This window comes from Streptomyces sp. NPDC054872 (assembly GCF_053610705.1).
In genome coordinates, this window is record NZ_JBSGYY010000002.1 from 115344 (window position 1) to 227088 (window position 111745).

Consider the following 111745-nt stretch of genomic DNA (forward strand, 5'->3'; position numbering starts at 1 on the left):
GAGCGGCGTCGAGATCCTCGGTGGCGCTGCTCCCGGCGTCTTCTGGGGGGCGCAGACCCTGCGCCAGCTCACCGGTCCTGAGGCGTTCCGGCGGGCCCCGCTGCGGGCGGCCGGGCGGTACGCCGTACCGGGGTGCCTGATCGAGGACAGCCCTCGCTTCGGCTGGCGCGGCATGATGCTCGACGTGGCCCGGCACTTCATGCCCAAGGACGGCGTCCTGCGCTACCTGGACCTCCTCGCCGCCCACAAGCTGAACGTCTTCCACTTCCACCTCACCGACGACCAGGGCTGGCGCATCGAGATCAAGCGCTACCCCAAGCTGACGGAGGCCGGTTCGTGGCGGCCGCGCTCGAAGTGGGGCCACCGCGCCTCCGAGCTGTGGAACGACACCCCGCACGGCGGCTTCTACACGCAGGACGACATCCGCGAGATCGTCGCGTACGCCCACGAGCGGCACATCGCCGTCGTACCCGAGATCGACATCCCCGGGCACTCGCAGGCCGCCATCCACGCCTATCCGGAGCTCGGCAACACCGACATCGTCGACACCGCGTCGCTCGGCGTCTGGGACACCTGGGGCGTCAACCCCAACGTCCTCGCCCCGACCGAGAACACCCTCCGTTTCTACGAAGGGGTGTTCGAGGAGCTGCTCGAGCTCTTCCCCTCCACCTTCATTCATGTGGGCGGTGATGAATGTCCCAAGGATCAGTGGAGGGCCTCGCCCACCGCGCAGGCCCGCATCAAGGAACTGGGCGTCGGTGACGAGAACGGTCTGCAGAGCTGGTTCATCCGGCACTTCGACAGCTGGCTGACCGCGCGCGGACGCAGGCTCATCGGCTGGGACGAGATCCTGGAGGGCGGCCTCGCCGAGGGCGCCACCGTGTCCTCCTGGCGCGGTTACGGGGGCGGGATCGCGGCGGCCAAGGCCGGTCACGACGTCGTCATGTGTCCGGAGCAGCAGGTGTACTTGGATCACCGGCAGGACGGCGGACCCGACGAGCCCGCGCCCATCGGCTTCGTCCGCACCCTGGAGGACGTCTACCGTTTCGAGCCGGTGCCGCCGCAGCTCACCGCCGAGGAAGCCGCGCACGTGCTCGGCACCCAGGCGAACGTGTGGACCGAGGTGATGGAGTACCACGCACGCGTGGACTACCAGGTGTTCCCGCGTCTCGCCGCCTTCGCCGAGGTCGCCTGGAGCAGGCTCCCCGCATCCGCCGAGCGCGACTTCGCCGACTTCGAGCGGCGAATGACCCCGCACTACGCGCGACTTGACGCCCTCGGCGTCGACTACCGCCCGCCGGGCGGCCCGTTGCCGTGGCAGAAGCGCCCGGGAGTGCTCGGACGCCCGATCGACGGGGCGCCCCCGAACGTGTGAGGCACACCCCGTGCTCCGCGTGTCGGGCCGCCCGTGCCGAGAGCATGGGCGGCCCGGCGAAAGCCGTACAAGAGTCACCGAAGAGTGGCAATTCCCGCTGACCGGTGAGGGCGTGTGAAAACGGCACATCCCCCAGGTCTGCGGACGAATGGCTCCTAGCGGACCCCCGCGCCGGGGGCCGGGGAAGATGTGCCAGAGTTGCCACGTCCGGGCTGTGAGCACGTACCGTACGGCGGAACAGGCGTAACGGTGGGCACGGCGAGAAAGCCGCCGGACATCGGGAAGGGGCAGCCGGTTTTGAGCACGCACGCACCGCAGGCGGCGCACACAGCGCAGACGGCGACGCTGCCTGCGACGTTGGACGAGGCCGTGGAGGCGCTCGCCGCGATGCCCGCCGCCGTGCCCGTGGCCGGCGGCACCGACCTCATGGCCTCCGTCAACGCGGGCCTCCTGCGCCCCGCCGCGCTCGTCGGCCTCGGCCGCATCAGCGAGATCCGCGGCTGGCAGTACCAGGACGGTCACGCGCTGCTCGGCGCCGGTCTCACCCACGCACGCGTCGGGCGGCCCGACTTCGCCGCCCTGATCCCCGCGCTCGCCGCGGCCGCACGCGCCGCGGGGCCCCCGCAGATCCGCAACGCGGGCACCCTGGGCGGCAACATCGCCACGGCGGGGCCGACCGGGGACACCCTGCCCGTCCTGGCCGCCCTGGAAGCCGTCCTCGTCATCGCGGGGCCCGGCGGCGCGCGCCGCGAGGTCCCCGTCTCGCATCTGCTCGCGGGGATGGACATGCTCCGCCCCGGCGAACTCATCGGCTTCGTACGGCTGCCGCTCCTGCACGCCCCGCAGGTCTTCCTGAAGGCGACCGGACGCACGGGCCCCGGACGCGCCATCGCCTCCGTCGCGCTCGTCCTGGACCCGGCGCGGCGCGGTGTGCGCTGCGCGGTGGGCGCCGTCGCCCCGATGCCGCTGCGGCCCCTGGAGGCCGAGCAGTGGGTCGCCTCGCTGATCGACTGGGACGGCGAGCGGACGATCGTGCCGGAGGCGCTCACCGCCTTCGGTGAGTACGTCGCCGCCGCGTGCATCCCCGACCAGCCTCCGGCGGAGGACGGCTCGCCGCAGCCGCTGCCGCCCGCCGTACTGCACCTGCGGCGCACCGTCGCCGCGCTGGCCCGACGAGCACTGGGGAGGGCGCTGTCGTGAGTGACGACCGGACCGATGGAAACACCGCGAACGCCGCCGGCGGCTGGCAGCCGCATCCACAGGGCGAGTACGACTCGGACGCCACGGCCTTCGTGCAGCTTCCGGAAGGCGCCCTGGACTTCGACCACTCGCCGCTCGCGGCGCCCGGTCACGGCTACGTGCCGCCGCAGATAACGGTCAGCCCCACGACGGCCGACGCGACGGACCCGGCCGCCACGGGTGTCTGGGTCATGCCGCCCGAGGTGACGGGCGCGGGCACCGGTGTCCAGGACGTGCGGTGGCCCGACGCGGGCGGTGTGCCCGAGCCCGAGCCGCCGGTCCACGAGCAGGAGCACGCGTACGACCCCCGGGCCACCGGGCAGTGGAGCTTCCACGAGGCGGAGGGCCACGCGCCCGCCGCCCCGGCCCCCGCCGACGTCACGGGACAGTGGTCGATCCCCGTCGCCAACGGCGATCTTCCGGACGAATCGGGCGAGTTCACCGCGTCCTCGCTCGCTGCTCAGTGGGGCGGTACGCCGCCCGCGACGCTGCCGGGCGGCGCTGCGGCCCCGTGGGCGACCGGTGGGGCGGGCGCGGGTGCGCCGTGGTCGGAGCCCGCGCAGCAGCCGCACGCCGAACCGTACCCCCACGCCGAGCCGCATCCGCAGCAGCACGTCGCACCGCACCAGCATGTCGCGCCACACCATCACGAGCCGGTCGTGCCCCCGGAGGCGTTCGTCCCCGAGCCGCCGGTCGCTCCCGAGATGCATGTGGTGCCCGAGGAACGCGTGGCGCCCGAGGCGCCCGAGGTCCCCGCAGAGCCGGAGCCGCGACCCGAACCGGATCCGGAGCCCGAAGCCGAGACCGAGGCCGCCCCCGTCACCGCGGGCCCCGAAGCCGAAGTCGAGGCCGAAGCCGAAGCCCAGACCGAAGCGGACGCAGAAGCGGATGCCGAGGCCGAGGCCGAAGCCGAGGACCCCGAAGCGTCCGTCACCGACACCGCCCTCTCCGACGAACACCCCCTCTGCTCGTACGTCCTGCGCGTCAACGGCGCCGACCGCCCCGTCACCGACGCCTGGATCGGCGAGTCGCTCCTCTACGTCCTGCGCGAGCGCCTCGGCCTCGCGGGCGCCAAGGACGGCTGCTCGCAGGGCGAGTGCGGTGCCTGCAACGTCCAGGTGGACGGCCGTCTCGTCGCCTCCTGCCTGGTGCCCGCGGCCACCGCCGCCGGGAGCGAGGTCCGCACCGTCGAGGGCCTCGCCGCCGACGGCAGGCCCTCCGACGTGCAGCGGGCGCTCGCGGCCTGCGGTGCCGTCCAGTGCGGCTTCTGCGTACCGGGCATGGCGATGACCCTGCACGACCTCCTGGAGGGCAACCCCGCCCCGACCGACCTGGAGACGCGCCGCGCGCTGTGCGGCAACCTGTGCCGCTGCTCCGGCTACCGGGGCGTGCTCGACGCCGTGCAGGAGGTGGTCGCCGAGCGCGAGGCGTCGGCGGCGGCCGCCGAGCCGTCCGACCGGAGCGACGGTGAGGCACGCATCCCGCACCAGGCGGGACCCGGCGCCGGAGGGGTCAACCCGACGGCGCACGACGGAACGTACGAAGGACCTTACGGCCAGGGCGGAGGCCAGGCGTGAGCAACGAAGCCGCGGGGAACGGGAACACCGCGACCGCAGTGGAGCCGCAGCCCGGCCCGGAGCCGCTGCCGCACGGCATCGGCGCGTCCCTGCCGTCGGCGGAGTCCCGCGCCAAGACGGAGGGCACGTTCCCCTACGCGTCCGACCTGTGGGCGGAGGGACTGCTCTGGGCGGCCGTCCTGCGCTCGCCGCACGCGCACGCGCGCATCGTCTCGATCGACACGTCCCAGGCGCGCGAGATGCCGGGCGTGCGGTCCGTCGTCACGCACGAGGACGTGCCCGGCGAGGCACTGCACGGCCGCAAGACCGCGGACCGCCCGGTCTTCGCCTCCGACGTCGTACGCCACCACGGCGAGCCCATCGCGGCCGTGGCCGCCGACCACCCCGACACGGCCCGGATGGCCGCCGCGGCCATCTTCGTCGAGTACGAGGTCCTCGAACCGGTCACCGACCCGGAGAAGGCCTTCGCGGCCGAACCCCTGCACCCCGACGGCAACTTGATCCGGCACATCCCGCTGCGGCACGGCGACCCGGAGGCGGCGGGTGAACTCGTCGTCGAGGGCCTCTACCGCATCGGCCGCCAGGACCCGGCGCCGATCGGCGCGGAGGCGGGGCTCGCGGTGCCGCGTCCGGACGGGGGCGTGGAGCTCTACATCGCCTCCACCGACCCGCACACCGACCGCGACATGGCCGCGTCCTGCTACGGCATCGACCCCGGCATCGTGAAGGTCGTCGTGACCGGCGTGCCCGGCGCGACCGCCGACCGCGAGGACGCCAGCTTCCACCTGCCCCTCGGCCTGCTCGCCCTGACCACCGGCTGCCCGGTGAAGCTCACCGCGACCCGCGAGGAGTCCTTCCTCGGCCACGCCCACCGTCACCCGACGCTCCTTCGCTACCGCCATCACGCGGACGCCGAGGGCAAGTTGGTGAAGGTGGAGGCGCAGGTCCTGCTCGACGCGGGCGCGTACGCGGACACGTCGTCGGACGCGCTCGCCGCGGCCGTCTCCTTCGCCTGCGGTCCGTACGTGGTTCCGAACGCCTTCATCGAGGGCTGGGCGGTCCGCACGAACAACCCGCCGTCCGGACACGTCCGGGGCGAGGGCGCCATGCAGGTGTGCGCGGCGTACGAAGCCCAGATGGACAAGATCGCCAAGAAGCTGGGAATCGACCCGGCCGAGGTGCGGCTGCGCAACGCCATGGCGACGGGCGACATCCTGCCCACCGGCCAGACGGTGACCTGCCCGGCCCCGGTCGCCGAACTCCTCGCCGCCGTACGGGACTTCCCGCTGCCCGAGCTGCCCAAGGACACCCCCGAGGACGAGTGGCTGCTGCCCGGCGGCCCCGAGGGCGCGGGCGAACCCGCCGCGGTGCGCCGGGGCGTCGGCTACGGCCTCGGCATGGTCCAACTCCTGGGCGCGGAGGGCACGGACGAGGTCTCCACGGCCACCGTGAAGGTCCATGACGGCATCGCGACGGTGATCTGCGCGGCGGTCGAGACGGGGCAGGGCTTCACCACGCTCGCCCGCCAGATCGTCCAGGAGACGCTCGGCATCGACGAGGTCCGCGTGGCCCCCGTCGACACCGACCAGCCCCCCGCGGGCCCCAGCTGTCACGGCCGCCACACGTGGGTGTCGGGCGGCGCGGTGGAGCGCGCGGCGAAGATGGTCCGTACGCAGCTGCTGCAGCCCCTGGCCCACAAGTTCGGGATGTCCACGGAGCTGCTCCAGATCACCGACGGCAAGATCACCTCGTACGACGGGGTGCTGAGCACGACCGTCACCGAGGCGATGGACGGCAAGGAGCTCTGGGCGACGGCCCAGTGCCGCCCCCACCCCACCGAGCCCCTCGACGAGGCGGGCCAGGGCGACGCCTTCGTGGGCATGGCGTTCTGCGCGATCCGTGCGGTGGTGGACGTCGACATCGAGATCGGTTCGGTACGGGTCGTGGAGCTCGCTGTCGCCCAGGACGTGGGCCGCATCCTGAACCCGTCCCAGCTGAAGGTGCGCATCGAGGCGGGCGTCACGCAGGGCGTCGGCGCGGCGCTCACGGAGAACCTCCGCACACCGCGCGGCCTGGTCCGCCACCCGGATCTCACGGGTTACGCGCTACCCACCGCCCTGGACACCCCCGACATCCGCATCGTCAAGCTGGTCGAGGAGCGCGACGTGGTCGCCCCCTTCGGCGCGAAGGCGGCGAGCGCGGTGCCGGTGGTGACGACCCCGGCGGCGGTGGCTTCAGCGGTCCGGGCGGCCACCGGCCGTCCGGTCAACCGCCTCCCGATCCGCCCGCAGGCGGCGGTCTCTACGTGACGGCGCCGCTGACCGGTGTCGTCGTCATCACCGGGATCATGGCCGCGGGCAAGTCCACGGTGGCGCAGGCGCTCGCCGAACGGCTGCCGCGCGCGGCGCACGTGCGGGGTGACGTCTTCCGCCGGATGATCGTGTCGGGCGGCCAGGAGTACGAGCCCGGCGCGTCGGACGAGGCCCGGGCCCAACTCCGCCTGCGATACGGCCTGTCGGCGGCGACAGCGGACGCGTACGCGTCGGCGGGCTTCGTCGCGGTGGTCCAGGACGTCATCCTGGGCGAGGAGTTGAAGACGTACGTGGATCTGCTGCGTACACGTCCCGTGCACGTCGTCGTGCTCGCCCCGCGCCCGGACGCGGTCGCGTCCCGGGAGGCCGGTCGCGGCAAGACCGGATACGGCGCGTGGACCGTGCGGGACCTGGACTCGGGGATGCGGTCCACCACCCCGAGGATCGGGCTCTGGCTGGACAGCTCCGACCTGACGGTCGACGAGACGGTGGACGCGATCCTCGCGGGGCTCGACGAGGCGCGGGTCGACGAGGCGCGGGTCTAGAACCCGGGCCCCGGCCCGGCTCAGTCCCTGGAGGCTCCTACGCCTCGCGCGCCGTCCGTACGGCCTGCTGGATGCCACCCGCCGACCACGTCGACGTCGGTGCCAGGCTTCCGACCACCCGGTCCAGCCAGTCCGTGTCGGCGAGCCGCCGGCCCTCCTTGGCGGCGACGGTCTGCCCGAGCAGTTCTGCCAGGATGGCGACCTCCACGAGCCGGTACCAGCGGGCGTGGCGGTGGAAGTCCAGCCGCCGCTCCTCGTACGGGTGCCGCAGCGTCATGTCCAGGTGGCCGGTTCCGCGTCCTCGGAGGCCCGGCACGCCGGCGAGGAAACCCGTCAGCGTGAAGTCGCCGCCATGGGTCGGGTATCCGCGCCCGATGGTCACGCGGACGCCGAGCATGATCCTCGGCCAGGGGGTCAACTCCCCCTCCCCGGCGCCCGCGTGCCGGTAGAGGCCGTCCTCGCGGAACTCCACCCAGGTGCGCCCGGGCCGCACCGCGTCGCCCACACCCCACCGGCCGTCGACCCGCTCCAAGGGCCCCAGGGACGCGTGTATGCCAGTCACCGGCTCATTGGATCACGGGGGTGCTCCCCGTGGGGGCCGCACGACGAAGAGGCGGCCCCGGATGGGCCCGCCCCTTGATCGGTTGCCTGCTGGAGGCCGTGGCGGGAATCGAACCCGCGTTACTGGATTTGCAGTCCAGCCCCTGAGCCACTCGGGCACACGGCCGAGGTTGTTTCGTTCTCGACTCCTCGAACCTAAGGGCCCGCAGCCGGCCGCTCAAGGGAAACACCGGCCCCGCAACGGGACTGCCACACCGCGTTCATGAACCGTGGCAGGCATACGGCGTGAGGGCGTACGGCGTGAGGGCGTACGACCAAGGGACCAGAATCCTCCCGTCCCCGGACAGGTGTCACCACGTGTCACGCCCCTTACGCTGGCCGACATGAGCGCCCTGGAACCACGCGACGCCGAAGTCGCCGCAGCCCCTATAGTCCCGCCGTCCGAGCTCAAGGGCGGAGTGCTTCGCGCGCCCTACCGCGCGCTCAGCCTCGGCATCGTCTCCGTGGTTCTGCTCATCGCCTTCGAGGCGACCGCCGTCGGGACGGCGATGCCGGTGGCCGCCCGTGAGCTCGACGGTGTCTCGCTCTACGCCTTCGGCTTCTCCGCGTACTTCACCACCAGCCTCTTCGGCATGGTGCTCTCCGGGCAGTGGGCCGACCGGCGCGGACCGCTGGGACCGCTGGCCGGCGGGATCGCCGCGTTCGCCGCGGGACTGCTGCTCTCCGGGACCGCCCAGGCCATGTGGATGTTCATCCTCGGCCGTGCCGTGCAGGGGCTCGGCGGCGGGCTCGTCATCGTCGCGCTGTACGTGGTGGTCAGCCGCGCCTACCCGGAGCACCTGCGGCCCTCCATCCTCGCGGCGTTCGCCGCCAGCTGGGTCGTGCCGTCCGTGGTGGGGCCGCTGGTCTCCGGGACCGTCACCGAGCACCTGGGGTGGCGCTGGGTCTTCGTCGGCATCCCCGTGCTCGTCGTGGCGCCGCTGGCCCTCGCGCTGCCCGCCATCCGGCGCACCGCCTCCGGGCCCGTCGACCCCACCGCGCCCGTCGAGCCCTTCGACCGCCGTCGTGTGCGGCTCGCGCTCGGGATCTCGCTGGGGGCGGGGCTCCTCCAGTACGCCGGGCAGGACCTGCGGTGGCTTTCGCTGCTGCCCGCAGCGCTCGGAGCGGTAGTCCTCGTGCCCGCCGTCCTCGGCCTGCTGCCGCGCGGCACGTACCGCGCGGCTCGCGGCCTGCCCTCCGTCGTGCTGCTGCGGGGGATCGCGGCCGGGTCCTTCATCGCCGCGGAATCCTTTGTGCCGCTGATGCTGGTGACCCAGCGGGGGCTCTCGCCGACCATGGCCGGTCTTTCGCTCGCCGTGGGCGGCGCGACATGGGCGCTCGGGTCGTTCGTGCAGTCACGGCCGGGCATGGAACCGCACCGCACCCGGCTCATGGTCGTCGGAATGCTCCTGGTGGCCGCCGCCATCGTCACCGCGCCCACCGTCCTGATCGACGCCGTCCCGGTCTGGATCGTGGCGGTGGCCTGGGCCTTCGGCTGCCTCGGCATGGGCACGGTCATCGGGTCCACCAGCGTCCTGCTCCTTCGGCTCTCGCCGCCCGCGGACGCGGGCGCCAACTCCGCCGCTCTCCAGATCTCCGACGGCCTCTCCAACGCCCTGCTCCTGGCCGCGGGAGGCGCGTCCTTCGCCGCGCTCGGCGGCGGCATGGTGGGCGCGGGACACGGCGTGGGCGGGGCGAGCGGGTCGCACCCGGGGGCCTTCGTCGCCGTCTTCCTGCCGATGGCGGTGGTCGCCCTGGTGGGGGCGTGGGTGGGGACGCGGCTGAAGGAACGCGCCTGAACGCGCCTGAAGGAACGTGCCTCCTGAGGGGTGCGTGTGAGACGGGTCGCATCCGCCCCGGGCCCCGTGCCGCTCTCCGCGGGGCGTCAACCTTCACCGGTAGGGTGGCCCGGTTGTCGTACCTACCCCAGACGTCAAAACCCGGAGACCGTGACTACCACCGCCGCCAACTCCGCCTCCTCCCACCACCTCTCTCCCGCCTTTCCCGGCCGCGCCCCCTGGGGCACCGCCAACAAGCTGCGAGCCTGGCAGCAGGGCGCGATGGAGCGGTACCTCCAGGAGCAGCCGCGTGACTTCCTCGCCGTCGCGACACCCGGCGCAGGCAAGACGACGTTCGCGCTGACGCTCGCGTCCTGGTTGCTGCACCACCATGTCGTGCAGCAGGTGACGGTGGTCGCGCCGACCGAGCACCTGAAGAAGCAGTGGGCGGAGGCCGCGGCCCGGATAGGGATCAAGCTGGACCCTGAGTACAGCGCGGGTCCGCTCAGCAAGGAGTACCAGGGCGTCGCCATCACGTACGCGGGTGTCGGCGTGCGGCCCATGCTGCACCGCAACCGCGTGGAGCAGCGCAAGACCCTGGTGATCCTCGACGAGATCCACCACGCGGGAGACTCGAAGTCGTGGGGTGAGGCCTGCCTGGAGGCGTTCGAGCCCGCCACCCGGCGCCTCGCGCTCACCGGTACGCCCTTCCGGTCCGACACCAACCCGATCCCCTTCGTCACGTACGAGGAGGGGAACGACGGCATCCGGCGGTCGGCCGCCGACTACACGTACGGATACGGGAGCGCGCTGGGCGACGGCGTCGTCCGGCCCGTCATCTTCCTGTCCTACTCGGGCAACATGCGCTGGCGCACCAAGGCCGGTGACGAGATCGCCGCGCGGCTCGGCGAGCCGATGACCAAGGACGCGATCTCGCAGGCCTGGCGGACCGCGCTCGACGCGCGCGGCGAGTGGATGCCGAACGTGCTGAAGGCCGCCGACCAGCGGCTCACCGAGGTACGGAAGGCCATCCCGGACGCCGGTGGTCTCGTCATCGCGTCCGACCAGGACTCCGCCCGCTCCTACGCCAAGCTGATCCGCGAGCTCACCGGGGAGAAGGCCACCGTCGTCCTCTCCGACGACACGGGAGCCTCGAAGCGGATCGACGACTTCACCGCGAGCACCGACCGGTGGATGGTCGCCGTCCGCATGGTGTCCGAGGGCGTCGACGTGCCGCGGCTCGCGGTGGGCGTGTACGCCACCACGATCTCGACGCCGCTCTTCTTCGCCCAGGCAGTGGGCCGTTTCGTGCGTTCCCGGCGGCGCGGCGAGACCGCGTCGGTCTTCCTGCCCACTGTCCCCGACCTCCTCGGCCATGCCAACGAGATGGAGGTCGAGCGCGACCACGTGCTCGACAAGCCGAAGAAGGAGGGGGAGGAGGACCCCTACGCCGAGTCCGAGAAGGAGATGGACGAGGCGAACAAGCAGGAGGACGAGGACACCGGCGAGCAGGAGCAGTTCTCCTTCGAGGCGCTCGAATCCGACGCCGTCTTCGACCGCGTCCTCTTCGACGGGGCCGAGTTCGGCATGCAGGCCCACCCGGGGAGCGAGGAGGAGCAGGACTATCTGGGCATCCCCGGCCTCCTCGAACCCGACCAGGTGCAGATGCTGCTCCAGAAGCGGCAGGCCCGGCAGATCGCGCACAGCAAGAAGCGGCCCGATGAGGAAGCCGACCTGCTCGAACTGCCCGCCGAGCGGCGGCCGGTGGTCTCCCACAAGGAGATGCTGGAGCTGCGCAAGCAGCTCAACACGATGGTCGGCGCGTACGTCCATCAGAGCGGGAAGCCGCACGGCGTGATCCACACCGAGCTGCGGCGCACGTGCGGCGGCCCGCCGAGCGCGGAGGCCACCGCCGGGCAGCTGCGGCAGCGGATCGCGAAGGTCGGCGAGTGGGCCACCCGCATGAAGTGAGCGCGTCCATGGTGTGAGCGCGTCCGTGAAGTGAGCGCGTCCATGATGTGAGCGCGCCTTCTCCGGTGTGAGAGGGGGAGGGGTGTGTTCCGCGTGTGGGGGAGTCGTGCGCACCCCCGCTGACGTGCCCCGCGTAAGGGGCATTGCGCCCCTATCAGTCGGTCTCGTGCCCGGATTCTGGACGGAGTCTTCCGCTGAGCGGGACGGCCTCGCTAATGTCCCCGCAACGTACACGCCCCGTGGCAGCGCCGCCGCGGAGCGCAGCCGGAGTTCCGACCGGCGGCCTCTGACGCGCGTCGCCCACGGGACCGGCGACGCAACCGCTGCGTAAAGAGGCCGTCGACCCTCACCTAAGGAGTGGGCGTCGTGACCGCGGAGACTTCCCAGACGCTCGACCGAGGACTGCGTGTCCTCAAGCTGTTGGCCGACACCGACCATGGGCTCACCGTCACCGAGCTGTCGAACAAGCTCGGCGTGAACCGCACCGTGGTGTACCGCCTCCTCGCCACCCTTGAGCAGCACGCCCTGGTCCGTCGTGACCTGGGCGGCCGGGCCAGGGTCGGCCTGGGGGTGCTGCGCCTGGGCCGCCAGGTGCACCCGCTGGTGCGTGAGGCCGCGCTGCCCGCTCTTCGCTCGCTGGCCGAGGACATAGGCGCGACGGCGCACCTGACGCTGGTCGACGGCACCGAGGCCCTCGCCGTCGCCGTGGTCGAGCCGACCTGGACGGACTACCACGTGGCCTACCGGACCGGCTTTCGGCACCCCCTGGACCGGGGCGCCGCCGGCCGCGCGATCCTCGCCGCCCGGCAGGGCCTCGCCACCGACCCCGGCTACGCGCTGACGCACGGCGAGCTGGAGGCCGGCGCGAGCGGGGCCGCGGCTCCGCTGGTGGGGGTCACCGGCATAGAGGGGAGCGTGGGGGTCGTCATGCTGTCGGACTCCGTGCCGGAGCGGGTGGGGCCGCGGGTGGTGGACGCGGCGCGGGAGGTGGCCGACGCGTTGCGCTGAGGCCGCGTTGCGCTGAGGCCGCGCGGGCGGGCCGCTTGTCTTGGGCGCCGTCGATCACCGGCTTCGCCGAGTTCGTCCTCAAACGCCGGACGGGCTGGATACTGCCGCGCGGGCGGAAATCGCTTGTCCGTTAGATTGATCCCGTGTTCTCCCTCTCCAGCCTCACGCGCCCCAAGGCCCTCGCCGTCTGTGCCGTCCCCGTGGTCGCCCTGCTGGCCGTCGCGGGCCTCGCGCCGCTGCCGTTCGCAGTGGCCCAGCCGGGATCGACGGCGAACGTGCTCGGCAAGAGCGAGGGCAAGCCGGTCATCACGATCACCGGTACGCCCACCAGGGAGCCGAAGGGGCAGCTGCGGATGACGACGATCGTGGCCACGGGTCCCGACATGGACGCGAGCCTGAGCGACGTGGTGGACGGCTGGTTCCGCACCGACCGTGCCGTGATGCCCAAGGATTCGGTCTACCCCACCGGCGACAACGTCGAGGAAGTCGAGAAGCACAACCTCGGCGACATGAAGAAGTCGCAGGACACGGCCACGCAGGCAGCCCTCGCCTACCTCGAGGAGAACGGTGTGGACGGCACGGACAAGGTGAAGGTGAAGGTCGACCTCGGCAAGGTCGGGGGCCCCAGCGCGGGCCTCTTCCTCTCGCTCGGCATCATCGACCTGATCGACGGCAACGGCAGCGGTGGGGACCTCACGGGCGGCCGGAAGATCGCGGGCACCGGCACGATCTCCGAGGACGGGAAGGTCGGCCCGGTCGGCGGTGTGGCGCTGAAGACGCAGGCCGCCAAGCGTGACGGCGCGACGGTCTTCCTGGTCCCGAAGGACGAGTGCTCGGACGCTCAGGCGGAGCTGCCGAAGGGGTTGCGCCTTGTCCCGATCACGACACTGAAGGGCACGGTTGACGCGCTGCGTTCCCTGGACCGGGGCGGTAAGGTCCCGAGCTGCTGACCATGCGCAGGCCCAACTCGACGAGGGTCCAGCCGAGTTGGGTACGGAGCGGGGCTCGGCTTTCGCGTAAGGGCGCGGCTCGGTGAAGCTCGGCGGCGCGGGTGTGGTGCAGCAGGAGATGTACGTCGGGGTGCATGGCTGGCGGATCCCTTTCAGTCGGGTCGGCGCGTCGGGAACACATGGGTGTGGATGCGTACGTGTTCGGCCTGCGGATCGTCGTCCTTGGGCGGCGACTCGCGGTAGCTCGCGATCAGTTGATTGACCTTCTCGCCCAGCTCGGCGGCGAGCGCAGGGGTGAGTCGCAGGGTCCGGTCGCTGATGTCCGCGCTGGACTGCCACTCCTCGGGCCATTCGTGGATGGTCCCGACCCAGGTGGACAGTGCCTCGGCGTGCAGGGCCGCGACCTCGTGCAGGTACAGCGCGGCCGCCCCGCGCACCGCAGGATCGGCGTCGCGGGTGAGCGTGTTGCTGAACTCCGTGGATTGCTGAGCCGCCCGCCACCACCGCTCCCGGCCCTTGCCGTGCTCCGGGGCGTCCTCGACGAAGCCGTGAGCCGCGAGTTGGCGCAGGTGATAGCTGGTCGCGCCGCTCGACTCACCGAATCGCGCGGCGAGTTGGGAGGCGGTGGCCGGTCCGTCGATGCGCAACGAGCCGAGCAGCCGCATCCGCAGGGGGTGCGCGATGCCCCGCAGGGAGCGGGCGTCGAGCGTACGGACCTTCAAGGGCTCCGGCTGTTCCGTCATGGCCGTAAGCGTAGAGTTGCAAAGACTCCGTTGCAAGGGTTTCTCTGCAACGGAGTCTTTGCAACTGTCGGGGGCCGTCCGGCGAGAGCTACCCCTCCTTCACGAACCCCTCCTGCACCAGCCAGTCCAGCGCCACCTCATGCGGATCCTGACCCTGCACGTCCACCTTGGAGTTCAGCTCCTGGGCCACCGTGTTGTTCAGCTTCTTCGTGATGGGGTCCAGGACCTCCGCCATCTTCGGGTGCTTCTTGAGCGCCTTGCTGTTGATCTCCGGGGCGACGTTGTAGTTGGGGAAGAAGTGCTTGTCGTCCTCCGTCACCGACAGGTCCATCGCCTTGATGCGGCCGTCGGTGGTGAAGACCTCGCCGAACACGCACGACCCCTTGGAGACCTGGGTGTAGATGATCCCGGTGTCCATCTTGGTGATGTTGGAGGGGGGGATCTTCATCCCGTACTCCTTCTGCATGCCCGGCAGGCCGTCCTCGCGCGAGGAGAACTCGCTCTCCACGCAGAGCGTGACCGCGTCCGGGTCCTTCTTCGACAGAGTGGCCACGTCGGAGAGGGTCTTCGTCTTGTACTTGGCCGCGTTCTTCTGGTTGAAGGCCAGGGCGTACGTGTTGTTGAGCTCAGCGGGCGGCAGCCACGTCACGCCGTTCTTCTTGTCCGCGTCACGCACCGCCTCCCACTGCTTGTGCGGGTCGTCGATGGGCTCGGAGTTGCCGAGGTAGGTGATCCAGGCGGTGCCCGTGTACTCGTACATGGCGTCCGCGTCGCCGCTCTTGACGGCCTCGCGGGCGCCGATCGAGCCCTGGATGCCCGTCCGGTCGAGGACGTCCGCGCCGGCCGCCTCGAAGGCGATGCCCATGATCGCGCCCAGGACCAGCTGCTCGGTGAACTCCTTCGACGTGACGGTGAGATCGACGCCCTTCAGGGGGAGCCCCTTGCCGATCGTGCCCGGCTTCACGTCGTCCACCATCGGGCTGCCGCTGGTGAGACCGCAGCTCACGAGCAGCGCCCCGCCCATCACGCCGACCGCCGCCGTACGCAACGTGACCCTCATGACCCGGCCTCCAACCCTCGCGGACGCAGGACCAGTTCGGCCAGCGAGGCCAGCCAGTCCACCAGGAGCGCGAGCGCGATCGTCAGGATCGAGCCGAGCATGAGCACCGGCATCCGCTGGTTGGTGATGCCGGTGGTGATGAGGTCACCGAGCCCGCCGCCACCGCCGAAGGTGGCGAGCGTCGCCGTGCCGACGTTCAGGACGAGCGCGGTGCGCACACCCGCCAGGATCAGCGGAACGGCCAGCGGGAGTTCGACCCTGCCGAGGACTCCCCACGCCGACATGCCGATGCCGCGCGCGGCCTCCAGGAGGGTCGGGTCGTTGGCGTTCAGGCCCGCGATCGTGTTGGAGAGGACCGGCAGGACGGCGTAGATGATGATGCCGATCAGGGCCGCCTTCTCGCCGATGCCGATCCAGATCACCAGGAGGGCGAGCAGGCCGATCGCCGGTGTCGCCTGGCCGATGTTGGCCAGGGCCATCGCGCCGGGCGCCGCCTTGCGGAGTTTCTTGCGGGTCAGCAGGATGCCGGCCGGGATCGCGATGATCAGCACGAAGAAGGTGGAGATCACCGTCAGCTGGATGTGCTGGCGAAGCCGGAGCCAGACGTTGCCGTCCGCCAGGGCGTTCCGCGAGATCGAGTCCAGCTCTGCCTGCTCGAACCACCACCAGGTGAGCGCAAGGACGACGACGAGGAACGCGGGCAGGACGGTCAGCTTCTGCCAGCCGATCCGCCGCCGGTGGCCCGTGGCCGCGCCCGAAGGTGGCGGCTCCTGCTCGGCCTCGCCCGTGTCGCGGTAGAGATGGCCCTTGACCTCGTGCTCGCCGTCGGGCCGCGGGCCGGGGCCGCCGCCGGGGGTCGGTGTGCGGTCGGGGATCCGGGGGTTGCTCCCGGGGGTGCCTGTCACGCCTTCGCCTCCCCTCCGGGGCCTTCCTGCTCGTGGTGGGTCAACTCGGCCCGCTGCTCCTGCAGTTCGTGCTGGTGCTCCACCGCGTCGAGCCGGTCGGCCTCCAGCATTTCGTGGACGGAGTTCATCAGCGTCTCCATGTCCACCACGCCGGTGTACTCACCGCGCCGCCCGGTGACCGCGACCCGCCCCGCGTTGTCCGTGAGGACCGCTTCGAGCGCGTCGCGCAGGGTGGCGTCACGGGTGACCGTGTCGTGGACGAGCGTGCCCGCGCGGGCCAGCGAGCCCTTGGCGCGCATCAGGTCACCGCGTCGCAGCCACTTGTAGGGGCGGCGCCGTCTGTCGAGGAGCAGCAGCTCGTTCGTGCCGCTGGCCCGCAGCTTGTCGAAGATGTCCTGCAGCGGGTCGTCGACGGTCACCGTCGCGAAGTCGGCGATCTCCACGTCGCGTACGCGGGTGAGGTTGAGCCGCTTCAGGGCCGCGCCCGCCCCCACGAATCCGGAGACGAAGTCGTCGGCGGGGTTGGTGAGGATGGCTTCCGGGGTGTCGAACTGCGCGATGTGCGAGCGCTCCCGGAGGACCGCGATGCGGTCGCCGAGCTTGATGGCCTCGTCGAAGTCGTGCGTGACGAAGACGATCGTCTTGTGCAGCTCGTGCTGGAGCCTGATCAGTTCGTCCTGGAGATGGTCGCGGGTGATCGGGTCGACGGCGCCGAACGGCTCGTCCATCAGGAGTACGGGCGGGTCCGCCGCCAACGCCCTTGCCACGCCGACGCGTTGCTGCTGACCGCCGGAGAGCTGGCGCGGGTAGCGGCCGTGGAACTCGGCCGGGTCGAGCCCGACGAGATCCAGCATCTCCTCGACCCGGTTCTTGATCTTCGCCTTCCCCCAGCCGATCATCTTCGGCACGATGGCGATGTTCTGCGCGACCGTCATGTGCGGGAAGAGCCCGGAGGACTGGATCGCGTAGCCGATCTTCCGGCGCAGCTTCACCGGGTCCATGTCGGTGACGTCCTCGCCGCCGATGCGGATACGGCCGCTGGTCGGCTCGATGAGCCGGTTGATCATCTTGAGGGTGGTCGACTTCCCGCAGCCCGAGGGGCCGACGAGGATGACGATCTCGCCCGCCTTGATCTCCATGCTGACGCTGTCCACCGCCGGGTCGCCGCTGCCCGCGTACCGCTTGGTGAGGTGTTCGAGCTCGATCGTCGCGCCCGTGGTGGCGTTCGGGGCTGCCGCGCCCTCGGCCGTCGTCGCCCCGTCGGTGGTAGTGGCGGTGGTCCCGGACATGGACTCGGACACGGGCTCAGACACGGATCCCCCTCGAAATGGTCAGGCGGCCGATCAGGACGTACACGGCGTCGAAGAGCAGGGCCAGGACGATGATCCCGAGCGTGCCCGCGAGCACCTGGTTGAGCGCGTTCTTGCTGCCGAGCGAGCCGATGCCGCGGAAGATCTCGTTGCCGAGGCCGGGGCCTGACGCGTACGCGGCGATGGCCGCGATGCCCATCAGCATCTGCGTGGAGACGCGGATACCGGTCAGGATCGGCGGCCAGGCGAGCGGCAGCTCCACCCTGACGAGGCGTGCGGCACGCGACATCCCGATGCCCTTCGCCGCGTCGACGAGTGAGGGGTCGACGCCGCGCAGGCCGACGATGGCGTTGCGCACGATGGGGAGCAGGCCGTAGAGGGTCAGGGCGATGACCGTCGGGGCGACGCCGAGGCCGACGACGGGGATCAGCAGACCGATCATGGCGAGCGAGGGGACGGTCAGGATCGTGGAGGTCGCGGTGGTGGCCAGATTGCCCGCCCATTCGCTGCGGTACGTGATGACGCCGATCAGTACGCCGATGACGGTCGCCACGACCATGCACTGGAAGACCGCGCTGGCGTGCTGGTAGGCGTCCGTCAGCAACTGCTGGTGGCGGTTGCCGAGGTAGTCCCAGAAGTTCACTGAACTGCTCACCTGCCCGTCTCGCCGGCCGCCCGCGTCAGGTGTCCTCCGACGCCTGTTCGACCAGCGGGATGATCCGCAGCGGAACAGGATTCTCCATGACGATCGCCGTGGAGGCCCGGACGATGCCATCAAAACCCACCACGCGGTCGATCACACGTTGGAGATCCGCGTTCGACCGGGCCACCAGACGGCAGAGCATGTCGCCGTGACCGGTGATGGTGTGCAGTTCGAGCACCTCGGCGACGGTCGCCAAATGCGCCCGTACGTCGGCGCCCTGGCCCTGTTTGATCTCCAGCGTCGCGAACGCGGTGACGGGGTAGCCGAGGGCCGCGGGGTCGACCTCAGGACCGAATCCGCGGATGACTCCGTTCGACTGAAGGCGGTCCATCCGGGCCTGCACGGTCCCGCGCGCGACGCCGAGCCTGCGGGACGCCTCCAGGACGCCGATACGGGGCTCGCGGGCGAGCAGCACGATGAGCCTGCCGTCCAGATGATCGATCGTCATGGTGTGCTCAGCTCCGCTTCAGGGGTGGTCATCATGTACAGATAGCCCGCTCATCCTGGCCTGCTGCCATACAAATTGCCCACTGAATACGCAAACTATTGCGCACCTTGCGATACGGCGGGAGCCTGCCGACATGGCAGCTACCGCGAACACCCAGCCCACGTCGGCCATCTCTGGCACCCCCCACACCGCGCGCGAGGCCGATCCCTTCCCGGTCAAGGGAATGGACGCGGTCGTCTTCGCCGTGGGCAACGCCAAGCAGGCCGCCCACTACTACTCCACGGCGTTCGGCATGAAACTCGTGGCGTACGCGGGGCCGGAGACCGGCAGCCGCGAGACCGCCTCCTACGTCCTCACCAACGGCGGCGCCCGCTTCGTGCTCACCTCCGTCATCAAGGCCTCCACGGACTGGGGCAACTTCATCGAGGGCCATGTCGCCGAGCACGGTGACGGCGTCGTCGACCTCGCCATCGAGGTGCCGGACGCGCGCGCCGCGTACGCGTACGCCGTCGAGCACGGGGCCCGCGGCCTCACCGAGCCGTACGAGGTCAAGGACGAGAACGGCACGGTCGTCCTCGCCGCCATCGCGACGTACGGCAAGACCCGCCACACCCTCGTCGACCGCAGCGGTTACGACGGCCCCTACCTGCCCGGCTTCAAGGCCGCGTCGCCGATCGTCGAGCCGCCCGCCAAGCGCACCTTCCAGGCGATCGACCACTGCGTCGGCAACGTCGAGCTCGGCAAGATGAACGAGTGGGTCGCCTTCTACAACAAGGTCATGGGCTTCACGAACATGAAGGAGTTCGTGGGCGACGACATCGCCACCGAGTACAGCGCGCTGATGTCGAAGGTGGTCGCGGACGGCACCCTCAAGGTGAAGTTCCCCATCAACGAGCCCGCCATCGCCAAGAAGAAGTCCCAGATCGACGAGTACCTCGAGTTCTACGGCGGCGCGGGCGTCCAGCACATCGCGCTCGCCACGAACGACATCGTCGCCACCGTCCGCTCCATGCGCGCGAACGGTGTCCAGTTCCTCGACACCCCGGACTCGTACTACGACACCCTCGGCGAGTGGGCGGGCGAGACCCGCGTCCCCGTCGAGACCCTGCGCGAGCTGAAGATCCTGGTCGACCGTGACGAGGACGGCTACCTGCTCCAGATCTTCACCAAGCCGGTCCAGGACCGGCCGACGGTCTTCTTCGAGATGATCGAGCGGCACGGCTCGATGGGCTTCGGCAAGGGCAACTTCAAGGCGCTGTTCGAGGCGATCGAGCGGGAGCAGGAGAAGCGCGGCAATCTGTAGAGGTTGGTGATCCCCAGGGGCTGCCGGGAGGGTTCCGCATTAGGGTGCGGGCATGGCCAGGATCAATGACGTCGGCGGGATGACGGGCTTCGGGCCCGTCGACACCACCGACGACACGGAGCCCTTCCACGCGGACTGGGAGGCGCGGGTGTTCGCGCTCAACAGCGCGCTGGTGCGTGAAGGCGTCTACAACCTGGACGAGTTCAGGGACGCCGTGGAGACGATGCCGCCGGGCGAGTACCTGGCGGCGTCGTACTACGAGCGGTGGTTCCACGCGATCCGGGTGCTGTTGGTGCGCAAGGGCGTGCTGACGGCCGATGACGTGAGTCGGCTGGGTGAGCGTGATGGGTGACCGTTTCGTCGCGGGCGCCCGCGTCCGCACCGTCCACCACGACCCGCCCCACCACACCCGCCTGCCGCGTTACGCCCGCGGCAAGTCGGGCGTGGTGATCGAGCCCGAGGGGCGCCACCCGCTGGCGGACGTCAGCTCGCAGGGGCGGGGGGACGCCCCGGTGGAGCAGGTGTACGCGGTGCGGTTCGCCGCGCGGGAGCTGTGGGGCGAGGGCGAGCACGGGGTGGTGCTCGACCTGTGGGAGAGCTACCTGGAACCGGAACCCTCGGAGGGCGGCTGATGTCCGGCACACACGATGACGCACTGATCTCCCGTCAGGTCCGGGGCCTCGAAGCCCTGTTGGAGGAGCGGGGGATCGTGGCGGGGGCGGTCCTCGACGAAGCCCTGGACGCGTTCCTCGCGGGGTCGTCCCCGCTGAACGGGGCGCGGGTGGTGGCGCGGGCGTGGACGGACCCCGTGTTCAAGGAGCGGCTGCTCGCGGACGGTACGACGGCGGTGGCCGAGCTCGGTTACGCGGCTGGCGGGGTCCAGCCGCAGCGGCTGCGGGTGGTGGAGAACACCGCGCACCTGCACAACGTCGTCGTCTGCACGCTGTGCTCCTGCTATCCGGTGCGGCTGCTCGGCCCGTCCCCCAGCTGGTACAAGAGCGAGGCGTACCGGTCCCGGGTGGTGCGCGAGCCACGGGCGGTCCTCGCGGAGTTCGGCCTCACCCTGCCTCCCGACACGGAGGTCACGGTCTGGGACTCCAGCGCGGAGACCCGCTACATGGTCCTGCCCCGCCGGCCCCTTTCCGCGGCCTCCCTCCCCGAGGCGGACCTCGTCGGGCTCGTCACCCGCAACGCCCTGATCGGCACGGCCCAGCTCTGACCCCCGGTTCAGCCCTGGGCCGACGGCTTCGTGGAGCGTGGCTTCGGCGACGGGGAAGGCAGGGGCGCCGGGCGTTCGCCCCGAGGGGCGTACATCTGGGCCGGGCCACCCGAGGGGGGATCGCCCAGGGAGTTCAGGGCGGCCCGCGCCGCAGGGGCGAGCAGCGGCGAGAAATGGGGGTTCAGACGCATCGCCTCGCCGATGTGACGGCGAGCCGCACCGTACTTGCCCAGGTCCCGCTCGATCTGCCCCCGGTGGTAGGCGTACACCGCGACCGGCGGACCCTTCTCCGTCGCCCGCGTCGCGTACTTCAGCGCCTCCTTGTCCTCACCGGCCCGATGCAGCGCCCAGCCAAGCGCGTCCGCCACCTGCGGACTCCCGTGCCGCTTGAACTCCGCACGGAGGCGGCCCACCGCCGCGTCCGCGTCCCCGTGGTCCGCCTCGAAGAGACCGAGGATCCGTTCGTCGTTGACGCCGTTGACCCCCTCCTGCTTCACCCGGGCCCGCAGCACGTCGTACTGCGCCCGGGCGGCCGGGGCGAGCCGCAGCGACTCGTACAGCTCGCCCAGCTCCAGGGCGTACTCCGGAGCGGGCTGCTTGACCAGCGCGCTCTGGTAGGAGCGCAGGGCCTCCGCCGTACGGCCCAGGGCGGCGAGCGCGCGGCCCTTGCCGGCGAGGGAAGGGTGATGGTCCGGATCCGCGACCAGCGCCGCCTCGTAGTAGCGCAGGGCCTCCGCCGGATCGCCCCGCTCCCACGCGAGCTCGCCCACCCGGTACAGGCACACCGCCTTCTCCGCGGGCCCCTCCGCGAGCGCCGCCGCGTCCGTCAGCTTCGCCGCCGCGTCCTCACGCCAGCCGCGGTCCCGGTAGACCTGCCCGGACCGCGCCATCACGGACGGGATGTCGGCGTTCAGCTCCTGGAGCGTCTCCAGGGCCTTGCCCACCCCCTTCGCGTCACCCAGTCCGCTGTACGCGTCGATCAGGGCCGGGTACGCCGACCACCGCTTCGGTACGAGCCTGACCGCGCCCTCGGCCCACTTCTTCGCCCCACGGAAGTCGTGCCGCGCGTTCGCGAGCGCCGCCATGCCGGTCAGCGCCTCGGCATTCCCCTCCGGGCGCGTCTTGAGGGACGTACGCAGCGCCTGCTCCGCCTTGGGGTAGTACGCGGAGTCCGCGGTCCGAAGGCCCCGCTCGACGTAGGCGGCCCCGAGCACCGCCCACGACTCGTCGTCCCCCGGATGCTTGCGCAGATGCGCCTCCCGCTCCCCGATCAGCACGGTCAGGTCGGGCAGCGCCGCCGGAGCCCCGGCCCCCGCGGCGGCCATCGCCCGCCCGGCCGGCCCCGGAGCGGGCGGCGCCGCCTTCCCGCCCGAGTCGGGCAGCAGCACCACCACACCGCCGAGCACCACACACCCGGCGACGGAGGCGACGAGGACCCGCCGCATGGCGGGGGAGCGGCGCCCGCCCCGTGGCGTCTCGCTCCAGAGGCGGGGCGCGGCCGTCGGCCGCGCCTGCCCGGCCTTCTCCGTCACGGACTCGGACCCGGTCTCGATCTCCATGGCGCTCACTGTGCGTCAATACGAAGAGCACATCACGGCACGCGGACCGGCGTCGCACACGGGTTCACACCGATGGCCCCGGGTGCGAGGCTGTGATCATGAGCCGCACACTCATCGAACGTCTCTGTGTCGGGCGCGAGGCCCTCCCCGCCGACGCCGTCCTCACGGACCCCGACATCACGTCCTCCTACGCGAACGACATGGCGAGCTTCTGCGACGCGGGCACCCCGGCCGTCGTCGTCCTGCCACGCACCGTCGAGCAGGTCCAGCACGTCATGCGCACCGCGACCGAGCTACGGATCCCGGTGGTCCCGCAGGGCGCCCGCACGGGCCTCTCCGGCGGCGCGAACGCCAGCGAGGGCTGCATCGTGCTGTCGCTGGTCAAGATGGACCGCATCCTGGAGATCAACCCCGTCGACCGGATCGCCGTGGTCGAACCCGGCGTCGTCAACGCCGCCCTCTCCCGCGCCGTCAACGAGCACGGCCTCTACTACCCGCCGGACCCGTCCAGTTGGGAGACCTGCACCATCGGCGGGAACATCGGCACGGCCTCGGGCGGCCTGTGCTGCGTGAAGTACGGCGTGACGGCGGAGTACGTGCTGGGCCTCGACGTCGTCCTCGCCGACGGACGGTTCATGAGCACCGGCAAACGCACCGCCAAGGGCGTCGCGGGCTACGACCTCACCCGTCTCTTCGTCGGCTCCGAGGGCAGCCTCGGCATCGTCGTCCGCGCCACCCTCGCCCTCAAGCCGCAGCCGCCCCAACAGCTCGTCCTGGCAGCCGAGTTCGGTTCGGCCAAGGCGGCCTGCGACGCCGTGTGCAAGATCATGGAGGGCGGGCACGGTCCCTCCCTCCTGGAGCTGATGGACCGCACGACCATCAGGGCCGTCAACGCGCTCGCCCACATGGGCCTTCCGGAGACCACGGAGGCGCTGCTCCTCGCCGCCTTCGACACCGCGGACCCCGCGGCGGACCTCGCGGCCGTCGGCGCCCTCTGCGAGGCCGCGGGCGCCACCCAGGTGGTACCGGCCGAGGACGCGACGGAGTCCGAACTGCTGCTCCAAGCAAGGCGGTTGTCGCTCACCGCACTCGAAGCCGTCAAGGGCACGACGATGATCGACGACGTGTGCGTGCCGCGCTCGAAGCTCGCCGACATGCTCGAAGGCGTGGACCGTATCGCCGACAAGTACGGCCTCACGATCGGGGTGTGCGCCCACGCGGGCGACGGCAACACCCACCCCACCGTCTGCTTCGACGCGGCCGACGCCGACGAGGGCCGCCGCGCCCGCGAGTCCTTCGACGAGATCATGGCCCTCGGTCTGGAACTCGGCGGCACGATCACCGGCGAGCACGGCGTGGGCGTCCTGAAGAAGGAGTGGCTCGCGCGCGAGATCGGCCCGGTGGGCGTGGAGATGCAGCGCGCCATCAAGGCCGCCTTCGACCCGCTCTCCCTCCTCAACCCCGGCAAGCTGTTCTGACACCGGCCCCCGTGAGTCGGCTCATTCACCGTCCGTGGACTCGTCCGAGGGCCAGGGGTCGCGCAGCCACAGGTCGTCGGAGCGGCCCGTGGTCGGCGTGAGCAGCTCGGCGAGGCCGTCGTCGATGCCGAGCCGCTCAGCCTCAGAGCCCGGGGGGACCACCCGCAGGGTGCGCTCCAGCCAGGCGGACACGGCGGGCGCCGGTGCCTCGAGGAGGGCGTCTCCGTCGGGTGAACTCAGCGCCATCAGGACGACGCTGCGCCCCTCGACCTTGGTCGGCCAGACCCGTACGTCGCCGTGCCCACAGGGCCTGAACACCCCCTCGACCAGGAGTTCGCGGGCGAACGTCCAGTTCACGGGGTGCTCGGAGCCGATGTGAAAGGCGATGTGGACGGCGTAGGGATCATCGGTGCGGTAACTGAGGCGGGCCGGTACGGCGATCGCGCGTTCCGGGGACAGGACGAGTTTGAGCTCGAGCTCGCGTTCCACCACGGTGTGCATGTCGGTGCTGTTCCTTCCTTGTCCTGGGCCCTGGAGCGGGCCCGTGCAAGGAGAGAGCGCGGTGGGCGCGAAGCATTACGCGGGTTCCGGAAACTTTTTCCGTACGCAGTCGATACGTGGTTGAACTGTGCCCGGAAAGTGGTCTGTAGGGCAGGAGTAGCCCAGGCGGACGCGAGGGTCTGATAGATGTGGAGCCTCAAAAAGACCCCCGAGCAGATACGGGACGACGGACATGAGCGCCCCAACTCCGGCCGCAGGCGACGACAGGCCCCGCGAAGGCTACTACCCCGATCCGTCCATTCCCGGATATGTCCGGTACTGGAACGGCGCGGCCTGGGTACCCGGGACCAGTCGTCCCGCCCCGACCGACGGCGAATCGCTCCCGGCACCTCCGGGGGCGGGGACCGGGAGCGCGGCGCCCGCGCCCGCGGAGGAGACCGGGCCGCACTTCTTCGACGAGGAGCCCATGCCGGCGTCCGAGGCGACGGGCGGAGCGGTGGACGCGGACGTCTCGCAGCACGGGGCCAGGCCCGAACCCGCTTCCGCGTGGCAGGCGGACGCGGCCCGGCAGACGGGGCTCGGCGGTGAGCAGGACCGGCGGGTCTCCTGGGGCGAGCCCGAGCAGCGGGACGCTTCGGGGGCCGGGAGTCCGCGGGACCCGCGGGATCCGCGGGTGCCGAGCGCTTCGGCCCCGGCGGAGACACCGCCCGCCTCCGCCCCTTCCCCCACGCCTGCCTCCGCTCCTGCCCCTGCTTCTTCCGCTCCCTCCGCCGCCCCCGAGGCGAACGGACCCGGCACCGTGCAGATCCGCGCGATCAAGCCGGGGGCGAGCACACCGCCCAAGCAGGAGCAGCCCTCGACGGAGGGCACCGTGACGTTCCGCAGGCCCTCGGGTCCCGTGCGGCCCACCGCGGCCTCGCCCGGCACCGAAGGCACCATGGCGATCCGGGCCCTGCGCCCGAAGTCCTCCGGCGCGGCGGCGCAGACTCCGGCGCCCGCGCAGACGGCCGTACCCCCGCAGGCCGCCGTACCCCCGCAGGCAGCCGCGCCCGCCCCGGCGCCCGCACCTGCTCCGGCGCCCGCGCCCGTCCAGCCCACCGTCCCGCAGCAGGGCGGTGCGCCCGGTGGCGCGGCCTCGCCCGTGACCTCGGGGCCCGGCGGCGGCTCGCCCTCGTGGGCGCAGCAGGTGCATCAGCTCGCCGAGGGCGACGGACAGCAGCAGCCCGTCGTGCCGTGGAAGCCGGTGGCCAACGACCCGTTCCTCGCGATGGCGCAGAACCAGGCGGCGGGACGGCCCGCCGGGCTCGGCAAGCGGTTCGCCGCGCGGCTCATCGACACCCTCGTCCTGGTGGCCGTGACCGGCGCCGCGGCGCTGCCGCTCGGCGCGAAGGCCGCCGACCACGTCGACAGCAAGATCGACGCGGCCAAGATGTCCGGCGAGAAGGTCACCGTGTGGCTGCTCGACGGCACCACGGCGGGATATCTCGGGATGGTCCTGGCCGTGCTGCTCCTCTTCGGCGTGCTCTACGAGGTGCTGCCCACGGCCAAGTGGGGGCGGACGCTCGGCAAGAAGGTCCTCGGGCTCCAGGTGCGGGACATGGAGGAGCACGAGACACCGTCGTTCGGTTCGGCGCTGAAGCGCTGGCTCGTCTACGCGGTGCCGGGAGTCCTGGTCATCGGGGTCGTCGGCGTCCTGTGGGGCCTGTTCGACCGGCCGTGGCGGCAGTGCTGGCACGACAAGGCTGCGGGAACGTTTGTGGCGGGCTAGCACCGCGCGATGCGGGGGGCGGCAGTGAGCCACCGAGCCACGGTCGCCGCTTAACCCAGACAGCCGCTCGCCGGATGCGCCCCCGGCGCACTCGCGGTCGACTCGGCCCATGAGCACCGAACCGCCGCAGTACCCGCCCCCCGACGACAACGACCCCTTCAGGAAGCAGCCCCCGCAGGGCGGGGGCTCCCCAGGCGGCTCCCCCTACGGCGCGCCCCCACCCGGCAGCGGCTCCGGATCGCCCTATGGCACACCGCCGCCGCCCCCGCCGTACGGCGGCGGTGGAGATCCCTACGGGGGGAGCGGCGGCGGAGGCGCGTACGGCGGAGGCAACGACCCTCTCGCCGGGATGCCGCCCCTGGCGGAGAGCGGCAAGCGTGTGCTGGCCCGGATCCTCGACATGATCCTCGTCGGCGTGGTGGTCTGGCTGCTCTCGTGGGGCTTCGGCACGAGCGAGTTCGACGTGGACCCGGACAAGGTCGAGTACGGGAAGAGCTTCGGGCAGTCGCTGCTCGCCGCCGTGCTCTACATCGCGTACGACAGCTTCATGATCTCCAGGACGGGTCAGACCCTGGGCAAGAAGTGGCTGGGGCTCCGGGTCGCGAACCTCAACGACGGGGCGACCCCCACCCTGCAGACCGCGCTCGTCCGCGCGGCCGTCCTCTGGCTGCCGTTCGCGTTCTGCTGCGCCTGCATCTGGACGGCGATCTGCGGCGGCTGGAGCTTCTTCGACAAGCCCTACAAGCAGGGCCTGCACGACAAGGCGGCCAAGACGGTGGTGGTCAGCACCGGCTGACCACGGCAGACCGCCTCGGCGGCAAGAACATCGGCAGTTCGGGCGGGCTCGTGATCCTCACGGGCCCGCCGGCTCGCGTACGGACTCGGCGAGCACGGAGGCGGAGGCGCGCTGGGCCGGGACGCGCTCCACGGTGGTGGCGGGAGCGACGCGTGCGGCCGGTGCGGCCGCGGGTTTCGGCTGGGGGACCGTCATCGCCACCAATAAGCCGAGGCCGAGGGCGGCGACGGCTATCACCGCGATCGCGAGGCCCGAACTCGTCTGGGACAGCAGCAGCATGGCGAGCGTCGAGAAGATGACCGTCAGCGTGCCGTAGGTGACCTGAGCAGGGGTCGGACGAGGCAGCGGCATGGGACGAGGCATGGCGTAATCCGTCCTCGGGGCAGCGGATGCGGAGGTGGTCGAGCCCAATGTGAAGCTGTATACGAATCAAAGGGTGCTCGGCTGCGACGACTTGCGATGTGCCGCCTCGCGCAGGAGCGCACCGTCGATTGACTCTATTCCGCTGCATGCCCGACGGGAACGGGCGGTAAGCGTGACCTAACCCACGGTGCGGCAGCACAGGGGGCGCACGGGTTCATGACGTCCATCAAGTGGACGGTGGGACGCGCCTGTTGACCATGCCGAAGGCCGGGCGTGCACGTCCGGATAGCGGATCTCCCGGCCTGCATAGTGTACTTGGCCTGTTCAAGTCAAGGTCTGTCTTTTCTCCCGTATCTCCGGTCCAATGTCGTCACTTGTGACGCGTATCGCGCGCGGACCTCCTCCGACCGGGACCTCGGCCCGCCTCCGCGCGGACGCGGGGGAGGACAGCATCAAGTGAGAGTCAGCAGACGGACGTTCAGAGCCACCGCGGCTGCCGTGGCGATGGCCGCGGCAGCCGCCACGTTCTCGGCAGCCACCGCATCGGCCGACGAGAGCGAGCCGAGCGGGGCACCCGCCATCGACCGGCAGGACCCGAGCAGGGCCAAGGCGCAGGTCGACCACGACCTCGAAGGACCCTTCAGCAAGCAGCAGGCCCAGCAGCGCAAGGCGGCCCTCGAGCAGGTCATCGAGGGCGACGCCAAGGTGCAGAAGCGCGGCGGCTCGCAGGTCGTGAAGCTCGACGACAAGAAGTACGTCGAGCTCGGCCGGGAGAAGACCGACAAGATCTTCACGATCCTCGTCGAGTTCGGGGACAAGGTGGACGACACCACCATGTTCGACCCGGACGGCCCGGAAGGCCCCGAGGCGCCCGTCAAGAAGTACGGCGGCAAGCCCGGCCCGGCGCACAACAAGATAGCCGAGCCGGACCGTGCGAAGGACAACAGCACGGCCTGGCAGAAGGACTACAACCAGAAGCACTTCCAGGACCTCTACTTCGGTGAGGGCAAGGACTCCAAGGGCAAGACCAAGGAGTCCCTGAAGACCTACTACGAGAAGACCTCGTCCGGCCGTTACTCGGTCGACGGAGAGGTCTCCGACTGGGTCAAGGTCGACTACAACGAGGCCCGTTACGGCTCCAACTACTGCGGTGACACCAACTGCGCCAACGTCTGGGACGCGGTGAAGGACGGCGTCACCGCCTGGACCAAGGACCAGAAGGCCCAGGGCCGCACGGACGCCCAGATCAAGGCGGACCTCGCCAAGTACGACCTCTGGGACCGTTACGACTTCGACGGCGACGGCGAGTTCAACGAGCCCGACGGGTACATCGACCACTTCCAGATCGTCCACGCGGGCGAGGACGAGTCGGCCGGCGGCGGCGCCGAGGGCACCAACGCCCTGTGGGCGCACCGCTGGTACGCGTACGGCAACGACGCGGGCAACACCGGCCCCTCGAACAACAAGGCCGGCGGCACCCAGATCGGCGACTCGGGCATCTGGGTCGGCGACTACACGATGCAGCCGGAGAACGGCGGCCTCGGCGTCTTCGCCCACGAGTACGGCCACGACCTGGGCCTGCCCGACCTGTACGACACCTCGGGCAAGGGCGAGAACTCGGTCGGCTTCTGGTCGCTGATGTCGGCCGGTTCCTGGCTCGGCACCGGCAAGAACGCCATCGGTGACCTGCCCGGCGACATGACCGCCTGGGACAAGTTCCAGCTGGGCTGGCTCGACTACGCCAAGGCCAAGGCCGCGACGACGTCCGAGCACAAGCTCGGCGTCGCGGAGTACAACACCCGCCACCGCCAGGCGCTCGTCGTCGACCTCCCCAAGAAGGCCGTCACCACCACGGTCACCAAGCCCACCGAGGGCTCCAAGCAGTGGTGGAGCGACCAGGGCGACGACCTCAAGAACACCCTGACGCGCTCGGTCGACCTGACCGGCAAGTCCAAGGCCGAGCTCACGCTCGACGGCTGGTGGGACATCGAGGCCAACTACGACTACCTCTACACCGAGGTGTCGACGGACGGCGGCGCCAACTGGACGCCGGTGGACGGCACCGCGGACGGCAAGCCCATCCCGCGCGACGCCGGTGACAAGCCCGCGTTGACCGGTGCGTCGGGCGCGTACAAGAAGCTCGCGTTCTCGCTCGACGCGTACGCCGGCAAGAAGGTCGACGTCCGTTTCCGTTACTCGACGGACGGCGGCGCGGGCGGCAAGGGCTTCGCGGCCGACGCCCTCGCGATCACCGCGGACGGCGCCAAGGTCTTCGAGGACGGCGCCGAGGGCGACGACAACGGCTGGACGGCGAAGGGCTTCTCGCGCATCGGCGAGTCCTTCACCAAGAAGTACGACCAGTACTACCTCGCCGAGAACCGGCAGTACGTGTCGTACGACAAGACCCTGAAGGTCGGCCCGTACAACTTCGGCTTCTCGAAGTCGCGTCCGGACTGGGTGGAGCACTACCCGTACCAGACCGGTCTCATGGTCTGGCAGTGGGACACCTCGCAGAAGGACAACAACACCAGCGCGCACCCCGGCGAGGGTCTGATCCTGCCGGTGGACGCGCACGCCAAGCCGCTCAAGTGGGCGGACGGCACCCTGCTGCGGAACAAGATCCAGCCGTTCGACGCGCCCTTCAGCAAGTACGCGACCGACAAGTTCACGCTCCACAACGCGGACGTCGCGCTGAAGATCAAGTCCCAGAAGGGCGTCCCGGTCTTCGACGACCGCAAGGGCACCTACTGGTTCAAGGAGAACGGCACGGGAAGTGTCAAGGTCACTGACACCAACACCCAGATCAAGATCGTGAAGCAGCCGAAGGACGGCTCGTCGATCACGGTCCAGGTGGGCCCCTCCACGAAGTAATCGGCATTTATGCAGGTCAAGCCATGATCGGCCGTCGCCCTCTAGCGGGCGGCGGCCGATCGTGTTTAGGTGCGTCCTGTGGATCTCTTATTGACACAGGGCCCGGCTGTACCGATGGCGGACCCTGTGCGACGTCTCACGGGGGTGTGACCAGCCATGTCCGCAGGAGGTTTCAGCAAGCTGCCGAACGGCAGCGTGGTGGTGGCCCTGACCCTGCCGAACCCGGCTCTGGGTGGCGGCAGCGTCCGCATGGTCGTCCACGCGGTGAACCGTGCGAGGGCGCTGACCCGCCTGCGGAACCTCGGCATGCGGGCCGTCTATCTGCGGGGCAACGCGGAGCCGCCGACGCCGGACGAGATCACCGCGGTCCTTCATCACCCGGACGGGCTGATATGGCGTACGTCGCCGGACGCTGCCGCCGAGCTGTGGCATCCCATCCGCGCCCTGAAGCGGCAGGCGCTCCAGGGTCAGAGACCCGGGCGGCCGGAGGCGAGCACCTCGGGCGTGTGATCTGCCTCTGCGGGCTGTACGCGCCCTTGGAGGGGCTAGACCACCGGCTTGCCCGTCAGCTCCACTCCGGCAGCCCGCAGCTCCTCCACCGTCCGCTCGGTCGTCTCCTTGGAGACGCCGGCCGTCAGGTCGAGCAGGACCGTCGTGCCGAAGCCCTCACGGACCGCGTCGAGGGCCGTGGCGCGCACGCAGTGGTCCGTGGCGATCCCCACCACGTCCACCTCGGTGATCTTCCGGGCCCGCAGCCAGTCGGCCAGCGAGACGCCGTTCTCGTCGGCCCCCTCGAAGCCGCTGTAGGCGGCCGAGTAGGCCCCCTTGTCGAAGACCGATTCGATGGCACCGGAGGCCACGGCCGGCGCGAAGTTCGGGTGGAAGCCGGTCCCCTCCGTGCCCGCCACGCAGTGCGGCGGCCAGGAGTCGACGTAGTCCGGCTGGTCGGAGAAGTGGTCGCCCGGCTCGATGTGGTGGTCACGGGTGGCCACCACGTGCCGGTAGCCCGCGGGCGCCTGGCCGATCAGCTCGGTGATCGCGGCGGCCACATCGGCTCCCCCGGCGACCGCGAGGCTGCCGCCCTCGCAGAAGTCGTTCTGCACATCGACGACGATCAGGGCGCGGCGCATCGGGTGTCCTTCGGCTCGGCAAGGCTCGGGGGAGTAGGGGACTCGGCCGGATGAACCGAGCGTAGAGACTTCACACGCGAAGCGGGAGAGGGCGTTCGAACGCCCCTTCTCCGCTCCGGCGCACAATCAGATGTATTCCGTCGGGATGACGGCCTCGCCCTTCGACAGCTGCGTGGCCGACAGGGGCAGCCGGGCCCGCGCCGCCGCGTGCCGCTCGCGCACGGTGTCCAGCGGCTCACGTGCCACCACCTCACCGCCCTTGACCAGCTCGACCAGGAGCTGGTGCTCGGCGAGCTCCACCGGCACCGCTCCCGTGCCGATCACCTCGGCCTCGGCGGTCCCGTGCTCGTCGGGCCGCCGCGCGGCCCACTTGCGACCGCCCACCGACGACTTGGCGCCAAGGGACTTCTTGGCCACCGGCTCCAGCGGGGCCTTCGGGTCCGCCGAGTGCGCCCGGGCCACCAGCTTGTAGACCATCGAGCACGTCGGGTGTCCGGAGCCGGTGACGAGCTGCGTGCCCACGCCGTACGCGTCCACGGGCGCCGCCGCGAGCGAGGCGATGGCGTACTCGTCGAGGTCGGAGGTGACGACGATCTTCGTCTTGGTCGCCCCGAGCTCGTCCAGCTGGTCGCGCACCCGGTGGGCGACCAGGAGCAGGTCCCCGGAGTCGATGCGCACGGCGCCGAGCTCGGGTCCGGCGACCTCGACGGCCGTGCGGACGGCCTCGGTCACGTCGTACGTGTCGACGAGCAGCGTCGTGCCGGGGCCGAGCGAGTCGACCTGGGCCTGGAACGCGTCGCGCTCGTTGTCGTGCAGCAGGGTGAAGGCGTGGGCCGACGTGCCGACCGTGGGGATGTCGTAGCGGAACCCGGCCGCGAGGTCGGACGTGGTGGTGAAACCGCCGACGTACGCGGCGCGCGAGGCGGCCACCGCGGCCAGCTCGTGCGTACGCCGTGCGCCCATCTCGATCAGCGGGCGCTCCCCGGCGGCCGAGGCCATCCGGGAGGCGGCGGCCGCGATCGCCGAGTCGTGGTTGAGGATGGAGAGGATCACCGTCTCCAGGAGCACGCACTCCGCGAAGGAACCCTCCACGCGCAGGATCGGGGAGCCGGGGAAGTAGACCTCGCCCTCCGGATAGCCCCAGATGTCGCCGCCGAAGCGGTACGAGGAGAGCCACTGGAGGGTCGCCTCGTCGACGACGCGGCGCTCGCGCAGGAAGCCGATGACGTCGGCGTCGAAGCGGAAGTTCTCCACGGCGTCCAGGACCCGGCCCGTCCCGGCCACCACTCCGTAGCGGCGCCCCTCGGGCAGTCTGCGCGTGAAGACCTCGAAGACGGAGCGCCGGTCGGCGGTGCCGGCCTTCAGCGCGGCCTGCAGCATCGTGAGCTCGTAGTGATCCGTGAAGAGCGCTGTCGACGGAACATCCACCGGCAGCCCAAGGTCCGCTGTGTTCATACGAAGGATGCTACCCCGCATCTCGTCACTCTGACGATTTCCCGGGTCCATTTGTGCGAGGGCCCCCTGCGGGTGGCAGCATGGGACAAGTGAGTACGGCTCCCGCAGAGATCACCCGCCCGGAATCCGACGAAGAGACCTTCGCCGTCCCGGAGCCCGACGTTCCCTGGATCACGCTCGTCCACAACGACCCGGTCAATCTGATGAGTTACGTGACCTACGTGTTCCAGTCCTACTTCGGGTACTCGAAGGAGAAGGCCACGAAGCTGATGATGGACGTGCACCACAAGGGCCGCGCGGTCGTCTCCACCGGCTCCCGCGAGGAGATGGAGCGCGACGTACAGGCCATGCACGGATACGGTCTTTGGGCCACCCTCCAGCAGGACCGGAAGTAGCGACACATCTGATGCCAGGACAATTCGAAGCCATCCCCGGGGGCGGCGCGGCCGTCGCGCTCGACGAGGTCGAGATCTCGATCATCCGCTCCCTCGCCGTGCAGCTCCTGGAGCTGATCGGCCCGGGTCCGGCCGAGGACGCCTCCGACGACCCCCTCGCGGAGCTGTTCGCGGAGGGCCCGAGCGAGCCGCCCACCGACCCCGTTCTCCAGAGGCTGCTGCCCGACGCGTACGGCGGCCCCGGCAGCGAGAAGGCCGACGAGGACGAACTGCGCGCGTACTCATCGGAGTTCAGGCGCTTCACCGAGAATGACCTGCGGGCCAAGAAGCGCGACGACGCCCTGGTGGTGATCCGTTCCCTGGACGCCATGGCGTCCAGGGGCGAGGGTGGCGCCGTCCTGAAGCTGTCCGCCGACGAGTCGCGGCACTGGCTCGGCGCGCTCAACGACCTGCGCCTGGCGATCGGCGCCCGCCTCGAGGTGACCGACGAGGAGGACACGGACCTGCTCTACCAGCTGCCGGACTCCGACGCCCGCAAACCGATGGTGATGGCCTACCTCTGGCTCGGTGGCCTCCAGGAGACGCTCGTCTCCACGCTGATCGGCTAGAAGTCCCGCGGGGGACGCGCGGCGAGTCGCGCGCGTCACACGTGAGCCGATCGGTGCACCCGCAAAGTCGATGTATGGGGCAGCGTTACCCCCCGTTCGCTCATCGGACGCTCAAATCCGGATAACGATCGCGTCACTTCAATGCCCACGTTTGACGCGTCAGGGGAATTTTGTCCGGTTCTTCTCGTGGCATGGGCCACACGCGCCCCGGCCGATCACTGTTGCGGCCGTGATAAATCTTCACGACCACTCGGTGACGCCACCCATGTCACCGGTGGCGCTCGGGCCGGCAGACCGCCGGTAGCACTCCATCCATATCCGGGGGGATCAGGACCTGATCCGTGGCCATACGCAGACTGCGGGCACGGATCAGCGTGGAGAAAGGCGTCACCATGACCTCAGTGCAGGTCGAAGAGCACCACGACGGCAATGAGGCCGACGGAACGGGCGGTTCGTCCGGTACGTCAGGCGAGGGATATCAGCGCGGGCTCGGTGCCCGGCAGATCCAGATGATCGCGATCGGCGGTGCCATCGGCACCGGCCTGTTCCTCGGCGCGGGCAAGGCCATTCACAAGGCCGGTCCGAGCCTCATCCTGGCGTACGCCATCGCCGGCCTTGTCATCTTCTTCATCATGCGCGCCTTGGGCGAGCTGCTCATGTACCGCGCGGTGTCGGGCTCCTTCTCGGAGTACGCGCGTGAATTCATCGGCCCGTTCTTCGGGTACGTGACCGGCTGGACGTACTGGCTCTTCTGGGTCGTCACCGGCATCACGGAAGTCACGGCCGCGGCCCAGTACATGCAGTACTGGACACACGACGCCATTCCACAATGGGCGTACGCGCTGATCTTCACGGTCATCCTGTACGGCGCCAACCTGATCTCGGTGAAGCTCTTCGGTGAGCTCGAGTTCTGGTTCTCGATGGTCAAGGTCACCGCGATCATCGGCATGATCCTCATCTGCGCCGGCATCCTCACCATCGGCTTCTCCGACGCCGGTGACACCGCGTCCGTCTCCCACCTGTGGGACCAGGGCGGCTTCTTCCCGAACGGCATCGGCTCCACGCTGATGACGCTGCAGATCGTGATGTTCGCTTTCCTCGCCGTCGAGCTCGTCGGCGTCACCGCGGGCGAGTCCAAGGATCCGAAGACCGTCCTGCCCAAGGCCATCAACACCGTGCCGTGGCGCATCGCCGTCTTCTACGTCGGCGCACTCATCATGATCCTTTCGGTCGTGCCGTGGACCACGTTCCAGCCGGGCGTCTCGCCGTTCGTGGCGGCCTTCCAGGAGATGGGCCTCGGCATCGGCGCCGCGATCGTCAACTTCGTCGTCCTGACGGCCGCGCTCTCCTCCTGCAACTCGGGCATGTACTCCACCGGCCGCATGCTGCGCGACCTCGCGCTCAACGGCCAGGGCCCGAAGTTCTTCACCAAGCTGACGAAGAACGGTCTGCCGCTGGTCGGCACCACCTTCTCCGCGACCCTGATGCTGGTCGGCGTGTGGATCAACTACCAGTGGCCGGGCGAGGCGTTCAACTACGTCGTCTCCTTCGCGACGATCTCCGGCATGTGGGCCTGGATCATGATCCTGGTCTGCCAGATCAAGTACCGCCGCAAGGCCGACCGCGGCGAGCTGCCGCAGTCCACCTTCCGGGCGCCGGGTGCCCCGTACACGAGCTGGTTCGCGCTCGCCTTCATCGCGATGGTCATCGTGATGATGGGCATCGACGAGGACGCGCGGATCTCGCTCTACGCGGCTCCGGTCTGGGCCCTGATCCTGGGCATCGGCTACCTGGCCATGCAGAAGCGCGAGAAGCAGGCGACGGGCGGCGGCGAGGCCGGCCCGAAGGACGTGCTCAAGTCCTGACCCCGGCCGATCAACCTGCCTGATCCCAGCATGTGGGCCGGTCCGTACCACTCTTCGGTACGGGCCGGCCCTTCTGCTTATCCTGGCTGCCATGCTGACCCTGACCCAGGCCCTCCACGACCAGATCGTCGCGCACGCGCGCCAGGACCACCCCGACGAGGCCTGCGGTGTGGTCGCGGGCCCGGAGGGAACCGGCCGCCCCGAGCGCTTCATCCCCATGCTGAACGCGGCGCGCTCACCCACGTTCTACGAATTCGACTCGGGCGACCTCCTCAAGCTCTACCGCGAGATGGACGACCGCGACGAGGAGCCGGTGATCGTCTACCACTCGCACACGGCGACCGAGGCCTACCCCTCGCGCACCGACATCACGTACGCCAACGAGCCGGGCGCCCACTACGTCCTGGTCTCCACGGCCGACACCGACGACGCGGGCGAGTTCCAGTTCCGCTCCTACCGGATCGTGGACGGCGAGGTCACCGAAGAAGAGGTGAAGGTCGTCCAGGCATACTGAGCTTCACCTATGAGGCGGCAGGACCCAGGAAGCCGGTGCGAATCCGGCACGGTCCCGCCACTGTGACCCCACCCTTCGCGGGTGGGGCAGTCAGGAACTGACCTGCCGCCTTCTTCTCCCACGACGCAGGGGACGCGGAAATCCCCTGGAGGAGGCAGCTCAGCCATGTCCCGCCCCATACGCGCGCTTGTCGCCGCGGCCCTGCTGGTCCCGCTCGCCGCGTGCTCGTCCTCCGGCGGCACCGACCCGAAGCCGGAGTCCAAGGCACCCGGCTTCCCGTACACGGTGACGAACTGCGGTGTGAAGACGACGTACGAAGCACCCCCGAAGCGCGCCGTCACGATGAACCAGCACGTGACGGAAGTGATGCTGGAGCTGGGCCTGAAGGACCGCATCGCGGGCACGGCGTACCTGGACGACACGGTCCTGCCGAAGTACGCCAAGGCCTACGCGGACACCCCGGTCCTCGCCAAGGAGTACCCCTCCTACGAGAAGCTCCTGGCCGCGAACCCCGACTTCGTCTACGGCGGCTACGCGAGCGCCTTCCTTGCGGGCGAGGGCCGCAGCCGCGGGGCCCTCGCCAAATCCGGCGTCGAGAGCCGGCTCAACGTCGAGGGCTGCGCGAAGCGGGCCGTGTCGATGGACGACGTCTACCAGGAGGTCCGCGAGGTCGGCAGCACCTTCGGGGTCCGGGCGCGGGCCGACAGGTGGGTGGCCGCGGCGAAGCGCGAACTGGCCGCCACGGCGAAGGAGTCGAAGTCCGGGAAGCCCGTCCCCGTCTTCGTCTACGACAGCGGCGACAAGACCGCCTTCACGGCCGGCGGCCGGGGCATCGGCAACGACATCATCGAGCGTGCGGGCGGCCGCAACGTCTTCGCCGACCTGGACAAGCCCTTCGGCGACGCGTCCTGGGAATCGGTGGTCGACCGCAAGCCCGAGACGATCGTGATCCTCGACTACGGCGGCACGACGGTCGCCCAGAAGAAGAAGCGCCTCCTGGACGACCCGGTCCTCGCGGACGTCCCCGCCGTCAAGCACGAGCGCTTCGCGGTACTGCCGCTGTCGGATGTGGTGGTGGGGGTGCGGGCCCCGGGGGCGGTGGGCAAGCTGGCGGACCAGCTGTGAACATCCAGCCGGTCCGGCGTTCGAGGACGAACTCGGCGAAGCCGGTGATGACGGCGACCAGGGCCCCCGCGCCGAGCGGGTTTTCGGGAAGGGGCGGGGTTGGGGACGGCCCCGCCAGGGTCACACCACCCCGCAGACGACTGGCCTACGCGACAGTCGTCGCGGCGCTCTGCGCAGCCCTCGCCGCGGCGATCGTCGCAGGCCTCGCGCTGGGCTCCGTCCGGATCCCGACGGCGGACGTCCTGGAGATCCTGACGGGCGGCGCGGACCCCTCCCCGTTCCGCACCATCGTCCTGGACGTAAGACTCCCCAGGGTCCTGCTCGGCGCAGCCGTGGGCGCGGGTCTCGCCGTCATCGGCACCGTCCTCCAGGCCCTGGTGCGCAACCCGCTGGCCGACCCGTTCCTCCTCGGCGTCTCCTCCGGCGCCTCCGCGGGAGCCGTCGCCGTCATCGTCCTGGGCAGCGTCTTCGGCCTGGGGGCGGGTCTGGCCACCACCGTCACCATCCCGGCCGCGGCCTTCGCGGGAGCGCTGCTCTCCCTGCTCGTCGTCTACACCCTGGCCAGGTCCGGCGGGGGAGGATTCGCCACCGGCCGCCTGATCCTCGCCGGAGTGGCCGTCTCATACATCCTCTCCGCCCTGACCAGCCTGATCCTGATCACCGCCGACAGCGCCGACCACCTCAAGGAAGTCCTGTACTGGACCCTCGGCGGCCTCGGCAGCGCCCGCTGGGACATGCTCGCCCTGCCCGGCATCGCACTCATCGCGGGCACGGCGCTGCTCGTCGCCCTCGCCAGGCCCCTGGACCTCCTCCTGGTCGGCGAGGAAGGCGCCACCGTCCTCGGCCTCGACACGGCCCGCTTCCGCGCCGGCGTCTTCGTCCTCGCCTCGCTCCTGACGGGCGTACTCGTCGCGTACAGCGGGGCCATCGGCTTCGTCGGCCTGATGGTGCCGCACGCGGCCCGGATGCTGGTCGGCGCCGCGCACCGGGCGCTGCTGCCGGTGGTGGCCCTGATGGGTGCGGTGTTCCTGGTGGCCGCCGACCTCGCCGCGCGCACGGTCGCGGCGCCGCAGGACATCCCGGTCGGCGTCCTCACCGCGCTGACGGGCGGTCCGTTCTTCCTGTGGATGCTGCGCAAGAACCGTACGGAGGTGACCGCATGAGCGAACCGGCAGTCCTGCGCACCGAGTCCCTCACCTACCGCGTGGGTGAGAAAACCCTCGTCGACGACGTCACCCTGCACGCCGGCCGAGGCGAGACCGTCGGCCTCGTCGGTCCCAACGGCAGCGGCAAGACCACCCTCCTGCGCTGCGTCTACGGCACCCTCGCGCCCACCGGCGGCCGCGTCCTCCTGGACGGCGCCGACCTGGCCGACCGCTCGGCCAAGGACCGCGCCCGCCGCATCGCCACCGTCCCGCAGGACGGGCACACCGGCTTCGAGCTCACCGTCCGGCAGATCGTCGCCATGGGCCGCTCCCCGCACAAACGCTTCTGGGAGGCGGACACGGCCGAGGACGAGAAGCTGGTCCTTGCGGCCCTGGAGCGGGTCGGCGCGGACGGCCTCGCCCATCGCGTCTTCGCCGGGCTCTCGGGCGGCGAGCGCCAGCGTGCGCTCGTGGCGAGGGCGTTGGTGCAGCAGCCGGGCGTCCTCGTCCTCGACGAGCCGACCAACCACCTGGACATCCGCTACCAGCTGGAGATCCTCGGCCTGGTCCGCGATCTCGGCACGACGAATCTGCTCGCCCTGCACGACCTCAATCTGGCGGCCTTCTACTGCGACCGCCTGTACGTCCTCGCCGCCGGTCGTCTCGTCGCGTCGGGAGCGCCGAAGGAGGTCCTGACCAGCGAGCTCCTCGCCGAGGTGTACGGAGTGACGGCGGAGGTGGCGGTGCATCCGGCCACCGGCGCCCCGACGGTCACCTACCTGCCCTCAGCTGCGCCGCAGCTCCCGTCATCCACGTGATGGACGCAGAACATCCACCATGTGAGATCACATTCCAGAACCCGGACCGGGAATCGATACGATGACCGCATGGTTCCCCACGACGTGAGCGACAAGATGCCGGGCATGCTGCTCGTTGCGCGTCTGCACGTCGATTTGTGCAGGCTCTCCAGCGCGATCTGTTCGCGCTGACAGCCGCCGCCGTACGGCCGTGAGCCGCGGCGCCACCCCCGCGTAACGCCTACGCACCCGCACTTGCGCACCCGCACGACCGGGCCGCCGCGCGCCCACCCACGTGACTTCTCCCGACAGGAGCCCAAGCCATGGCCATCGAGGTCCGCATCCCGACCATCCTCCGCACCTACACCGACGGCGCCAAGGCCGTCGAGGGCAGCGGCGACAACCTCGCCGAGCTCTTCAGCGACCTCGACTCGCGGCACGCGGGCATCGCCGAGCGCATCGTGGACGGCGACAAGCTCCGCCGCTTCGTGAACGTGTACCTGAACGACGAGGACGTCCGCTTCCTGGACGGCATCTCCACCAAGCTCACGGACGGCGACAACGTGACGATCCTCCCGGCCGTGGCCGGCGGCATGGTCTGATCGCGGATGCCTCGCTACGACTCCCCGCTGGCGGCCGTGGGCAACACGCCCCTCGTCCGCCTGCCGCGCCTCTCCCCCTCCGATGACGTCCGCATCTGGGCGAAGCTGGAGGACCGCAACCCCACCGGTTCCATCAAGGACCGCCCGGCGCTGCACATGGTCGAACAGGCGGAGAAGGACGGGCGGTTGACGCCCGGCTGCACGATCCTGGAGCCGACGTCCGGCAACACGGGCATCTCGCTCGCGATGGCGGCCAAGCTCAAGGGCTACCGCATCGTGTGCGTCATGCCGGAGAACACCTCGCAGGAACGGCGCGACCTCCTCGCCATGTGGGGCGCGGAGATCATCTCGTCCCCGGCGGCCGGAGGCTCCAACACGGCGGTACGCGTCGCCAAGGAACTCTCGGCCGAGCACCCGGACTGGGTCATGCTCTACCAGTACGGCAACCCGGACAACGCGGGCGCGCACTACGCGACGACCGGCCCCGAGATCCTCGCGGACCTGCCCTCCATCACGCACTTCGTGGCGGGCCTCGGCACGACGGGCACGCTCATGGGCGTGGGCCGCTTCCTGCGCGAGCAGAAGCCGGACATCAAGATCGTCGCCGCCGAGCCCCGCTACGACGACCTCGTGTACGGCCTGCGCAACCTCGACGAGGGCTTCGTGCCCGAGCTCTACGACGCGTCGGTCCTGACCAGCCGCTTCTCGGTCGGCTCGGCGGACGCGGTGACACGCACCCGTGAGCTCCTCCAGCAGGAGGGCATCTTCGCGGGCGTCTCCACCGGTGCCGCACTGCACGCGGCGATCGGCGTCGGCAAGAAGGCGGTGGCAGCGGGGGAGTCCGCCGACATCGCGTTCGTCGTCGCCGACGGTGGCTGGAAATACCTCTCGACCGGCGTCTACACCGCGGCGACGACCGAGGAGGCCATCGAAACGGTGCAGGGACAACTGTGGGCTTGAGAACAGCCGCGAACACAACGCCGGCCGGACTGGAAACCTCCAGCCCGACCGGCGTTTTCGCTGCTCAACCCGCCAAATACCGCACCTGATCCCACAACGCCGGATCCACGGCCCCCGCCCGCCTGCGGAACTCCCGCACCGGCACGTCCCGCAGCTCGTCCGTCTCCAGGAAGCTGGGCCTGCCCCGCGCGTCCCCCACCGACCCGGGCGGCAGCGGAATCACCCCGGCCCGCTCGTCGTGGTACTTGCTGGTGATCTTCGCGACGACCGCGCTCCCGCCCCGCACCGAAAGCACCAGGCAGGGCCGGTCCTTCGCCCCCGGGCCGTCCTCGTACGGCACCCGCGCCCACCAGATCTCCGCCGGTCTCGGCGCGGCCGGCCGGCGCCGCGGGCCGCGCGGACGGCCCGGCGGCCGGGTGGTCCGCCCGCGGGGTCCGCGGTCGCTGCGGCCCCGGCCGTCCACCACCGCCGCTACCACCGCCAGCACCACCACGGCGGCCAGGGCGAGCCACCACGACGTATTCATACCGCAGACGGTACCGGGGCGCTCTGCGCCCCGCGCGCCCCCCGAACCGGTGACAGCACAGGTGAGTTCTCCCACAACGGCCCACGACGGAGGAGCGACCGGCCCTTTTGCGCCTTACGCTCGACGGACCGCAGAACTCCTCGCAGAGCCTGTCGCAGGCCCTTCGAGAGCCCCCGCAAGGCCCCCGCACAACCCCCGTTTCGCCCCCGGAGGTCTCCGCTCCATGAAGCTCACCGTCGTCGGCTGCTCGGGGTCGTTTCCGTCCGCGGACTCGGCCTGTTCGAGCTACCTCGTAGAGGCCGACGGCTTCCGGCTGCTGCTCGACATGGGTAATGGCGCCCTGGGCGAGCTGCAGCGCCACGTCGGTCTGTACGACCTGGACGCGATCTTCCTCAGCCACCTGCACGCCGACCACTGCATCGACATGTGCGCCTACTTCGTGGCGCGCTACTACCGGCACGAAGGCGGCCGCTGCGCCCCCATCCCGGTCTACGGACCCGAGGGCACGGAACAGCGCCTGACCACCGCGTACGCCGACACCCCATCGGCCTCCTCGATGAGCGAGGTCTTCGACTTCCACACCGTCAAGCCGGCCTCGTTCGACATCGGCCCGTTCTCGGTCCGCACGGAGAAGGTGCACCACCCCGTCGAGGCGTACGGCATCCGCGTCGAGCACGGCGGCAGGTCCCTCACGTACTCGGGAGACACCGGTGCGTGCGGCGCGCTCGACGAACTGGCCGCCGACACCGACCTGTTCCTCTGCGAAGCCGCCTTCACGCACGGCAAGGAGAACATCCCGGACCTGCACCTCAACGGCCGCGAGGCGGGCGAGTCCGCCCGGCGCGCGGGCGCCGGGCGCCTGGTCCTCACCCATATCCCGCCGTGGACGGACCCGCAGGTGAACCTGGCGGACGCGCGCTCGGTGTACGACGGGCCCGCCGAACTCGCCGCGCCCGGCAGGACGTACGAAATCTAGAGGGGTCCGGCGAGATCTAGCGGGACCTAGGGCGACTCGGCCGGGCGCCTGGTCCCGCGGCCGCCGAGGGCCATCCTGTTCCAGGTGTGGCGGCGGCCGCGGATCGCGACCGAGTACGCGTACATGACCTCCGGATCGCACATGCCCGGCAGGTAGGAGTCACCGAAGTGGTGGGCGTCGACGCCCACTTCCTTCGCGTTCAGGGCGAGCTGCGGCACCACGTTCGCGTGGGAGCCCTCCTGGCTGGTGCCGATCGCCCCCATCACCACCGCCCCCGCGTCCTGCACCGCGGCCACCGCCTCGGCGGCCAGCTCCTTGGTGACGCCGGGCAGCGTCCCGGGCAGCGGCATGACGACACCGTCCGCGCCCGCGTCCACCAGTGAGGTGAGCCGGGCGGCCGTGACCCGCTCCGGGTGCCCCGCGTGATGCATCTTGCCGCTCCACAGCGCGACGTCGTCACCAAGGCCCTGCCGCAGCTCCTCCGTGACCCGCGCAAGCCCCTCGTACGAACCGCCCGTCCCCGGATTCGCCGTCAGACACAGCATCGCCGCACCCATGTCGATCAGCCGCCTGGCGTACTCGGGCTTGGCGCGACGGATCTCGGGGACGTCACCGGGCTCCAGATTGATGCCGACGGGCCGGCCGATGAAGGCGGCGAGCTCGGAGATCGACGCGAACGTGCCGAGGCCCGGCAGGTCGAGCCGCTCACCGTCCCAGGCCCGCTCGATCAGGTTCAGTACGACGATGTCGGCGCCGAAGGCCGCGACGAGCTCCGCGTTGTGCACACCGGGCATGCCCGGCATGGGGACGAGGGCGGCCCGGTCGGCGAAGACCTCGCCGACCATGGTGCGGCCCTCGGCGGCGGCGACCGACTCGGTCAGGGCGCGGCCACGGAGCGCGGAGAGCCGGTCGCGGTCGAGGTCGAGGATGCGGGGGGTCCTGGGGGCCCGGGGAGCCTGGGGGGTGGTCATGCTCCGACCGTAAGCCGCAGGACATGACGAAGCCCCGCACCGTTGGTCGCAACGGTGCGGGGCTTACGTCCCGAAAGGCGGCGGGAGGCTACTTCGCCTCGGCCTTGAGGATCTCGGCGAGCTCCTCGTCGGACTCGCGGCCCGGCGTCGGGAGGTTCCACTTGGTGATCGCGAAGCGGAAGACCACGTAGTAGACCGCCGCGAAGCACAGGCCCACCAGGGCCAGGCCCCATGGATTGCTTGCGATGCCGAGGTTGAGGAAGAAGTCGACCGCGCCGGCGGAGAAGCCGAAGCCGTCCTTCATGCCGAGCGACCAGGTCAGCGCCATGGAGACACCGGTCAGCACCGCGTGGATCGCGTACAGGACCGGGGCGATGAACATGAACGTGAACTCGATCGGCTCGGTCACACCGGTCACGAAGGCGGTGAGCGCGAGCGAGAACATCATGCCGCCGACGACCTTGCGGCGCTCGGGGCGGGCGCAGTGGACGATCGCGAGGCAGGCGGCCGGGAGCGCGAACATCATGATCGGGAAGAAGCCGGTCATGAACTGTCCGGCGGTCGGGTCACCGGCGAGGAAGCGGTTGATGTCGCCGCTCTTGCCCTCGTACGAACCGGCCTGGAACCACGGGAAGGAGTTCAGGAGGTGGTGCATGCCGACCGGGATCAGCGCGCGGTTGGCGACACCGAAGATGCCCGCGCCCACGGCGCCGGAACCGACGAGCCACTCACCGAAGTTGTGCAGGCCCGTGCCGAGGATCGGCCAGATGTAGCCGAAGACGATGCCGAGGACCAGGCCCGCGAAGGCCGAGAGGATCGGGACCAGGCGGCGGCCGCCGAAGAAGCCGGCCCAGTCGGGCAGCTTGGTCCGGTAGAACTTCTGGTAGAGCAGGGCGACGACGATGCCCATCACGACACCGCCGAGGACCTTGGCGTCCACCGGGGCCTCGGTCATGACTATCTTGCCGTCGACGACCTTGGCGATCTTGTCGAGGTTCGGGTCGGTGAACGTGGCGAGCACGTTCTTGAAGACCAGGTAGCCGGTGACGGCGGCCAGGGCCGTCGAGCCGTCCGACTTCTTGGCGAAGCCGATCGCGATGCCGACGGCGAACAGCAGCGCCATGTTGTCGAGAATGGCGTTGCCGCCCGCGGCCATGAAGCCGGCGATCTTCGTGATGAAGGTCGGGAACGACGGGCGTCCGAGCATGTCGGGGTTGCCGAGTCGGACGAGCAGGGCGCCTGCGGGCAGCACGGCGACCGGCAGCATGAGGCTGCGGCCGATGCGCTGCATGACAGCCATCGCGCCGGAGCCCTTCTTCTTGTCGGCCGCGGGGGCGGCACTGGCCGTGGACACAACTTCCTCCAGTGGGCAAGGCGCCGCCTGGGGACAGGGAAGTGGGTGACGGCGGCGTCTCCGGGGGTCGCGGCGGACGGCCGCGTGGTCTACACCATTAAGTGGTGTAGACCTGTTGTAGCACGGTGAAGGTGACGTAAGGAACCCACGAGTTTTGTGGGGTCCGCCATAACGTGAAATCAACGTCGAAAGACCCCAGGACCAAAGGGTCCTGGGGCCTTCCGGACGGACGCGCGAACGGGCCGGGGCGACGGCCCTGCCAGCGGCTAAGCCTTCGTCTGCTCCGCGTCCTGTGCTTCCGCTTCCTCCTCGGGCTCCCGGCCCGGCGTATGCAGGTCGAACTTGCGGATCACGAAGCTGAACAGGGCGTAGTACACCACCGCGAACACCAGCCCGATGGGGATGATCAGCCAGGGTTTGGTCGCCAGACTCCAGTTGATGACGTAGTCGATCAGGCCCGCCGAGAAGCTGAAGCCGTCCTTGACCCCCAGCGCCCATGTCACCGCCATCGAGACACCGGTGAGCACCGCGTGGATCGCGTACAGCGCGGGCGCGATGAACAGGAACGAGTACTCGATCGGCTCGGTGATGCCGGTGACGAACGACGTCAGACCGACCGAGAGCATCAGGCCGCCGACCACCTTGCGGCGCTCGGGCCGGGCCGCGTGGGTGATCGCCAAGGCCGCCGCGGGCAGCGCGAACATCATGATCGGGAAGAAGCCGGACGTGAACTGACCCGCCGTCGGGTCGCCCGCCAGGAACCGGTTGATGTCACCGTGGACCATCGTGCCGTCGGGCTTCTCGTAGTCGCCGAACTGGAACCAGACGAACGTGTTCAGGAACTGGTGCAGACCGACGGTGAGGAGCGCCCGGTTGGCCACGCCGAAGATGCCCGAGCCCAGCCACCCGAGATCCACGAGCCACTTGGAGAAGCTGGTCAGCCCGTCACCGATCGGCGGCCAGACCCACACGCACAGCCCGGCGAAGACCAGGCCGACGAAGGCCATGATGATCGGCACGAGACGGCGGCCGTTGAAGAAGCCCAGCCAGTCGACCAGCTTCACGCGGTGATAGCGCTGCCAGAACCACGCGGCGAGCAGACCCATCACGATGCCGCCGAAGACCCCTGGATTCTGGTACGCGGCCTGCGCGGGCGTCCCGTCCTCCGCGATGCAGACCCCGCTCCACATGCCCGCGGCACCGAACGTGGTGTCCGCCGGGCAGTCGTCCGGGAAGGCGCGGAGCACCGCGTAGTACACGAGGAAGCCCGCCACCGCGGCGAGCGCCGTGGAACCGTCCGACTTCTTGGCCATGCCGATCGCAACACCGATGCAGAAGAGCAGGGGCAGACCGAGCGTGGAGTCCAGGAGGGAACCGCCCGCCGCCGCGAAGACCTTGGCGACGTTGTCCCAGCCGAGACCGTCCGCACCGAACACGTCCGGCTGTCCGAGACGGTTGAGGATGCCGGCGGCGGGGAGGACGGCGATGGGGAGCTGGAGGCTGCGGCCCATCTTCTGGAGACCCTGGAACAGGCCGTTCCACCACTTCTTCTGCGGCACCGCGGCTGCGTCCGTACTCATCGGCGTCCCCTCCAGAACAAGCCAGGTTTGGCGGGCGTTGAAAACTGGTGTAGACCAGTTGCGGAACGAGTGCGGTGCCGTCCCGGCAGGAATGGCATGAGGATCGCCGTGGGGGATGGCACCTTGATCGCCATCATTGGGTACGAGTGCCGTAGCCGCCCGCGAAGATGCTCCAACCGTGCGTTACCGTGACAAAGCGGGCCTACGGTGTGGTGAGGCCGCGTCCTTTAAGAACAGGGAGAACACCATGGCCAGCAAGGCTGAGAAGATCGTCGCCGGGCTCGGCGGCATCGAGAACATCGAAGAGGTCGAGGGCTGCATCACCCGCCTCCGCACCGAGGTCCACGACCCGAGCCTCGTCGACGACGCCGCGCTGAAGGCCGCCGGCGCCCACGGAGTCGTCAAGATGGGCACCGCGATCCAGGTCGTCATCGGCACCGACGCCGACCCCATCGCCGCAGACATCGAAGACATGATGTAGCAGCACCGCAGCACCGCAGCACCCCGGGGGTGACCCCGGACCCAGCCGTACACACATGCAGGCCCCGCTCCGACGACCGGAACGGGGCCTGCATGCGTACCGGATAGGGTCGGACCCATGTCTCGAATCGACGGCCGCACCCCCGAACAGCTCCGCCCGATCACCATCGAGCGCGGCTGGAGCAAGCACGCCGAGGGCTCCGTCCTCATCTCCTTCGGCGACACCAAGGTCTTCTGCACCGCCTCCGTCACCGAAGGCGTCCCCCGCTGGCGCAAGGGCAGCGGCGAAGGCTGGGTCACCGCCGAATACTCGATGCTCCCGCGCTCCACCAACACCCGCGGCGACCGCGAATCCGTACGCGGCAAGATCGGCGGCCGCACCCACGAGATCTCCCGCCTCATCGGCCGCAGCCTCCGCGCCGTCATCGACTACAAGGCACTCGGCGAGAACACCATCGTCCTCGACTGCGACGTCCTCCAGGCCGACGGAGGCACCCGCACCGCCGCCATCACCGGCGCCTACGTCGCACTCGCCGACGCCGTCGCCTGGGCCCAGGGCAAGAAGCTCATCAAGGCCGGCCGCAAGCCCCTCACCGACACCGTCTCCGCCGTCTCCGTCGGCATCGTCGGCGGCGTCCCCCTCCTCGACCTCCGCTACGAGGAAGACGTCAAGGCCGACACCGACATGAACGTCGTCTGCACCGGCGACGGCCGCTTCGTCGAGGTCCAGGGCACCGCCGAGGCCGAGCCCTTCGACCGCAAGGAACTCAACGCCCTGCTCGACCTCGCCGTCGGCGGCTGCGAGGACCTGGCCGCGTTCCAGCGCGAGGCACTCGAAGCAACCAAGTAGGACCGGCGGGCCGGCGACGCGGCCGCCGACCCGACAGCCGCCAACCCGACGGCCCGGCAAGCAACCATCCAGCCCTCCCCGAGCGTTCTAACGAATACGGGCGCACGGGCAAAGCCGTGTGCCCGTACAGCACCCGGGGAGGGACCCAAGCATGGCCGCGCGTCACCGCCGTATAGCCACCGCCATCACCGCAGTTCTGATCGCCGTACCGGCGGGCATCGGCCTTGTCGGTTGCGACGCCGTCAACAAGGCCCTCGACTGCGTCCAGACCGCCGACGCCATCGCCGACAGCGTCACCGACCTGCAGCAGGCCGTCGAGAAGGCGGGCGACGACCCCACGCAGGCCGACAAGGCCCTCGACGACATCGACAAGAACATCGACGAGATCGGCGAGAAGACCGACAACACCGACGTGAACAAGGCGGTCGACGACCTCGACAAGGCCGTCGGCAACGTCCGCCAATCCATCGACGGTGGTGACGCGACGCCCGACCTCAGCCCCATCACGGACGCGGCGGGTGAACTGACCAAGGTCTGCACGCCGTAGCACCCCCGGCAGGCCGGATACTGGTGGGCATGACCCGCCTCATCCTCGCCACCCGCAACAACGGCAAGATCACGGAGCTCAGGGCGATCCTCGCCGACGCCGGTCTCACCCACGACCTCGTCGGCGCGGACGCCTACCCCGAGATCCCCGACGTCAGGGAAACCGGCGTCACCTTCGCCGAGAACGCCCTCCTCAAGGCCCACGCCCTCGCCAAGGCCACCGGCCTCCCCGCGGTCGCCGACGACTCCGGCCTCTGCGTCGACGTACTCGGCGGCGCCCCCGGCATCTTCTCCGCCCGCTGGGCAGGCAAGCACGGCGACGACGCCGCGAACCTCGCCCTCCTCCTGGCCCAACTCGGCGACATCGACGCGGACACCCACCGGGGCGCCCACTTCGCCTGCGCGGCGGCCCTCGCCCTGCCGGACGGCACGGAGCGCGTGGTCGAGGGCCAGCTGCGCGGCATCCTGCGCCACACCCCGTCAGGCACGGGCGGCTTCGGCTACGACCCGATCCTCCAGCCGGACGGCGAGACGAGGACGTGCGCGGAACTCTCCGCGGAGGAAAAAAACGCGATCAGCCACCGGGGGAAGGCGTTCCGGGGGCTGGTGCCGGTGGTTCGGGAGTTGCTGGGCTGAGGTGCACGCAAAAGGTCCGGCCTGCGATAGTCGCAAGCCGGACCTTGCATATGAAGGTGAGTGCGGCCTGAGGGATTCGAACCCTCACGGGATTGCTCCCATCGCGCCCTAAACGCGAGGCGTCTGCCGTTCCGCCAAGGCCGCAAGCCGCCCATCGTCGAGTGAGACGGGCGGCTGTAAGTGTACGGCGGCCGACGGCTGTCCGGCGAGTGGCCCTCTCCCCGCGGGCCGTTCGGAGAGGGAGGGGAGGGAGGGAAGGGAGAGGTCAGAAGCGGGGAGTCGGAGCCGCCGCTTCCACCATTTCCGCTGCCTCCTCCTTCGTTCCCACCGAGGGCGGCGAGCCCGACAGCGGCTTCTGGGCCGTTTCCTTCATGCAGGACACCGCGATGATGCCGACGAGCGCCGCCGCCATCGAGTAGTACGCCGGGATCATGTCCGTGCCCGTGACGCTGATCAGGGACGTGATGACCAGCGGGGCCGTTCCGCCGAAGAGGGAGGCGGAGATGTTGTAGCCCACCGACAGGGAGCCGTAGCGGACCGAGGTGGGGAACAGCGCCGGGAGCGTCGCCGACATCGTGCCGAGGAGGCAGAGCAGGGAGAGGCCCAGGAGGAGCATGCCGCCGGAGACCGCGATCAGGCTGCCCTGCTTGATCAGGAGGAACGCCGGGATGGAGAGGACGAAGAAGCTGACCATGCCGGTCATCAGGAGCGGCTTGCGGCCGAAGCGGTCGGACAGCTTGCCGACCTGGGTGATGAGCAGCATCAGGATGATCATGGTGCCGATGAGGATCAGCAGGCCGTGCGAGTCGTCGTAGCCGAGTTCGTCGGAGAGGTACGTCGGCATGTACGACAGGAGCATGTAGTCGGTGACGTTGTACGCGCCGACGAGGGCGATGCAGAGGATCAGCGTCGGCCAGTATTCGCGGAAGATCTTGGCGAGGTCGCCCTTGGCCGTCGTCTCGACGGTCGACGCCCCTTCGGACGCCGAGTGGAAGGTGGCGTCCTCCATCTTCTGGAACGCGGGCGTCTCGTCGAGCTTCAGCCGCAGGTAGAGGCCGACGAGGCCGAGCGGTCCGGCGACGAGGAACGGGACGCGCCAGCCCCACTGCTCCATGGTGTCCGCGCCGAGTGCGCTGTTGAGGATGAGGACGAGGCCTGCCGCGCCGGTGTAGCCGGCCAGGGTGCCCATCTCCAGGAAGCTGCCGAAGAATCCGCGGCGCTTGTCGGGGGCGTACTCGGCGATGAAGGTGGACGCGCCGCCGTACTCACCGCCGGTCGAGAAGCCCTGGACGAGGCGGAAGAAGATCAGCAGGACGGGGGCCCAGAAGCCGATGGTGGCGTAGGACGGGATCAGGCCGATGGCGAGGGTGCCGATGGCCATGAGGATCATCGTCAGTGCGAGGACCTTCTTGCGGCCGATCTTGTCGCCCATGGGGCCGAAGACCATGCCGCCGATGGGGCGCACGAGGAAGGACACCGCGAACGTCGCGAACGACGAGATCAGCTGGACCGTGTCGTTCCCGGACGGGAAGAAGACGTGGCCGATGGTGACGGCGAGGTAGCTGTAGATGCCGAAGTCGAACCATTCCATGGCGTTGCCGAGCGATGCGGCTTTGACCGCCCGCTTGACCGCCGCCTCGTCCGTGACCGTGATGTCGGTGCGGCGCAGCGGGGGGTCTTTGCGCCGCTTGACGGCCCGGAAAAGGTTGCGGTGCCGCTTGACCGCATCGGCGTCGGCCGCTGCCTCGTCGTGGGCCGCCATGGGTAGTCCTTCCGTTCTGCGAACAATCCTCCTGGCATCACTTGCTCGAACTTGGCCGACGCAAACGAACGCCCCCTGGAAGGGGGCGTTCGTCACAGTGGTCGGGAAGGGCGGGAACGCAGGTCAGATGCCCAGGTCAGATGCCCAGGTCCTTGATGATCTTGGCTACGTGGCCGGTGGCCTTGACGTTGTAGAAGGCGTGCTCGACCTTGCCGGTCTCGTCGACGACGACCGTGGAGCGGATGACGCCGGTCACGGTCTTGCCGTACAGCTTCTTCTCGCCGAAGGCGCCGTACGCCTCCAGGGTCTCCTTGGAGGGGTCGCCGACCAGCGTGACCTTGAGGTTTTCCTGCTCGCGGAACTTGGCCAGCTTCTCCGGCTTGTCCGGGGACACGCCGATGACGTCGTAGCCGGCGGTGGCGAGGGCGTCGAGGTTGTCCGTGAAGTCGCAGGCCTGCTTGGTGCAGCCGGGGGTGAGGGCGGCCGGGTAGAAGTAGACGATGACTTTGCGGCCCTTGTGGTCGGCGAGGGAGACCTCTTTGCCGTCCGCGTCCGGCAGGGTGAAGGCCGGGGCCGTGTCGCCGGGGTTGAGTCGCTCGCTCATCTTCGGTCTCCTCGCGCAGGGTGCTCGTAACAGGCTGTTCGGAAAACGTGTGGTGACGGAGTCGAGCGTAATAGGGGTGCCGTGGGGTGGGTTGCGCGTGGAGCTGACAGACTGTCGGCGAGACGTACTGAAGAATCAGACAGCCGGACACGACCACGGAGGCAGCGCGGTGTCGGACACGTCGGATATCAGGACCCCGGCGCAGATCGAGGCGGACATCAAGCGCCGTCGCGTGACGCTCGCCGAGACGCTCGACGAGATCGGGGTGCGGGTTCACCCGAAGACGATCGTGGGTGACGCGAAGGCCAAGGTCGTCGCGAGTGTGGACAACTCCCTCGGGCGGGCGTACGTCGGCGCGAACCGGGTGGTGTCCGATGTGCGGGCCCAGCTGGTGCACGAGGACGGTGGGCCGCGTCTGGAGCGCATCGTGCCGGTGGCGCTGGTGGTCGTGGGTCTGGTGGGGATGCTCGCGGTGAGCACGCGGCGCCGCAAGGGCTGACCCGGCATCGTCCGTGGCGTCCTTCGGCAGGTAGGTTCGGGGCGTGAGCGCCAAGAGCCGGGGACACAGCCCCCACGACGACAAGCTGCCCATCCGGATGCTGCACGACCGTGTGCTCGTGCGGCAGGACACCGCCGAGGGTGAGCGCAAGTCCGGCGGCGGCATCCTGATTCCCGCGACCGCCGCCGTCGGCAGGCGTCTCGCCTGGGCGGAGGTCGTCGCGGTGGGGCAGAACGTGCGGGCGGTGGAGCCGGGTGACCGGGTTCTGTACGACCCGGAGGACAGGGCCGAGGTGGAGGTGCGGGGTGTGGCGTACGTGCTGATGCGCGAGCGCGATCTGCATGCCGTGGCCGCCGACCGGTTCGAGGGCTCGGAGGATTCGACGGGGCTCTATCTGTAGGGCCGCCGCATCTGTAGGGCTGCCGAGGAACGTGCGTGAGGGGCTGGTGACCATCGTCACCAGCCCCTTTCGCGTGTCCTTTGCTACCTTTTAAGGACCCCGACGAGACGCGCCGTACCGGGTTTCCGCAAAGACGACGCACCCCCATTCAAGTGACGCGATCTCGCGTCTCACGTGTCGGAGGTGCCTCGTGGCCTGGGTTCTGTTGATCGTCGCCGGTCTGCTCGAAGTGGGCTGGTCGATCGGGATGAAGTTCACCGAGGGGTTCACGCGGCTGTGGCCGAGCGTGTTCACCGGCCTCGGGATCGTCGCGAGCATGATGCTGCTCTCGCATGCCGCCAAGACGCTGCCGATCGGTACGGCGTACGGCGTGTGGGTCGGCATCGGTGCGGCCGGTGCGGCGGTGGTCGGGATGATGGTCCTCGGTGAGCCCGCCACCGCCGCCCGGATCTTCTTCGTGGTGTTGCTGCTGGTCGCCGTCGTGGGTCTGAAGGCGACCTCGGGGCACTAGTACGCAGGGGCGCTAGTCGTAGTAGTAGTACGCCGGGCTGCCCTCGCCCTTCCTTCTGGACGCCGTGCCTTCCGTGAGGCCGCCGTTCAGGGCTCCTTCGTCGACGCCTGTGCCGCCGTCCGCGGTGGAGCCGTCGGTCTGGCCGCCCTGGGCGGCGCCTCCGTCGGTGGTGGCGCCGCCGTCGACGGTCGAGCCGTCGGTGGTGCCGCCGTCCGTCGGTCCGCCCTGCGTCTGCCCTTGGTCCTGGCCCTGCGTCTGGCCCTGGTCCTGGCCCTCGGTCTGGCCCTGGTCCTGGCCTTGCGTCTGCCCTTGGTCCTGGCCCTGGGTCTGGCCCTGGTCCTGGCCCTGCGTCTCGTCGTCACCGCCTGTGGCGGCCCCGCCGGTGGCCGGGTCCTCCTCGACGTCCGTGGGGTCCGGGACGGGCGGCACGTCGGCGCCGTCCTCGAGCTCCAGGTCGAAGTCCTGCACGGGTTCGCCCTCCAGGGCGTCCCTGGTGAACTGGGCCCAGATCTGCGCGGGGTAGGCGCCGCCGTTGATGCGGGCCTCGCCGAGCGCCCCGTACAGCGGGGTGTGCGCGCCGGTGTCGGGGTTCTGGCCCATCACGGAGACCACGGTGGCGAGTTCGGGGGTGTAGCCCGCGAACCAGGCCGCCTTGTCCTCCTCCGCGGTGCCGGTCTTGCCGGCCGCGGGGCGGCCCGCGGCCTGGGCCGCCGTGCCGGTGCCGCCGTCGACGACGCTCTGCAGGATCGAGGTGGTGGTGTCGGCGGACTCGCGGCTGACGGCCTGCGCGGTCGTCTGCTCGGGCAGTTCGATCTCCTGGCCGCCCTTGGTGACCTTCTCGACCATCGTGTACGTGGGGTGCTTGCCGTGGTTGGCGAGCGTCGCGTACGCCTCCGTCATGTCCAGGACGGAGGCCGTGGACGGGCCGAGCGCGATGGAGGGGGACGCGGTCAGGTCGGGGGTGCTCTCGGGGACGCCGAGGGCGACGGCGGTGTCCTTGACCTTGTCCGAGCCGACGTCGACGGCCATCTGCGCGTACACGGAGTTGACGGACTTGTCGGTGGCGGTCCTGACGGTGATGTCGCCGTAGTCGACGTCGTCCTCGTTCTCGGGGGCGTACGACCCGCCGTCCCAGCCCTGTACGGGCCGCTTGTTGGTGCCGTCGTAGATCGTGTTGGGGGTGATGGGGAGGCCGTCCTGGGTGACCGAGCCGTTCTCCACGGCCGAGGTGAAGACGAACGGCTTGAAGGTGGAGCCCACTTGGTAGTCGCGGCGGGTGGCGTTGTTGACGTACTGCTTGGTGTAGTCGATGCCGCCGTACATGGCGACGACCTTGCCGGTCTTCGGGTCGATCGAGGCGCCGCCCGCGCGTACGTTGCGGTCGACCTTGCGGGCATCCTTGTCGATCTTGGACATCACCTGGTCGTCGACGGCCTCCTTGAAGGCGTCCTGGCGGTCCTTCTGGAGGGTGGTGGTGATGCGGTAGCCGCCCTTGGCCAGGGTGTCCTCGTCGACGATGTCGTGGGACGTCAGGTAGTCCTCGACGGCCTGCACGAGGTAGCCGCGCTGGCCGGAGAGACCGGACGCGCCCTTGGCTTCCTTCGGCTCGGGGAACTTGGTCTTCGCCCGTTCGGCGGCGCTGAGCCAGCCCTCCTTGACCATGCCGTCCAGGACGTAGTTCCAGCGGCCCTCGGCGCGCTGCTTGTTCTCCGGGTGGGTCGCCACGTCGTACGCGTTGGGGGAGTTGAGGAGCGTCGCGAGGTAGGCGCCCTGGGCGGTGTCGAGGTCCTTGACGTCCTCGCCGAAGTACGCCTGGGCCGCGGCCTGTACGCCGTACGCGTTGCGCCCGAAGTAGCTGGTGTTCAGATACCCGGCGAGGATGTCGTCCTTGCTCACCTCGCGGTCCAGCTTGATGGAGATGAAGAACTCCTTGGCCTTGCGGGTGACCGTCTGTTCCTGGCCGAGGTAGTAGTTCTTCACGAACTGCTGGGTGATCGTCGAACCGGACTGCTTTCCCTTGCCGGTGACGGTGTTGTAGGCGGCGCGGATCATCGCCTTGGGGTCGACCGCCGACTCGCTGTAGAAGTCCCGGTCCTCGGCGGCGAGCGCGGCGTGCTGGACTTCCTTGGGGATCTGGCTCAGCGGGACGTTCTCGCGGTTGACCTCGCCGTCGCGGGCCAGTTGGGTGCCGTCGGCGTAGAGGTAGACGTTGCTCTGCGCGGTGGCCGCCGCGTTGGCGGGCGGGATCTCGACGATCATGTAGCCCGCGACGAAGCCGCCGACGCAGAGCAGGATCAGCAGGATGAAACCGCCGAGCACCATGCGCCAGGTGGGGAAGATCCGCCGCCAGCCCTTGCGCTTGGGGCGCTTCTTCTTGCCCTTCTTGCCGGTGTCTTCGGCGTCCTGCGCGTCCGGTGTGCCGGTCGGGGCGCCGTCCGGTGTGCCGGTCGGTGTGCCGTCCGGGGTGTCCACGGGTTCGCGGGGCGCCCATCCCTCGGGTTTCTTGGCGCCCTGCTGCTGCGGCTCGTCGCTGCTCATGTCTCGTGGAACTCCCGGTTCGCGTCGTACGTCACGTACGCCTCGTACGACCCATTGCACACTGTCGCTTCATGCGTTCCCCGCCAGGCACGCGCCGCGTGCGGAAAATGCCTGGCAAGAGCGATGACGTCCGCACTAGGCTCCGTCTCTTTGGCCCAGGCCGGGCAGGGCTTCGGTCAAGGCTCTCGTCAACTCGTCAAGGCTCTCGCTAAAGGGGATGCGTGTGCGTACAGGACGGTTCCGCTTGTACGCGGCCGTCGCCCGGGGAGGCTTCAGACGGTACGCGACCTACCGCACGGCGACCCTGGCGGGAGTGTTCACCAACACGGTCTTCGGGCTGATCCTCGCGTACACCTACATCGCCCTGTGGGACGAGCGGCCGGGGCTCGGCGGTTACGACCAGTCGCAGGCGTTGACGTTCGTGTGGCTGGGCCAGGCGCTGCTCACGGTGATGGCGCTGATGGGCGGCGGCTTCGAGGGCGAGCTGATCGAGCGGATCCGCACCGGGGACATCGCCGTCGACCTGTACCGCCCCGCCGACCTGCAGCTCTGGTGGCTGGCGACCGACCTGGGCCGCGCCCTGTTCCAGCTGCTCGGGCGCGGTGTCGTGCCGATGGTGATCGGCGCGCTCATCTTCGACCTGGCGCTGCCCACCGAACCGCTGCGCTGGCTGGCCTTCCTGCTCGCCGTGATCCTCGGCGCCCTTGTCAGCTTCGCGATCCGCTTCCTGGTGGCGCTCTCCGCGTTCTGGCTGATGGACGGCGCGGGCACCACCCAGGTGGCCATGCTCGCGGGCACCTTCTTCTCCGGGATGCTGCTCCCGCTGAACGTCTTCCCGGGCGCGCTCGGCGAGTTCGCCCGCGCGCTGCCCTGGTCGGCGCTGCTCCAGGTGCCCGCCGACGTGTTCCTCGGCAAGCACACGGGCCTGGACCTGGTGCGGACGTACGCCTTCCAGATCGGCTGGGCCGCGGTGCTGCTGACGGCCGGGCGGCTGCTGCAGGCCGTGGCCACGCGTCGGGTGGTGGTCCAGGGTGGCTGACCTGGCGCGTGTGCGGGGCGGCCTTACGCAGGTGCGCGACGGGCTTCGGGCCTACCGGCTGATCTCCGCCATGTGGATCCGCTCCCTGATGGCCTACCGGCTGTCCTTCGTGATGACCGCGTTCGGCAACTTCGCCGTCACCGCCTTCGACTTCGCGGCGATCCTGCTGATGTTCTCCCAGGTGGACCGGCTCGGCGGCTACTCGCTCTCCGAGATCGCCTTCCTGTACGGCGCCACGTGCACCTCGTTCGGGCTCGCCGACCTCTCCCTGGGGTCCATGGACCGGCTCGGGAGACGCGTGCGCGACGGCACGCTCGACACCCTCCTGGTGCGGCCGGCCCCGGTGATCGCGCAGGTCGCCGCCGACCGCTTCGGGCTGCACAGGATCGGGAGGCTGCTGCAGGGCACGCTCGTCCTCGGGTACGCGCTGGTGGTCCTGGACATCGACTGGACCCCCTTGAAGGCGCTGATGGTCCCGCTGATGCTGCTCTGCGGCGCGGGCATCTTCGCGGCCGTGTTCGTGGCGGGCGCGGCCTTCCAGTTCGTGGCGCAGGACGCGGCCGAGGTGCAGAACGCCTTCACGTACGGCGGCACCACGCTGCTCCAGTTCCCGCCGACCGTCTTCGCCAAGGACCTGGTGCGGGGCGTCACCTTCATCCTGCCGCTGGCCTTCGTGAACTGGATCCCCGCGCTCTATGTCCTGGGGCGCCCCTATCCGCTGGACCTGCCGACGTGGGTGGCGTTCACGCCGCCGCTCGTGGCCGCCCTCCTCCTCGCGCCGGCCGGCCTCGCCTGGCGCACGGGCCTTCGTTCGTACCGCAGCACAGGGAGCTGAACCGCCGTGGAAAAGGACCTCATCGAGCTGGACCGCGTCGAGAAGGTCTTCGACGTACGCAAGAAGACCGGCTTCATGCGGCGCGAGAAGCACGAGGTGCGTGCCGTCGACGGCATCAGCTTCACCGTGCCGCGCGGCGAGATGGTCGGCTACATCGGCCCGAACGGAGCGGGCAAGTCGACGACGATCAAGATGCTGACCGGCATCCTGACGCCGAGCGGCGGGCGGCTGAGGGTCGCGGGGATCGACCCCTCCCGCGAGCGCACCCGCCTCGCGCGGCGCATCGGTGTGGTCTTCGGGCAGCGCACCACGCTGTGGTGGGACCTGCCGCTGATCGACTCGTACCGCCTGATGCACCGCATGTACCGCATCCCGGACGCCCGTTTCAAGGAGAACCTGGAGCGCTGCGTGGAACTCCTGGAGCTGGCCGCCCTGTTGGACGTCCCCGTGCGCCAGCTCTCTCTCGGCCAGCGGATGCGCGGTGACATCGCGGCGGCGCTCCTCCACGATCCGGAGGTGCTCTACCTGGACGAGCCGACCATCGGTCTCGACGTGATCAGCAAGGCCAAGGTCCGAGGATTCCTGCGGGACTTGAACGCGGAGGCGGGGACGACGGTCCTGCTCACCACGCACGACCTGACCGACATCGAGCAGCTCTGCAAGCGGGTGATGGTTATCGACCACGGGCGTCTGATGTACGACGGGCCGCTGGCGGGGCTGCACGAGGTGGGCGAGAGCGAGCGGACCCTGGTCGTCGACCTGGAGCGCGAACTGCCGGCCATAGAGGTGGAGTCGGCCCGCGTGGTGAAGGTGGAGGGGCCGCGGCAGTGGCTCGCCTTCCCCGCCGCGGAGTCGGCAGCTCCGCTTGTCGCCCGGGTCGCGGCCCGGTATCCGATGGTCGACCTCTCGGTCAGGGAACCCGACATCGAGGCGGTCATCGCCAAGATGTACGCGGAGAAGTCGACCTCGTAGGCTGCTTCGTATGACCGACGAGCAGCCTCATCTCCCGGATCTCCGGGCCGCCGACGCCGACCGTGAACGTGTCGCCGAACGACTCCGTGACGCCGTGGCCGAGGGCCGCCTGGACATGGAGGAGTTCGAGGAGCGCCTGGACGCGACGTACAAGGCGCGTACGTACGGCGAGCTGGAGCCGATCACGCGGGATCTTCCGGCGGTGGGCATCAAGGTGTCGATGGTGAAGGGGCCGGTGAGCGACGACCCCGCCGCCATCGACTGGTCCGAGCGGATGGTGGCCGGCGAACCGTCGTCGAAGCTCGGCTTCGCCTTCTGGGGCGGGTTCAGCCGCAAGGGCGGCTGGGTGGTCGGCCGGCAGTTCGACGGGTTCGCGATGTGGGGCGGCGGCGAGATCGACTTGCGCGAGGCGCGGTTCACGGAACGCGACGTGGAGATCCGCTGCTGGACCGTCATGGGCGGCATGCAGGTCATCGTGCCGCCCGAGATGACCGTCCTGGTCAAGGGCTTCGGTTTCATGGGCGGCTTCGACGACAAGGCGACCGGGGAGGGCACCCCCGGCTCGCCCCGCGTGGTCGTCAAGGGCTTCGCCCTGATGGGCGGCGTCGGCGTGGACCGCAAGATCCGCCGGGTCGAGAAGCTGCGCCTGAAGGAGGAGCGCCGCCGTGAGCGTCTCGAACGGCGCGAGGAGCGGCGCGCGGCCCAACTGGAGCGGCGCGCCGGACATCTGGAGCGCGCCGACCAGCACCGCCGACGGCACCAGCACCGCCACAAGTCCGACACGTCTCATCCGTCGCCCGGCGACGGGGTCGGCGGTTCCGGCGACTGACCTGACCGGTGGGGCCCTGCGGCGCTCGGCGGCGGTCGGCGGGGATTACAGCTCGGCGGCCGCGGAGCCCCGCAGGTGCGTCAGGTTGAACGTCTCGGCCATCTTGCGGTAGCCCAGGTCGCTCGGGTGCAGGTGGTCGCCCGAGTCGTACGCGCCGCGCAGCTTGCGGGGGTCGTACGGATCCCGCAGGGCCCGGTCGAAGTCGACGAACTCGTCGAACACCTTGCCGTCGCGGATCTGCTCGTTCACCGCCTGGCGCACGTTCTCAAGGGCCGGCTCGTACCCCCGGTGGCCGCCGAACGGCATCAGGGTCGCCCCGACGACCCGCAGGCCGCGCGTGTGCGCCTGGCGCGTCAGTTCGCGCAGGCCCTCCACGATGCGGTCGGGGTTGTTCTGGTGCGGGTTGCGCAGGATGTCGTTCACGCCGAGCGCGACGACGACGGCCTTGACGCCCGTCCGGTCGAGAACGTCGCGGTCGAAGCGCGAGAGGCCGCTCGGGTTGTCCGCGGGCGTGCCGTTGCCGTCCGAGAGGACGCGGTTGCCGCTGATCCCCTCGTTCACGACGCCGTAGCGCGGGGCGCCGGACTCGTCGCGCAGGCGGTCGGCCAGGTTGTCGGTCCAGCGGGCGTTGGCACCCATCGTGGAGGAGATGCCGTCGGTGAGCGAGTCACCGAAGACGACGACGGTGCCGTCCGACTGGTTGCTCAGGACGTCCACCGCCGAGAGGTAGCGCCAGGAGGTGCTCTGCTGGGTGTACGCGGCGCCGTTCTGGTCCTCGGTGCGGTCGCCCTCGGCGACGTAGCTGACCTGGCGGGCGTGCGGGTGGAAGGTGACGGGGCCCGAAGGGGTCGGCGAGTACGTCGAGACCAGGAGGTCGCCGTCGTGCGGCACGCGCAGCCGGACCGCGTCGCTCATGACCTGCTGGCCCGCGGGGATCACCACGGAGGTGTTGCCGTTGAAGGCCAGGCGGCGCAGGGTGCCCGGCGCGGCCGCCGGGTTGTTCGACCCCACCGCGACGGCGATGGAGGCGTGGGTGATGCTCAGCGGCTGCTGCCCGTACAGGTTCGACAGGGTGATGCGGGCGCTGTCGCCGCCGACGCTGGTGTGCACGACATTGCGGATGGAGCTGCCCGCGAAACCGTTGCGGTGCGTGTTTGGTTCGGCCGCCGCGGGGGATGCGGCCCAGGTGCCGACCCAGGTGCCGGCCGAGGCGGGCGCCGCGGAATTGCGCGGGCCGCGGGGCCCCGCGCTGATGGTGTCCTGAGATCCGTCGTCGGTGGATACACCGAGGTATATGGCGGCGGAAATCACCACTATTACCGCGAGGACCGCGGCAAGCAGGGCATAACCGTGACGCTTGGTCATGCGGGCTGTGTCTCCTCGAGCAGGGGGAGCCTGATCGAGGCTCCGATGTGATCACCCCATGATGCGTCATGGGCCGTGAGGCGGCCGACACTGCCCCCCTCCGACCATTGAGACGCCGGGAACTTGTGGTCCGTTCCAGGAGTCGGTCAGGAAGGGACGCAGAGCGGCAGGGACAATACGGATGAGGACGCCGCGAACCACGCGAACGGGTCAGGTGGAGTGAGTGGAACGTACGAATCGTTCAATTCCGGAGGATGCGTCCGAAGGGGTGGCTTCCGGGCAGCATGCCCGTGAGCTCCGCCCTTCAAGCGGCGTCCTGCGAGGCTCCGGCGCGAGTTCCGGTGCGGGTTCCGGCACGGGCTCCGGCGCTGAAACCGGCGGCTCCGTCCCGAGCGGCGGTGGAGGCGGTTTCACGTACAGCCCCGCCGACGAGGAGAAGCGGCGCGGCGTCCGCCGGATGAAGATCACCGCGACGGGCCTCCTCGTCTTCGTCGCACTCGTCTACGTACTCGCCAAGTGGGCCCAGAATTCCGGCGCCGGCGCCTGGGCGGGCTACGTCGCCGCGGCGGCCGAGGCCGGCATGGTCGGCGCGCTCGCCGACTGGTTCGCCGTGACGGCGCTCTTCCGCCACCCGCTCGGCCTGCCCATCCCGCACACGGCGATCATCCCGAACAAGAAGGACCAACTGGGCGCCTCCCTCGGTGACTTCGTGGGCGAGAACTTCCTCTCGTCCGACGTCGTACGCGGCCGGCTGCGCGCGGTGGGCATCGGCAGTCGCCTCGGCACCTGGCTCGCGGACCCCGACCACGCCGACCGGGTGACCGCCGAACTGGCCACGGCCCTGCGCGGCGCCCTGACCGTCCTGCGCGACTCCGACGTCCAGGCGGTCGTGGGCGAGGCCATCACGCGCCGCGCCGACGCCCAGGAGATCGCCCCCGGCATCGGCAAGATGCTGGAGAAGGTCGTCGCGGACGGCGGCCACAAGCGGGTCGTCGACCTGGTCTGCGCCCGCGCCCACGACTGGCTGGTGCTGCACGACGAGTCGGTCATGGACGCGGTGCAGGGCGGCGCCCCCGGCTGGACCCCGCGGTTCGTCGACAAGAAGGTCGGCGAGCGGGTCTACAAGGAACTGCTGCGCTTCCTCGCCGAGATGCGGGACATGCCCGAGCACCCCGCGCGCGGAGCCGTCGACCGCTTCCTGGCCGACTTCGCCGCCGACCTGCAGTCCGACTCCGACACCCGCGAGCGCGTGGAGCGCCTCAAGCGTGAGGTGCTCGGCCGCGGGGAGGTGCAGGACCTCATCGCGTCCGCCTGGTCGGCCGTACGCGGCATGATCGTGGCCGCCGCCGAGGACGAGCGCAGCGAACTGCGCCTGCGGGTGCGGGCCGCGCTGCTCTCGCTCGGCTCGCGGATGGCGACGGACGGCCGGCTGCAGCAGAAGGTCGACGGCTGGGTCGAGGGCGCCGCGGTGTACGTGGTGACGACGTACCGCGACGAGATCACCTCCCTCATCACCGACACGGTCGCGGGCTGGGACGCCGAGCACACGTCGAAGAAGATCGAGGCCCACATCGGCCGCGACCTCCAGTTCATCCGGATCAACGGCACGGTCGTGGGGGCGCTGGCGGGGCTCGCGATCTATTCGGTGTCGCGGCTGCTGGGGGCGTAGGGGGCTGCGGGCCGAGGCGGGGGCCTTCCGGCGGCTCAGCGCGCGTGAGGGCGCCATTGCCGGGCACTCTGGAGGAGCTCTCCCGATGCCGAGAGGGCCGTCGCCCGAGCCGCGGGAGCCGTGCCGGCCCGCGGGGCCCGCGGGAACAGCAGGCCGGCGACGTGGGAACAGCGGAAGGAGCCGCCCGCCATGACCGCGTCGTCCACGCCCGCATCGCCGCCGCCCCCCGACCGGAAACGCACCGATGGCGAGACCGGAGCCGGAGCCGGTGGCGGGACCGGCGCCGATGACGGGACCGCCACCGGTGGTGAGACCGGCACCGTCACCACGGCCGTCCCCGCCCGCCTGGACCGGCTGCCCTGGTCCCGCTGGCACTGGATGATCGTGATCGGCCTCGGCACGGTCTGGATCCTGGACGGCCTGGAAGTCACCACCGTCGGCAACATCGCCAGCCGCCTCTCCGAGGAGGGCAGCGGCCTCGCCATCAGCTCCGCCCAGGTGACCGGCACCGCGGCGGCCCTCTACGTGGCGGGCGCCTGCGCCGGGGCGCTCTTCTTCGGCCGCCTCACCGACAAGTACGGCCGGAAAAAGCTCTTCATGGTCACCCTCGCGGTGTACCTCGGTGCCACCGCCCTCACCGCGCTCTCCTTCGACGCCTGGTGGTTCTTCCTCTTCCGCTTCCTCACCGGCTTCGGCATCGGCGGTGAGTACGCGGCCATCAACTCGGCCATCGACGAGCTGATCCCGTCCAAGTACCGCGGCCGGGTCGACCTGATCATCAACGGCAGCTACTGGCTCGGCGCGATCGGCGGCTCGCTGCTCTCCGTCGTCATGCTGAACACCAGCATCTTCCCCAAGGACCTCGGCTGGCGGCTCACCTTCGCCCTCGGCGTCGTCCTGGGCCTGGTGATCCTGCTCGTACGCAGCCATGTCCCGGAGAGCCCGCGCTGGCAGTTCATCCACGGCCGCGGCGAGGAGGCGGACACCCTCGTCACGGCGGTGGAGCGGGAGATCGAGGAGGAGAAGGGCGAACGCCTGCCGCCGCCCGAGCGCGAGATCACCATCCACCAGCGCAAGAGCATCGGCTTCGGCCTCATCGCCAGGACCGTCTTCCGGGACTACCCCAAGCGCGCGGTGCTCGGCCTGTCCCTCTTCATCGGCCAGGCGTTCCTCTACAACGCGATCACCTTCGGCTTCGGCGCGATCCTCACCAAGTTCTTCGACGTCCCCTCGGGCAACACGGGTTACTACTTCGCCGTCATCGCCGCGGGCAACTTCCTGGGCCCGCTCTTCCTCGGCAAGCTCTTCGACACGGTCGGCCGCCGGATCATGATCTCGTCGACGTACATCGTGTCGGGTGTCCTGCTCTTCGGCACGGCCTGGCTCTTCGACCGCGGTTCGCTCAGCGCGGCGACGCTCACGGCCTGCTGGTGCGTGGTCCTGTTCTTCGCGTCGGCGGGCGCGAGCAGCGCCTACCTGACGGTCTCCGAGATCTTCCCCATGGAGACCCGGGCCATGGCCATCGCCTTCTTCTACGCCATCGGTACGGCGGCCGGCGGCATCAGCGGACCGCTGATCTTCGCCAAGCTGACGGAGTCGGGCGTCGTCGGCGACACGGTGCTCGCCTTCCAGATCGGCGCGGGCCTGATGTGCGCGGCGGGGCTTGTCGCGGCGGTGTTCGCGGTGAAGGCGGAGCGGCGTTCGCTGGAGGACATCGCGAGCCCGCTGTCGGAGGCGAAGGCGGAGGCGTAGGCGAGTTGGATGAAAGGATCCGGGCATGGGCGGAGAGGGAGTTGTGGACTACCCGGAGGTCCCGCACCGGGTGGCGGTGCTCGTCAGGGACGGCGTACTGCCGATGGAACTGGGCCTGGTGCACCAGCTGTTCGGCAACGCACGCTCGCAGCGGGGAACCCGCCTCTACGACCTGACGACCTGTGCCCTGACCCCCGGCATCATCCGCACGGACGCCGACTTCCCCGTCCACGCCGAGCACGGCCCCGAGGCGGTGGCCGCCGCGGACACGGTGATCGTCCCGGCTTCGCACGAAGAGGACGAGTCCCTGCGGCCGGGCGAGCTGCCGTCGGCCCTGGCGGAGGCGCTGGAGTCCGCCACCGGCGCCCGTGTCGCCTCCATCTGCACCGGCGCCTTCGTCCTGGCGGCAGCGGGCCTCCTGGACGGCCGCAGGGCAACGACCCACTGGCTGTCGGCGGACCTCTTCGCCCGCACGTTCCCGGGCGTGACGGTCGACCCGGACGTCCTGTACGTGGACGAGGGCGCGGTCCTCACCTCCGCGGGCGAGGCCGCGGGCATCGACCTCTGCCTGCACATGATCCGCCGCGACCACGGCGCGGCGGTGGCGGCGGACGTGGCCCGCCGCACCGTCGTACCCCCGCACCGCGAGGGCGGCCAGGCCCAGTACATCCGCCGCCCGGTGGCGGAGCCGCGGCTGACGTCGACGGGCCGGGCCAGGGAATGGGCACAGAAGCGTCTGGAGGAGCCCCTGACACTGGCCGAGATGGCCGAGCAGGAGTCGATGAGTGTCCGCACCTTCAGCCGCCGCTTCCGCGAGGAGACGGGCCTGACGCCGATGCAGTGGCTGACGCAGCGCCGCGTGGACCGGGCACGCGAGCTCCTGGAGGAGACGGACCGCACGGTCGACCGCATCGCGACGGAGGCGGGCTTCGGCACGGGCGCGTCGCTGAGGCAGCACTTTCAGGCGGGGTTGGGGGTGTCGCCGGGGGCTTACCGGATGACGTTCAGGGGACGGGCCTAGAGGATGGGCCGGTCTGAGTCCGCGTACTCGGTCTTGGTACGCGTGCTCGGTCTGAGTACGCGTACTCTGTCGCGCCCCCTGGAGAGGTCGGCAGGCTCGTACGCATGACGGCAAAGTCGATGCACATGAGCCCGCGGATCAGCCCGCGCCACGAACTGAGCCCCATGAATCCGCGGAACCTGCTGACGTCCCTGCCCGGCAGCCCGCCGCTGCGGCGCTGGGTGACGCGCTTGCTCGGAGCGGGCCTGGCGGTGGCGGCGTACCTCGTCTGCCTGCCCTGGGACCTGCGCAACCGCCCCGAGACGCCCGGCGCGATCAACGAGACGTCACCGGTGACGGCGCTCGGAATAGCCGCCCTGACCATCTCGATGCTGGCCCTGGCCGCCTACTTCGGCTACCGGGACCGCCTGGCATGGGCACTGCTCCTCGTGGCGGGCCCGCCGGCAACGCTGATGTACGTCTCCTTCGACAGCCACCCGGAACCGGACGCGGCGGTGTGGCCGCTGGCGTGGGGGTTCTTCGTGCTGGTGATGGGGGCGGGGGTGCTTGCGGTGGCGGGGTTCGCGCGGTTGTTCAGGGACAGTGAGGCCTGAGCCACGCGGCCCGCGGAGTGGGGGCACCCCGCGTACTTGAGTGCCCCGCGCCGGGGGTCACCCACGCCGATCGGCAAGCACCCACGACGCGAGGCCGACCGCACCGGCGACCCCGAAGACGGCGGGCCAGGCCCCGACCTTCTTGGCGAGCGGATGCGATCCGGCGAAGGCGGCGACGTACGTGGCACTGAGCGCGGCAGCGGTCCTGCCCCCGGCCGTGGCACGCCACTGCTGAGCGGCGGTGGCCCCCGCGGCGGCGAGGACGAGGCCACCGAGGGGCCGCTTCTTGGTCCACCGGGCGACGGCGTACCCGCCGACGAGCCCGCTCGCGGCCACCGCTGCCGCCGGTACCTTCGCCGAACCTGCCTCGCCCGCCATGCCTGCCTCGCTTCCACGGCCCGCAGCGAATGCTTCCGGCCGATACGTCCTCTATGGGCTCTCGGCCCGAGGCTAACGCGCCGGGAAAGCCTTGCGGCGAGGGGGTCGGAGCCGCGTAGGTTGGGGCGGGTGTGCGCTGCGCCTCCGCGGCGTGCTCGAAGGCACTGCCGACGAGGGACCGATAGTAGAGATGACCGCGCGAACCACGCCCCCCACCACTGCCCACCGCATCCGAACAGCCCTGGTCATCGGGGGTGGTGTCGCAGGGACGGTGGCGGCGATGGCGCTGCGCAAGGCGGGCATCGAGGCGACGGTGTACGAGGCGACGGCGGGCACGGCGCCGGCGGGCGAGGCGGTCGCGGGCGAGACGACCGAGCGTGCGGCGACCGGGCGTGCGGCGCCGGCGGGCGAGGCGCGCGAGACGCACGACGACACCAAGCCAGGAGGCCGTGGCGCCGGCATGACGATCGCCCCGAACGGCATGCAGGCGCTGGAGGCGATCGACGCGGCGGAGACGGTGAGCGCGATCGGCACCCCGGTGACGTCGCTGGTCCTGCGCAGCTGGACGGGCAGACACCTGGGCCAGCTGACCCCGCCCGCCGACCTCCCGACGACGCGCTTCGTCTGGCGCACGGAACTGGGCGAGGCGCTGGCGGCGGAGGCGGCGCGCCGGGGGATCCCTCTCCACCGGGGCAAGCGCCTGCTGGACGCGACCGACACGGGCGCGGGAGTGACGGCCCGTTTCTCGGACGGCTCACTGGCGAAGGCGGACATCCTGATCGGGGCGGACGGCTTGCGCTCGACCGTGCGCGCGCTCATCGACCCGACGACGCCGAAACCGCACTACGCGGGCGTGCTGACGTTCACGGCCCGCGTACGCGCGACGCAACTCCCTTCCACGGAAGGGGTGTTGTACATGTGCTACGGCAAGAGGGCGTACTTCGGCTACCAGATCTTCGACGATGGTTCGGCGGCCTGGTTCGTGAACCTGCCGCACCGCGAGCCGATGACGTCGGCGGAGGCGCAGGCGGTGGGCGCGGCGGAGTGGCTGAAGCGCCTGGGCGAGGCGTTCGCGGACGACCGCACTCCGGCACCGGACCTGGTCCGGGAGACCGCCCCCGAGGACCTGCTGATCACGGGCCCCACAGAAACGATGCCTCCGGTGACCTCCTGGAGCAGGGGACGGATGATCCTGATCGGCGACGCGGCTCACGCGACGCCGGCGACATCGGGCCAGGGAGTATCGCTGGCCACGGAGAGCGCGGTCGAACTGGCCCGCTGTCTGCGGGACTTGCCCCCACGGGCAGCCTTCAAGGCCTACGAGTCCCTGCGCCGCCCAAGGGTGGACCGCATCCTCAAACACACGTCGGCCACGTCGACGGCCACCTCGGCCGCGGCCCGCACGGCCACCCCGAAGCCGGCGGGGCCCTTGAGCCGCGTGCTACGGGACGCGGTCCTGCCGGTGGCGACGAAGGTGGGCGGGGGCGGGGGAGCGGTGTGGGGGGCGTGGCAGTTCGAGCACCGGATCGACTGGGACGAGCGGGTCGGGTAGGGCAGGCGGGTGAGCGGGGCGGCCCAGCGGCCTGCCGGTGCCTTCGAGGGGCGCCGCTGTGCGGGTGCCGGTGCCGCCGAGGGCACGGCTGTGCGGGTGCCGGTGCCGTCGAGCGGCGCCGCTGTGCGAGTGAATTGCGGCGGGGCACGTCTGTGCGGTCGGTAGATAGGGCAAACCTGAACACACCCCAAGATCGCGTACCGAAAGGGACCCCATGCGTATCCGTACCGCCCTGGCTGTCACCGCCCTCACCGCCGCTGCCGTGTTGGGCGCCAGCGGCACCGCCCTCGCCGACGACGACCACGAGGGCGGGCGGGCCGGCTTCGCCTACGAGAACCTCGGCGGCCCCGCCGGGATCACCGAGGCAGCCGGTCACTTCGACAGTGATGACCACGACGGCGGCATGCGGGGCGGCTTCGCCTACGAGAACCTGGGCGGCCTCGCCGGAATCACCGACGCCGTGGGCCACTTCGAGGGCAACCACCACGACGACGACTGATCCACCGTCAACTCACACCACACCCGAAGGGGGCCCGCTGAGATCGGGCCCCCTTCGGCGTGGCGCTTGCATGCGGCATGGGGGCTTGGTCGTTAAGCATGGGATTGATCGGGGTGAGCGGGTGAGGAAGTTGGCGCTGGTGGAGCCGTCCAGAAGGCGGGTTGCAGAAAAATCCCGGGGGCCGGTCTCTCAGGCGGCGCGGCACTGGGATTTCCTTGCCACCATCGAAAGGCTAGATCGAACGCGTAGGGCAGTTGAAGCATAGAGAGGTGCTAGGGGTGCCGGCCGCCGGAGGGTGAACTCCGTCACCTTGTAGTTCCGTGAAGTCGCCGTTCTCGTTACGGTAGACGATTCCAACGCTGTACTGTGCCAATAATTGACGCGTATCCTCGCTGGGTAATCCCGGCGCAATGACCATGCAGCGCAGCGGCATGCCGTCCTCTATCGCGTTCAAATGCATGCGGATGTCCATGAGCGTCATCAGGGCATCCCGAAGTGCTTTCCGCGAGCTGCTGTCTGCTGGCTCGTAGGCGGTACGATCGCTCTGGTCGAAGAGAGCTGCTTCCATGGCCTCTTCTACGCCTCTGACATGGACTTCCAGCCGTCCGACACGGTGTTGGCGGGTGCTGAGTATGTCGCCGAAATCGGATGCTATCTGCTCACGTCGGTACGTCGAACTTGCCGCCGAACGATCCCGTTCCCATGCCCGCTGAAGGCGTTCTGGCACCTCGGGTCGGCGTCTGGATCTGGAAGGAACGAACCTGACCCTAGTTTCTGCCGCCGGCGGGATCACGTCATCGCTAGAAAGATCGTAGATGCCGATCGGTCGCAGTCTAAAGACTATGACATCGCGATCATTTTGAAGCTTGTCGCGGGCTTGCCTTCGGAAATATGGACGCTCGCTATCCACAGCGAATGCGCCGATGTAGCGGTGGGTCCTTGTGTCACTTCCGGGAACTTTGCCGTGCCCAATGAAGAGATGGAGAGTGCGGGAGTCAACGGCATGCTGGAGGATCGCTGCATTTCCACTACCGGTGGTACCAACAAATTTTTGATCCCCCTGCGTTCCAGCTCCCGTGTACTCGAAAATGGGACCTAATCGATCCTCTTCTCGAAGCCACCCATCGCGGTAGCCATACTGCTCCCCCGACTTGATGTCGGAATAGAGAACCACTGTCCTCTTTTCCACGGAGGGGCAGATACCACCCTGGGGGCTTCCTCCTAGTTCCCTCCGAATGTCCGTCCGCGTGAGGATGTCGCCAGGTTGGAAGGAGGGCACAACAGTTGACATGCTCACAGGCTAGTGGGCACAGCTGACACGAGGCAGGCCAACTCGCCAGCATGCACTGTTCTTTGGCGGTCCTACGCGGGGAGGAGGGCCCTCGGGAGATGATGGCTGCATGGATGGTGGGATAGCGACGATGGTTGCTGCAATCGTCGGGGTGGCTGGCGCAGTGGGCGGTGCCGCTGTCGGTGCGTTCGCAAGTGTGCGCGGTGCGCGCATTGGCGGAGAGAAGGGGGTCGAAGCGGCGCTTGCGCAAGTAGATCGGCAGGCCGCGACGGGGCATCTCCAGTGGGTCAAGGAACAAAGGCAGCAAGCCTGCGCCGCATTGCTCGATGCTCACTCGACAGCTGAGGACACTCTAAAGAGGGCGGCAGTAGCCATACGTCGCGGCGAGGTCTTCCCCGCCACTGAACGCGATGAGTTCAGGGGGCAGGTCGCTGCCATGCAGTCGCGTACGAGTCAACTCGCCCTCTGGGGGCCGGAAGATGTAGTCATCGTGGCTCAAGTGCTCAGGGCGGCCACGGCCGATGCAGCGCAGGCCCTGAAGCTCGCGGAGCAGGGGGCGGTTCAGGGGGTCGCTGAGACAGAGGCGAGATGGCGAGATTGGTTAGAGAAGAGCCAGCACGTTACTGAGATGCGTACGCAGTTCCTTGACAGGGCTGGCGAGGTACTTCGCGATCCCGACCAGTCCGTTTCCTGAGAGCCGCGCCGGGCCGGCTACTTGGCGCAGTGCGTGGTGAATCCGGCTATGAACGCTTGCCAGGCGTCCGAGGGTATGGCGACCACAGGGCCCTGCCTCCGCGTGGAATCACGGACCAGCATGGTGCCGAGAAGAGGTGCGCACTCCACGCATTCGCCCCCTGCGCCGTTGCTGTAGGAGGAGGTGAACCAGGGCAAGGGGTTGCTGTTAGCAATCGTCATCGCGCGTATTCCTTTAGAACGGACTTGATAAGTCTGGCGGACCGCTGAGGGCTTAGCGCCGCTGCCCTCAGTCCATCGAAGGCTCGTGTGTACTCCCGAACATGATGCTCCCCCTCCAGGTAGGTCGCATCAGTGATGCCGTCCCGATAGATGACGTCCGGATCTTCCTGGTCCGGGAACCCGAGCACAGTGAAGGGGCCAGTGATCGGGTACGTGCCGGAGTCGAAGGGGAGCACCTGGAGCGTCACTGACGGCAACGTCATGGAATCTAGGAGGTGTTCGAGCTGGTCGCGCATGATCTCCCGGTCTCCGATGGTGTTTCGGAGCGTAGCCTCGCTAACGATAAACCAGGCCTCAGGGCCGCCTGCCCGCGTGAGCATGGTCTGGCGCTCCATGCGCACGCGTACGGCCCGGTCGATGTCCTCCGGCTTCATGCTTCCGGTGGAGAGGCAGAAGCTCAAGGGGGCCGACAACGCCTGTTCAGGCACGGGAAGTTGTGCCGGTTTCGGGTGGCCATCGGACGACGAGAGGGGCTGGATGTGATCCAGAAGAAGTGCATGGCGCGCGAACCCTTGTACCTGGACTTCCTGGCTGAGCCATCAGAAGTGGCAGCGCTGCGACGGATCGTGCGTGACCATCTAGGGCTGTGGGGGCTCCACAAGGTCGTTGATGTGGCCCAACTCTGTGTGTCTGAGTTGGTTGCCAACGTCATCACGCATGTCGGATCGGGGACCCCGACAAATCTCGTCGTGTCCATGAACGAAACCCGGGTGCGTATGGAGGTTCACGACCCGGATCCTCGAGCTCTCCCGACACTTCTCGATGCGGAAATGGAGATGGAGACGGGTCGGGGTATGGCGCTGGTAGACGCCGTTGCCGACCGATGGGGTGTCCTACTCGATGCCGATCGCAAGACCACCTGGTGCGAGCTGGCAACCGACTCAGCTGCCCCCGATGGACACGATGGCGGGTCAACAGGTGCAAGGGCTGAGGCGGTGCGCAGCTTCTATGGCGACCGAGGCCTAGGACGCGGTCACTGAGGGGGGGACATGGCACGAGAGCGGGTAGCCAAGGTCTTTGGCCTGGGGGACCAAAGCCCTCGGTCACTAAGCCGTGTTAATCGCTGAGTACGTCCATACCTCTGCCGGGATCTCGTGCTTGAGTTTCCACGTGACCGCCATGGGCTTGCTGCCTTTGTGCTCCACGTAGTGTGCCGGGCCGAGCAGCATCCAAGGCTGGGCACCGCCAATATCGGTGTTCTTGTAGCGTCGGATGAAGAGCAAGACGTGAGAGCCCTCAGCCGCATGATGTTGGTAGCGCTGCCCGGTGGGGGAGGTGTCTGACGTCTGGTTTTGGGACTCCCAGTGGAAGTTCCTCGTCGTCAATGCGTAATCGTGGTACCGCGTCTGGGGTGAGAAATCCTTCTCATCCTTCTCCCGCGTAACCAGCAGCGCGTCCGTCTTGATGGACTCGCACCACTTGACGCCCTCCCTGAAGTCCCCTGGCATAAAGCCACCGATGTACGACTGCCCGAGCGCGGGGAGAATTTCTTCACGGCTGTACGAGGCGTGCACGGTGAGCGGGATACCTGCATGGCTGCCGAGTAGCGGGACCGGCACGTGCTCGGTGTGCGCCAGGTTGTACGCGAGGACCTGACGCAGCTCGCTGCGGAATGCGAAGTGCTCACGCAAGACAGCGAAACCAGCGTCGTAAGAGGCGAAGCCTTTGCGTGTCACACCGCCGAGCGGCCAGATCTGAAAGAAGAGCATCCGGGCATAGGCCTGTCCTTGCTCGTCAAGGTCGTCGTAGGCAGGGGCGTCATCTTCAACGAGACGCGTGTACGCGGCGACGCGCAGGGGATCGTCGACGTGGAGGAAGGAGGGCATGCGTTTGAGGAGCGCTGCCTCGCCTGCCGGCGGCTCGCCCTTGAGCAGGCCTGCGCGGCGCAGCAAACCGGTCCAGGAGTTGCCGCTGCCGCGGTAAATGTCCTTCAACTCCCGCCCGCTCTCTTCAAGATAGCGGTGCAGTTCCATCTCTGCATAGTCGGCGACCTCGCGGGTGAGCGCGGTAACGTTGATGCCGATCTGGGCCTTGATGTTGTCGATGATGGTGTGCTTCGCCTTCTCCTCAAGGAGGATCTGGCAGCCTGAGGGGAGGCGTGGAAAATCCCATTCGATATTGTCGAGAAGGCGCTTGCGCGTGAGGTTGGTCAGAGCTCGGAACTGGTTTTCGAAGCGGAACTCCTTTCGGTGTTGGCCAATGAAGTCGAGGACGGTGAGAACGGCTTTGTTTTCACTGCGGCGGAGCCCGCGGCCGAGCTGCTGAAGGAACACCGTCGCGCTCTCCGTAGGGCGCAGCAGGAGCAGTGTGTCCACATCAGGGATATCGAGCCCCTCGTTGAAGAGGTCGACGGAGAAGATGACTTGCAGGTCTCCGGTCTTGAGGTCGTCCAGAGCCCGCTTACGTACTTCAGCTGATGTATCGCCGGAGAGCGCAATGGCGTTGAGGCCAGCAGCTCGGAAGAAATCGGCCATGAACCGAGCGTGCGCGACGGATACGCAAAATCCCAACGCACGCATGGAGCCAGGATCTGCAATCTTTTCTTCGACTTTCTTCACGATGAGGCGTGCGCGCGGAACATTACCCGTCAAGACGTTACTCAAGGCCGCGTCGTCATAGCCGCCTCGTTTCCACAGCACGGATTTCAGGTCAGTGTTGTCACTGATTCCGAAGTAGTGGAAGGGGCTCAGGAGATCGTTCTCCAGAGCTTCCCATAGCCTCATCTCGGCTGCAATGCGCCCATCGAAGAATTCATTCTGGATATTATATCCGTCCGCGCGCTCTGGCGTGGCGGTCAATCCAAGGAGTTCCATCGGTGAGAAATGATCGATAATTTTTCGGTATGTGGGTGCCGTGCCGTGATGGAATTCGTCGATGACGATTACGTCAAAGTGGTCAGGGTTCAAACGCTCTAGGGTGCGGGCGTTAAGCGATTGAACGCTGGCAAATACATGTGTCCAGCGTTCGGGAATCTCACCGCTGTGAAGTGACTCTCCGAAGTTGGCATCGACCAGTACATCCTGGTACGTCCGGATCGATTGCTCGAGGATCTCTTTGCGGTGCGCGACGAACAGCAGCCGCAAGTCCCGCCCGTGCTTCTTGCGGAGTTGTTTGTAGTCGAGTGCGGCCATAACCGTCTTACCTGTCCCGGTGGCGGCTACCAGCAGATTGTTGTGCCGATCATGTACGCCTCGCTCGACCTCAAGGCGTTCCAGCATGTCGCGCTGGTGGGCGTATGGCCGCACTTCGAGCCCAGAGAGTGTGATTCTGCGATCGGAGTCCGACCTCGACGATCTGCCACTCGCGATGGTGAGCGCGTCACGCAACCGCTCACCGTCGACCTTGGGGTCGTACAACTCAAAGGATGGGTCGCTCCAGTAGGCGTCAAAGGTCGCGTCGAACTTTCGCATCACGTCAGGTGTGGCGACGGTCGAGAGTCGTACGTTCCATTCCAACCCGTCAAGTAGAGCGGCCTTGGAGAGGTTGGAGCTGCCGACGTACGCGGTGTTGTAACCGCTCTCCCGGTGAAACAGCCAGGCCTTTGCATGCAGACGTGTCGATCTAGTCTCGTAGTTGACCTTCACCTCGGCATTGAACTCGTTCACCAAGCGATCGAGCGCTGAGCGGTCGGTGGCACCGATGTAGGTGGTCGTGAGCACACGAATGGGTACCTGGCGATCGCGGGCTGCTTCCAAGGATTTCTCAATGACTCGCAGGCCGTGCCATTTCACGAAGGCGCAGAGCAGGTCTACGCGGTCGGCGGTGGCGAGTTCGGCGCGCAGCTCGAAACCGAGGCTCGGGTCGTCAGGTGAGTTGGTGATGAGTCCAGCGTCGGAGAGCGGTGTGGCGGGTCGAATGGCGAAGACTCCAGGAGCCTCCTGCCGAGCTAGCGCTAGAAGTTGACGAGGTCCCTCGGCTACCAGCTCCACCCACTCCCGCGCACCATCCAGGGTGCTAATGGAGTTGAGTATGTGGTTTGCGGCGTGAACTCGCTCTTCCGGCGGGATGCCATGGAGTACGCGTTGCACGGTGGAGGCAACATGCCTCGACAACACGTGGGGAACGGATTCATCGCCCACTGGGCCGCTGACTGGCTGCCATCCGAGGTCAGTGAGGTCCTTCAGCTGCTGCTCAAAGCGCAGGGTGATGAGTTCCTCGTACAGTCCGGCAGCTGGAGCCGGTGTGTCGTTCGCGAACTGTGGCATGGGCCAGCCCCCCCCCGGGGTTAAACACACGGTCATTGGGATCGTTCTATCAACCGCACCGCTGATGGCGAGGGTTCTCGACAGGAAGCGCCCAGCCACTCGCGGGCTTCCTGATCCCTAGACCGAAGTGCCGTGGCACTCCCCATAACCCCGCCCCGACCCGCACCAACAAGCCGCCCCCGCCTCCGGCGGCCACCCCACCGCTCGGCCGCGGGCTGCCAGTGTCGTGGCGTACTGGGGGAGCAAGGAGGCGTCCGTCGGGGTGGCGCCCTCCGAAGCTGCGAAGGCCTCGTACGACGGGACCGTGCCTGTCACGATGCCCAGGTTCGGGGTGCCGGAGGCCGACAGTTCTCGCAGGGACTCCTCTATCGTCGACAAGTGGGCCTCGTGGGAAGGGTATTCCGATTCCAGGGCCGGGTACGCCGTCAGGAGTTCCGTCAGTTCCGTTGCCGGCCAGTGCAGGACCGCCACCGGGAACGGGCGTGACAGGGCCTCCCTGTAGGAGCCCAATTCCGCCTGGATTCGGGAGATCTCCGCCCGGAGTTCCGCCGGGTTGTCAGAGCCGAGGGACCAGATGCGCTTCGGGTCGTGCAGTTCGTCCAGGGGGACGGGGGACGACGAGACCTCGTCCGCCAGTGCGTCCCACGCGTCGTGCTCCGCGCCAAGGAGGCGGCGCACCCTGTGGCGGCCGAACAGCAGGGGGCGTTGGTCGTAGGACGGGGACGACGCGGTGCCGAGCAGGAGTTCCAGTGCCTCCGTGAACGTCTCCTGCGCTTGCGTCAGTTCGTCGTGGGCCTCCAGCGACTCCGCCACGATCACCCACGGCGCCGGGTCTCGCGGCGTCGCCGCTCGTACGCCGTCGATGATCGCCCTTGCCTCCGCCTCGTGGCCGTACTCCCAGAGGTTCGAGGCCTTCAGGGCCCGGATGAGGGTCGGGGCCGACGCGGGGTGCGGGGCGTCCGGGGTCAGCAGGCGGTCGTAGAGCGTGGTCGCGCGGTCGCGCTCGCCCGCCAGTTCCAGGTGGGCCGCGGCCTGGAGCAGCAGGTGCTCGGTGTCCTCGGGGTACAAGCCGGCGGTCCGCTCCAGGCGCTCGGCTTCGGCGATGTGGTCGGCAGGCGTGTCGGGGCGCATACGGGACACCGTACTGCCGAGTGGGGGCGTTGCAGGAGGGTTGCCGTGCAGATCAGGGCGGATCGGCGCGGATCGGCGTGGCCGCGCTTTCGTGCTGTCGTCGTGCGGGCGCCATGGCTTGTTGGCGGGCTTGGGCTTAGCCTGCCGCCCTCTTGGAACGGGAGGTGCCGGCGTGCGGGAGCGGGTGGATCGGGTTCCTGTGGTGGTTCAAGGGCGGCGGGGGCGCGGCGCTCGGCTGCTGTGGGCAGGCGCCGAAGCCGCCGTCACCTGCGGGCTTGTGTTGCTGCTCCTCGTCGCCCATCAGCTCTGGTGGACCAATCGGCAGGCCCGCGAAGGCGCCGAGCGCAAGGTCCAGGCCCTTGAGCGGGAGTGGGGGAGCTCGTCATCCACCTCTTCCGATGCCGCCGACGATCCTGCCCCCGCCCCCGATGCCCGGACCGGCCCGGGTGCCTCGGACGACGGAGACGGTGGCGGTGGCGGCGACGACCGCGCCGGCGAAGCCTCCCCGCAGGCCCAGCGCCAGCGACCCGCCCCCACCCCCGACTGGGACCAGGCCTACGCCGTCCTGCGCATTCCCCGCATCGGGATACGGGTTCCCGTGGCGGAGGGCATCAGCAAGAGCGGCGTACTCAACAAGGGGTACGTCGGGCACTACCCGCGCACCGCCCAGCCCGGCCAGGGCGGGAACTTCGCGCTCGCCGGGCACCGGAACACCCACGGTGAGCCCTTCCGGCGCATCAATCGGCTGGGGGACGGCGACGAGCTCGTCGTGGAGACCGAGCGGGCCGTCTACACGTACGTCGTCGACAAGACGCTCGGCCAGACCTCCGCCCGGGACAGCGGAGTCATCCGCCCGGTGCCACGCAGCGATGTCAAGACCGGGCACGGGTACAGCGCACCCGGGTACTACATCACCCTCACCACCTGCACTCCCGAGTACACCTCCAGGTACCGGCTCATCGTGTGGGGGACGCTGCAGTCCATGCGGCCTCGCTGAGTACCCCTCCCTCGGGCGAAACGCATCCTGTATAACGGGCAGTACGCGATACGGCGTCACAGCAAGCGCGCTGGACGCTACGAGGAGAGGAGGGCGAGCAGTAATCGTGCGGGACATCATCCGCGGCTGGAAAGCCGCCCTCCGGCCCACCGGGCTCCTCCTCTTCCTCCTCGTCGAGGTCGTCCTCCTCGACGCGAGCAGCATCACCGCGGCCGTCGCCCTCGCCGCGACCGCCGCCGCGGGCTCCGCGCTCGCCCTCTGCTCCCTGATCGCCGCGCGCTGCGCGCCCCCCGTGCCCCGCACCCGGGTGCGTACCGCCATCCGCGACCGCGAGAAGCGCACGGCGTTCCTGCCGCAGCGCGATCCCGACGCCTCCGGGCGCAGGCGGCCCCGAGCACCGGGCCGTCTCGTCATGACGGCCGCGTAGGGAGCACCGCACACCCGAAGCCCCCTTCGCGGTCGTCACGCCGAAAAGAGCATCTGCCCCTTTTCCTCGGCACGACGAGACCCCCGGAGGGCTTCTCCATGTCCGGTTTCATGTCCATGTTCGCCGACCTGGTCGGCTCCATCGCCGACCTTCTCGAACCGCTCTTCCACGCCTCCGCGACGGCCGCCGCCATCGTGCTGTTCACCGCGTGCGTACGACTCCTCGTCCACCCCTTGTCGCGCGCCTCGGCCCGCGGCCAGAAGGCGCGCGCCAAGCTGTCGCCGCAGATCGCCGAGCTGCGCAAGAAGCACGCCAAGAACCCCGAGAAGCTGCAGAAGGCGGTGCTGGAGCTGCACGCGGCGGAGAAGGTGTCGCCGCTCTCCGGGTGCCTGCCCAGCCTGTTCCAGCTGCCGGCGTTCTTCCTGCTCTACCACCTGTTCTCCAGCTCCAGCATCGGCGGGGAAGCCAACGCGCTGCTCCAGCACAAGCTCTTCGACGCGCCCCTCGGCGGGCGGTGGGCCGACGCGCTCGGTGACGGCGGGGTCTTCGGGGCGCAGGGGCTCGTCTATCTCGGCCTCTTCGCGATCGTGGCCGCCGTCGCGACCTTCAACTTCCGGCGTGCGAAGACGCAGATGGCCATGGCGGCGACCGCGACCGGTGGCAGCGACGCCCAGCAGATGCCCGGCATGGGCGCGATGACCAAGGTCATGCCCTTCATGTCGTTCATGACGCTGTTCACCGTCGCCTTCGTGCCGCTCGCCGCCGCCCTGTACGTGGTCACCAGCACCACCTGGAGCGCGGTGGAGCGTGCCGTGCTCTACCGCGACATGCCGCACGGGGCCGCCGGGGCGAGCGCGCTGGCTACTGCCGGGTAATGGTCCGGTCCGTGAACAGGGTCTTGCGGGATGGACGGTGACCTTGGAGGATCTTCCAAACCTCCGATGGCCGCATCCCATCGGCCTGGCCACGCGGACGGTCACAGCGACCGGTCGCGCTCGACCAAGGGAGATTGACCATGAAGCTGCTGCGAGTCGGTACGGCGGGGGCCGAGCGCCCCGCGCTGCTCGACGCCGAAGGCGCGCTGCGGGACCTGTCGGCGACCGTCACGGACATCGACGGGGCGCTGCTCGCCGACACGGCGGCCCTCGACCGGGTCCGGTCCGCCGCCGAGTCGGGCGAGCTGCCCGTGCTCGACGCGCAGGGGCTGCGGGTCGGACCGCCGGTGGCCCGGATCGGCAAGGTCGTGTGCATCGGGCTCAACTACCACGACCACGCGGCCGAGACCGGGGCCACGCCGCCCACCGAACCCGTCATCTTCTTCAAGGCCGCGGACACGGTGGTCGGACCGGACGACACCGTGCTGGTGCCGCGCAAGTCGGTCAAGACCGACTGGGAGGTCGAGCTCGCGATCGTCATCGGGCGCACCGCGCGTTACCTGGAGTCCGACGAGGAGGCGCTCGCGCACGTCGCCGGGTACGCGGTGTCGCACGACGTGTCGGAGCGTGAGTTCCAGATCGAACGCGGCGGCACGTGGGACAAGGGCAAGAACTGCGAGACGTTCAACCCGCTGGGCCCGTGGCTCGTGACGAAGGACGAGGTGCCCGACCCGCAGGCGCTGTCCCTGAAGCTCTGGGTCAACGGCGAGCTGAAGCAGGACGGGACCACGGCCCAGCAGATCTTCCCGGTGGCCGAGGTGGTGCGCTACGTGAGCCAGTTCATGACCCTGTACCCGGGTGACGTCATCAACACCGGTACGCCGGCGGGTGTGGCCATGGGCCAGCCGGAGCCGAAGCCGTATCTGCGGGCCGGTGATGTGGTGGAGCTGGAGATCGAGGGGCTCGGCAGGCAGCGGCAGGAGCTGAAGGATGCGTAGCTCGTAACGTGACTGGTGGGGGGCGCCGTTGCGGCTTTCGAGGCCGCGGCGCCCCCCTTCACTCGTTACGTGGAGCGCTCCAGGAACCGCTCCAGTGCCTCCACCACCATCGCGTGGTCCGCCGCCTGCGGAAGGCCGGAGACCACCACCGTGCCGATCACGCCCGCGCCCCGCACCGCGATCGGGAACGCGCCGCCATGTGCCGCGTACACGTCCGGGTCCAGGCGCGAGGATTCCTCGAACGTCGTCCCCTTCGCACGGAAACGGGTGCCGACCAGGAACGACGAGCAGCCGTAGCGCTCGACGACCCGGCGCTTGCGCGCGATCCAGGCGTCGTTGTCCGGGGTGGATCCGGGCAGTGCCGCGTGGAAGAGCTGCTGGCCGCCGCGGGTGATGTCGATGGCCACCGGGGCCTGGCGCTCGCGGGCAAGATCGACCAGGAGGCTGCCGAGCGCCCACGCGTCCTCGTACGTGAAGTGGGGGAGGACCAGGCGCAGTTCCTGCGCCTCGAGCTCGTCCACTGTCGGTGCGGTCGGCGTCGTCATACGACCACCGTCACACCGTCGCGGGCCGAGCGGCGTGCCGCCTCCAGGACGTCGAGGGCCGACGCGGCCTCGTGGGCGGAGACCGGGTTCGGGCCGGTGCCGCGGAGGGCCGCCGCCACGGCCGCGTAGTACGCGGGGTAGTCGCCCGGCAGCGTCTTGACCGGGGTGCCGCCGCCGGTCAGCGGGGATTCGCCGGAGCCGACACGGCCCCACAAGTCTTCGGTTTCCTCGCCCCAACTGCCTTCGCGCGACGGGCGCTTGCCGTCGCGCAGTGCTGCTTCCTGCGGGTCGAGGCCGTACTTCACATAGCCTGCCGCCGAGCCGAGGGCGCGGAAGCGCGGGCCGAGCTGGGCGGTGGTGGCGCTCACGTACAGGTGTGAGCGGACGCCGTTCTCGTGCGTGATCGCGATGAACGTGTCGTCGTCGGCCTCGGCGCCGGGGCGGCGGACGTCGGACTCGGCGTACACGGACTTGGCGGGGCCGAAGAGCACCAGGGCCTGATCGACGACGTGGGACCCGAGGTCGTAGAGCAGACCTCCGATCTCTTCGGGGTCTCCGGACTCGCGCCAGCCGCCCTTGGGCTGCGGACGCCACCGCTCGAAGCGGGACTCGAAGCGATAGATGTCGCCGAGCTCGCCGTCGGCGATGAGCTTCTGGAGCGTGCGGAAGTCGTTGTCCCAGCGGCGGTTCTGGAAGACGGAGAGGAGTAGGCCTCGGTCGTCGGCGAGTGCCGCGAGCTCGCGGGCCTCGGCGGCGGTACCGGCGATCGGCTTGTCCACGACGACCGGGAGGCCCGCCTTGAGGGCGGCGGTCGCGAGCGCGACGTGCGTCTTGTTCGGGGACGCGATCACCACCAGGTCGAGCTCGTCCGCGCGGGCCCAGAGGTCGTCGGCCGAGGCGGCGAAGTTCAGCCCGTCACCGAACTCGGCGCGGGCCTGTGCCTGCCGCTCGGGGTTCGACGTGACGACCGTGTCGAGGACGAGGCCCTCGGTGGCGGCGATCAGCGGGGCGTGGAAGACGGAGCCGGCGAGGCCGTATCCGATGAGGGCGACGCGTAGAGGGGAGCCTGTGCCAGTCATGCGTTCCACTTAAGCAACGGTGTTGCCAAAGCGCAAGCGCGTACGACAATGGGGGTGTGAACAGCACTGATACGGGGACCGCGGGCGGCTACGGCGACAGGGCGAACGGTGGCCGGGCGGACGGCGGTCAGGCGAGCGGCGGCAGAACGGGCGCCGGAGTGAACCTGCCGGCGCTGCGCGGGCACAACGCCGCTCTGGTGCTCGACCTGCTGCGCACGGCGGGCGACGCCGGCATAAGCCGCCTCGAACTGGCCGAGCGTACGGGCCTCACGCCGCAGGCCGTCAGCAAGATCACCGCTCGGCTGCGTGCGGAGGGCCTCGCGGTGGAGGCGGGCCGTCGCGCTTCGACGGGCGGCAAGCCGCGCACGCTGCTGCGGCTCGTCCCGGACGCGGGCCACGCGATCGGCCTCCACCTGGACCGCGACGAGCTGACGGTGGTCCTGGCCGACCTGACGGGACACGTGGTCGCGGAACGGCGGGCGCCGCTGGACTTCGCCGCCGGTGCGGAGGCGGTGGTGGACGTGGCGGTGGGGGTGGTGGAGGAGGTGGTCCGGCTCCCGGGCCGGGAGCCGGACCGGGGGGCGGCGGCAGGTGAGGCCGCCCCGGCCGGCACCGGCCTGCTCGGCGTCGGCCCGCGCGGCGTCGGGCTGCTCGGCGTCGGCATCGCGCTGCCCGGCCCGCTCGACCACTCCGCCGGGGTGCTGCACCGCGTGACCGGGTTTCCCGCGTGGGACGGCTTCCCGCTGCGGGACGCGTTCGCCGGGCGGCTCGGGCTGCCGGTGGTCGTGGACAAGGACACCAACGCCGCCGCGCTGGGCCTCGCGCTGTGCGGGGAGGCGGAGTCCTTCGCGTATCTGCACCTCGGTACGGGCCTGGGGGCGGGCCTCGTGCTGGGTGGCGGTCTTTACCGCGGGGCGCGGACGGGGGCGGGCGAGTTCGGCCACCAGGTGATCCAGCTGGACGGCCCGCGATGCGGGTGCGGTGACCGCGGCTGCGTCGAGGCGCTGTGCCTGGCGGCGGTGGCGCGGGGCGATCTGGACGAGGCGGCGCGGGTCCTTGGGGTGGGGGCGGGCAATCTGGTCAGCCTGCTCGACATCGACCTCGTGCTGCTCGGCGGCCGAGCGGTCCTGGCCGACGAGGAACGCTTCGTACGAGGGGTCGCCGCGGTCGTCACCGAGCGCGCGAGGAGGGGCGGCGGCACGGAGGTGCCGGTCGCGGTGGCTTCCGGGGGCGACCGGGTGGTGGCGGAGGGCGCGGCCCAACTGGTCCTCGCACCACTCTTCGGCAGGGCGAACGTGGCGTTTCCGGTGGGGCGGGGGTAGAGGGCCGGCTCTTTCGGCCCGTCCGACCCCATAAACCGAAAGTCGGCTGATAGGGCGTACTTGCGGGGTCCAGTCGGCCGTACGGGGCTGTGGCGTGGCCGGGGGAGGGGCCGCAGCGTGCCAATCTCGCGGGCCATGACCCCCGTCTTACGGCCCCGCTCCCGCTTCCGCCCGCTCCGCGCTCAGCAAAGGCCACTCATGCGACTCCGCCGCCCGCTCGCCTCCGGCATCGCCGCCGTCGCCGCCCTCGCGTCCGGAGCGGTTCCGGCGGCGGCCGTCACCGGGCAGCGGGCGGCGGAGGCTCGGGCACCCGCGGCGCACGCGCCCGCAGCTGCCTTCTCCGTACAGCCCCCCGCGGCAGCCCAACCCCCCACCTGCTCCGACCCCAGCGGCGAAGGCTTTCCCATCGGGACCAGGATCCGGGGAGGGCCCGAGTCCTACGAGGCCGGGGGCGGCTACCGGCGCTGGTCCGTCGAGTTGGCCAACACCACCCGCGGTGTCTGCGGGAACATCCACCCGGTCGTCGTCATCGTCGACAAGGAGCGCGAGCTGCGGCCCCGGCAGGTCCAGTTGGACTTCCACGACGGCACGCGCTGGCGGCCCGTGGGGTTCGAGCGGACCGGCCGGGACGAGAACATCGGCGTCTTCGACGACGGATTCCCCGGGTTCAGGGTCAAGGCGGGGCGGACCCTCAGCGTCAAGGTGCGGCTCTCCTTCACCTCCGAGGCCCGCTCCGAGCGAGCCGTCATCTCCGCCGCGGTCGTCCAGCGCCGTGCCGACGACGGCGACTGGGTGGGCGAGTCCGAGGACTACCCGTTCGGCATCGGTGAGGGTGACGGCGACGGAGACAGCACCGGTGTCGACAGCGGCGAAACCGGTGCGGGCGACGCCACCGGCGCCGACGGCGGCAGCGACGGCGGCGGTGGCGGACGTGAGGGCTCCGACACCGGAGGGGCCTCGTACGCCGACGGAGCCGATGAACTCGCCGCCACCGGGCCCCGGGCCTTGCTCGGCGTCAGTGCCGTCGCCGGTGCGCTGTTCGCCGGGGGCTGGGCACTGGCCGTGGGCACCCGACGCTATCGGGCGGCCCGCAGGCGCTGAGCCCGCCGGCCGAACCCTGTGCCGCACCCCCGCCTTCTGGCGGCCCGCAGGCGCTGCCCCCACCCGCTGGACCCTGTGCCGCACCCCGGGTTGCCCGCAGGCGCTGAGCCCCGCCGGCCGAACCCTGTGCCGCACCCCCGCCTGGCGGCCCGCAGGCGCTGCCCCCACCCGCTGGACCCTGTGCCGCACCCCGGGTTGCCCGCAGGCGCTGAGCCCCGCCTGCCGGACCCTGCGCCGCCCGGCCGTCGCCGACGCGCTGTTCGCCGCGGGCTGGGTTCTCGCCGTGGGGGCCCGGCGCCTGCGGGCCGCCCGAAGGCGTTGAGCCCTGTCACCCCCCTGCGCTGAGCCCCGCCCGCAGGCGCCGAGCCCCGCCCGCAGGCGCCGAGCCCCGGCCCAAGGCGCCGAGACCCCCACCCCGCCCCCCGTTCACCTCCCAGTTCACGTCCGTCTGCGAACATCCCCGGGTGGACAACCCGAACCCCCCGCACCCTCCCGCCCACCTGCTCGACCAGGCCCCCGGCGCCCCCATCCGCTCCGGCATCCCCGAGCACGGGCGCATCCCGAAGTACTACGCGGTGAAGGCCCGAATCGCTGATCTGACCGAGGAGTTGGGGGACGGGCAGGCGCTGCCGACCGAGCGGGATCTCGCCGTCCGGTACGAGGTCGCCCGGGAGACCGTGCGGCAGGCGTTGCGTGAGCTGCTGCTCGAAGGGCGGTTGCGAAGGCAGGGGCGCGGGACCGTCGTCGCGGGGCCCAAGCTGGAGCAGCCGCTGTCCCTCGCGAGCTACACGGAAGGCGTACGCAGGCAGGGGCGTACCCCCGGGCGCAATCTCATCTCCCTCGATCAATTCCCCGCCCCCGCAGCCCTCGCCGCCGAGATCGGCGTCCGGCAGGGCGAGCCCGCCTGGCACATGGAACGCGTGCTGCTCGCTGACGACGAGCGGGTGGGCCTCGAGAGCACGTACGTCTCCGTGGCCCGAGTCCCCGCGCTCGACCGGGAGTTCGAGCCCGACTCGTCCTTCTACGCCTACCTCCGCGATCAGCTCGGCATCCCCTTCGGCGACGCCGACGAACGCATCGAGACCGTCCTCGCCACCCCCCGCGAGGCCCTCCTGATCGGCACCCCTCCCGCGCTGCCCATGCTGCTTATCCACCGTGTCTCGCGTGACACCTCCGGCCACCCCCTGGAGCGGGTCCGCACCCTCTACCGCGGCGACCGGTTCTCCTTCACCACGCATCTGGGCAGCAGCGGCGCCTGACATCCCCGCATCCCGTATGGGTGTGGATCCTCCTCGTCGGTAACGGAAAGGTAACGGGTCTGGGCCAAGCTTGGGTGGCCGTTCACCATCCCGTTGCCGACCGGCCCACGGCGGGTCACTCGTCCCCAGGAGCGTTGCCGCCGTGAGAGTCATCGTCGTAGGAGCCGGCGTGGTGGGAACCATGCACGCCTGGCACGCAGTGGAACGCGGCCACGAGGTCGTACAGATCGAGCGCGAGAGCGAGGCCCGCGGAGCGTCGCTGCGCAACTTCGGGCAGATATGGGTGAGCGGCCGCGCCGGGGGCGAGGAACTGGACACCGCCCTGCGGGCCCGCGAGCTGTGGGAGGAGATCGGCGCACGGGTGGAGGGCATCGGCTTCCGGGCCAACGGCTCCCTCACCCTCGTGCGCAACGAACGCGAGCGCGCGGTCGCCGAAGCCGCCCTGGCCCGCACCGACGCGTCGGCCCGCGGCTACAAGCTGCTCGGCGCCGACGAGGCCCGCGCCCTCAACCCGGCGCTGCGGGGCGAATTCATCGCCGGACTGTGGTGCGAACGGGACGCCGCCGTCGAGCCGCGCACCGCCCAACTCCGCCTGCGGGAAGCGTTGCTGCGGTCCCCCCGCTACACCTTCCTGCCCGGCCGCGAGGTCCGCGACGTCGTCGGCGAGAACGCGGTGCGGGACGACCACGGTGACGTGCACACCGGTGACGTCGTCGTGCTCGCCACCGGCGCCTGGCTCGGTGGCCTGGTGCGGGAGCTTGCCGGGCCCGACCTGCCCGTGCGCCGCGTGCGCCTGCAGATGATGCAGACGGAGCCCCTCGGCGAGGCGCTCACCACCTCGGTCGCCGACGCCGACAGCTTCCGCTACTACCCCGCGTACGCGTCCGACGCCCTCGACGCGCTCCACGCCGGACAGGCGCAGACGCCGACCGCCGCCGAGCACAAGATGCAGCTTCTGATGGTGCAGCGCGAGGACGGCGGCCTGACCATCGGCGACACCCACGAGTACGAGCACCCCTTCGCCTTCGACACCCTCGAGGACCCCTACGACCACTTGACCGCGGTCGTCGAGGGCTTCCTGGGCCGTCCGCTGCCGAAGATCAGGCGGCGCTGGGCCGGGGTGTACGCGCAGTGCGTCGACACGGCCCGTGTCGTGCACCGCCAGCAGGTCCGCGACGGCGTGTGGCTGGTCACCGGGCCCGGCGGGCGCGGCATGACGTGCTCGCCCGCGATCGCCGAGAAGACCGCCGACGAGTTGGGATGGTGAGGGAGTTGGACCACACGAAGAACGAGCGGTGCGGGCTTGTCGTCCTCGACATGGCCGGTACGACCGTCGCGGACGGCGGGCTCGTCGAGGAGGCGTTCTCCGCCGCCGCGCTGGAACTCGGCGTCGAGCCGGGCTCGGCCGACCACGCCGAGAAGCTGGACTACGTACGCGCCACCATGGGCGAGTCCAAGATCTCCGTCTTCCGGCACCTGTTCGGGGACGAAGCCCGCGCCCAGCAGGGCAACATGGCCTTCGAGAAGGCGTACGGGGAGCTCGTCGACGGTGGTCGTATCGCGCCGATCCCCGGGGCTCGGGAAGCCGTGGAGGACCTCAGGTCCGCCGGGCTGACCGTGGTGCTGACGACCGGCTTCGCCCGCGTCACGCAGGACGCCATCCTGGACGCGCTCGGCTGGCGGGACCTGGTCGAGCTGACCCTGTGCCCCGCCGACGCCGGCGGCCGTGGGCGGCCCTACCCGGACATGGTGCTCAGCGCCTTCCTGCGGACGGGGGCGGTGGAGGACGTCCGGCGGATCGCCGTCGTGGGCGACACGGCGTACGACATGCTCAGCGGCGTACGGTCCGGCGCCTCGGTGGTCGCCGGAGTACTGACGGGGGCGCACGACGCCGGGACGCTGCGGTCCGCGGGGGCCACCCATGTCCTGGGTTCCGTCGCCGAACTGCCCGCTGTGCTCGGGGGTGTCGGCGGATGAGCAGCGGCATCCGCTTCGACGGCGTCTCGGTCGCCTACGGCAGGAACACCGTGCTCGACTCGCTCGACCTGACCGTGGAGCCCGGCGAGGTCATGGCCCTGCTCGGCCCTTCGGGCTCGGGCAAGACGACCGCGCTGCGGGCCGTCGCCGGGTTCGTGCGGCCGGCGTCAGGACGGGTGTTCATCGGAGAGCGCGATGTCACCGGTCTGCCGCCGCATCAGCGGGGGATCGGGATGGTCGTCCAGCAGTACGCGCTGTTCCCGCACATGCGGGTCGCGGACAACGTCGCCTTCGGAATGAAGGCGCGGAAGGTCGCCAAGGCCGAGATTCCGGGGCGGGTCGCCGAGGCGCTGGACATGACGGGGATGGCCGCGTACGCCAAGCGGTTCCCCCGGGAGCTCTCCGGCGGGCAGCAGCAACGGGTCGCCATCGCGCGGGCGTTGGCCGTGCGGCCGGGAGTGCTTCTGCTCGACGAGCCGCTGTCCGCGCTCGACGCGCAGTTGCGGTCCGGGATGCTGGGCGAACTGGCGCGGCTGCACCGGGAGTTGCCCGACGTCTCGATTCTCTACGTCACCCATGACCAGGTGGAGGCCTTGACCCTGGCGGACCGGATCGCCGTCATGGACAAGGCCTGCCTCAAGGACTGCGGGACTCCGCAGGAGCTGTACCGGGCGCCTCGTACCGAGTTCACGGCTTCCTTCGTGGGGAACGCGAATCTGCTGCCGGTGCGGGTCGGTTCCGGCACCGTCTCGTTCGTCGGGACCGACCTGAAGGTCGATACGGGAGAGGTGGCCTCGGGCGTCGGCGCCACATTGTGCGTGCGGCCGCATCTGGTCGGTCTCGGGGACGGTCCCAACGCCCTTTCCGGCCGCGTCGCCGAGGTGCAGTGGCGGGGGGCCACCCATCGGTTGTACGTGGATGTCGGCGGGCAGCGGGTGAAGGCGGACCTCCGGGAGCTTCGGGACCCGCCGGGCATCGGCGACGAGGTCACGCTGCACTTCGCGCCCGAGGACGCGGTGCTGTTGGGCGCGGGAGTGGCTGATGCCTAGCCCCGGTGCACGCCTGGTCAGCGGTGATCCGGCAACGGGGGCCGCACCCGGCATTCCCCAAGCTCTCGGCTCCGCTCGAGCAGGGGAGGCCCCAATCGCCCCGCGCAACGCCCGCCCGCGGCAGAAGCGCCTCCCCGCCTTCGTCTGGGCCCTGCCCCCCGTCGCCCTCCTCGCCCTCTTCTTCCTCTACCCCCTCGCCCTCGTCGTCCAGCAGTCCCTCCAGCCCGACACCGGCGGGACCTCCCTGCAGCCCTACTCCGACGTCTTCGCCTCCGAAGCGTTCCGGGAGGCGCTCGGGACCACCGTGTGGCTGGCCGTCGGGTCCACGGTCGGGTGTCTCGTGCTCGGGTTCGCGCTCGCGCTGATCATCGCGTTCGTGCCGTTCCCGGGAGGGAAAGCCGTCGCCCGGTTCATCGACGTCTTTCTCTCCTTCCCGTCCTTCCTCATCACCCTTGCCCTGCTGTTCATCTACGGGACCAAGGGCATGGCCAACGGAATATGGACGGACGCGACCGGGGCCGCCGAAGGGCCGTTTCAGTTCCTCACCACCCCGTGGGGCGTGCTCCTCGCGGAAATCACGTACTTCACGCCCTTCGTGATGCGCCCGCTGCTCGCCGCGTTCTCGCAGATCGACACCGCGCAGCTGGAAGTGGCATCGAGCCTCGGGGCGAAGCCCGGCCGCATCGTCCGGCGGGTCATCCTGCCCGAGGCGCTGCCCGCCCTCGCCGCCGGCGGCAGCCTCGTACTCGTCATGTGTCTGAACGAATTCGGGATTGTCCTCTTCACCGGAGCGAAGGGGGTCACGACCCTTCCCATGCTCGTTTACAGCAAAGCGATCCTCGAATCCGACTATCCGGCGGCCTGTGTCGTCGCCGTGGTCAACATCGCGATCTCCGTGGGTCTCTACAGCCTTTACCGGGTGGTGAGCCGTCGTGTTGGTGCATAGCCGCAAGGGGAAATGGGCCACCTGGGCCCTGTTCCTCGTCTTCTTCCTGCCGCTCTTCGCGCTTCCGCTGCTCGTGATCCTGGCGGCGTCCTTCTCCTCGCACTGGTCCGGGGCTTTTCCCTCCGGGTTCACCACGGGGCACTACGAGTCCGCCATCCGCGGTGAATCGCTCCAGGCACTCACCACCAGCCTGGTCACCGCCGTCGGCGCCAGCCTGCTCGCGCTGACCGTCGGGTCCTGGGCCGCGCTCGCCGCGGCCTCGCTGAAGAAAGGGGGCAAGCGCCTCCTGGACACCCTCTTCATGCTGCCGGTCGCCGTGCCCTCCGTCGTCGTCGGGCTCGCGATCCTCGTGGCGTTCAGCAAACCGCCGATGATCCTCAACGGAACGCGCTGGATCGTGATCCTCGCGCACACCATTCTTGTCACCGCGTTCGCCCATCAGTCGGTCTCGGCTGCCATCGTCCGGCTCGACCCGGCGTACGAACAGGCCGCCGCCTCGCTCGGCGCCCGGCCCTCGTACGTCCTGTGGAAGGTGAAGCTGCCGCTCCTGCTGCCGTCGCTCAACGCGGCCGCGGGCCTCTGCTTCGCCCTCTCCATGGGCGAGTTGAGCGCCACGATGATGCTCTATCCGCCGGACTGGATGCCGCTGCCCGTGCGGATCTACGCGGCCACCGACCGCGGCTCCCTCTTCACCGGCGCCGCCGTCGCGGTGGTCCTGATGGCGGCCACGCTGCTCGTCCTCTTCGCCTTCTCCCGCATGCGCACCCGCGCCTCCTACCGCTGAAGTCCGCAAGCTCTCAAGGAGCACGAAACGTCATGTCACGCCTTACCCGAGTCCGACACGTCCGCACGCTCGCCGCCGTCTCCGGCAGCCTCGTCCTCGCCGCATCACTCACCGCGTGCGGCGGCGAATCCTCCGCGTCCGACGCGAAGGAGGTCACCGTCTACAGCGCCGACGGCCTCAAGGGCGAGAACGGCGACGGCTGGTACGACCAGGTCTTCAAGGACTTCGAGAAGAAGACCGGCATCAAGGTGAACTACGTGGAGGGCGGCTCCGGCGAGATGGTGCAGCGCGCCGTCCGCGAGAAGTCCAACACCCAGGCGGACGTGATCATCACCCTGCCGCCGTTCATCCAGCAGGCGGACGAGAAGGGGCTGCTCCAGGCCTACAAGCCCAAGGGGTCCGACCAGGTCGACGGCGCCCTCAAGGCCACCGACGGCAAGTGGACCTCCGTGGTGAACAACTACTTCGGCTTCATCTACAACAAGAAGGAGCTCGGCGGCTCCAAGGCGCCCAAGACGTGGGAGGACCTCACCGACCCCGCGTACAAGGACAAGGTCCAGTACTCCACGCCCGGCGTCGCGGGCGACGGAACCGCCGTGCTCATCAAGGCGATGCACGACTTCGGCGGCAAGAAGCCCGCCATGGACTACCTGAAGAAGCTGCAGACGAACAACGTCGGTCCTTCCGCCTCCACCGGCAAGCTCGCGCCCAAGGTCGACAAGGGCGAACTCCTCGCCGCGAACGGCGACGTCCAGATGAACTACGCCCAGTCCAAGGACATGCCGAACCTGGGCATCTGGTTCCCGGCCACGTCGAAGGACCCGGGCGGCAAGCCCACCACCTTCGCGCTGCCCTACGCGGCCGGACTGGTGAACAAGGCCCCGCACTCCGCCAACGCCAAGAAGTTCCTCGACTACCTGCTGACCCAGAAGGCCCAGCAGCAGGTCAGCGAGATCGGCGGCGGCTTCGCGGCACGCAAGGACATCAAGGCCACGGACGCCGACGCGGTCGCCCTCGACAAGATCGTCGACGGGGTCGAGATCTTCGAGCCGGACTGGGACGACATCTCGGAGAACCTCCGGACGTACGTGGAGGACTGGAAGTCGGCCACCGGCAGCTGAGTGGTACCCGGTGATCGACGGGGTCAAGATCACCACTTCCTGATTAGGGTGGGGGCGTCGGCACAGCGCTGTCCCGGCGCCCCAGCCAACCCGTACACCGCAGGAGTGCACCCCATGGCAGAGCGCAAGCCCATCGAATCGTGGCTCACCGACATGGACGGCGTGCTCATCCACGAGGGCGTTCCGATCCCCGGCGCTGACTCCTTCATCAAGAGGCTCCGTGAGTCCGGCAAGCCCTTCCTGGTCCTGACGAACAACTCCATCTACACCGCGCGCGACCTGCAGGCCCGGCTGAACCGCATGGGTCTCGAAGTGCCCGTCGAGAACATCTGGACCTCGGCCCTCGCCACCGCGAAGTTCCTGGACGACCAGCGCCCCGGCGGCACGGCGTACGTCATCGGCGAGGCGGGGCTCACCACCGCCCTGCACGACATCGGGTACGTCCTGACCGACCACGCCCCGGACTACGTGGTGCTCGGCGAAACCCGTACGTACTCCTTCGAGGCCATGACCAAGGCCGTCCGGCTGATCAACGGCGGGGCCCGCTTCATCTGCACGAACCCGGACGAGACCGGGCCCTCCATGGAAGGGCCGCTGCCCGCGACCGGGGCCGTCGCCGCGCTGATCACCAAGGCCACGGGCCGCAACCCCTACTTCGCCGGCAAGCCGAACCCTCTGATGATGCGCACCGGCCTGAACGCCATCGGGGCGCACTCCGAGACCAGCGCCATGATCGGCGACCGCATGGACACGGACATCCTCGCCGGTCTGGAGGCCGGCATGGAGACCTTCCTGGTCCTCACCGGTCTGACCTCCCGCAAGGACATCGACCAGCACCCCTTCCGCCCGTCCAACGTCGTGGACTCCATCGCTGACCTGGTAGAACGCGTGTGAGATCACCCGTTTGCCGCACACGGGAGGCGTGAGCCGAGAGCGCGCGTGAACCTCGATACAGGAGGTTCACGATGCGTAGAGGCTCACTCACCCTGCGTGGTATAGCCGGGGCCGCTGTCCTCGCCGCGCTCCCCCTTGCCGCTACGGCCCCCGCACACGCCCACGAAGAGGGCAAGGTGCACGCCACGGTCACGCCGGCCAGCGCCGCGTCCGGGGCCAAGGTCGAGATCAGCGTCACGGGTTGCGAGGGGACGACCGGATCCGCGGGGTCCGGGGCGTTCTCCGGCGACGCGAAGCTCACCGGCAGGGACGGCGGCAAGTACTCGCTGAACGGCTCCGCCACGCTGCGGGACGGCGTCAGCGGCACGTACGACGTGACCGTCGTCTGCGACGGCCACCCCCACCAGGGCGTCGGCACCGTGGAGGTCGTCAAGCACCGCACCGAGCCCGTCTCGCCGGTCCGCGCGGGCGGCGGCGGCACCGCGCAGCTCGCCGCGCACACCCAGGAGGCGGGCCCCGGAACCCGGCACGCCGTGATCGGCCTGGTGCTCGCCGGGGTGGCGGCGGTGGCCGTGGCGCTGCGCAGCGTGCGCCGGCGCCGCTCCGAGTGACGGGCGGGGGCCGGCATGTCGGGCCATGAGGGGTCGACGGGGCACGGGCGGTTCCTCACCGGGGTCGCCTGGGCGCTGGTGCTTGTCGGGCTCTGGCTGTGGGGCAGCGAGATCACCGACGTACGGGGCGGTGTCTCCGAGCCCACGAACGGTGACGTGGCCGCGGTCGGCCGACCGTTCGCCGTCGAACTCCCGGCCGCACACGAGCCGTTGGGCGCCGCCAGGCCGCAGCGCGTCGATGTTCCCTCGCTGAAGGTGCGGGCGCCCGTGATCACCCGGGGGCTCGACCAGGACGGTGCCATCGATCCGCCGCCCTTCGAGCAGGCGGACTCCGTCGGCTGGTACGGCGGCGGGACGCGCCCCGGAGCGGCGGGCACGTCCCTGTTCGTGGGCCACGTGGACACCGAGACGCGCCCCGCCGTCTTCTACGACCTCAGCGCGGTGCGTCCGGGCGAGAAGATCCTGGTGGCCCGGGACGACGGCTCGGTCGCCGAGTTCACGGTGGACGACGTCCAGGTCATCAGCCGGGACCGCTTCGACGCGAAGAAGGCGTACGGCCCCCACGAGGAGGGCCGCGCCGAACTCCGACTGATCACGTGCGGCGGCACGTTCGACCGGGCCACCAAGACGTACTCGGCGAACGTGGTGGTGTCCGCCTACCTCACCGGAGTGGGGCCGTAGGAGCAGCGAGGCGCGAGCGCACTCCCGCCGCGCTCGCGCCGTGCTGGCGCGGGCCTGGCTTCGGTGCAAGGACAACCCGGCCCGGTCGGCGGCCCGCTCCCCCCGGAGCCGTCGACCGGGCTGGTCCTCGACCGCGCGCGCACGAGCTGCGGGAGTAACCCGGCGCCGGCGCGGGAGGTTCGGTGGCCAACCCCGCAGTGCGGGATGGGCGATCAGGCCGGGGGCTTGGGCCGTTATGACGACTCTAGAACGGATGAGCGCCGGAGCCTAGGGGGGAATGACGCCAAGTCGTGCTGTGCTTTCTCTCTGTGATCACCGCAGGTGGCGGTGGTCCAGGTGGTGACCTTCAGGCAGGATGGGACCAACCGCCGCGCAGCGCCGCGTCATCGAGCGATCCCTTGATCACCTCGGTGGCGACCAGGTCCATGACCAGCCGTTCTCTGCGCGCGTACCGCCGCAGTGCGTCGAAGGCCTCGTCCACCCCGGTGTGCCAGCGCTCGGCCAGCATGCCTTTGGCCTGTTCGATGCGGATACGGCTGGTCAGAGCCCCCTGGAGCTGTGTGGCGAGCGTCCGGTACTCCGTGTAGGCACGGTGGTTGTGCAGGCCCACGGCCGCGGCGTCGGCGATCGCCTGCGCGAGCCCCAGCTCACCGTCGGCGCACGGACTCCAGGAAGTCGCCTCGGGCACGAAGACGTTGAGCGCCCCGAGCAGGGTCTCGCGCTGCCGCAGCGGAACCGCGTACGTCACCCCGATCCCGTGGCGTCGCGCCAGCGCGGTGAACTCCGGCCAGCGTGCGGCGGATTCGTCCGCCGTGAGGCGCACCGGCGGCACGGGAAGCCCCGTGCCGAGGCTCTCCACGCAGGGTCCGCCGTTCTGCTGGGCCCCGAGCAGGCCGAGCGCGAGGTCCCGGGGGTGCCCGCCCGCGGCGAACGAGGGCGAGCCCGAGCCGTCGAAGATGACGCCGGTGGCGGACGCGTCGAGCAGCTCCACGCAGTGACCAGCGACCCGGCCCAGGTAGCGCTCCGGGTCGAAGTCGTCGTCCAGCGTGTTCGCGGTCTCCACCAGAACGTGGGCCAGCCGTAGTTCAGAGGTGCGATCCCGCATGATCTCCTCCCCAGGAGCTCGGCCCCGCCCATTGCGCCTACCCCCGCGCGGCGAGCTGTAACAGGTCTCCAACAGGTCTTCGCAGCGGACGGGCGGGCCTCGTGAGCCGGGAACGCGTATGTCAGGATTGAGAATCGGACAGTGCACCCAAGGGGGAGTGGATGTACCACAAAGGCACCGGCCGCGGTCATCGGATCGCGGCCCGGGGGGTGAAGGCTGCGGCGGCGTTTGCGGGGGCTGCGCTGCTGCTGTCGGGGTGCTCCTCCGATGACGGCTCGGGCGAGGAGGAATCCTCGGGGCAGCCCGTCAAGCAGCAGCCCAAGAGCTCCGACCCGTACTGGGTCAACCCGGAGGGGAACGCGGCCAAGCAGGTCGCCGCGTACGAGAAGGACGACAAGAAGGACGACGCCGGGCTGATCCGGAAGATCGCCGAGCAGCCGGTCGCCGAATGGATCATCCCGGAGAACGCGGAGGATCAGGCGCGCGGCTTCACCGAGGCCGCCGAGAAGGCCGACAGGGACGCCCTGTTGGTCCTCTACAACATCCCGCACCGCGACTGCGGCCAGTACTCGGGCGGCGGCGCGGCCGACGGCAACGCGTACCGCACGTTCATCGACCAGGTCGCCAAGGGCATCGGCGACCGGAGGACCACGGTCATCCTGGAGCCGGACGCCGTGCTCCACATGGTCGACAACTGCACGCCGGAGGAGTTCCACGAGGAGCGTTACGACCTTCTCAAGGGCGCCATCGAGAAGCTCAAGTCCCTGAAGAACACCAAGGTGTACCTGGACGCGGGCAACGCGGGCTGGAAGAACCCGGACTCGCTCTGGGAGCCCCTGAAGTGGTCGGGCGTCGAGCGGGCCGACGGATTCTCGGTCAACGTCTCGAACTTCCAGACCACCGCGGCCAGCAAGGAGTTCGGCAAGAAGCTCTCCGCGAAGATCGGCAACAAGCCGTTCGTCATCGACACCGCGCGCAACGGCAACGGCCCGTACACCAAGGGCAAGGACACCTGGTGCAACCCGCCGGGCCGGGCGTTGGGCGAGGTGCCCACCACCAAGACCTCCGACCCGCTCGTCGACGCGTACCTCTGGATCAAGCGTCCCGGTGAGTCGGACGGCACGTGCCGGGGTGGCCCCAAGGCGGGGGAGTGGTGGCCCGAGTACGCGAAGGGCCTCGCGGAGGCGGCCAAGTAGGAGCGCCCCGTCAGGGGCGCGGGGAACTGCGCGCTCAGCGCGCGAAAAGCCGCAGTCGCATCTGCCAGGTATCCCGGCAGATGCGACTGCGGCTTTTCCGTGCGCGCCGGTCAGGGGATGTGCACCCACTGGGCCTTGCTCGGCGTGCCCTGGTCGTCCGTCACGAAGAGCATGTACCAGCCGGACTCGACCAGGCTCTTCTCCTTCGGGATCGTCACCGTGACGCCGCCCGCGGACTTCTTCAGGTCGAGTGCGACCGACGTCTGGTCGATGTCCGTGACGTGCGTCGACGCGCTCGGCCTGATCAGGCGGGCCGTCTTGATGGACGAGGCGTGCTGGGTCTTGAAGGTGCCCGACCCGCCGCGCCTGATCTCCTCGGGGCCGCCGGTGAGTGTGGGCTGCGAGCCCTGGTACAGGTACGGCGGGGTGTAGATCTCGATGCGCTGCTCGAACTCTCCGGGCTTGGTGTTGGCCTTGTCGGAGTAGAGCGAGTCGGAGCCGAAGAACATCACGCGGCCGTCGGGCAGCAGGATCGAGCCCGAGTGGTAGTTGCGGCCGACCTCCGGGTCCGCGACCCGCCGCATGTTGCCGGTCTTGGCGTCGTAGATCCGCGCCTGCTTGATGTTCGAGTCACCGCGGCCGCGGTAGTCCTCCGAGCCACCCGATATCAGCACCGTGTCGTCGGGCAGGGTCGAGGCCTGCGGGTAACGCGTGCCCTTCTCCAGCTCGGGGCCGTCCTCGAACTTCGGGTCGTCCTCCAGGAGGTCGACGATGCGCGTCTTCTTGCTGGACTTCTTGGACTCGCCGACACCGCCGCCGCCGACGACCATGTACTTCTGGTCCTGCGCGGGCGGCAGTTCGACCGTGTTGGAGGTCTCCAGGAGATTCGGGTCGCTCATCCCCGGGATCCCCTTCCAGCTGCCCTTCTTCTCCAGGTCCCAGGTGCCGGGCTTGCGGCCGACGTCATCGGGGCCGTAGCCCGCGTTCGAGCCCGAGTAGAAGAGCCTGCCGCTCTCCAGCTGGAAGACGGCGGGGTAGGTGGGGAACTGGCGGACCTGCTTGGTGTAGGTCCACTTCTTGGTCTTGGGGTCGTAGACCTCGTTCTTGCCCGGGACCAGCTGGCCGATCTCGTCGAGGCCGGAGAGGCTGAGCACCTTGCCGTCCGAGAGCGTGGTCAGCGTGGGGTACCAGCGGGCCTCGTTCATCGGGTCGACCTTGATGTACTTCTCGGCGACCGGGTCGAACTCGAAGGCGTCCTTGATCCCCTGGAAGTCCTTCTTGTCCAGGGCGAGCTTCTGCGCGATGCCGTACGTGTTGCGGGTGGCGGCGCCCTTGAGGCCCTGCACGCGGTAGTTGTCCTGCGTGCCGGTCTCGTGCTTCGTGCCGCTCTGCTGCGCCTCCACGTACACCCGGCCCAGGCCCGGTTCGTTGCGCACGAACGCGCCGGTCTGCTTGTCGAAGACCTTCTTGGCGCGCTCGACTACGACCGGGTCCTTGGAGACGAACGTCTTGCCGTTCTTCTTGCCGGTGAACTTCGTGCCCGCGGGCAGCGTGATCGGCTTGTCCGGGTCCTCGTTGTGCACCACCATCAGGCCGCCCGCCTTGGTGATGTCGCCCTTGAGCTTCTCGTAGCGCTGGGTGCCGCCGGCGATGAGGAGATTGCCGTTGGCGAGCTGGGTGTGGCCGGTGCAGAAGAGGTCGACCGGCGTCTTGATCTTCTTGATCGTGTTCTTGACCGGGTCCCACAGGCGGGTGTCGAACTTCTTGGCGTCGAAGTTCTTCTGGTTGTTGCCGGAGCCGGCGACCAGGAGGATCTTGCCGGTGTGCAGGAGCGCCGCGTGGATCGTGTTCTGGCGGTACTCCTCGGGGAAGTTCACGACCTGCCAGTGGCCGTTGTCGGCCTTGTACTCCGGCTTGTTGATCTTGTAGTCGTGGTACTTCTCCGAACCCACGCGCCACAGCCACGGGCCGTTCATCCCGGCCAGCGCTATGACCACCGCCGCGCCTATCGCTATGCGGCGGGCGCGGCGGCGGCTGGAGCGGTCCTTCATTTCTTACGTCCCCCAAGGGCGATCTGCATGGTCTGGTCGGTCGCTGCCCAGCTGGGCTTCTGCTGCGGCGCGTGCGGCGCGTGCGGCGGCTGGTGTGCCTGTGGCAGCTCCGCCGTGGTGTCCCGCTGCTGCGGCACCATCGGGTCCCCGTCGCCCGAAGGCGGCCCCGAAGGCCCGGCACCGTGCCGGGACTTGCGCTTCTTCTTGTCCTGGCGCATGCCCCACCGCCAGGCGAAGATCGGCGCGGCCGTGATCAGCAGGGCGAACGTGGCCCAGATGATCATCGCCGGGTGGACGTGGTCGAACACGAACGCGGCGGCCATCGAGCCGGCGAAGACCAGGATGAAGAACAGGTGGATGCGGAACGTGCCGAACAGGGTGTCCGGGCTCGCCGAGTCGCCCTTGGGGGTCACCACGAACTTGCTCTTGCGGCGCAGCGCGGCGTCGAGCAGGGAGCGTGCGTAGACCGGCGCGGAGAGGGCCGACATCACCATGCCCGCGATACCGCCGGAGCCCTCGGGCTCGTGCGGCGAGACGTTGTGGCGGCGGTTCCAGATGTAGAGGCCGATCTGCAGCGCCGACGCGTTGCCGTACAGCATCAGCCAGATCGTCGGGTCGATGTTCACGCCCGATGCGCCCATGCCGAGGAACAGCGCGCAGGAGAGCGCGGCCAGGATCCAGTTCATGGCGGACATCGGGTAGAAGATGACCATCATCGTGTAGTTGAAGAGCCGGCCGGGCGGCAGCGAGAACGGCGCCTTCCAGAACTGCTTCAGGATGGTCTCGTACGTCCCTCGCGACCAGCGCAGCTGCTGCGTGAAGAAGTCCGTCCAGGCGTTGGGGCCCTCACCGACCGCGAGCACGTCCGGGGTGTAGACCGACTTCCACTTCTTGCCGGTCCTCGGGTTCGTGGCGCGGTGGATCTCGAAGCCGGTCGCCATGTCCTCGGTGATCGAGTCGTACAGACCACCGATCTGCTTCAGGGCGCTGATGCGTACGGCGTTGCTCGTGCCGACGAACATGGGGGAGCCGTACGCGTTGCCCGCGCGCTGGATCAGCGCGTGGAAGAGGAACTGCTGGGACTCGGCGGCCTTGGTGATGAAGTTGTCGTAGTTGCCGTAGACCTGCGGGCCGATGACGAAGCCGACGTTCTCGTCGCGGAAGAAGCCGAGCATCCGCTCGAGGTAGTTCGGCATCGGGACGTGGTCGGTGTCGACCGATGCGAAGTAGTCGTAGTCGTCGCCGTGCGCGTCCAGCCAGGCGTTGTAGTTGCCGTGCTTGGTCTTGGCGCGGTGCGGGCCCTTGCTCATGTTCCACTTCGCGATGCCCTTGCGGGAGAAGTGGTGCACGCCGAGCCGTTGGCAGACCTCCTTGACGGCGGGGTCGTCGCCCTCGTCGAGGAGCCAGACGTGCATGAGACCGCGGTGGCGGATCTTGACGGCCGCCTCCAGTGTCTTCGTCACCATCTCCAACGGCTCCTTGCCGGGCACGAAGGAGGTGAGGAAGGCGACACGGGTGCCGGTCTCGGGCACCACGGGTATCGGGTCACGGGCTACGAGCGTGGCGTGCGCGTTCGACAGCACGTTCATGCAGCGGAAGAACTCGATCAGGCCGATGGATATGAGCATGATGACGTCGAGCGTCGGCAGCCAGTCGTTCGCGACGTAGTCACGCTTCGTCCAGTGCGTCGGCTGCAGCAGCCAGGCGAGCAGCACGAGGGAGAGCAGCGGCGCGGCTCCCAGCATCAGCGCGGCTCTGATCCGGTGCGGCTCCTGCGACAGCAGGGAGCGGTACTGCACCTTGTACGGCTTGGTCGGGTCCGGCTGCGTGAGCGGCCCCGCGAGACGGCTGTAGTGCTCGTAGTCGTATCGCGGCAAGGCCTTCTTGATACGTCGGAACCCGCCCGTCCGGTGCGACGGCACCCGCAGTTGGGTCGTCTCTGACGGGTCGTTCGGCCGGGCGCCCGTCGGCGTCGACGTCATGAGTCATCCCCCCGCACGCGGTCGCCCGCGTGTTCGTTGGTCGTTCCGTCCGACTCGGTCCCCCGACCTTCACGGACGCATCAGTGGCAGGCCACCGTCCCCTTAGACATGGAACAGCTACCTTCCGGTTGCATGATGCCCCCCTCGGCATCGAATCGTGAAAGGGACCCCCGTCCCTCACCCCGCGGGCCTCGGTCGGCCGGGCCCCCCAACTGCCCGGCACCGCCAGCCTCATGAGAGCCAAAGGCTCCAGCACAAGGTTCTACGCCCCTAGCCTTGATCGCAAGAGCGAAACAAGGGGTTTACCGGTCATACGAGGGATTCGAGTTGCCTGCTGAGACAGGAGCGCTCAATCGCGTTCGAATATTACCGAAGTGTTCCCGTATCGCCCGCTCGGCCCGGAGTACATCGCCGGACCGGACCGCGTCGAGGATCTCCCGGTGCTGGCGGCACGTGACCTTGGGATCGTGCGGAACGTCGACCAGATCGGTGCGTACCTTGTGGAAGGCGTCCCAGAACGCCTCCAGAACCTCGCCGAGCAGCGGATTGCGCAGGCAGCGGTAGAGAGTGGCGTGAAACGCGCGGTCGGTTTCGGTGTGCACCACGCCCGGCTGACCGCTCCGGCCGTCGTTCTCCGCCGCCTCGCTGTCCATCCGGTCCACGAGTGCGTCGAGCGCGGCCAGATCCGCGGCCGGTATACGGCCCGCCAGGCGCGCGATGAGTCCGGTCTCCACGGCCTCCCGCAGCTCCAGGAGCTGGAGCAGGCTGTCCTCGCCGCGGTAGTGGCCGGCCACCGTCCGGAAGGTGAGGCCCTCGATCATCGGAGCCATCGACATGGGCCCGACATACGTGCCGAAACCGTGTCGGATCTCCACGATGCCCATCGCCTGCAGCGCCTTCAGGGCTTCTCGCACGGAGTTCCGACTGACGCCGAGACGTTCCATCAGTTCGGGCTCGGTGGGCAGGGAGGCGCCCGAGGGCAGCCGCTGGTCGATGATGAGCTTTTTGATCCGCTCCTGGATGTCGCGCGCCATGGCGCAACGGTAGCGGTACGGACACGGGTCTCGACCCGGCGCGGAAGACGTGTGTTCACCGGGCGCAGGAACCACGAAAGCCCCCCGCGTGAACGGAGGGCTTTCGCTGTCTGTGCGCCGCCAGGGACTCGAACCCCGGACCCGCTGATTAAGAGTCAGCTGCTCTAACCAACTGAGCTAGCGGCGCCTGCTGACCTGGAGAACTCTACCGGATGCCGACGGGTGCTCCGGACCATCCGCGAGCTCGCGGGGGCCCGGGACGGCATTGCGTCGGGCCGCGGGCGGGCTTTGCCAGGGGCGGGGTCCGAGAGGCCGTGGGCGGTGAATGCGCGGGGACTCCATCATTCGGACCGTCAACATGCGATATCACCGGACAGTTGAGAAGCTGACGACTGTGCAGATGCGACGCAGGCATTCTTTCCTGGAGTGTGAGGGGAATCGCATGGAGGGAGCTCCGGTATTCGAGGAATTCGAGCCCGAGAGCGACTGCGATTGCCCCGGATGTATTCACCGGCGACGAGCCATGACCCACGCACTCCCCGTACGGCAGGGCGGCCACCCGGCGGCGCACGGCGCGCGCCGCGCCCTGGTCGTCGCCGCGGCCGCGGGCACCGTGCTCGGCGGTGGCCAGGTCCTTCCGGCGGTGGCGGCACCCGGCGCCGGGCATCACCCGGCGGGGCCGCCGGGCACGGTTCCGGTGATCCCGCCGGACGACGACCCGGGCGCCGGGCCCGGACCCGGCAGCCCGCAGGGCGGCAGGAGCGCGCTGCACGGAGTGCCGGGCAGGCCGGGTTCGCCGGGCCCGTCGGCGTCGGCGGCGCGGAACACGACGCGGGCCGAGATCCTCGCCCGCGCCCAGAAGTGGGTCGCGGCGAAGGTGCCGTACAACATGGGCAAGTACTGGTCCGACGGCTACCGGCAGGACTGCTCGGGCTATGTCTCGATGGCCTGGAATCTCGGCCGCAACGAATGGACGGGCAGCCTCGCCCGGTACTCGGTGCGTATTACGAAGACCCAGCTTCAGCCCGGCGACATCCTTCTCTTCCATAATCCGGCGAACCCCGAGAAGGGCTCGCACGTCACCATTTTCGGCGGCTGGGCGAACGCGGCGCACACGCATTACGTCGCGTACGAACAGACCCGCCCGCACACCCGCAAGCAGACGACTCCCTATGCCTATTGGAGCAATGCGACCCGCTATCTGGCGTATCGCTACAAAGGGGTCACGAGCGGCACCCCGGGCGGCTCGGGTCCTGGCACGGGGACGCGCTACCCCGGGGCGGGGTCCTTCGGTCCGGGCGCCGACAACCAGTACGTCACCCAGCTGGGCAAGGCATTGGTCGCGCGGGGCGGCGCCCGGTTCTACACGACGGGGCCGGGCCCGCACTGGAGCGACGCGGACCGCCGGGCCACGCAGGCGTTCCAGCGGGCGCAGGGCTGGACCGGCCGTGACGCGGACGGCCTGCCGGGCCCCGCGACCTGGTCGTACCTGGTGACGGGCAAGGGCCGGGACATCCCACGCGCCGGGTCGGGTGGCACCCAGGGCGCTGCGCCGGCGTACCCAGGCAGGGGCGTGTTCCGTCCCGGCCAGTCCAGCCCCGCGATCGAGCAGCTCGGCAGGCAGCTGGTGAAGAAGGGCTTCGGCAGGCACTACGCGCGGGGCCCCGGCCCCCAGTGGAGCGAGAGCGACCGCCGCAACGTCGAGGCGTTCCAGCGGGCCCAGGGCTGGCGGGGCGCGGCAGCGGACGGCTATCCGGGCCCCGAGACCTGGCGGCGGCTGTTCACGTGAGCAGAAAGGTGACCGGGTCAGGGGTGTGACCGGGTCGCGGGTGTGACCGGGTCAGAGATGTGACCGAGTCACGTATGAGACCGGGGCACGGGACGGTGCCGGGGCGCAGAGGTGACCGGCGAGCAGATGTGACCGGGAAGCAGATGTGACCGGGGCACGGATGACATGCAGGCACGTATGAGATCGAGGCACGTATGAGCCGGAGGCAAGGATGAGTGCGACAGCGGCATCACGGTCACAGACCCCCCAGCCCGAGGAGCCGCAGACCGCCGGCGCCCCGGACACGACCGCCCGCTCCCCGCGCCTGATCCACAGCGAGGCCACCACCGAGATCCCCATCCATCTGCTCTTCCGCGACGACCCCGCCGACCCCGGGGTGGCCCTGGCGCCCGCCGTGGTGCGGCGTCGCCAAGGAACAGGGGAGCAGCCGCGCGCCAACCGTCGGCCCCCGGCCCCGGCGGTGTCGGCAGGGGCGAGGGCGGTGCGGCCCCTGCCCGTGGTCGACCCCGACCTCGGCGAGCGGTCCGCATGCGTTCTGCCCGGCGCGGTCGGGGTGCTCGGCGGCACCGCGGGAGCGGCCGGGTGCGCGGCCGCGCTGTGGTGGGCGGGGGTGCTGCCCGAGCCGGTGGCGCAGGCGGCCGGACTGTTCGGGGTGGAGGGGCCCGGCGGTCACGCCGCGTACGCCGGGCTCGGCCTCGCGCAGTGGGCCTCGCTCGCCGGTTCGGGCGCCCTCGCGCTGTTCGGGTTCGGGGGCCTCGCCCGGGGCCGGGTCGGTACGGCGTGGGTGCTCACCCTCTTCGGGCGCTACCGCGGCAGCGTCCGCCGTACCGGCCTGATGTGGGTCAATCCGCTCCTGCTGCGCCGCCGCGTCGACGTACGCCTGCGGCACTGGCGCAGCGAACCGATGCCCGCGGTGGACCGGGGCGGGGTCGCGCTGCGGGTCGTCGTCCTCGTGGTGTGGCGGGTCAAGGACGCGGCGCGGGCGACGCTCGGCGTCGCCGACCACCAGGAGTATCTGCGCGAGTGCGTCGAGGCGGCGACGGCCCGCGTCCTGTCGCGGCTGCCCGCCGACGCCTTCCACGACGACACCGCGACCCTGCGCGACGCGGACGCGGTGGGCGACGCGCTGACCCGGATGCTCGTGGCGGAGGCCGAGCCGGTCGGCATCGAGATCTTCTCGGCCCAGCCGACCCGCATCGAGTACGCCCCCGAGATCGCCGACACCATGCGCCTGCGCCGGGTCGCCGCCCTGGACGCACGGCACCGCGACAGCGTGCTCACCTCGGTGGTGGACTCCGTCGAGGACACGGTGACCCGGCTGACCACCCGGGGCCTGGTCGAGCTCGACGACTACGAGCGCAAGGCCTTGGTCAAGGACCTCACGGTGGCGTTCTATACGGGGCATGGAGAACGCTGACCCCACCCCCACCTTCGCCACCGCTCCCACCCCCGCCACCGCTCCCACCCTTCGCGCCCTGGCCAAGGACGCCCGGCAGCTGGCCGCCGACCGGCCCCGCACCCTCCTCGGGATCGCGGGGCCGCCCGGCGCGGGCAAGTCGACGTTCGCGCGTGCCCTGGTGGAGGAGATCGGCGAGGGGGCCGCGTATCTCCCGCTCGACGGGTTCCACCTCTCCAACGACCAGTTGGAGCGCCTCTCCCTCACCTCGCGCAAGGGTTCGGAGCCGAGCTTCGACGTCCGGGGGTACGTCGCGCTCCTCGCCCGGGTCCTCGATGACCCGGGCCACGACATCTACGTACCCGACTACGACCGCACCCTCCACGAACCGGTGGCCGCCCGGCACCGCGTCCCGCCGACCGCCCGGATCGTGGTCACCGAGGGGAACTATCTGGCCTGCGATCTGCCCGGCTGGCGCGACGCGCGGGACCTGATGGGGGAGTGCTGGTATGTGGCGGCACCTGCGGAGGTACGTCAACAGCGCCTGATCGACAGGCAGTTGGCGGGCGACCGGTCGGCCGACGGGGCGGCGGCGTGGGTGGCGACGAACGACGCCCCGAACGGTGATCTCGTCGAGACGTCGCGCCACCGCTGCGATCGGATCGTCTCCACTATTGGTATGGACATGTTCAACTACCGCCCATAATCTGGGCTTGGTCTAGACCGCAGTACTCACTGCATCCCACTGCACCCGCAGTGCCGCAGCGCGCGCACGGCTCACGGAACCCCCACGTTTCCCCTGGAGCGGCAGCATGCGAAACAAGAAGATGTACGCGGCCATGCTCGGCGCCACCACGTTCGGGGCCCTCGCGCTCTCGTCCGGTGGCGCGAGCGGTCACGGCTACACCGACCTGCCGGCCAGCCGCCAGATCAACTGTGCCAACGGCACGGTGAGCGGCTGCGGTTCCATCCAGTACGAACCCCAGAGCGTCGAGGGCCCCAAGGGCTTCCCGGCGTCCGGTCCCGCCGACGGCAAGATCTGTTCGGCCGGCGTCAGCGGCTTCGACTCGCTCAACCAGCCGAAGGCGCCGGGCGGCGGAGCCTGGCCGACGACCAGTGTCAGCGCAGGACAGAACTACAGCTTCCGCTGGCAGTTCACGGCACGTCACCGCACCACCGACTTCAAGTACTACATAACCAAGCAGGGTTGGGACGAGAGCAAGCCGGTCACGCGGGCCGCCCTCGAGACGACCCCGTTCCTCAACGTCCCCTACAACGGTCAGCAGCCGCCCGCCACGCTCTCGCACTCCGGGACGATTCCCGGCGGCAGGAGCGGACACCACGTGATCGTCGCGGTGTGGACGGTCCACGACACGGCGAACGCGTTCTACGCCTGCTCGGACGTCAAGTTCTGAGCAGGACTTGAGGCTCTGGCGCACTCCCCACGGGTAGGTTCCGCGTACGTCGTCCCTGACCAGGACGGCGTACGCGGGGCAGTACCGGCGACAACCATCGGGGGATGCAGTGGAGTTCATGTTCTATGCCGTGCCGACGTTGATGTGCGTCATGGTGGTCGCGACGGCGGTCATGGTGACCAAGCGCTACCTGCAGGTGCGGCAGGCGTGGTCGAGCGGCCTGACGGCACAGGCGCGCTGCCTGCGCACGTACACCACGACGAGCCGCCACAGCGACAGCAACCGCATCAGCACCACGCTGCATCACGTCTATGAGTTCACTCCGCTCGCGGGCCGCCCCGTACGGTTCGAGGAGGAGGACGGCGCCGCGACGACCCTCGAGGGCGACTTCGTCACCGTGTACTACGCGGCGGAGCACCCCGAGCGGGCGACGGCGCACGCGCCGAGCCCCGCCAAGGGGGCGGCGGCCATGATCGGCGTGCTCTGCTTCCTCGGCGTCGTGCTGGCCTTCTGCGTCGCCTTCATGGTGACGGCGCACGACATGTTCGGTCTGGCTGACACGCTCGACTCCGGCGACGGCTTCGAGTCGGACGACGGCTTCGAGCCGGACCTGCCGTAATCCTCCCTCGCGGGACTCCTCATCTGACGGGCCATCAATTATGGTGCGCGGCCATGGAGTCCACCGGGAGTACCGTCGCGGAGCTCGTGCGGGCGCGGTGGGGCGATCACCGCCCCGGGCTGCGCTTCGAGCACCAGGAGCTCACCCACCACCAGGTCGCGGCGGGCGCGGCGGCGAGAGCGGCACTCCTCGCCGACCTGCTGCCCAGAGGGGCCGAGCCGCACGTCGGCGTCCTGCTCGACAACACCCCGGAGTACCCCCTGTGGCTGAGCGCGGCGGCGCTCGCGGGAGCGGCGGTGGCGGGCATCAACCCCACGCGCAGGGGCGCGGAACTGGCCCGCGACATCGTGCACACCGACTGCCGCGTCCTGATCACGCAACGGGCGCACCTCGCGCTCCTGGACGGCCTCGCGCTGCCGGGCGTGCGCATCCTGGTGACGGACACGGATGCGTACGGGGAGCTGCTGGCCCCTTATGCGGACGCGCGCCCCGAGGTGTCGCGGGCGGCGACCCCGTCGAGCCGGATGCTGCTCTACTTCACCTCCGGGTCGACGGGCGCGCCCAAGGCCGCGATCTGCACCCAGGGTCGCCTCGCGGCGGCGGGGCAGTCCCTGGCCGGCCACTTCCGGCTCGGCCCGGAGGGCGTCCACTACATCTGCATGCCCATGTTCCACGGCAACGCGGTGATCGCGGACTGGGCGCCCGCGCTGGCGGCCGGGGCGGGGGTGGCGCTGCGGCGGCGCTTCTCGGCCTCGGCCTTCCTGGACGACGTACGGGCGTACGGGGCGACGTACTTCACGTACGTGGGCCGGGCGGTGCAGTACATCCTGGCCACGCCCGATCGCCCCGACGACACGGAGAACCCCCTCCTGATGGGGTTCGGTACGGAGGCCGGGGCGGTGGACGCGGCACGCTTCGAGAAGAGGTTCGGGGTGCGGCTCGTCGAGGGGTACGGGTCTTCGGAGGGCGGCGCGGCGATCCAGCGGGCGCCGGGCGCCCCGGCCGGGGCGATCGGGCGGGCGGCGCCGGGGGACGACTTGGCGGTGGTGGATCCGGGGACGCGGGAGGAGTGCCCGCCCGCTGTCTTCGCGGCGGACGGCAGGCTGCTGAACGGGGAGGCAGCGATAGGGGAGCTGGTGAACAAGGGGCGGACGCCGTTCGAGGGGTACTGGCGCAACTCCGAGGCGGACGCGGCGCGGCTCCGGGACGGCTGGTACTGGACGGGGGATCTCTTCTACCGGGACGCGGAGGGGTTCCTCTACTTCGCGGGGCGCACGGACGACAGGCTCCGCGTGGACAGCGAGAACCTGGCGGCGGCGATGATCGAGAACATCCTCGCGCGGTGGGAGGCGGCTGCGGCGGTCGCCGTGTACGCGGTGCCTGATCCGGTCTCGGGGGACCAGGTGATGGCGGCGGTCGCTCCGCGGCCGGGGGCAGACTTCGATCACTTGGCCTTCGCCGAGTTCCTGCTGGCGCAGGAGGACCTGGGCACGAAGATGGCGCCCCGCTTCGTACGGGTGGTGCGGCGGATGCCCGTCACCGCGACCAACAAGGTGGCGCGGGCCGCCTTGCGGGGGGAGGGGTTCCGCTGCGGGGATCCCGTGTGGTGGCGTCCCGATCCCGGGGCGGGGACCTACCACCGCCTTACGCCGACGGCCATGGCCGACCTGTTGGCCCAGTACCGGGCCCAGGACCGCGAGGGGCTGCTGTCGGGCTGAGCCCTGCTTTTCCTCGGGCGCGCGGGCCTCTTTCGCCCACCGCCAGTTCACCCCGTAGCCACCCCTGGACGACCGAGCTCTCCCGTCCGCCCGCCGCATTGCCCCGCAGCGACCGGCGATGGTCCAGCCCCGCCCGCCCGAGCCGCGCCCCGCCCCGCCCCGCCCCGCAGTTCCGCATACCGTGGCCCCATGGCCGGGGAAAGTGTGTGGGCGGGGCTTCGGGGGCGGGGCTATCTGGGGAGCAGTGCGCCCTGGAGGGGCGTGGCGTACCTCGTGGGCGGGGTGCTGTTGGGGGCCTTGGTCCTCGTCGGCGGGGTGGTCGCCCTCGTGCTCGGCGCTGCCCTCGCTCTCGTTCTCGTAGGGCTTCCCCTCCTCCCTCTCCTTGCCCTCACCGGCATCCCCGTCGCCGCCTTGGAGCGCCGCCGCCTCCGTCTCGTCGACCCCGCTTCCCCTGCCCCCACGCCCCACCGCACCCCTGAAGCCCCCGGAGTCCCCGCCTGGTTCAAGCTGCGCGTCAAGGAGCAGGCCACCTGGCGCGAGCTCGCGTACGCCGCCCTGCTCGCCCTGGTTCTGTGGCCCCTCGATCTCCTCGTGCTCGCCTGCACCGTCGGCGCCCCCGCCGTCCTCATCGCCGTACCCGCCCAACTCGCCCTGGACGGCGGCGAGATCCGCGCCGCCAAGCTCTGGCTGGTCAGCGACTACCCGCACGCCTTCGCCGTGGCGCTGCTCGGGCTCGTCCTCCTCGTCCCGCTGCTCTACCCCCTCGGCGCCTACGCCTCCGCCCGCGCCGCCCTCGCCCGCCTCCTCCTCGCGCCCCGCGAGGCCGAGCTGGCCACCCAGCTGGAGCAGGTGACGCGTTCCCGGGCACGCCTCGTCGACGCCTTCGAGGCCGAACGGCGGCGGATCGAGCGGGACTTGCACGACGGTGCCCAGCAGCGACTCGTCGCGCTGACCATGACCCTGGGCCTCGCCAGACTCGACGCCGCTCCCGGCACCCCCCTCGCGGCCCAGCTCGCCACGGCACACGACGAGGCGGGCAACGTCCTCACCGAACTGCGCGAACTCATCCGCGGCATCCACCCCCAGGTCCTCGCCGACTACGGTCTCGCCGCCGCCGTCGAGGACGCCGCCGACCGCTCGCCGATCCCCGTGGACACCGACCTGGACCTGCCCCGCCTCCCCGAACCCGTCGAATCCGCCGGGTACTTCGCCACCCGCGAGGCCCTCACCAACATCGCCCGGCACAGCAACGCGAACCGCGCGCACATCAGGGCCCGCCATGAGCGAGAGGTCCTGCGCATCGACGTGCGCGACGAGGGCGACGGGGGCGCGGACCCCGCCCGAGGCACCGGCCTGACCGGCCTGGCGGACCGGATCGCGGTGCTCGATGGCACACTGACGGTCACCAGCCCGCCGGGCGGTCCGACCGTACTGTCCGTGGAGATCCCGTGCCGAGCCCAGCACCCGTCCAGCGCCCCGCACTGAGAATCGTCGTCGCCGAGGACAGCGTGCTGCTGCGCGAGGGACTCATCGGCCTGCTCACCCGCTTCGGCCACGAGGTGCCTGCCGCGCTCGGGGACGCCGAAGGGCTGAGCGCGGCCGTCGACGCGCACGAACCGGACCTCGTCCTCACCGACGTACGCATGCCGCCCGGCTTCCAGGACGAGGGGCTGCGTGCCGCCCTCGCCCTGCGGGCGCGGCGGCCGAAGCTGCCGGTGCTCGTGCTCAGCCAGTACGTGCAACGCTCCTACGCCGCCGAGCTCCTGGACACCGGGGACGGCACCGGCGTCGGCTATCTGCTCAAGGACCGCGTCGGCCAGGTCGAGCAGTTCGCCGACGCGGTGACGCGGGTCGCGGACGGCGGCACGGTCGTGGACCCGGAGGTCGTACGGCAGCTGATCAGGCGCCGCCGCGACCCCCTCGAACAGCTCACGCCGCGCGAGCGCGAGGTGCTCGGCCTGGTGGCCGAGGGCAGGTCGAACGCGTCGATCGCCGCCGAACTCGTCGTCAGCGAGGCCGCGGTGGGCAAACACATCGGCAACATCCTCGGCAAGCTGGACCTGCCCCCGGGGGACGGAACGCACCGCAGGGTCCTCGCGGTCCTGGCGTACCTGCGCTCCTGAGCCGGGAAAGCGTGCACAGGCCACCGGTCGGGTCGATTACGATCCTGAACCATGAGCACGTCAGACCAGACACGGGCCGGCCTCACGCCGCGCCAGGCCCGGCACATACGGATCGCCGCGGCCTCGGTGCTGATGGCCGCGGCGGCCGTGGTGCTCGCCGTACGTCTGGCGAGCCGGTCGTCCGTCCTGGTCGTGGGGGTGTACGGGCTGCTGCTCGTGCTCTGCGGCCTGGTGATCGAACTCAGCAGGCGCGGCCGGACCCGGCTCGGCAGCTATCTCCTCGCCGTCGGTCTGGTGGCCGCCCTGGTCATGGACTGGGTGGTCCTTGCCTGACCGGCACGACCGGTGGCGGGACCGCGGCCATGGTCTCCTCGCGGAGCCCGTACCGCCGATGCAGCTCACGCATCCGGCGCGGCGCCCACCACGCACGGCGGCCGAGGAGCGTCATCGTCGCGGGGACGAGGAACATCCGCACCAGCGTCGCGTCGATGAGCACCGCGAGCGTCAGGCCGAGGCCGATCTGCAGGATCGGTGAGAAGCCGCCGGTCATGAAGCCGCCGAAGACGATCGCGAGCAGCAGCGCCGCACAGCTGACGACACGGCCCGAGCGGCGCAGCCCTTCGACGGTGGCGGCACGGTGGTCACCGGTCTCCAGCCACGTCTCCCGCATCCGGGACAGGATGAACAGCTCGTAGTCCATCGCGAGCCCGAACGCGATCGCGATGATCAGTGGCGGCGCGGTCAGACTCAGCGCCCCGAGACCCTCACCGCCGAGCAGCCCCGCGAGATGCCCGTCCTGGAACACCCACACCACGACGCCGAGGGCGGCGCCCAGGCTGAGCAGGGTGGTGGCGAGCGTACGCAGCGGGAGCAACAGCGATCCCGTGAAGGCGAAGAGCAGGGCGAACAGGGCGGCCAGGACGGTGAGTACGGCCCAGGGGGCGCGCTCGGCGAGCATCGAGCGGAAGTCGACGAGGCTCGCGGCGTTGCCGGTGACCTGGACCGGCTCGTCACCCCGGAGGTCGCGGACCTGCTCCACGAGCCGCGTGGCGGTGGGACCGTCGACCGAACCGGACGGGGTCAGTTCGAGCAGGACCGTGCCGTCGGAGAGCCGCTCGCTGTCGGCCGTCCTGATCCCGGGCAGGGCCCGGATCTTGTCCTCGCGGTCGGGGTCGGCGCCCGGCCCGACGAGCACCTGGACGGGGTCGGTGTCCGTTCCCGCCGGGTAGTGCTCGCGCACGGTCTCGTACAGCTGCCGCGCCTCGGTGTCGTGCGGGAGCTGCCGTGCGTCGCCGATGTTGATCCGCATCCCGAGGGCGGGCAGGGCGAGGAAGGTGAGGACGGCCACGACAGTGGCGGTCACGGCCACCGGGCGCCGGGCGGAGAACAGGGCGAGGCGGGCGAAGAAGGCACCGGGCTCGGGTGCGGCCCCCGCCCTGGCCCCGCGCCGCCAAGTCAGCAGCCGAGCGCGTGACTTCGTGCCCGAAGGCACGATCTTCCCGCCGAACAGGGCGAGCAGCGCGGGCAGCAGCGTCAGCGCCGCCAGCATGTCGACCACGACCACCGCGCCGGCCGCGAGGCCCATGCTGCGCAGGAACGGGCTGGGGAACCAGACGAGCCCCGACAGGCTGATGGCCACCGTCAGACCGGAGAACAGGACGGTGCGCCCGGCGTTGGCGACGGTCGTGTGCACGGCCCGCGCCACGTCGTCCGTCCTGGCTCGCTCCTCCCGGAAGCGGATCACCATCAGGAGCGCGTAGTCGACGGCGAGGCCGAGACCCAGCATGGTGACGATCTGGACGGCGTAGACGGAGATCTCGGTGAACTGGCTGAAGCCGTAGAGGGTCAGGAAGGCGCCGGCCACACCGCTCACGGTGACCAGGAGGGGGAGACCGGCGGCCCGCAGCCCGCCGAAGATGAGCAGCAGGACGATCAGCACGGCGGGCAGGGTGATCAACTCGGCCTGGGCCACGTCCTCCTGTGCCCTGCCGCCCATCTGCTCGCCGAGCAGCGGCCCGCCACTCACCGCCACGTCACCGGCGGTGATCTCGCGGAGGCGGTCGGCAGCGTCGCCGACGGCCTCCTCCTCGGCGTCGTCGTCGAGGCCGCCCTTGAGCGTGACGGGGACGAGCAGGGCCTTCCCGTCCTGCGCGACCAGGCCGCGGGTGGTGTACGGGTCCGGCACCCGGGCGATGCCCGGCTGCTTCCGTACGTCGGCCACCGCGTCGTCCACCTGCGCGCGGATCTGCGGGGTGTCGACGGAAGGAGCGGCCACGACGGCGTTGAAGTCGTCGCCCTGCGGGGTGAGTTCGGCGAGGCGCTCCGCCGTGACGACCGACTCGCTGCCCGGCACGTCTTCGACGGACGAGGTCAGGTCGCCGAAGACCCGGGTGCCGAAGCCGAGGCCGAGGACCAGGAACAGGAGCCAGGTGAGGATGACGGTTTTGGGGTGCTGGGTCGCCGTGCGGGCGAGGGTGGCGAGCATGGCCGGCGCCTCCTTGGACGGTGCGGTTGCCGTACCTCAGAGTTGCCTTCGCGCGGGCCGCGGGGATCGCCGTGGTGGGTGGTCTTGCGGTCTCCCTCTCGCGGGGTAGGACTCCGTCCCGCGGGGGAGTTCCTCCCCCTAGCTCCCCGGCACCACGAGCCCCGTCTCGTACGCGCAGATCACCGCCTGCACCCGGTCCCGCAGCGACAGCTTCGACAGGACGTTGCTGACATGGGTCTTCACCGTGTGCTCGCTGACGACGAACGACGCCGCTATCTCCGCGTTGGAGAGCCCCCGGGCAAGCAGCCGCAGCGTCTCCTCCTCGCGGGCGGTGAGCACCGCCAGGCGTTCGGAGGGTGACATGGGGGGCGCGTCGGCGTCCGTGCGGCGGCGCCGGACCACGTCCGCCACCAGGCGCCGCGTCACCGAGGGCGCGAGCAGGGAGTCCCCGGCCGCCACGACGCGCACCGCGTGCACCAGGTCGTCCCTGCGGACGTCCTTGAGCAGGAAGCCACTGGCTCCCGCGTACAGCGCCTCGTACACGTACTCGTCGAGGTCGAAGGTGGTGAGCATGACGACCCGGCAGCTGGACTGCGCGCACACCTGGCGGGCCGCCTCGATGCCGTCCATCCCCGGCATGCGGATGTCCAGGAGGATGACGTCAGGCGCGTGCCGGCGTACCGCGGCCACCGCCTCCGCGCCGTCACCCGCCTCCGCCACCACCTCGATGTCGGGCTGCGCCTCGAGGATCATGGAGAAGCCGCTGCGCACCAGCTCCTGATCGTCGGCCACTGCCACCCGGATGCTCATCCCCCAAGGATGCCGTGGGCAGCCGCACGGCGACGCGGA

At 70.0% G+C, this 111745-nt stretch carries 109 protein-coding genes, 3 tRNA genes, 1 pseudogene and 2 riboswitches (2 of these 115 only partly in view); of the genes and pseudogenes, 75 read left to right on the top strand and 38 right to left on the bottom strand.

Annotation, left to right across the window (positions count from 1 at the left end):
* The 5 genes from ACWGIH_RS02625 to ACWGIH_RS02645 form a co-directional block, all read left to right on the top strand.
* A protein-coding gene (locus tag ACWGIH_RS02625) for a beta-N-acetylhexosaminidase (protein WP_453448793.1) crosses the window boundary here: on the top strand, positions 1-1375 show its 3' portion. 242 nt of this gene lie to the left of the window's left edge; 1375 of the gene's 1617 nt are visible here — the last part of the coding sequence; its start codon lies off the left edge, out of view; its stop codon occupies positions 1373-1375.
* Between the two features lie 297 nt (positions 1376-1672).
* Positions 1673-2575, top strand: coding sequence for an FAD binding domain-containing protein (locus ACWGIH_RS02630; RefSeq protein WP_453448792.1), 903 nt, complete (start codon positions 1673-1675; stop codon positions 2573-2575).
* The gene (locus ACWGIH_RS02635; protein ID WP_453448791.1) at positions 2572-4191 is read left to right on the top strand and encodes a 2Fe-2S iron-sulfur cluster-binding protein; all 1620 of its coding nucleotides are present in this window, start codon (positions 2572-2574) and stop codon (positions 4189-4191) included. The genes ACWGIH_RS02630 and ACWGIH_RS02635 overlap by 4 nt, the downstream gene beginning before the upstream one ends.
* Entirely contained in the window at positions 4188-6500 is a 2313-nt protein-coding gene (locus ACWGIH_RS02640; RefSeq protein WP_453448790.1) for a xanthine dehydrogenase family protein molybdopterin-binding subunit, read from the top strand. Before ACWGIH_RS02635 ends, ACWGIH_RS02640 begins: the two co-directional genes overlap by 4 nt.
* An 8-nt stretch (positions 6501-6508) precedes the next feature.
* Positions 6509-7048, top strand: coding sequence for an AAA family ATPase (locus tag ACWGIH_RS02645; protein WP_453448808.1), 540 nt, complete (start codon positions 6509-6511; stop codon positions 7046-7048).
* 37 nt (positions 7049-7085) lie between these two features.
* Here ACWGIH_RS02645 and ACWGIH_RS02650 read toward each other — a convergent pair whose 3' ends face one another.
* Together ACWGIH_RS02650 and ACWGIH_RS02655 are read right to left on the bottom strand one after the other, a co-directional pair.
* Positions 7086-7610, bottom strand: a complete 525-nt coding sequence (locus ACWGIH_RS02650) for a hypothetical protein (protein WP_453448789.1) — start codon at positions 7608-7610, stop codon at positions 7086-7088.
* A 90-nt stretch (positions 7611-7700) separates the two neighbouring features.
* A tRNA-Cys gene (locus ACWGIH_RS02655) sits at positions 7701-7775 on the bottom strand.
* 217 nt (positions 7776-7992) lie between these two features.
* Between ACWGIH_RS02655 and ACWGIH_RS02660 the strand changes: the two genes are divergently transcribed.
* The 4 genes from ACWGIH_RS02660 (at position 7993) to ACWGIH_RS02675 (ending at position 13355) form a co-directional block, all read left to right on the top strand.
* On the top strand, positions 7993-9447 hold the full coding sequence (locus ACWGIH_RS02660) for an MFS transporter (protein ID WP_453448788.1): 1455 nt from the start codon (positions 7993-7995) through the stop codon (positions 9445-9447).
* Between the two features lie 150 nt (positions 9448-9597).
* Positions 9598-11397 (top strand): DEAD/DEAH box helicase, encoded by a 1800-nt coding sequence (locus tag ACWGIH_RS02665; RefSeq protein WP_363211464.1) that lies wholly within the window; start codon positions 9598-9600, stop codon positions 11395-11397.
* A 366-nt stretch (positions 11398-11763) separates the two neighbouring features.
* Positions 11764-12405, top strand: a complete 642-nt coding sequence (locus ACWGIH_RS02670) for an IclR family transcriptional regulator (RefSeq protein ID WP_190080202.1) — start codon at positions 11764-11766, stop codon at positions 12403-12405.
* Between the two features lie 143 nt (positions 12406-12548).
* A complete protein-coding gene (locus ACWGIH_RS02675; protein WP_453448787.1) occupies positions 12549-13355 on the top strand; it encodes a S16 family serine protease in 807 nt (268 codons plus the stop codon).
* 152 nt (positions 13356-13507) lie between these two features.
* On the opposite strand, the gene ACWGIH_RS02680 is transcribed toward ACWGIH_RS02675, so the two are convergent.
* The 6 genes from ACWGIH_RS02680 to ACWGIH_RS02705 all read right to left on the bottom strand — a co-directional run bounded on the left by ACWGIH_RS02680 (position 13508) and on the right by ACWGIH_RS02705 (position 18524).
* Positions 13508-14098, bottom strand: a complete 591-nt coding sequence (locus ACWGIH_RS02680; RefSeq protein WP_453448786.1) for a helix-turn-helix domain-containing protein — start codon at positions 14096-14098, stop codon at positions 13508-13510.
* 88 nt (positions 14099-14186) lie between these two features.
* Positions 14187-15158: a glycine betaine ABC transporter substrate-binding protein gene (locus tag ACWGIH_RS02685; protein ID WP_453448785.1), complete on the bottom strand. Its 972-nt coding sequence runs from the start codon at positions 15156-15158 to the stop codon at positions 14187-14189.
* Positions 15155-16033, bottom strand: a complete 879-nt coding sequence (locus ACWGIH_RS02690; RefSeq protein WP_453448807.1) for an ABC transporter permease — start codon at positions 16031-16033, stop codon at positions 15155-15157. Before ACWGIH_RS02690 ends, ACWGIH_RS02685 begins: the two co-directional genes overlap by 4 nt.
* A gap of 26 nt (positions 16034-16059) precedes the next feature.
* A complete protein-coding gene (locus tag ACWGIH_RS02695) occupies positions 16060-17352 on the bottom strand; it encodes a betaine/proline/choline family ABC transporter ATP-binding protein (RefSeq protein ID WP_453448806.1) in 1293 nt (430 codons plus the stop codon).
* Positions 17353-17368: 16 nt separating this feature from the next.
* Entirely contained in the window at positions 17369-18016 is a 648-nt protein-coding gene (locus tag ACWGIH_RS02700; RefSeq protein ID WP_453448805.1) for an ABC transporter permease, read from the bottom strand.
* 37 nt (positions 18017-18053) lie between these two features.
* Entirely contained in the window at positions 18054-18524 is a 471-nt protein-coding gene (locus tag ACWGIH_RS02705) for an Lrp/AsnC family transcriptional regulator (RefSeq protein ID WP_160505290.1), read from the bottom strand.
* Positions 18525-18657: 133 nt separating this feature from the next.
* On the opposite strand from ACWGIH_RS02705, the gene hppD reads away from it, so the two are divergent.
* From hppD to ACWGIH_RS02725, 4 genes are read left to right on the top strand one after another with little or no spacing between them, the layout of a single operon-like run.
* A complete protein-coding gene (hppD, locus tag ACWGIH_RS02710; RefSeq protein WP_453448784.1) occupies positions 18658-19827 on the top strand; it encodes a 4-hydroxyphenylpyruvate dioxygenase in 1170 nt (389 codons plus the stop codon).
* A gap of 52 nt (positions 19828-19879) precedes the next feature.
* Complete coding sequence (locus ACWGIH_RS02715; protein ID WP_453448783.1) at positions 19880-20179, top strand: hypothetical protein; 300 nt, start codon at positions 19880-19882, stop codon at positions 20177-20179.
* Complete coding sequence (locus tag ACWGIH_RS02720) at positions 20172-20459, top strand: SH3-like domain-containing protein (RefSeq protein WP_453448782.1); 288 nt, start codon at positions 20172-20174, stop codon at positions 20457-20459. Before ACWGIH_RS02715 ends, ACWGIH_RS02720 begins: the two co-directional genes overlap by 8 nt.
* The gene (locus ACWGIH_RS02725; RefSeq protein ID WP_453448781.1) at positions 20459-21046 is read left to right on the top strand and encodes a nitrile hydratase subunit alpha; all 588 of its coding nucleotides are present in this window, start codon (positions 20459-20461) and stop codon (positions 21044-21046) included. Before ACWGIH_RS02720 ends, ACWGIH_RS02725 begins: the two co-directional genes overlap by 1 nt.
* Before the next feature lie 8 nt (positions 21047-21054).
* Here the strand turns inward: ACWGIH_RS02725 and ACWGIH_RS02730 are convergent, their stop codons facing one another.
* Positions 21055-22605, bottom strand: a complete 1551-nt coding sequence (locus ACWGIH_RS02730) for a tetratricopeptide repeat protein (protein ID WP_453448780.1) — start codon at positions 22603-22605, stop codon at positions 21055-21057.
* A 98-nt stretch (positions 22606-22703) separates the two neighbouring features.
* Here ACWGIH_RS02730 and ACWGIH_RS02735 point away from each other — a divergent pair, with 98 nt between their 5' ends.
* Positions 22704-24083 carry an FAD-binding oxidoreductase gene (locus tag ACWGIH_RS02735; RefSeq protein WP_453448779.1) on the top strand — a complete coding sequence of 460 codons (1380 nt, stop codon included), beginning with the start codon at positions 22704-22706 and terminating at the stop codon, positions 24081-24083.
* 21 nt (positions 24084-24104) lie between these two features.
* Here the strand turns inward: ACWGIH_RS02735 and ACWGIH_RS02740 are convergent, their stop codons facing one another.
* Entirely contained in the window at positions 24105-24584 is a 480-nt protein-coding gene (locus ACWGIH_RS02740) for an SsgA family sporulation/cell division regulator (RefSeq protein ID WP_453448778.1), read from the bottom strand.
* Between the two features lie 232 nt (positions 24585-24816).
* On the opposite strand from ACWGIH_RS02740, the gene ACWGIH_RS02745 reads away from it, so the two are divergent.
* Positions 24817-26352 (top strand): RDD family protein, encoded by a 1536-nt coding sequence (locus tag ACWGIH_RS02745; RefSeq protein ID WP_453448777.1) that lies wholly within the window; start codon positions 24817-24819, stop codon positions 26350-26352.
* 109 nt (positions 26353-26461) lie between these two features.
* The gene (locus ACWGIH_RS02750) at positions 26462-27148 is read left to right on the top strand and encodes an RDD family protein (RefSeq protein WP_453448776.1); all 687 of its coding nucleotides are present in this window, start codon (positions 26462-26464) and stop codon (positions 27146-27148) included.
* Between the two features lie 57 nt (positions 27149-27205).
* Here ACWGIH_RS02750 and ACWGIH_RS02755 read toward each other — a convergent pair whose 3' ends face one another.
* A complete protein-coding gene (locus tag ACWGIH_RS02755) occupies positions 27206-27499 on the bottom strand; it encodes a hypothetical protein (protein WP_453448775.1) in 294 nt (97 codons plus the stop codon).
* A 516-nt stretch (positions 27500-28015) separates the two neighbouring features.
* On the opposite strand from ACWGIH_RS02755, the gene ACWGIH_RS02760 reads away from it, so the two are divergent.
* Positions 28016-30382: an immune inhibitor A domain-containing protein gene (locus ACWGIH_RS02760; RefSeq protein WP_453448804.1), complete on the top strand. Its 2367-nt coding sequence runs from the start codon at positions 28016-28018 to the stop codon at positions 30380-30382.
* A 156-nt stretch (positions 30383-30538) separates the two neighbouring features.
* A complete protein-coding gene (locus ACWGIH_RS02765; protein WP_453448774.1) occupies positions 30539-30892 on the top strand; it encodes a hypothetical protein in 354 nt (117 codons plus the stop codon).
* A 35-nt stretch (positions 30893-30927) separates the two neighbouring features.
* On the opposite strand, the gene ACWGIH_RS02770 is transcribed toward ACWGIH_RS02765, so the two are convergent.
* Positions 30928-31512, bottom strand: a complete 585-nt coding sequence (locus ACWGIH_RS02770; protein WP_453448773.1) for an isochorismatase family protein — start codon at positions 31510-31512, stop codon at positions 30928-30930.
* A 126-nt stretch (positions 31513-31638) separates the two neighbouring features.
* Complete coding sequence (locus ACWGIH_RS02775) at positions 31639-32967, bottom strand: nicotinate phosphoribosyltransferase (RefSeq protein ID WP_453448772.1); 1329 nt, start codon at positions 32965-32967, stop codon at positions 31639-31641.
* 80 nt (positions 32968-33047) lie between these two features.
* On the opposite strand from ACWGIH_RS02775, the gene clpS reads away from it, so the two are divergent.
* From clpS to ACWGIH_RS02825, 10 genes are all read left to right on the top strand, one after another.
* The gene (clpS, locus tag ACWGIH_RS02780; RefSeq protein ID WP_160505277.1) at positions 33048-33362 is read left to right on the top strand and encodes an ATP-dependent Clp protease adapter ClpS; all 315 of its coding nucleotides are present in this window, start codon (positions 33048-33050) and stop codon (positions 33360-33362) included.
* 11 nt (positions 33363-33373) lie between these two features.
* The gene (locus tag ACWGIH_RS02785; protein ID WP_453448771.1) at positions 33374-33970 is read left to right on the top strand and encodes a DUF2017 domain-containing protein; all 597 of its coding nucleotides are present in this window, start codon (positions 33374-33376) and stop codon (positions 33968-33970) included.
* A 392-nt stretch (positions 33971-34362) separates the two neighbouring features.
* A complete protein-coding gene (locus ACWGIH_RS02790) occupies positions 34363-35835 on the top strand; it encodes an amino acid permease (RefSeq protein ID WP_453448770.1) in 1473 nt (490 codons plus the stop codon).
* A 91-nt stretch (positions 35836-35926) separates the two neighbouring features.
* A complete protein-coding gene (locus ACWGIH_RS02795; protein WP_361836495.1) occupies positions 35927-36349 on the top strand; it encodes a M67 family metallopeptidase in 423 nt (140 codons plus the stop codon).
* Between the two features lie 2 nt (positions 36350-36351).
* Positions 36352-36469, top strand: a riboswitch (cobalamin riboswitch).
* 45 nt (positions 36470-36514) lie between these two features.
* Positions 36515-37474, top strand: coding sequence for an ABC transporter substrate-binding protein (locus tag ACWGIH_RS02800; protein ID WP_453448769.1), 960 nt, complete (start codon positions 36515-36517; stop codon positions 37472-37474).
* Between the two features lie 47 nt (positions 37475-37521).
* Positions 37522-38637, top strand: coding sequence for a FecCD family ABC transporter permease (locus ACWGIH_RS02805; RefSeq protein WP_453448768.1), 1116 nt, complete (start codon positions 37522-37524; stop codon positions 38635-38637).
* On the top strand, positions 38634-39437 hold the full coding sequence (locus ACWGIH_RS02810; RefSeq protein WP_453448767.1) for an ABC transporter ATP-binding protein: 804 nt from the start codon (positions 38634-38636) through the stop codon (positions 39435-39437). The genes ACWGIH_RS02805 and ACWGIH_RS02810 overlap by 4 nt, the downstream gene beginning before the upstream one ends.
* Before the next feature lie 69 nt (positions 39438-39506).
* On the top strand, positions 39507-39608 hold the full coding sequence (locus tag ACWGIH_RS02815; protein WP_336605789.1) for a putative leader peptide: 102 nt from the start codon (positions 39507-39509) through the stop codon (positions 39606-39608).
* 131 nt (positions 39609-39739) lie between these two features.
* Positions 39740-40018: a MoaD/ThiS family protein gene (locus ACWGIH_RS02820; protein ID WP_363211437.1), complete on the top strand. Its 279-nt coding sequence runs from the start codon at positions 39740-39742 to the stop codon at positions 40016-40018.
* A 6-nt stretch (positions 40019-40024) separates the two neighbouring features.
* Positions 40025-40978: a PLP-dependent cysteine synthase family protein gene (locus ACWGIH_RS02825; RefSeq protein ID WP_453448766.1), complete on the top strand. Its 954-nt coding sequence runs from the start codon at positions 40025-40027 to the stop codon at positions 40976-40978.
* Positions 40979-41042: 64 nt separating this feature from the next.
* On the opposite strand, the gene ACWGIH_RS02830 is transcribed toward ACWGIH_RS02825, so the two are convergent.
* Positions 41043-41504: a type II toxin-antitoxin system PemK/MazF family toxin gene (locus ACWGIH_RS02830; RefSeq protein WP_453448765.1), complete on the bottom strand. Its 462-nt coding sequence runs from the start codon at positions 41502-41504 to the stop codon at positions 41043-41045.
* Positions 41505-41727: 223 nt separating this feature from the next.
* Here ACWGIH_RS02830 and ACWGIH_RS02835 point away from each other — a divergent pair, with 223 nt between their 5' ends.
* Positions 41728-42480: an MBL fold metallo-hydrolase gene (locus ACWGIH_RS02835; protein WP_453448764.1), complete on the top strand. Its 753-nt coding sequence runs from the start codon at positions 41728-41730 to the stop codon at positions 42478-42480.
* Between the two features lie 26 nt (positions 42481-42506).
* Here ACWGIH_RS02835 and ACWGIH_RS02840 read toward each other — a convergent pair whose 3' ends face one another.
* The 3 genes from ACWGIH_RS02840 to ACWGIH_RS02850 form a co-directional block, all read right to left on the bottom strand.
* Positions 42507-43451 (bottom strand): DUF7916 family protein, encoded by a 945-nt coding sequence (locus ACWGIH_RS02840; protein WP_453448763.1) that lies wholly within the window; start codon positions 43449-43451, stop codon positions 42507-42509.
* Positions 43452-43539: 88 nt separating this feature from the next.
* Positions 43540-44805, bottom strand: a complete 1266-nt coding sequence (locus ACWGIH_RS02845; protein ID WP_453448762.1) for a PTS transporter subunit EIIC — start codon at positions 44803-44805, stop codon at positions 43540-43542.
* Between the two features lie 266 nt (positions 44806-45071).
* Entirely contained in the window at positions 45072-46385 is a 1314-nt protein-coding gene (locus tag ACWGIH_RS02850) for a PTS transporter subunit EIIC (protein WP_453448760.1), read from the bottom strand.
* 247 nt (positions 46386-46632) lie between these two features.
* On the opposite strand from ACWGIH_RS02850, the gene ACWGIH_RS02855 reads away from it, so the two are divergent.
* The 4 genes from ACWGIH_RS02855 to rdgB all read left to right on the top strand — a co-directional run bounded on the left by ACWGIH_RS02855 (position 46633) and on the right by rdgB (position 48897).
* Entirely contained in the window at positions 46633-46866 is a 234-nt protein-coding gene (locus ACWGIH_RS02855; protein WP_409057923.1) for a glucose PTS transporter subunit EIIB, read from the top strand.
* Between the two features lie 117 nt (positions 46867-46983).
* The gene (gene rph / locus ACWGIH_RS02860; RefSeq protein ID WP_451204085.1) at positions 46984-47715 is read left to right on the top strand and encodes a ribonuclease PH; all 732 of its coding nucleotides are present in this window, start codon (positions 46984-46986) and stop codon (positions 47713-47715) included.
* 151 nt (positions 47716-47866) lie between these two features.
* The gene (locus ACWGIH_RS02865; RefSeq protein ID WP_453448759.1) at positions 47867-48262 is read left to right on the top strand and encodes a hypothetical protein; all 396 of its coding nucleotides are present in this window, start codon (positions 47867-47869) and stop codon (positions 48260-48262) included.
* Between the two features lie 29 nt (positions 48263-48291).
* A complete protein-coding gene (rdgB, locus tag ACWGIH_RS02870; protein ID WP_453448758.1) occupies positions 48292-48897 on the top strand; it encodes an RdgB/HAM1 family non-canonical purine NTP pyrophosphatase in 606 nt (201 codons plus the stop codon).
* 61 nt (positions 48898-48958) lie between these two features.
* Here the strand turns inward: rdgB and ACWGIH_RS02875 are convergent.
* From ACWGIH_RS02875 to bcp, 3 genes are all read right to left on the bottom strand, one after another.
* Positions 48959-49041, bottom strand: a tRNA-Leu gene (locus ACWGIH_RS02875).
* Positions 49042-49162: 121 nt separating this feature from the next.
* Positions 49163-50659, bottom strand: a complete 1497-nt coding sequence (gene proP, locus ACWGIH_RS02880) for a glycine betaine/L-proline transporter ProP (RefSeq protein ID WP_453448756.1) — start codon at positions 50657-50659, stop codon at positions 49163-49165.
* A 136-nt stretch (positions 50660-50795) separates the two neighbouring features.
* A complete protein-coding gene (bcp, locus tag ACWGIH_RS02885) occupies positions 50796-51263 on the bottom strand; it encodes a thioredoxin-dependent thiol peroxidase (RefSeq protein ID WP_453448755.1) in 468 nt (155 codons plus the stop codon).
* A gap of 169 nt (positions 51264-51432) precedes the next feature.
* Here bcp and ACWGIH_RS02890 point away from each other — a divergent pair, with 169 nt between their 5' ends.
* The 3 genes from ACWGIH_RS02890 (at position 51433) to ACWGIH_RS02900 (ending at position 52673) form a co-directional block, all read left to right on the top strand.
* Positions 51433-51762: a DUF3618 domain-containing protein gene (locus tag ACWGIH_RS02890; RefSeq protein WP_453448754.1), complete on the top strand. Its 330-nt coding sequence runs from the start codon at positions 51433-51435 to the stop codon at positions 51760-51762.
* Between the two features lie 43 nt (positions 51763-51805).
* Positions 51806-52162: a GroES family chaperonin gene (locus tag ACWGIH_RS02895; RefSeq protein ID WP_363309366.1), complete on the top strand. Its 357-nt coding sequence runs from the start codon at positions 51806-51808 to the stop codon at positions 52160-52162.
* Positions 52163-52243: 81 nt separating this feature from the next.
* Positions 52244-52305, top strand: a riboswitch (guanidine-III (ykkC-III) riboswitch).
* A gap of 47 nt (positions 52306-52352) precedes the next feature.
* Positions 52353-52673: a DMT family transporter gene (locus ACWGIH_RS02900; RefSeq protein ID WP_160505255.1), complete on the top strand. Its 321-nt coding sequence runs from the start codon at positions 52353-52355 to the stop codon at positions 52671-52673.
* A gap of 12 nt (positions 52674-52685) precedes the next feature.
* Here ACWGIH_RS02900 and ACWGIH_RS02905 read toward each other — a convergent pair whose 3' ends face one another.
* Positions 52686-55211 (bottom strand): transglycosylase domain-containing protein, encoded by a 2526-nt coding sequence (locus ACWGIH_RS02905; protein WP_453448753.1) that lies wholly within the window; start codon positions 55209-55211, stop codon positions 52686-52688.
* 217 nt (positions 55212-55428) lie between these two features.
* Here ACWGIH_RS02905 and ACWGIH_RS02910 point away from each other — a divergent pair, with 217 nt between their 5' ends.
* From ACWGIH_RS02910 to ACWGIH_RS02925, 4 genes are read left to right on the top strand one after another with little or no spacing between them, the layout of a single operon-like run.
* Positions 55429-56250, top strand: a complete 822-nt coding sequence (locus ACWGIH_RS02910; RefSeq protein ID WP_453448752.1) for an ABC transporter permease — start codon at positions 55429-55431, stop codon at positions 56248-56250.
* Entirely contained in the window at positions 56243-57085 is an 843-nt protein-coding gene (locus tag ACWGIH_RS02915; protein ID WP_453448751.1) for an ABC transporter permease, read from the top strand. Before ACWGIH_RS02910 ends, ACWGIH_RS02915 begins: the two co-directional genes overlap by 8 nt.
* Positions 57086-57091: 6 nt before the next feature.
* A complete protein-coding gene (locus ACWGIH_RS02920) occupies positions 57092-58057 on the top strand; it encodes an ABC transporter ATP-binding protein (RefSeq protein ID WP_453448750.1) in 966 nt (321 codons plus the stop codon).
* 10 nt (positions 58058-58067) lie between these two features.
* A complete protein-coding gene (locus ACWGIH_RS02925; protein ID WP_453448749.1) occupies positions 58068-58886 on the top strand; it encodes a DUF1707 SHOCT-like domain-containing protein in 819 nt (272 codons plus the stop codon).
* A gap of 45 nt (positions 58887-58931) precedes the next feature.
* Here ACWGIH_RS02925 and ACWGIH_RS02930 read toward each other — a convergent pair whose 3' ends face one another.
* A complete protein-coding gene (locus ACWGIH_RS02930) occupies positions 58932-60251 on the bottom strand; it encodes an SGNH/GDSL hydrolase family protein (protein WP_453448748.1) in 1320 nt (439 codons plus the stop codon).
* A gap of 457 nt (positions 60252-60708) precedes the next feature.
* Between ACWGIH_RS02930 and ACWGIH_RS02935 the strand changes: the two genes are divergently transcribed.
* From ACWGIH_RS02935 to ACWGIH_RS02950, 4 genes are all read left to right on the top strand, one after another.
* Positions 60709-61920: a DUF445 domain-containing protein gene (locus ACWGIH_RS02935; protein WP_453448803.1), complete on the top strand. Its 1212-nt coding sequence runs from the start codon at positions 60709-60711 to the stop codon at positions 61918-61920.
* A gap of 189 nt (positions 61921-62109) precedes the next feature.
* A complete protein-coding gene (locus tag ACWGIH_RS02940) occupies positions 62110-63672 on the top strand; it encodes an MFS transporter (RefSeq protein ID WP_453448747.1) in 1563 nt (520 codons plus the stop codon).
* Between the two features lie 25 nt (positions 63673-63697).
* Entirely contained in the window at positions 63698-64693 is a 996-nt protein-coding gene (locus tag ACWGIH_RS02945; RefSeq protein WP_453448746.1) for a GlxA family transcriptional regulator, read from the top strand.
* Between the two features lie 104 nt (positions 64694-64797).
* A complete protein-coding gene (locus ACWGIH_RS02950; protein ID WP_453448745.1) occupies positions 64798-65286 on the top strand; it encodes a hypothetical protein in 489 nt (162 codons plus the stop codon).
* Positions 65287-65343: 57 nt separating this feature from the next.
* On the opposite strand, the gene ACWGIH_RS02955 is transcribed toward ACWGIH_RS02950, so the two are convergent.
* Positions 65344-65664: a hypothetical protein gene (locus tag ACWGIH_RS02955; RefSeq protein ID WP_453448744.1), complete on the bottom strand. Its 321-nt coding sequence runs from the start codon at positions 65662-65664 to the stop codon at positions 65344-65346.
* A 190-nt stretch (positions 65665-65854) separates the two neighbouring features.
* Here ACWGIH_RS02955 and ACWGIH_RS02960 point away from each other — a divergent pair, with 190 nt between their 5' ends.
* Entirely contained in the window at positions 65855-67216 is a 1362-nt protein-coding gene (locus ACWGIH_RS02960; protein WP_453448743.1) for an FAD-dependent oxidoreductase, read from the top strand.
* A 214-nt stretch (positions 67217-67430) separates the two neighbouring features.
* On the top strand, positions 67431-67715 hold the full coding sequence (locus ACWGIH_RS02965) for a hypothetical protein (RefSeq protein ID WP_453448742.1): 285 nt from the start codon (positions 67431-67433) through the stop codon (positions 67713-67715).
* A gap of 232 nt (positions 67716-67947) precedes the next feature.
* Here the strand turns inward: ACWGIH_RS02965 and ACWGIH_RS02970 are convergent, their stop codons facing one another.
* Positions 67948-68283 carry a hypothetical protein gene (locus tag ACWGIH_RS02970; protein WP_453448741.1) on the bottom strand — a complete coding sequence of 112 codons (336 nt, stop codon included), beginning with the start codon at positions 68281-68283 and terminating at the stop codon, positions 67948-67950.
* A gap of 21 nt (positions 68284-68304) precedes the next feature.
* On the opposite strand from ACWGIH_RS02970, the gene ACWGIH_RS02975 reads away from it, so the two are divergent.
* Positions 68305-68814 carry a hypothetical protein gene (locus ACWGIH_RS02975; RefSeq protein ID WP_453448740.1) on the top strand — a complete coding sequence of 170 codons (510 nt, stop codon included), beginning with the start codon at positions 68305-68307 and terminating at the stop codon, positions 68812-68814.
* Positions 68815-69115: 301 nt separating this feature from the next.
* On the top strand, positions 69116-69700 hold the full coding sequence (locus ACWGIH_RS02980; protein WP_453448739.1) for a hypothetical protein: 585 nt from the start codon (positions 69116-69118) through the stop codon (positions 69698-69700).
* A 17-nt stretch (positions 69701-69717) separates the two neighbouring features.
* Here ACWGIH_RS02980 and ACWGIH_RS02985 read toward each other — a convergent pair whose 3' ends face one another.
* Together ACWGIH_RS02985 and ACWGIH_RS02990 are read right to left on the bottom strand one after the other, a co-directional pair.
* Positions 69718-69921 carry a DUF397 domain-containing protein gene (locus ACWGIH_RS02985; RefSeq protein ID WP_453448738.1) on the bottom strand — a complete coding sequence of 68 codons (204 nt, stop codon included), beginning with the start codon at positions 69919-69921 and terminating at the stop codon, positions 69718-69720.
* A pseudogene (locus ACWGIH_RS02990) lies at positions 69918-70367 on the bottom strand (DUF5753 domain-containing protein); the annotation flags it as partial. The gene ACWGIH_RS02985 and the pseudogene ACWGIH_RS02990, both read right to left, overlap by 4 nt.
* 93 nt (positions 70368-70460) lie before the next feature.
* Between ACWGIH_RS02990 and ACWGIH_RS02995 the strand changes: the two are divergent.
* A complete protein-coding gene (locus tag ACWGIH_RS02995) occupies positions 70461-70961 on the top strand; it encodes an ATP-binding protein (protein ID WP_453448737.1) in 501 nt (166 codons plus the stop codon).
* Positions 70962-71027: 66 nt separating this feature from the next.
* Here the strand turns inward: ACWGIH_RS02995 and ACWGIH_RS03000 are convergent, their stop codons facing one another.
* The gene (locus ACWGIH_RS03000; RefSeq protein ID WP_453448736.1) at positions 71028-74186 is read right to left on the bottom strand and encodes a DUF3427 domain-containing protein; all 3159 of its coding nucleotides are present in this window, start codon (positions 74184-74186) and stop codon (positions 71028-71030) included.
* 117 nt (positions 74187-74303) lie between these two features.
* Positions 74304-75317 (bottom strand): SEC-C metal-binding domain-containing protein, encoded by a 1014-nt coding sequence (locus ACWGIH_RS03005; RefSeq protein WP_453448735.1) that lies wholly within the window; start codon positions 75315-75317, stop codon positions 74304-74306.
* Between the two features lie 199 nt (positions 75318-75516).
* Between ACWGIH_RS03005 and ACWGIH_RS03010 the strand changes: the two genes are divergently transcribed.
* The 4 genes from ACWGIH_RS03010 (at position 75517) to ACWGIH_RS03025 (ending at position 78614) form a co-directional block, all read left to right on the top strand.
* Positions 75517-76314, top strand: a complete 798-nt coding sequence (locus ACWGIH_RS03010) for a class E sortase (RefSeq protein WP_453448734.1) — start codon at positions 75517-75519, stop codon at positions 76312-76314.
* A 103-nt stretch (positions 76315-76417) separates the two neighbouring features.
* On the top strand, positions 76418-76741 hold the full coding sequence (locus tag ACWGIH_RS03015; RefSeq protein WP_453448802.1) for a DUF6412 domain-containing protein: 324 nt from the start codon (positions 76418-76420) through the stop codon (positions 76739-76741).
* A 98-nt stretch (positions 76742-76839) separates the two neighbouring features.
* Positions 76840-77616, top strand: a complete 777-nt coding sequence (locus tag ACWGIH_RS03020; RefSeq protein ID WP_453448733.1) for a YidC/Oxa1 family membrane protein insertase — start codon at positions 76840-76842, stop codon at positions 77614-77616.
* Between the two features lie 140 nt (positions 77617-77756).
* Positions 77757-78614, top strand: a complete 858-nt coding sequence (locus ACWGIH_RS03025; RefSeq protein WP_453448732.1) for a fumarylacetoacetate hydrolase family protein — start codon at positions 77757-77759, stop codon at positions 78612-78614.
* A gap of 65 nt (positions 78615-78679) precedes the next feature.
* On the opposite strand, the gene ACWGIH_RS03030 is transcribed toward ACWGIH_RS03025, so the two are convergent.
* Entirely contained in the window at positions 78680-79159 is a 480-nt protein-coding gene (locus tag ACWGIH_RS03030; RefSeq protein WP_453448731.1) for a heme-degrading domain-containing protein, read from the bottom strand.
* Complete coding sequence (locus ACWGIH_RS03035; RefSeq protein ID WP_453448730.1) at positions 79156-80238, bottom strand: Gfo/Idh/MocA family oxidoreductase; 1083 nt, start codon at positions 80236-80238, stop codon at positions 79156-79158. The genes ACWGIH_RS03030 and ACWGIH_RS03035 overlap by 4 nt, the downstream gene beginning before the upstream one ends.
* Before the next feature lie 56 nt (positions 80239-80294).
* Here ACWGIH_RS03035 and ACWGIH_RS03040 point away from each other — a divergent pair, with 56 nt between their 5' ends.
* The 12 genes from ACWGIH_RS03040 to ACWGIH_RS03095 all read left to right on the top strand — a co-directional run bounded on the left by ACWGIH_RS03040 (position 80295) and on the right by ACWGIH_RS03095 (position 91983).
* Positions 80295-81560, top strand: coding sequence for an ROK family protein (locus tag ACWGIH_RS03040; protein WP_453448729.1), 1266 nt, complete (start codon positions 80295-80297; stop codon positions 81558-81560).
* A 198-nt stretch (positions 81561-81758) separates the two neighbouring features.
* Positions 81759-82661, top strand: a complete 903-nt coding sequence (locus ACWGIH_RS03045) for a hypothetical protein (RefSeq protein WP_453448728.1) — start codon at positions 81759-81761, stop codon at positions 82659-82661.
* 464 nt (positions 82662-83125) lie between these two features.
* Positions 83126-83920, top strand: coding sequence for a GntR family transcriptional regulator (locus tag ACWGIH_RS03050; RefSeq protein WP_453448727.1), 795 nt, complete (start codon positions 83126-83128; stop codon positions 83918-83920).
* Positions 83921-84062: 142 nt separating this feature from the next.
* Positions 84063-85187, top strand: a complete 1125-nt coding sequence (locus ACWGIH_RS03055; protein ID WP_453448726.1) for a TIGR03364 family FAD-dependent oxidoreductase — start codon at positions 84063-84065, stop codon at positions 85185-85187.
* Positions 85188-85192: 5 nt separating this feature from the next.
* Complete coding sequence (locus ACWGIH_RS03060) at positions 85193-85897, top strand: phosphonatase-like hydrolase (RefSeq protein WP_453448725.1); 705 nt, start codon at positions 85193-85195, stop codon at positions 85895-85897.
* Positions 85894-86946, top strand: coding sequence for an ABC transporter ATP-binding protein (locus ACWGIH_RS03065; RefSeq protein ID WP_453448724.1), 1053 nt, complete (start codon positions 85894-85896; stop codon positions 86944-86946). Before ACWGIH_RS03060 ends, ACWGIH_RS03065 begins: the two co-directional genes overlap by 4 nt.
* Positions 86939-87892 (top strand): 2-aminoethylphosphonate ABC transporter permease subunit, encoded by a 954-nt coding sequence (locus ACWGIH_RS03070; RefSeq protein ID WP_453448723.1) that lies wholly within the window; start codon positions 86939-86941, stop codon positions 87890-87892. The genes ACWGIH_RS03065 and ACWGIH_RS03070 overlap by 8 nt, the downstream gene beginning before the upstream one ends.
* A complete protein-coding gene (locus ACWGIH_RS03075; protein ID WP_453448722.1) occupies positions 87879-88676 on the top strand; it encodes an ABC transporter permease in 798 nt (265 codons plus the stop codon). The genes ACWGIH_RS03070 and ACWGIH_RS03075 overlap by 14 nt, the downstream gene beginning before the upstream one ends.
* Before the next feature lie 32 nt (positions 88677-88708).
* Positions 88709-89797, top strand: a complete 1089-nt coding sequence (locus ACWGIH_RS03080; protein ID WP_453448721.1) for a 2-aminoethylphosphonate ABC transporter substrate-binding protein — start codon at positions 88709-88711, stop codon at positions 89795-89797.
* A 114-nt stretch (positions 89798-89911) separates the two neighbouring features.
* Complete coding sequence (locus ACWGIH_RS03085; RefSeq protein ID WP_453448720.1) at positions 89912-90691, top strand: HAD-IIA family hydrolase; 780 nt, start codon at positions 89912-89914, stop codon at positions 90689-90691.
* A 71-nt stretch (positions 90692-90762) separates the two neighbouring features.
* Positions 90763-91302: a hypothetical protein gene (locus ACWGIH_RS03090; RefSeq protein WP_453448719.1), complete on the top strand. Its 540-nt coding sequence runs from the start codon at positions 90763-90765 to the stop codon at positions 91300-91302.
* A 15-nt stretch (positions 91303-91317) separates the two neighbouring features.
* A complete protein-coding gene (locus ACWGIH_RS03095) occupies positions 91318-91983 on the top strand; it encodes a class F sortase (RefSeq protein ID WP_453448718.1) in 666 nt (221 codons plus the stop codon).
* 346 nt (positions 91984-92329) lie between these two features.
* Here the strand turns inward: ACWGIH_RS03095 and ACWGIH_RS03100 are convergent, their stop codons facing one another.
* Positions 92330-93088, bottom strand: coding sequence for an ANTAR domain-containing protein (locus ACWGIH_RS03100; RefSeq protein WP_453448717.1), 759 nt, complete (start codon positions 93086-93088; stop codon positions 92330-92332).
* Between the two features lie 161 nt (positions 93089-93249).
* Between ACWGIH_RS03100 and ACWGIH_RS03105 the strand changes: the two genes are divergently transcribed.
* The gene (locus ACWGIH_RS03105) at positions 93250-94284 is read left to right on the top strand and encodes a glycoside hydrolase family 6 protein (RefSeq protein ID WP_453448716.1); all 1035 of its coding nucleotides are present in this window, start codon (positions 93250-93252) and stop codon (positions 94282-94284) included.
* A 110-nt stretch (positions 94285-94394) separates the two neighbouring features.
* Here the strand turns inward: ACWGIH_RS03105 and ACWGIH_RS03110 are convergent, their stop codons facing one another.
* The 4 genes from ACWGIH_RS03110 to ACWGIH_RS03125 all read right to left on the bottom strand — a co-directional run bounded on the left by ACWGIH_RS03110 (position 94395) and on the right by ACWGIH_RS03125 (position 99538).
* Positions 94395-96335 (bottom strand): galactose oxidase-like domain-containing protein, encoded by a 1941-nt coding sequence (locus tag ACWGIH_RS03110; RefSeq protein WP_453444305.1) that lies wholly within the window; start codon positions 96333-96335, stop codon positions 94395-94397.
* A complete protein-coding gene (locus tag ACWGIH_RS03115; RefSeq protein ID WP_453444307.1) occupies positions 96332-98317 on the bottom strand; it encodes a glycosyltransferase family 2 protein in 1986 nt (661 codons plus the stop codon). The genes ACWGIH_RS03110 and ACWGIH_RS03115 overlap by 4 nt, the downstream gene beginning before the upstream one ends.
* A gap of 302 nt (positions 98318-98619) precedes the next feature.
* On the bottom strand, positions 98620-99351 hold the full coding sequence (locus tag ACWGIH_RS03120) for a FadR/GntR family transcriptional regulator (protein ID WP_453444309.1): 732 nt from the start codon (positions 99349-99351) through the stop codon (positions 98620-98622).
* A gap of 113 nt (positions 99352-99464) precedes the next feature.
* Positions 99465-99538, bottom strand: a tRNA-Lys gene (locus ACWGIH_RS03125).
* 255 nt (positions 99539-99793) lie between these two features.
* Between ACWGIH_RS03125 and ACWGIH_RS03130 the strand changes: the two genes are divergently transcribed.
* The 9 genes from ACWGIH_RS03130 to ACWGIH_RS03170 all read left to right on the top strand — a co-directional run bounded on the left by ACWGIH_RS03130 (position 99794) and on the right by ACWGIH_RS03170 (position 108744).
* Positions 99794-101140, top strand: coding sequence for a peptidoglycan-binding protein (locus ACWGIH_RS03130; RefSeq protein ID WP_453444311.1), 1347 nt, complete (start codon positions 99794-99796; stop codon positions 101138-101140).
* Positions 101141-101351: 211 nt separating this feature from the next.
* Complete coding sequence (locus ACWGIH_RS03135) at positions 101352-102557, top strand: SPFH domain-containing protein (RefSeq protein ID WP_453444312.1); 1206 nt, start codon at positions 101352-101354, stop codon at positions 102555-102557.
* On the top strand, positions 102544-103242 hold the full coding sequence (locus ACWGIH_RS03140; protein WP_453444313.1) for a nucleoside/nucleotide kinase family protein: 699 nt from the start codon (positions 102544-102546) through the stop codon (positions 103240-103242). The genes ACWGIH_RS03135 and ACWGIH_RS03140 overlap by 14 nt, the downstream gene beginning before the upstream one ends.
* A 106-nt stretch (positions 103243-103348) precedes the next feature.
* On the top strand, positions 103349-103951 hold the full coding sequence (locus tag ACWGIH_RS03145; RefSeq protein ID WP_453444314.1) for a lytic polysaccharide monooxygenase auxiliary activity family 9 protein: 603 nt from the start codon (positions 103349-103351) through the stop codon (positions 103949-103951).
* A gap of 118 nt (positions 103952-104069) precedes the next feature.
* Positions 104070-104570, top strand: a complete 501-nt coding sequence (locus tag ACWGIH_RS03150; RefSeq protein WP_453444315.1) for a DUF3592 domain-containing protein — start codon at positions 104070-104072, stop codon at positions 104568-104570.
* 53 nt (positions 104571-104623) lie between these two features.
* Positions 104624-106288 (top strand): AMP-binding protein, encoded by a 1665-nt coding sequence (locus ACWGIH_RS03155; RefSeq protein WP_453444316.1) that lies wholly within the window; start codon positions 104624-104626, stop codon positions 106286-106288.
* A gap of 189 nt (positions 106289-106477) precedes the next feature.
* Positions 106478-107773, top strand: coding sequence for a sensor domain-containing protein (locus ACWGIH_RS03160; protein ID WP_453444317.1), 1296 nt, complete (start codon positions 106478-106480; stop codon positions 107771-107773).
* Entirely contained in the window at positions 107737-108411 is a 675-nt protein-coding gene (locus ACWGIH_RS03165; protein ID WP_453444318.1) for a LuxR C-terminal-related transcriptional regulator, read from the top strand. Before ACWGIH_RS03160 ends, ACWGIH_RS03165 begins: the two co-directional genes overlap by 37 nt.
* Positions 108412-108462: 51 nt before the next feature.
* Positions 108463-108744: a hypothetical protein gene (locus ACWGIH_RS03170; RefSeq protein WP_453444319.1), complete on the top strand. Its 282-nt coding sequence runs from the start codon at positions 108463-108465 to the stop codon at positions 108742-108744.
* On the opposite strand, the gene ACWGIH_RS03175 is transcribed toward ACWGIH_RS03170, so the two are convergent.
* The 3 genes from ACWGIH_RS03175 to ACWGIH_RS03185 form a co-directional block, all read right to left on the bottom strand.
* Positions 108719-110896: an MMPL family transporter gene (locus ACWGIH_RS03175; protein ID WP_453444320.1), complete on the bottom strand. Its 2178-nt coding sequence runs from the start codon at positions 110894-110896 to the stop codon at positions 108719-108721. The genes ACWGIH_RS03170 and ACWGIH_RS03175 overlap by 26 nt on opposite strands.
* 138 nt (positions 110897-111034) lie before the next feature.
* Positions 111035-111706 carry a response regulator gene (locus ACWGIH_RS03180; protein ID WP_453444322.1) on the bottom strand — a complete coding sequence of 224 codons (672 nt, stop codon included), beginning with the start codon at positions 111704-111706 and terminating at the stop codon, positions 111035-111037.
* Positions 111600-111745, bottom strand: partial view of a sensor histidine kinase gene (locus ACWGIH_RS03185; protein WP_453444323.1) — the final stretch only. The gene runs 1126 nt beyond the window's last position; only the last 146 of its 1272 coding nucleotides appear in the window; its start codon lies beyond the right edge, outside the window; the stop codon is at positions 111600-111602. The genes ACWGIH_RS03180 and ACWGIH_RS03185 overlap by 107 nt, the downstream gene beginning before the upstream one ends.

Coding starts and splice junctions, on each gene's coding strand:
- ACWGIH_RS03180 (WP_453444322.1), bottom strand. CDS start 111,706: ATGAGCATCCGGGTGGCAGTGGCCGACGATCAGGAGCTGGTGCGCAGC.
- ACWGIH_RS03105 (WP_453448716.1), top strand. CDS start 93,250: ATGTACCACAAAGGCACCGGCCGCGGTCATCGGATCGCGGCCCGGGGG.
- ACWGIH_RS02985 (WP_453448738.1), bottom strand. CDS start 69,921: ATGACGATTGCTAACAGCAACCCCTTGCCCTGGTTCACCTCCTCCTAC.
- ACWGIH_RS03100 (WP_453448717.1), bottom strand. CDS start 93,088: ATGCGGGATCGCACCTCTGAACTACGGCTGGCCCACGTTCTGGTGGAG.
- ACWGIH_RS03140 (WP_453444313.1), top strand. CDS start 102,544: ATGGAGAACGCTGACCCCACCCCCACCTTCGCCACCGCTCCCACCCCC.
- ACWGIH_RS02680 (WP_453448786.1), bottom strand. CDS start 14,098: ATGACGGAACAGCCGGAGCCCTTGAAGGTCCGTACGCTCGACGCCCGC.
- ACWGIH_RS02955 (WP_453448744.1), bottom strand. CDS start 65,664: ATGGCGGGCGAGGCAGGTTCGGCGAAGGTACCGGCGGCAGCGGTGGCC.
- ACWGIH_RS02660 (WP_453448788.1), top strand. CDS start 7,993: ATGAGCGCCCTGGAACCACGCGACGCCGAAGTCGCCGCAGCCCCTATA.
- ACWGIH_RS02770 (WP_453448773.1), bottom strand. CDS start 31,512: ATGCGCCGCGCCCTGATCGTCGTCGATGTGCAGAACGACTTCTGCGAG.
- ACWGIH_RS03120 (WP_453444309.1), bottom strand. CDS start 99,351: ATGGCGCGCGACATCCAGGAGCGGATCAAAAAGCTCATCATCGACCAG.
- ACWGIH_RS02735 (WP_453448779.1), top strand. CDS start 22,704: ATGAGCCGCACACTCATCGAACGTCTCTGTGTCGGGCGCGAGGCCCTC.
- ACWGIH_RS02970 (WP_453448741.1), bottom strand. CDS start 68,283: ATGGAAGCAGCTCTCTTCGACCAGAGCGATCGTACCGCCTACGAGCCA.
- ACWGIH_RS02835 (WP_453448764.1), top strand. CDS start 41,728: ATGAAGCTCACCGTCGTCGGCTGCTCGGGGTCGTTTCCGTCCGCGGAC.
- ACWGIH_RS02950 (WP_453448745.1), top strand. CDS start 64,798: ATGACGGCAAAGTCGATGCACATGAGCCCGCGGATCAGCCCGCGCCAC.
- ACWGIH_RS03175 (WP_453444320.1), bottom strand. CDS start 110,896: ATGCTCGCCACCCTCGCCCGCACGGCGACCCAGCACCCCAAAACCGTC.
- ACWGIH_RS02790 (WP_453448770.1), top strand. CDS start 34,363: ATGACCTCAGTGCAGGTCGAAGAGCACCACGACGGCAATGAGGCCGAC.
- ACWGIH_RS03130 (WP_453444311.1), top strand. CDS start 99,794: ATGGAGGGAGCTCCGGTATTCGAGGAATTCGAGCCCGAGAGCGACTGC.
- ACWGIH_RS03150 (WP_453444315.1), top strand. CDS start 104,070: ATGTTCTATGCCGTGCCGACGTTGATGTGCGTCATGGTGGTCGCGACG.
- ACWGIH_RS02765 (WP_453448774.1), top strand. CDS start 30,539: ATGTCCGCAGGAGGTTTCAGCAAGCTGCCGAACGGCAGCGTGGTGGTG.
- ACWGIH_RS02715 (WP_453448783.1), top strand. CDS start 19,880: ATGGCCAGGATCAATGACGTCGGCGGGATGACGGGCTTCGGGCCCGTC.
- ACWGIH_RS02930 (WP_453448748.1), bottom strand. CDS start 60,251: ATGACCAAGCGTCACGGTTATGCCCTGCTTGCCGCGGTCCTCGCGGTA.
- ACWGIH_RS02795 (WP_361836495.1), top strand. CDS start 35,927: ATGCTGACCCTGACCCAGGCCCTCCACGACCAGATCGTCGCGCACGCG.
- ACWGIH_RS03135 (WP_453444312.1), top strand. CDS start 101,352: ATGAGTGCGACAGCGGCATCACGGTCACAGACCCCCCAGCCCGAGGAG.
- ACWGIH_RS02730 (WP_453448780.1), bottom strand. CDS start 22,605: ATGGAGATCGAGACCGGGTCCGAGTCCGTGACGGAGAAGGCCGGGCAG.
- ACWGIH_RS02855 (WP_409057923.1), top strand. CDS start 46,633: ATGGCCAGCAAGGCTGAGAAGATCGTCGCCGGGCTCGGCGGCATCGAG.
- ACWGIH_RS03085 (WP_453448720.1), top strand. CDS start 89,912: ATGGCAGAGCGCAAGCCCATCGAATCGTGGCTCACCGACATGGACGGC.
- ACWGIH_RS03110 (WP_453444305.1), bottom strand. CDS start 96,335: ATGAAGGACCGCTCCAGCCGCCGCCGCGCCCGCCGCATAGCGATAGGC.
- ACWGIH_RS03145 (WP_453444314.1), top strand. CDS start 103,349: ATGCGAAACAAGAAGATGTACGCGGCCATGCTCGGCGCCACCACGTTC.
- ACWGIH_RS03090 (WP_453448719.1), top strand. CDS start 90,763: ATGCGTAGAGGCTCACTCACCCTGCGTGGTATAGCCGGGGCCGCTGTC.
- ACWGIH_RS02705 (WP_160505290.1), bottom strand. CDS start 18,524: ATGACGATCGATCATCTGGACGGCAGGCTCATCGTGCTGCTCGCCCGC.
- ACWGIH_RS02945 (WP_453448746.1), top strand. CDS start 63,698: ATGGGCGGAGAGGGAGTTGTGGACTACCCGGAGGTCCCGCACCGGGTG.
- ACWGIH_RS03095 (WP_453448718.1), top strand. CDS start 91,318: ATGTCGGGCCATGAGGGGTCGACGGGGCACGGGCGGTTCCTCACCGGG.
- ACWGIH_RS02965 (WP_453448742.1), top strand. CDS start 67,431: ATGCGTATCCGTACCGCCCTGGCTGTCACCGCCCTCACCGCCGCTGCC.
- clpS (WP_160505277.1), top strand. CDS start 33,048: ATGGGACAAGTGAGTACGGCTCCCGCAGAGATCACCCGCCCGGAATCC.
- ACWGIH_RS03005 (WP_453448735.1), bottom strand. CDS start 75,317: ATGCGCCCCGACACGCCTGCCGACCACATCGCCGAAGCCGAGCGCCTG.
- ACWGIH_RS02805 (WP_453448768.1), top strand. CDS start 37,522: ATGACGGCGACCAGGGCCCCCGCGCCGAGCGGGTTTTCGGGAAGGGGC.
- rph (WP_451204085.1), top strand. CDS start 46,984: ATGTCTCGAATCGACGGCCGCACCCCCGAACAGCTCCGCCCGATCACC.
- ACWGIH_RS03025 (WP_453448732.1), top strand. CDS start 77,757: ATGAAGCTGCTGCGAGTCGGTACGGCGGGGGCCGAGCGCCCCGCGCTG.
- ACWGIH_RS02720 (WP_453448782.1), top strand. CDS start 20,172: ATGGGTGACCGTTTCGTCGCGGGCGCCCGCGTCCGCACCGTCCACCAC.
- ACWGIH_RS03035 (WP_453448730.1), bottom strand. CDS start 80,238: ATGACTGGCACAGGCTCCCCTCTACGCGTCGCCCTCATCGGATACGGC.
- ACWGIH_RS02800 (WP_453448769.1), top strand. CDS start 36,515: ATGTCCCGCCCCATACGCGCGCTTGTCGCCGCGGCCCTGCTGGTCCCG.
- bcp (WP_453448755.1), bottom strand. CDS start 51,263: ATGAGCGAGCGACTCAACCCCGGCGACACGGCCCCGGCCTTCACCCTG.
- ACWGIH_RS02750 (WP_453448776.1), top strand. CDS start 26,462: ATGAGCACCGAACCGCCGCAGTACCCGCCCCCCGACGACAACGACCCC.
- ACWGIH_RS02905 (WP_453448753.1), bottom strand. CDS start 55,211: ATGAGCAGCGACGAGCCGCAGCAGCAGGGCGCCAAGAAACCCGAGGGA.
- ACWGIH_RS03115 (WP_453444307.1), bottom strand. CDS start 98,317: ATGACGTCGACGCCGACGGGCGCCCGGCCGAACGACCCGTCAGAGACG.
- ACWGIH_RS02830 (WP_453448765.1), bottom strand. CDS start 41,504: ATGAATACGTCGTGGTGGCTCGCCCTGGCCGCCGTGGTGGTGCTGGCG.
- ACWGIH_RS02685 (WP_453448785.1), bottom strand. CDS start 15,158: ATGAGGGTCACGTTGCGTACGGCGGCGGTCGGCGTGATGGGCGGGGCG.
- ACWGIH_RS03155 (WP_453444316.1), top strand. CDS start 104,624: ATGGAGTCCACCGGGAGTACCGTCGCGGAGCTCGTGCGGGCGCGGTGG.
- ACWGIH_RS03045 (WP_453448728.1), top strand. CDS start 81,759: ATGCGACTCCGCCGCCCGCTCGCCTCCGGCATCGCCGCCGTCGCCGCC.
- ACWGIH_RS02910 (WP_453448752.1), top strand. CDS start 55,429: ATGCGTGTGCGTACAGGACGGTTCCGCTTGTACGCGGCCGTCGCCCGG.
- ACWGIH_RS02810 (WP_453448767.1), top strand. CDS start 38,634: ATGAGCGAACCGGCAGTCCTGCGCACCGAGTCCCTCACCTACCGCGTG.
- ACWGIH_RS03080 (WP_453448721.1), top strand. CDS start 88,709: ATGTCACGCCTTACCCGAGTCCGACACGTCCGCACGCTCGCCGCCGTC.
- ACWGIH_RS02980 (WP_453448739.1), top strand. CDS start 69,116: ATGGATGGTGGGATAGCGACGATGGTTGCTGCAATCGTCGGGGTGGCT.
- ACWGIH_RS02815 (WP_336605789.1), top strand. CDS start 39,507: ATGGTTCCCCACGACGTGAGCGACAAGATGCCGGGCATGCTGCTCGTT.
- ACWGIH_RS02775 (WP_453448772.1), bottom strand. CDS start 32,967: ATGAACACAGCGGACCTTGGGCTGCCGGTGGATGTTCCGTCGACAGCG.
- ACWGIH_RS02975 (WP_453448740.1), top strand. CDS start 68,305: ATGGACTTCCAGCCGTCCGACACGGTGTTGGCGGGTGCTGAGTATGTC.
- ACWGIH_RS02925 (WP_453448749.1), top strand. CDS start 58,068: ATGACCGACGAGCAGCCTCATCTCCCGGATCTCCGGGCCGCCGACGCC.
- ACWGIH_RS03030 (WP_453448731.1), bottom strand. CDS start 79,159: ATGACGACGCCGACCGCACCGACAGTGGACGAGCTCGAGGCGCAGGAA.
- ACWGIH_RS02745 (WP_453448777.1), top strand. CDS start 24,817: ATGAGCGCCCCAACTCCGGCCGCAGGCGACGACAGGCCCCGCGAAGGC.
- ACWGIH_RS02865 (WP_453448759.1), top strand. CDS start 47,867: ATGGCCGCGCGTCACCGCCGTATAGCCACCGCCATCACCGCAGTTCTG.
- ACWGIH_RS03000 (WP_453448736.1), bottom strand. CDS start 74,186: ATGCCACAGTTCGCGAACGACACACCGGCTCCAGCTGCCGGACTGTAC.
- ACWGIH_RS02825 (WP_453448766.1), top strand. CDS start 40,025: ATGCCTCGCTACGACTCCCCGCTGGCGGCCGTGGGCAACACGCCCCTC.
- ACWGIH_RS02740 (WP_453448778.1), bottom strand. CDS start 24,584: ATGCACACCGTGGTGGAACGCGAGCTCGAGCTCAAACTCGTCCTGTCC.
- ACWGIH_RS02850 (WP_453448760.1), bottom strand. CDS start 46,385: ATGAGTACGGACGCAGCCGCGGTGCCGCAGAAGAAGTGGTGGAACGGC.
- ACWGIH_RS02755 (WP_453448775.1), bottom strand. CDS start 27,499: ATGCCGCTGCCTCGTCCGACCCCTGCTCAGGTCACCTACGGCACGCTG.
- ACWGIH_RS03170 (WP_453444319.1), top strand. CDS start 108,463: ATGAGCACGTCAGACCAGACACGGGCCGGCCTCACGCCGCGCCAGGCC.
- ACWGIH_RS02820 (WP_363211437.1), top strand. CDS start 39,740: ATGGCCATCGAGGTCCGCATCCCGACCATCCTCCGCACCTACACCGAC.
- ACWGIH_RS02940 (WP_453448747.1), top strand. CDS start 62,110: ATGACCGCGTCGTCCACGCCCGCATCGCCGCCGCCCCCCGACCGGAAA.
- ACWGIH_RS02725 (WP_453448781.1), top strand. CDS start 20,459: ATGTCCGGCACACACGATGACGCACTGATCTCCCGTCAGGTCCGGGGC.
- ACWGIH_RS02935 (WP_453448803.1), top strand. CDS start 60,709: ATGAAGATCACCGCGACGGGCCTCCTCGTCTTCGTCGCACTCGTCTAC.
- proP (WP_453448756.1), bottom strand. CDS start 50,659: ATGGCGGCCCACGACGAGGCAGCGGCCGACGCCGATGCGGTCAAGCGG.
- ACWGIH_RS03065 (WP_453448724.1), top strand. CDS start 85,894: ATGAGCAGCGGCATCCGCTTCGACGGCGTCTCGGTCGCCTACGGCAGG.
- ACWGIH_RS03070 (WP_453448723.1), top strand. CDS start 86,939: ATGCCTAGCCCCGGTGCACGCCTGGTCAGCGGTGATCCGGCAACGGGG.
- ACWGIH_RS02960 (WP_453448743.1), top strand. CDS start 65,855: ATGACCGCGCGAACCACGCCCCCCACCACTGCCCACCGCATCCGAACA.
- ACWGIH_RS02785 (WP_453448771.1), top strand. CDS start 33,374: ATGCCAGGACAATTCGAAGCCATCCCCGGGGGCGGCGCGGCCGTCGCG.
- ACWGIH_RS02695 (WP_453448806.1), bottom strand. CDS start 17,352: ATGTCCGGGACCACCGCCACTACCACCGACGGGGCGACGACGGCCGAG.
- rdgB (WP_453448758.1), top strand. CDS start 48,292: ATGACCCGCCTCATCCTCGCCACCCGCAACAACGGCAAGATCACGGAG.
- ACWGIH_RS03020 (WP_453448733.1), top strand. CDS start 76,840: ATGTCCGGTTTCATGTCCATGTTCGCCGACCTGGTCGGCTCCATCGCC.
- ACWGIH_RS02840 (WP_453448763.1), bottom strand. CDS start 43,451: ATGACCACCCCCCAGGCTCCCCGGGCCCCCAGGACCCCCCGCATCCTC.
- ACWGIH_RS03160 (WP_453444317.1), top strand. CDS start 106,478: ATGGCCGGGGAAAGTGTGTGGGCGGGGCTTCGGGGGCGGGGCTATCTG.
- ACWGIH_RS02760 (WP_453448804.1), top strand. CDS start 28,016: ATGGCCGCGGCAGCCGCCACGTTCTCGGCAGCCACCGCATCGGCCGAC.
- hppD (WP_453448784.1), top strand. CDS start 18,658: ATGGCAGCTACCGCGAACACCCAGCCCACGTCGGCCATCTCTGGCACC.